The following is a 115,343-nucleotide window of genomic DNA, read 5'->3' as shown; positions in this document are numbered from 1 at the left end:
GCTGGCGCTGATTTCGTAAAAACTTCAACTGGATTCTCAACTGGCGGAGCAACCGCTGAAGATATCGCGTTAATGCGTAAAACAGTTGGACCAAACGTTGGCGTGAAAGCATCTGGCGGCGTTCGTACACGTGAAGATGCAGACAAAATGGTAGAGGCTGGAGCTTCTCGCGTTGGAGCAAGTGCTAGTGTTGCAATCGTATTAAATGATGCAAAAGGTGCTACAGATAACTACTAATCAATAAAGTGTGAAAAGCAATAGATACACAAAGTAAAGTGTATCTATTGCTCTAATAATTGAAAAAAATGTAAGCGGATACGAATGGGAGGAGACGGCTTATGAAATACTTAATCGGTGTTTTTGGCCTCGTATTGATTTTAGGTATCGCTTGGCTTGCTAGTAATGATAGAAAGAAAGTCAAATATCGCCCAATCATAACGATGGTTATATTACAATTCATTTTGGGGTTTTTATTATTAAATACAAGCGTAGGGAATATATTAATTAGCGGAATAGCAGATGGTTTTGGAGAATTATTAAAATATGCCGCTGATGGTGTGAATTTCGTATTTGGTGGATTAGTAAATCAAAAAGAGTTTTCATTCTTTTTAAGTGTATTAATGCCAATCGTATTTATATCAGCTTTAATAGGTATTTTGCAACACATTAAAGTATTACCTATTATTGTGAAATCTATCGGTCTAGTATTAAGTAAAGTAAATGGGATGGGGAAACTCGAATCATATAACGCGGTAGCTTCTGCGATTTTAGGACAATCTGAAGTGTTTATTTCAGTTAAGAAACAACTCGGATTATTGCCAGAGAAAAGAATGTATACATTATGTGCATCTGCAATGTCTACAGTATCTATGTCTATCGTTGGATCATATATGGTGTTATTAAAACCGCAATATGTTGTAACCGCTTTAGTGCTTAACTTATTCGGTGGCTTCATTATTGCTTCTATCATTAACCCGTATGAAGTTACTGAAGAAGAAGATATGTTAGAAGTACAAGAAGAAGAGAAAAAGACATTCTTTGAAGTATTAGGGGAATACATTATAGATGGATTTAAAGTTGCGATTACAGTAGCAGCTATGTTAATCGGTTTCGTTGCCCTTATCGCATTCATTAATGCAGTATTTAAAGGTGTAATCGGTATCTCATTCCAAGAAATTCTTGGTTATGTATTTGCACCATTTGCATTTATTATGGGTGTTCCATGGCATGAAGCAGTTAACGCAGGGAATATTATGGCGACAAAACTTGTATCAAATGAATTTGTTGCGATGACAGATTTAGCAAAAGGAAACTTTAATTTCTCAGATAGAACGACAGCGATTATATCTGTATTCTTAGTTTCATTTGCAAACTTCTCTTCAATTGGAATTATCGCTGGGGCAGTTAAGAGCTTAAATGAAAAACAAGGGAATGTAGTCGCAAGATTTGGTTTGAAATTACTTTTCGGTGCAACATTAGTAAGTTTCTTATCAGCAACAATCGTTGGCTTATTATTTTAACAGATTCATATAATATAAAAAGGAATGGTGATTGTAATGAGAATGGTAGATATTATTGCGAAAAAACGTGATGGAAAAGAATTAACAACTGAAGAAATTAATTTCTTTATTAACGGTTATACAGATGGAAGTATTCCTGACTATCAAGCGAGTGCACTTGCAATGGCAATTTTCTTTAAAGATATGACGGATCGTGAACGTGCAGATTTAACGATGGCAATGGTTGAGTCTGGAGAAACAATCGACTTATCAGCAATTGAAGGCATTAAAGTAGATAAGCATTCAACTGGCGGTGTTGGTGATACAACAACATTAGTATTAGGACCATTAGTCGCTGCTTTAGATGTACCAGTAGCAAAAATGTCTGGTCGTGGTTTAGGACATACGGGCGGGACAATTGATAAATTAGAAGCGGTAGAAGGATTCCACGTTGAAATTACGAAAGAACAGTTCATTGATATTGTAAACCGTGACAAAGTGGCTGTTATCGGACAAACAGGAAACTTAACACCTGCTGATAAAAAGATTTATGCATTACGTGATGTAACAGGAACAGTAAATTCAATTCCTCTAATTGCAAGTTCAATTATGAGTAAAAAAATTGCAGCTGGTGCTGATGCAATCGTACTTGATGTAAAAACAGGTGCTGGTGCATTTATGAAAACCGAAGAAGATGCAAAAGAATTAGCTCATGCAATGGTACGTATCGGAAATAATGTTGGACGTCAAACGATGGCAGTAATTTCAGATATGTCACAACCTCTTGGTTTTGCGATTGGTAACGCTCTAGAAGTGAAGGAAGCAATTGATACTTTAAAAGGCGAAGGTCCAGAAGATTTAACAGAATTAGTACTTGTATTAGGAAGCCAAATGGTCGTACTTGCGAAAAAAGCAAATACATTAGAAGAAGCTCGTGAAATGCTAATTGAAGTTATGGAAAACGGAAAAGCAACTGAGAAATTTAAAGAGTTCTTAAGCAACCAAGGCGGAGACAGCTCAATTGTAGACAATCCAGAAAAAATGCCACAAGCGAAGTATGTAATTGATGTACCTGCAAAAACTTCAGGTGTTATTTCTAACATTGTTGCAGATGAAGTCGGTATCGCAGCTATGTTATTAGGTGCAGGTCGTGCGACAAAAGAAGATGAAATCGATTTAGCGGTAGGATTAATGTTACGTAAAAAAGTTGGCGATGCAGTAAAAGAAGGCGAGCCGTTCGTAACGATTTATGCAAATCGCGAAAATGTAGAAGATGTAAAAGCTAAAATTTATGAAAACATTTCTATCGCTGAAACAGCAGTGGCTCCTAAATTAGTTCATACAGTTATTACTGACTAATCATAATTACATTTACTTTGAGGAGGAAATAATATGGATAAGAAAAAATATATCGAAGAAGCAAATAAGATGTTGTCAAAAGCATATATTCCGTATTCTAAATTTCCTGTTGGTGCAGCATTAGTTACGAAAGAAGGTAAAATCTATACTGGTTGTAATATAGAAAATGCTTCTTACGGTTTATGTAACTGTGCAGAAAGAACAGCGATCTTTAAAGCCGTATCAGAAGGTGAGCGCGATTTTAGTTACTTAGTCATTACAGGCGAAACAGACGGACCGATTTCACCATGTGGTGCATGTAGACAAGTTATTGCTGAATTTTGTGATCCGAAAATGCCTGTATTACTAACGAATGTAAAAGGTGATGAAAAAGAAGTGACTGTGGAACAGTTACTGCCAGGTGCTTTCTCAATTGAAGATTTAAAATAAGTTAAAAGGCCATTCCACAATTAATAGTTGTGGAATGGCCTTTTTTATTTTCAATAATAGAATGTAATAATCTGTTCATATTCCGTTCATAAACTTTGCGTAAAATGATTGCAGTGAATATGGAAAGTTTACAGCAGGAGGAATATGATGAAGAAATTATATAATGCAGCATTCATTTACTTAATTATTGGTTTATTATCAGGTGTATTTGCTAGAGAGTATACAAAAGCGCAAGGAATTAAAGGATCCACTATGTTGCAATTAGTGCATACACACGTATTAGTGCTCGGCTTTGTATTCTTTTTGGTCGCTTTAGCTCTATTTAAAGTATTTAATGTCCGTGAAACAAAAAGTTTTCGTGCGTGGTTTGTTGTTTATAATGTAGGATTAATTTTTACTATTGCTACAATGGTATTTAGAGGTATTCTACAAGTAAATGGAACTGACTTTAATGGTTTAAGCCATATGGCTGGATTAAGTCATATCATTATAAGTGTTGGGCTCGTTTGGTTTATGATTTTGCTCAAAAAATCTTTTAAATAGATAGGAGTGGAGAGTATGAGTTTAGCACTTTTATCAAGTATAGTAGCGGTTTGTATGGCCGTTGGAGTTATGTTTCTTCGCTTGAAGTCAGCGAAAAAACCGGTAACGAAAAAGAAAATTATATTACCGCCAATTTTTATGAGCACTGGTGCAATGATGTACTTCTTACCAGAGTTTCGATTAACGTCTTTAGAAATAGTAGAGGCAATTAGCGTAGGACTTATTTTCTCTATATTTCTTATTAAAACATCTAAGTTCGAAATAAGAGGCGAAGACATATATATGAAACCATCAAAAGCGTTCATATTTATTTTAGTTGGTTTATTAGCTGTCCGGGTAGCATTGAAATCATATTTAAGTCAGTCGATTGATTTAACCCAATTAAGTGGAATGTTTTTCTTACTCGCTTTTGCGATGATTGTATCGTGGAGAATTGCGATGTATCGCTCGTTTACTAAATTAGAAAAGACAATAAAAAGAGCTGGAATTTCTATATAGGAATTTCAGCTCTTTTTATGTTTTATACGATTGTTTTTTTAGCTTTGATTTCATTTGCTTAATTTTAAACGTATTTGAGCATCTTGTAATGCAACTGGTGTAACGTTAAGACCATTTTGATCAACGATTTTTGTGTTTAATAAAATGGAATCTAAGCTCCCGCGAAATGTTTTTGTATAGTTTTGACGCAACATTTGTTGTTCTTGTTTTTCATCAACTGTTAATCCAAATGTTCTTTCTTTTTTTGATAATTCGTTAATACGGAATAAAATGTTTTTCATTTGTTTTCACCTCTAGTTAGATTTAATTACATTAGTTACTTACTAATGTATAGTTATTTTAACGTATCTTTTAATAAGTGTCAATGCCTATAAACATTCCTTGTTTTGTAAGTGTATGGGGTGATAAAGAATGAAAAAACTACAAATACTTGAAATAGAAAAGATGTTAATATACAATACCTAAGTAGGGTATATAGAGTATTGTTTTACTTTATGAGAGTAATAAGCAAAAAGGAGTATGTAATAATGAATTCAGTAATTTCAAAAAAAGAAACAATCATATCATATAGCATTGCTATTTTATTTATTTTAGCTATGGTAACAGCAGGTGTGTTATTAAATGATCCAGAAGTCATTTTGCCGGAAATAGCTGCGATGGCAATAGCTTTATGGGCATATCGTGAGCCGGGATGGCTAAGACAACCAGAAAAAATCTTTATTGCGCCGTCAATAACAGCTGTTATTGGTTTTGCAGTGAATCAAATGGATATTTTCTATATAGGAAAAGTTAGCTTAACACTTATATTAATGCTGTTGTTTTTACGTGTTATTCAATCCAATTTAGCACCATCTATTGCGACAGGTTTATTACCATTAGTAACAAATGCGACGGAATGGTCATTTGTTATCTCAGTCTTCGTTTTGACATTTATTTTAATGATTGGTGTTCTTATTTTTAAATTGAATAACGGTATTGAGAGAAAAGTTAAAATCCAATATAAATATATGGTTGTATTTCTATTTTTAAATTTTGTATGGATCAGTTTATGTTGGATAACTGGTTATGAACAATTAGCGGTTATTCCGCCAATTCTAGTCGTTGTGTATGAATCGATTCAAAAACCGATGTACAATGAAAAGATGGCTTTTAAACAAATAGTAGTATTAACTATATCGGCGACTGTTGGAACTTTATTGTATTTTGCAATTGATTCATGGATTGTAGTTACTTTATTAAATATGATATTGATGCTTATTTTGTTAAAAATTGTTGGGGTACGTATTCCAGCAGCTTATGCATTTCCATTACTTCCGCTCGTATTTCCTGATGAAATGATAAAAATGTTACCAGTAGGTTCATTTGTTGCGGGGGTATTTTTATTTGGCGCAGTGCTACTGTATAAGAAGTGGGAGATGAAGCAAAAGGGCATGCAAATGTAGAGAAGAAAATACAATCCCTAGTTAGCATAATAAATAGACACCCACGGGTGTCTATTTTCATTAAATGAAATTTAGCTTAACTCATTTAAGCAATTCACAAGTTCTGTTGTTTTAGAAAAGAATGGTGAATGATCAGCTTCCAAAGTAATTATTTTTGTGCAAGTAGTTTCTGTATTCATTCGGCGCTGAAAATCAATCGGAATCGCTCTATCTAGAGTTGTTTCGATATAAATACGATTTACAGTTCCAAAGTTCTCTTCTGATATTTTTAGCTCTTTTTGGAACGGTCCTAGTGGTTGAGGACGCATTTGATTAAAAGATGCTCCTTTAATAGAACCGTCTTCTGTAGCATTTAAAAATGTTTGTTCAATCAACTCTGGTATAAGTTCTGCGGTCATGTCATTCTCATTTATAGAGAATTGTGGGCCAGCTTCTCCGTCTAACTTACTACCAAGACTTTCTCCGTTTTGTGGCAAGAATGCACAAAGATATACTAATTTATCGATTTTATTTGGTATAAGCTCAGCGGTTTGAGTGATCACAATTCCACCCATACTATGTCCAACAAGAATAACTTTTTCATTTTGTTGATCTATAGTAGCTGTTACTGCATTAACATAGGAATCTAATGTTATATTTTGTGATGGAGTTGTATCTTTCCCACTTCCAGGTAAGTCTAGTGTAATAACTGTATGTCCGAAAGCCTCTAGTTGAGGTTTTACTAAATCCCATGCCCATTCACCTTGCCATGCTCCATGTACTAAAACGTAAGTACTCATTTAACCAACACTCCTCTAATGATTATAAGATTTATTCTTTCGTGATATTGATGATGTATACTTAGTGTATAGGAAGTGGTTTGATAAATATAATGAAGGTTATTTATAGATGATATAAATATCTTTTATATAAGGAGAACAGAATGAACGTTTTTGATTTTAAAGTTTTTAAAAATGTGGCTCGGTTGAACAGCATTAGTTTAGCAGCGAAAGACTTACATATGACACAGCCGGCTATAACTCATATCATAAACAAATTAGAGAAACGATATGCTTTAACTTTATTTGATCGCTCTAGACAAGGAACGATGTTAACTGAAAATGGAAAGGAATTTTTAGTTTGTGTAGATCGACTTCTAATGGAGTATGAAAACCTTGAAGAAACAGCTTTACAATTAAAAAATAATAACTTGTATAAGATTGTATTAGCTACATATCCTTCAGTTACTGTATATTGTTTGGCGGAGTGTATCGAACTAGGTAATTTTGATCAAAGTCAGTATGTGCTTGCAGTTCGAGAAGGAAGCTATCAAGAAGTGTTAGATTGGCTGTCTTCTGGAAGTGCAAATTTTTCTATTTCTATAAAAGAAAATTTAATACCAGGATTTCATTATGATGTAATTGGTGAAGATCCGTATGTTATGGTTTCTTCTAAGTCAGTTCCATCTGGTCTTACAATGAAAGAGTTGAAAAATTATCCTTTTATAATGCCGCTCTCTGGTTGTAAAGAAGTACTTGAACCATATTTGATAAAAAATGAAATAGTAGTTAATAAAGTGATGGAATCAGAGACAATTAGTTCGGCGTTAGCACTGGCTTTACAAGTTAACGGTATAACAATCGTTCCGTTATCAGGACTTCATAAACAAATTATTCATGACTTCATCGTGCAACCGATTGAAATTAAAATTCCACGGCAACTAATAATGCAATGGTCACCTAAAAAAGAAAATGACCCATTGTTTCTGACGTTTGCTATGAATTTATTAGCGCAGTTACAAAAAAAGAAAAAATAATAACATGTTTGTAAAAAAGGTAAGTTCGACTCACTTGAACTTGCCTTTTTTATTTATACCCAATATAAGGATATATCATAAAGTCCGATTAAAATGAGTAGTACCCCTGCTATACGCTGAATGTTTTTTCCTGTTTTTCGGCTCCTTTTAAGTAGTGCTCCATTTAATCCAAGGTAGGAGATGATGAACATAAGTACAACGATAGGTAGAGCAGTTCCTATCGAAAAGAATGTCGGAAACAAGTATCCATAATTAGATGAGAAAGATAAAGGGATTAACGTTCCGAAAAATAGAACGAACATAGTCGGACAGAAGGCTAAGGAAAAAAAGAATCCAAGTAAAAATGAGCCAACCTCATTTTGTTTTCGTATAAATTTGATTGAGAAGAAACTTCTTCCTTTTATAATACCTGCCAACATTAGCCCCATTAAAATTAATAAAGGTCCAATTATTTTTCGTAACCATGGGAAATACAAAGTTAATATTTGCTGAATCTCTTTTCCTAAGAAACATACTAATAGTCCAAGTGTCGTAAAAGCTATTATTTTTCCTAAAATGAATAACAATATATGTTTCCATGCATGTCCCTTTTGTAAAGATTGATTGCCATAAAGTGAAACTTTAATCAGTGGGGGTTTTGTTCATCCCCCACTGATTATTAGTTGAACCAATCGGGCATCTACGGGCAGTTGATATCCCACCTAACTTCTTTGTACTATCCGAATTTTGAGGTGGGAGTTTTACTGTCCGTTAATGCGGGATAAAGTGTAATAGCGCTAATGTTTCCTGTTAATTGGCAAGGAGAAAGGGTACCTACAATGCCTAATAAAAACGCAAATAAAAGAGGAATTGATTTCGTAGCATTCGCGATATCCATTAAAGGAGACATGAGTTGATAACTCCACTCGCTAACTGTTGAAAACACGTTATATTCACCTTTCTAACTAGTTATATTGTAATGTTCCATTTTTAGTAATCTGCTTCCACGTTTTACCGTCATCCATAGAAAGAAAGATATTTGCTTTCATTGTAGCAAAAACTATTTCAGCTGAATTTTGAGGATTTTGTGATATGTACATAATTGTATCTTTAGAATCTAAAGATGGAATCTGTAAGTTTGTTTCTTCATTTGTAGCAATTGATTTCTTCGTAATCAGTTGCTCAGTTTGCTTATTAATAGAGGCATAGATAATGTCTTCATTACTTAATGTAACTGCGGTCGATTCAACTGGTTTAGAAAATAGTTCAAATGTATTTCCATAATCTGTAGACAAATATACACCGTCTTTAGCACTTACCGCGACTACACTAGATTGATCTGGATGTGCTGAAAAGGAATGGATTGTACTTGAAAGACCGTTTAATTTACTATTTTTCCAATCTTGTCCGTTGTTCGTACTGAAATAAAAACCTTGTTGTAATTTAGAATTTGGACGCTCATTGTATAAATAAATTGCTTCCGTATTATATCCGACAGCAAGGTTATGAAAATCAGATTCTCCATAAAACGCTAGCTTTTCGAGGGTATTACCGCCATCAGAACTTTTCATTAGCCCTAAAGGATTTTTTAAATTTGCATCTGGTTCAGGATGACCGCTGGCAACGAATCCATTCTTTGTTGCCTGAAATCCCATGTAATCATGTAGCTCAGTCGTAGTTTCAAACCATTTACCATCTTGATAAACTTTTATACCACTGTGAGTTGCGATAGAAACCCCAGGCATATTTCCCGCGTAGCCAATTCCATGAATGTGCTCGATTTTTCCAGATGTAATTTCTTTATAGAAGTTTTGCGGAATCGTATTTGCTGTTTCTTTATTTTTTGGCTGAGATTGCACCGTTTCTTTTTTAGCTGGTGCTGTTTCAGCATTGCTAGAACATCCTGTAATTATTAATAAAGAAGTAATTGCTAACCCTGTTGCTACATAATGTTTCACTTTTGTAGACTCCTTTCCATATATATGAGATTTTAAGTATATGGAATAAATGTCAAGAAATTGTGGAGTGGTATGCATAATTTAGAGTGGAAGGGGCCCTAGTAATGAAGATTTTCTTTTCTCTATGAGCACTATTAATTGACGAAAAATTATAACAATAATAGAATGAATTATATTGGATAATCAGTTTCAAAATTATACATAGAACGCTAGGGGGATTATTATGAAATCAACATTTTTTGCTCAAAATAGAGAACGATTAGTAAACACATTACCGGATGAATCTATTACTATTTTATTTGCTGGGCAAGCACCTCATATGTCAGCCGATGCACATTATAAATTTGTGCCGAATCGAAATTTTTACTATTTAACGGGAATCGATGAGCCAAATGTTATTTTCATGTTGAAAAAGTTTGGAAATAGTGTGGAAGAAACTCTTTTCATTGAAAAATCAGATCCAGTAATGGAAAAATGGGACGGTAAAACAGTTTCTAAGGAAGATGCAGAACAAATTTCAGGCATAAAAAAAGTTGTATATATAGAAAGCTTTGAGAAGACAATGGCAAATACACTTTTCACAGAAAATGTGAAGCATCTGTATTTAGATTTAGAGCGTCGTGAGTGGAAGGGTACTGAGACGAAAACGTTAGCGTTTGCTAAATATGTAAGAGAACAGTATCCACACGTTTTAATTGGTAATGTATATCCGCATATTTGTGAATTACGAGTGTTTAAAACGGAAGAAGAAATTGAAATCATTAAAGAAGCGATTGCTGTAACTAAAGAGGGTATTTATAACGTGCTGAAGCATGCAAAAGCAGATGTGATGGAATATGAATTAGAAGCTCATTTTGATTTTACGCTTAAATCATCTGGAATTAAACATCATGCATTCAATACAATTTTGGCGAGTGGTAAAAATGCTACAGTCCTTCATTATGAAGATAATGATGCACAAATTCAAAATGGTGATTTAGTGCTGCTCGATTTAGGTGCTCAAAAAGATTACTACAACGCTGATATTAGTTACACATTCCCAGCTAGTGGAACATTTTCTAGTCGCCAAAAACAAATATATAATATAGTGTTAAAAGCATTGAAAGAAACAACTGAGCTTATTAAGCCAGGATTAAAGTTTACGGCATTAAATGAGCATACAAAAAAGGTACTGGCAGAAGAGTGTAAAGCAATTGGTTTAATTCAAGAAGATGAAGAGTTATCAAAATACTATTATCATGGCGTCAGCCATTTCCTTGGTTTAGATACTCACGATGTAGGAACATACAAAGATAGAGTGTTAGAAGAAGGTATGGTTATAACAATCGAACCTGGTCTTTATATTGAAGAAGAATCAATTGGAATTCGTATTGAGGATGATATTCTTGTAACAAAAGATGGGTATGAAAACTTGTCAAAAGATATCATTAGAGAAGTTGAAGAGATTGAAGAGTTTATGAGTGAAAATAATGTGAATGTAAAAGAAGATGAAGTTGTTACGAAATAATTATTAGAAGAGGCGCTCAATTTTGGGCGTCTTTTTATTTGGGCCATTTTAAACCTCCATATTTTCTTGAAAATTGTCTTCTATAATAATCTTGAAAAAGAAAAAGGAGGGATTTTCAATGAAGAGATTTATATTAACAGCAGTTACAGTCTCCGTAATATCTTTAATTGCTGCATGTTCTGCGACCACAAATACAACAAATGATCATAAAAATATGGACGATAAAAAAACAACACAGACTGAAACGGCTACAAAACCATTGAAAGTTGTAAAAGGGCCAGAAGTTACTTTAGTAGCGAAAGAAGAAAAGCAAAAGCTAAGTAACGGTGTTATTGTTCCAGTCTGGACATTTAATGGCTCATCCCCAGGTCCAGAAATCAGAGTGAAAAAAGGTGAAAAGGTTAAAGTAACATTAAAAAATGAATTATCTGCACCAGTATCTATTCATTGGCATGGGTATCCTGTCCCAAATAACATGGATGGAATTCCAGGTGTGACGCAAGATGCGGTTGAACCTGGAAAGAGTTTCATCTATGAATTTGAAGCGAACGTACCAGGAACATATTGGTATCATTCGCATCAAGATTCTGTGAATCAACTAGATAGAGGTTTATATGGTGCTCTCATTGTAGAAGATACTAATGAAAAATATGATAAAGATTACACATTAATGTTGGATGAATGGGTTACAGATAAAGAAGAAATTAATAAGCAGTTAAAAGAAATGACAAAAGGGCAAAAAGATAATAAATCTAAGGAAAATGAAAATAAGAAAAAGAATGATGATAAGAACGGTATGGATCATTCCGGTATGGACATGGGCAGTGATAAAAAAGACTCTAGTAATATGGCAGGAATGGACCATGGAAATATGAGGATGGAAGGTCATGATATGAGTATGTATGACTTATTCACAATCAATGGTAAAAGCGGAGATTTAGTAGAGCCATTAAAAGTGAATAAGGGTGATAAGGTTCGTCTTCGACTCGTTAATGCGGGTTATCTATCACATGATATACACGTTCACGGTCATGATTTAAAAGTAATTGCGACAGATGGTCAACCAATTAATGATCCAAAAGTTATAAAAGACAAAGTAATTTCAATTGCACCGGGTGAACGTTATGATATTGAATTTACAGCTAACAATACTGGGAAATGGTATGTGGAAGACCACTCAGCAAATAAAGGTGTCAAAGGAATGAAAGCTGTTATTGAATATGATGGCAGCAAAGAGATGAAAGACAAAGCAGATGAAAAAGAAAAATTACCGAAATTAGATATGACGAAATATGGTGCTAAAAAATTAGGTAGTTTCACGTTAGATCAACAGTATATTGCCACATATAATATGGACTTGAATACACAAATGAATGGAAATGAAATGGTATATACAATTAACGGAAAGGTATTCCCAGATATTGACCCAATTTCAGTGAAAAAGGGTGACTTAGTAAAAGTAAAATTAGTAAATCGCTCTAAAGCGGACGATCATCCGATGCATTTACACGGTCATTTCTTCCAGGTGTTAAGTAAAGATGGAAAACCGGTAGAAGGTTCTCCAATTGTTAAAGACACTTTGAACTTAAAACCAGGAGAAGAATATGAAGTAGCCTTTGTAGCAGACAATCCGGGTGAATGGATGTTCCACTGTCATGATTTACACCATGCTTCAGCGGGGATGGTAACAGAAGTGAAATATACAGATTATAAATCTGATTATGTTCCAAACCCTAACATTCCTAATAAGCCAGAATAATATGAAGCAGTTATCCTATGGATAGCTGCTTATTTATTTTCGTTGCAAGTGTTAATGCATATGTTGATCGTGCCCGGATGAAGATGGGGGAGTATGGTCGGGGAATGTCACGAACACGGCAACGATAATTACCACACTAATTGAAAGTAATAATAAAAAACGCCGTTGGATAAAAGTAGAAAAGGTTTCTGATAAAAGTTGAATTATACATGACATAGTTATTGTTATAGTAAGTAAAAGACTAATGAACAGTATACTGTGGGCTTGTTGAGCGTTTAACATTTCTGTAATCATAGCTCCCATCATACTTGCCATTAATCCAGAGAACAGTCCTTCTAAAGCAGTATATAGGTGAAAACGTAGACCGACTAAAAAACCGATAAACCCACTAATCAAAATAGCAAGTAAAGTAGAATATAGTAATTCTCCTTTGAAGAGAATCCCTAAATAAAAACCTATACTTAAACCGATACACATACTAAAAGACATAATAAATACCATATACTCCATTAGGGTACCCTTACGTTTAGAAATATATGATGTAATAATAATCGAGATACAACAAAGTGTTAAGGCAGTTAACGTATAAGCGAACATCATGATACCTCCCTGTCCTATCATTCACTTCATCATATGTTCAAATGGAGAGTACTTATGCTAATATATATCTGCAAATTATCTGCACAATTTAAAAAAGGTAAGTTCAATATAATTTTCAAATAATGATAGTTCTCTTAGTGGACGATGCTTCATAAAGAATTGTTGTATTTTTATTTTGAAAGAATATATGTAAGCAAGTAGTAGTGAATGGAAAAGATGTTCGATTTTTGAGCGTCTTTTTTGTCTATAAGCATGAGAAAGAAAGTGTTATATAATGAGTTTCTATTGTGAAGCTATAAAGAATAAGCGTATAATATTATAGGTCTCCCATTTGTGAGGCAAACCGCGAATGATAAATAAGATGGTTGTTTTATCATCGCTTCTAAACAGATAGACAATGAAAGTAACACTGGAATACAGATAGGGAGTTAGAAGATGAAATTAATTATTGCCGAGAAACCAGATCAAGGTTTGGCTCTTGTTTCACAGTTTAAATATCGCCGGAAAGATGGGTATTTAGAAGTAGAAGCAAATGAGTTATTTCCAAATGGAGCGTACTGTACATGGGCAATTGGTCATTTGACGCAGTTATGTAATCCAGAACATTATCACGCTGAGTGGAAGAAATGGTCACTTAATACATTGCCGATGATTCCAGAGCGTTTTCAATTTGAGGTAACAAAGTCAAAGTATAAGCAATTTAACGTTGTGAAACAGCTGTTACATAATCCACAGGTAACAGAAATTATTCACGCGGGTGATGCTGGGCGTGAAGGGGAACTGATTGTAAGAAATATTATTAATCTTTGCAACGTGCAAAAGCCAATGAAGCGTCTTTGGATTTCATCTTTAACGAAGCAAGCTATTTATCAAGGATTTAAAAACTTACTAGATGAAGCAGATACGATTAATACGTATTACGAAGCATATACAAGATCTTGCGCTGACTGGGTCGTTGGTATGAATGCATCGCGTGTCTTTAGTATTTTGCTAAAGAAAAAAGGAATGAATGATGTGTTTTCCGCTGGTCGTGTACAAACACCAACATTAGCACTCATTGTAAAGCGTGAAAAAGAAATAGAGAACTTTAAGTCAGAGCCGTTTTGGGAAGTGTTCGCAACCTTTAATATAGAAGGAAAGAAATATGAGGGGAAATGGGAGAAAGATAATGAGTCCCGCTTAAATGACCCTGATTTGGCAAATAAAATTGCAGCGTTTTGTCAAAACAAACCGGCTGTAGTAAAAGAAATGAAAACGGAGCGTAAAGAGTTTCAGCCGCCGTTTTTATTTAATTTATCAGCACTGCAAGCGACAGCGAATAAAGCCTTTAAATTTTCACCAAAAAAGACACTTGATATAACGCAAGCACTATATCAAAAAGGGATTGTCTCTTACCCTCGTTCGGATTCTAACTATGTTACACAAGGAGAGGCAGCGACGTTCCCTGATATTTTACAGAAGTTAAGTCAGTTTGATGAATATAAAGGTTTATTGCCAGCACCAATTGAATCGATTATGAATAATAAGCGTTATGTGAATGAAAAGAAAGTTACAGATCACTACGCAATTATACCGACAGAGCAAGTTACAAATCCAAGCAAACTATCAGGTGATGAAAAGAAAATTTACGATATGATCGTAAGAAGGCTGATTGCGGCGCATTATGAAGTAGCAATCTTTGATTACACAACGATTACAACTCTTGTAGACGAACGTGCTGCGTTCATTTCGAAAGGAAAACAGCAAATTCAAGAAGGTTGGCGTAAAGTTATTTTCCAAGACGATAAAGATGACGAAACGATTCTTCCAATTGTAGCTGAAGGTGAACAAGGAAAAGTTGTAAAGGTGAAAGTGAAAGAAGGAAAAACACAGCCACCGAAACGTTATACAGAAGGACAACTCATTACGTTAATGAAAACGGCCGGTAAGTATTTAGAAAATGAAGAGCTTGAGAAAGTATTGAAGAAAACAGAAGGTTTAGGTACTGAGGCCACTCGTGCTGGTATTATTACAATGCTGAAAGACCGTAAATATATAGATGTACAGAAAAACCAAGTGTACGCAACCGATAAAGGGAAAGTATTAATTACAGCAATCGGTGATAAAATACTAGCTTCACCAGAAATGACAGCAAAATGGGAGCAACGCCTTGCGGAAATTGGAGAAGGTACAGCTTCACCAGCGACATTTATGGAGCAAACGAAAAAGCTATCAGCTAAAATTATTGAAGACGCGGTAGAAATGTCGGAGAAATGGGATTTCACCGGATTACATGTTGAATCGATTGAGCGAAAAGGATCGAAATTTACAACAGGTAAAAAGGTCGGGAACTGTAAAAAATGCGATGGCGATGTTATTGATAAGTCGACGTTTTACGGTTGTTCTAACTACAATACAACACAATGTGATTTTACCATCTCGAAGAAGATTTTAAGCAAAGCTATTTCGCAAAAAAACATGACGAAACTATTAAAAGGTGAGAAGACCGATTTAATTAAAGGCTTTAAAAAAGGCGAGAAAACGTTTGATGCGAAGTTAGAGTGGAAAGATAATAAGATTAATTTTGTGTTTGAGAATTAAGTGGTTTCAACAAATGAAAAAGCTCTTTCCCGAGTAAAATGTGCTGTATTAGGTTTGAAAATATAGATAGAAAAGAAAAAGCATGACAATTTTATGTCATGCTTTTTTATTTTATAATGACAGAGTTTTGTACACTAGCACTAAAATTTATTTGAAATAATTGTTTGAAAAGATAGTATGAAATAGTGTTAAGTAGCAATAAAGTCTTTTAAAATATAAAAAAGTTGTTTAAAGATCCTTCTTTAACTAAACGGCAGGTTAGTTTTAATACAATGTTTGTTTTATCATTTAACCAAAGTGATAGAAGGTCAAAGAAAAGGCAGTAATAAAGAAGTGCCATTCCTAATGTGGACTGGCACTTGGTAAGGTGTAAAATTCATTATTTGATTTCGGCTGAGGAATTTGATTCATCTATTTTTCCTGTACTTTATTATGATTCCTTAGACAGCCTTTTCTGTTTTAAATACCCATTGTTGGAGAGGTGGTTGATAATACGGTAGCATCCACCCTAAAATTTTGCCGATAAAATAGGCGGCAATTAGTGTGCCGATTCCGATTGAGCCTAATGATTGAATGAAAACTATACAGATTACACCAGCCACACAAATGTTTATTAAATCGCTCAAAATTTTTGCTTTACCGAATTTTAAATTGAATTTTTCACTAATTGCATAAGTTAACGCATCATACGGCATTAATGGCAGTTTCGCTGTTGTATAGCCCATTAAACCGACCGCTATAACAAATAAACTAACAATCAAATATACACTTCGAGCAAGGAGAGTTTCAGGTGCAGGGAAAAGTTGTACAAGGAAGAGCGTTGCATCCATGAAAAAACCAAATAAAAACGAAATAATGAATTGACTCACAAATTCATTTAACTCCATTCGTTTACTTAATATCACTTGAATAATAATGTATAAAACATTTGCAAGCGCCATTGTCACACCAACCGATAAACCAATCGTTAGCGTACTTGCATATGCTAATGATGACACAGGCGATACACCAAATCCTGCTTGAATCGACATGCTAATGCCAATCGACATAAAAAATAACCCGAGCACGTATAAGATGATGCGCTTCAAGGTTCTACTCCAATGATTCATAGTATCTCTCACTTTCTAGTTAATATTATCAATATAAAGACTATAGCTATAGAATTAAATATAACGCTAAATTCGACATATGAAAAATATATATATGATAAACTAATTATATCAAAAAACATATGACGGAGAGATACAATGGATTTCAGGCAATTATATTACTTTAAAGAAATTGTGAAACAAGGAAGCATTTCTAAGGCAGCAGAAGTGCTCCATATCGCGCAGCCCCCACTTAGCCAATTATTAAAAAAGCTTGAAACTGATCTTGGCACAACTTTAATTCATCGATATCGTCAAAAATGGGAGCTTACAGCAACAGGTGAAATACTATACCAATATGCCAATCAAATGTTAATGCAAATTCAAGATGTAAAGCAGCAAATTCAAGAAATTGAACAAGGTATAGGCGGAACAGTAAGTATCGGTGTATCGTCTACATGTTCGAATATGCTCATTGACTATGTTAGTACGTTTAGAACACAATACCCTAATGTCAAAATAAAAATAGTAACTGGAAATTCAGAAGAATTATTAAAAAGACTAGAACAAAGAGAAATTGATGTTGCCTTACTTTTACGATTGGGCAATAGTGAACAATATGAGATGAAAATATTAAAAAAACAACCAACCGCTGTGATTATTCCATCAAGTTGGGCAACATCGTTTTCATCACAGCATGTGACGATTGAACAGATTGCCCAGTTTCCATTCATTATGTTAGGAGCAATGGAAGGACTCTCCTTCAATGAAGACCTTTTCAAAGTATTTGATGAACATCAAGTCAAGCCAAATATCATTATCGAGTGTAAAGATATAAGGATGGTTGTAGCACTTGTTAGTAGAGGACTAGGATTATCCGTTATTCCAAGAATGGATTACACATCATCATTTTTAGAACATACAACGCTTTTTGAATTGAAACAATTTGATTTTCAGTTAGAGCCTGTAATAGTAAAATTAAAAGACCAAAGAATTTCCAAAGTAGCATCTCAATTTTGGGAAATGGTTGATTAGGAGATATGAACAAAGCAAAAATAGCCTTCAATCAAGTAATAAAGACATCTTACGAAAAATTGAGCCGGGATAAAAAGTTCTTTACTTGAGGAAGTTTCAAAACTGACTGTAGCTATATAAATAAAAGGTAAAAAGTTCTTTACTAATTTGAAAAACGCAGTAATTACATTACTTATTAGTAAAGAATTTTTTATACAAGGACATAAGTGGTTTCAACAAATGAAAAAGCTCTTTCCTGAGTAAAATGTGCTGCATTAGGTTTGAAAATATAGATAGAAAAGAAAAAGCATGACAAGTTTATGTCATGCTTTTTTATTTTATAATTACAGAGTTTTGTATACTAGCACTAAAATTTATTTGAAATAATTGTTTGAAAAGGTGTTATTAAATTGGACGTTTATATCATTTTGATCATTTCTTTGAATGAGGAATGCTTTTTGTTTTTGCTTGGAATAAAAATATACAACAAAAATACTATCTGAAATAATAAAATTTTATTGCGAAACAATAAATTCTATATTAAAATCAAAAACATAATAAATAAGTGTGGTGCTTTTTATGGAAAAGGTAACAACTTTATTTTTTAAAATAGAGGAGGTATAAATATGGAGGTTAACAATTTAATAATTGAAAATATGGATAACCCTCATGAGTTGGAGAGACTGTATAGAAAAGACCCGAAAGCTTTTAAAAAGTCATTCTCACAAGCATGGGATGAAAACCCTGATTCTCAGCTTCTAGCTGCTTGGTATGAAAGGATGCATTTCAAGGAAACGGAAAATGCAGAAAAAATATCGCTGTTTCAAAAAGGTTTCTTATTCATGGGCATGTTAGCTATTCTAGCTGGGCTAAGCACCAGAATCATTTTTCACTTTGTCGAGCAGGAAGCAATTGCTCCAATTAACCTAGCTTTTGGTGTAATTCCTTTTATTGTTGCTTATTTTATTTACAATAATACTCCGAAAAAAAGTATTATTTATTTCCTTGCGGCGTTGTTCCTAATTTCCGGGTTGTATCTTAATATGTTGCCATTAACTTATAAAGACAGCATTATCCTTGCTTATTTACATCTTCCTATATTGTTATGGGTCTTAGTAGGGTTTGCGTTTACAGGAAATGAATATTCAAAAGGAAGTACGAGATTAGCTTATATTAAATTTAATTTGGAATATGGTATTCTCTACGCCAGCATGGCAGTGAGCGGAATGGTACTAGCAGCATTAACCATGCAGTTATTTAGGTTTGTTGACTTGAATATAGAAGAATTCTATTTTAGTAATGTTATTTTATTTGGTGCTGCCGCTCTCGCTATTGTGGCTGCATACTTGGCATCAATGAATCTTAAACTTGCTAAGAATATTACACCATACATATCTAAAATTTTTAGTCCTCTCGTCCTGATCACATTGTTGATTTATCTTATAACGGTTATATGGGTCGGGAAAAATCCGTTCTTGGACCGCAATTTCCTAATGGCCTTCAACGGAATACTCCTTGGTGTATTGGCTGTTACTATATTTTCCATTGTTGAGAGTGAATCAGACGAGAAAAAGAACATTTCAGATTATATCAATTTTGCCTTAATTGTTCTTGCGCTTATTATTGACACTGTAGCTTTGTCAGCCATCGTATTCAGACTTTCTTCTTATGGGATTACACCTAATAGACTTGCTGTTTTAGGAGTAAACATACTGATTTGGGCAAATCTCATTTGGATTATGTTATCCTATATGCGTTTTCTACAAAACAAATCAGGACCGACAGCTATCCAAGACGCCGTTACGAAGTATTTGCCAATCTACGGACTTTGGGCAGCTTTCGTTATATTTACTTTTCCTATAATTTTTAATTAGAAAGGATCTGTTAATGTAACGAAAAGTTAATTTTCTATTATTTCATTTTTATTAATGAGTAAGAGACGATAAGTATCGTTAATTCTATAATTTCTCGACAATAAAAAACGTCCGCAGTGGGACGTTTTTTATTATGTGTATTGCTTTTTTTTCTTAATAAGCAACAGCACTTGTGAAACACTAGCAAGCACAGGCAATTCAATTAACGGTCCAATGACCAAGGCAAGTGCAATAAGAGGTTCGTCTGGAAAAGCAGTCACAGCAATTGCGAGTGCAACAGGCGAGTTTCTCGCTAATGTTGTTAAGCTGAGGCTTACGGTGTCTTCGTAGGATAAATGCATCATACGTCCTACAAACTGTCCTAGTATAAAGTTAATCATGAAGAACAGTAATACTGGTATAAGTAACAATAAAACAACATTCATATTTTGTAATAAGTACTTACCTTGTGAGGCAAACATCGCTAATATTGCTAAACTTAAAAATACAATTTGAGCAGAGCTGAAAAACGGAATGAGTTTATTCTCAAGTGTTTCAGCTTTTTTCATTTTATGCATAATGAATTTTGTAGCGTGTGCAAGTAAAAATGGTAAAACAAGTACAATAACAATACTTTCTACTAAAATAGAAATTTCTACTGCTTTCATTACACCAGCAAATAAAAATAAATACACCGGCAGCAATAATACTTGTAAAATTAAATTTACCGGTAGAATTGATGTAGATAACGCGACGTTACCTTTTGCGATCTCTGTGAAAATTAAATACCAGTCTGTACACGGAGTAACCATTAACATAATAAAGCCAACCCAAAGTGCTGGGTGATCTGAAAGAAATAACGCGCCTAATCCCCAAGCAAGAAAAGGTGTCCATATAAAGTTAATACCTAGGCTTGTTCCAGCGAATTTTAAGTTACGGAAGCCATTTTTTATATCATTTAATGGGATGCTGAGGAATAATCCGTAAAGCATTAAAAATAAGAAGGGGACAATAAATTTTTCTGAATGCATATGTATCATATTAAATTGTCCTAATATAACCCCGAATATAACAGCTGCAAGAATGATAAAGGTTTGAATCTTTTCTAAAGTACTCATTAATAAATCCTCTCTATAGATGAATTTCTCTCTCTAGTTGTATTATACAAGGGATTTCACTTATGTGTTTTCGAATTTATCATTTCGAATGAGGAAATATATTTCTTTGTTATTTTTAATTCGAGCCATTTTTCTTTCCGAGAAGTTACTTGACTAAAGTAAGTAGGTGTATTACAATCACTTACATAAGGTAATTAAATAACAAAAAGTTTTAATTTACTTAGGTTAAGGTATCAATTGGAACTTTTTATTAGAATAAGAATTTTTATGATGATGAATAATGAATATGATAAGAAAGTTTAGGTGAAGAAAATGGGATTATTTAGCTCATTGTTTGGTAAAAAAGAAGAAAATACAAAAGTAGAGGGGAATAAAACAATGTCAAAAGTATTATTTGTAAAAGCAAACGATCGTCCAGCGGAGCAAGCAATTAGTTCAAAAATGTATGAAACATTTGTAAGTGCTTATAAGGAAGCAAATCCGAATACAGAAATTACGGAGTTAGATTTATTCGCATTAGATCTTCCGTATTACGGAAATATTGCTATTTCAGGTGGATATAAACGTAGTCAAGGAATGGAGATAACAGCTGAAGAAGAGAAGGCAGTTGCTACAGTGGATAAGTACTTAAACCAGTTTTTAGAAGCTGAAAAAGTAGTATTTGCATTCCCATTATGGAACTTTACAGTACCAGCACCATTAATCACGTATATTTCATATCTTTCTCAAGCGGGAAAAACGTTTAAATATACAGCGAACGGTCCAGAGGGTTTAGTTGGTGATAAGAAAGTAGTTGTTTTAGGTGCTCGTGGTTCAGATTACTCTTCTGAACAAATGGCTCCTATGGAAATGGCTGTTAATTACGTTACAAACGTACTTGGGTTCTGGGGAATTGCAAATCCAGAGACAGTTGTAATTGAAGGACACAATCAATATCCAGATCGTTCACAGCAAATTGTTGAAGAAGGTTTAGATAACGTTAAGAAAGTAGCGGCGAAATTTTAATTAATGATAGTAAATGTAAAACCAACATGGATGACCATGTTGGTTTTTTAGTCTAATTTCCATGTTAAAAAATGTATATCCATAAAATGAATGAAAAGTTTGAAAATAGTATTGCAAAATATTATATAACAAACTATAATGAGTTCAAGAATAGTTGATACTTAAATTAAATATTCAGAAAATTCAATTAGTTAAAATTGGAAAATGAAATAAGGAAATTTGAATGGGGGTTATATTATGGCGAATAAAGTACCGTTTTCGTTCATAGTAGTTATCGGATTAATGTTATTTGCACTATTTTTTGGAGCAGGAAATTTAATATTCCCAGCGATGCTTGGTCAATCGGCAGGAGAGAATGTATGGATTGCTAACGCTGGATTTTTAGTAACAGGAGTAGGTTTACCATTACTAGGTGTATTAGCATTTGGTTTTTCAGGTAAAGATGATTTACAGTCATTAGCAAGTCGTGCTCACCCAGTGTTTGGGATTGTATTTACAACAGTTTTATACTTAGCAATCGGTCCGTTATTTGCAATACCAAGAACGGGAAATGTTTCTTATGAAATTGGTCTTAAGCCGTTTATGCCAGAGGGATTAGGTTCTACACCGTTAATTCTTTTTACAATTATATTCTTTAGCATCACTTGTTTTTTTTCGCTAAATCCTGCGAAAATTGTCGATATTGTTGGAAAAATCTTAACACCAATTAAATTAACATTCATCGGTATTTTAGTAATTGTTGCTTTTATTCATCCGATTGGAGAAATGCAAGCACCAGTTGAAGGGTATACATCACATGCATTTTTCAAAGGATTCCAAGAAGGATACTTAACAATGGACACGCTTGCATCGTTCGTATTTGGGATCATCATTATTAATGCAATTAAAGAAAAAGGTGCGAAAACGAAAACACAAATTATGGTTGTTTGTGCAAAAGCAACACTGATTGCTGCATCTATTTTAGCAATTATTTATACAGCTCTTTCTTATATGGGAGCTTCAAGCGTTGCGAAGCTTGGACATTTAGAAAACGGCGGAGAAGTATTAGCAAAAGTTTCTAACTACTATTTCGGATCATATGGCGGGGTATTATTAGGGTTAATGATTACAGTTGCTTGTTTAACAACAAGTGTGGGACTTGTATCAGCGTGTTCTTCATTTTTCCATAAGTTATTCCCAAATGTTCCTTACAAAGCAATCGCAATCACGCTATGTGTATTTAGTGCAATTGTTGCAAATGTTGGATTAACGCAATTAATTGCAGTTTCTGTGCCAGTATTAACAGCAATTTATCCACTAGCAATCGTGTTGATTTTCTTAACATTCTTCCATTCATTATTCAAAGGAAGAGCTGAAGTTTATCAAGTGAGTTTAATCGTAACGTTTATCATCAGCTTATTTGATGGATTAAGTGCAGCTGGAGTTAACATTGAAGTAGTAAGCCGTGTGTTCACTAAATTCCTTCCGATGCAGGAAGTAGGATTAGGCTGGATCTTCCCAGCGATTATCGGTGGATTTATCGGATATGGCATTAGCATTTTAAAAGCGAAAAATGGAGTTCGCCCAGCAGCTAGTGCGAATAAGAAAATAAGTTAAATGAAAAAAGTTATAGAATTTGATTCTATAACTTTTTTTGTTACTATTGATAAGAATAGAAAAAATAAAGTAATAGGGGAAATAAAATGAAAAAAACAATTGACCATATCGGGATCGCAGTTCGTGATATAGATAGTACGATACAGTTCTATGAAAAGGTTTTATCAGGAAATTTAATAGATCGATACGTAAGTGAAGCACCTGGTGTTGAAAGCGAAGTAGCTATTCTTGAAGTTGATGGTGATAGAATCGAATTACTTGCGCCAACGAATAATACAACTTCTCCAATAGCACGATTTATAAAGCAAAAAGGGAAAGGTGTCCATCATGTTGCGTATCGTGTAGACGATTTAGATGTAGCTTTAGAAGAATTAAAGGAACAAGGGATTCGAACGTTAGAACATACGCTTCGCATCAATAAGCATGGTAGACGATTAATTTACCTTAACCCAGCTGATACGGAAGGGACGATTATTGAATATTGTGATTATCCGGAAGTGAAATAAAGGAAGTGTATTTTTGTGAAAGGTGTTACGTACTAATGTAACGCCTTTTTATTTGTATACTTTTCAATATTTCGACGAAAGTATTTCGGAATGTTGAATATATATTATGAGAAGCTATCCACTATCCTGTAGGAGTGGGCATGATTTTTTTTAGTATTTGCGAGCAAATGGAGCCGACTATAGGGTAAGCAATCCTCATTTTGCACAGTAATATATGAAAGAAAAAGGGTGCTTTATAACCAACTATATATTTTATGCAATACATATAATATAAATTGTGAATTTCATGTATTGGAGAGTGGTTATCTGTGGAGATTTCAAATAGTGCTGAAAATTTTAACGTATTATTTGTTACATCTAGTGTTCCTGTCTATTTTCCGGTGCTAGAGGAATCTATATATAATAGTTTGAAAAAGGCAATTCGTAATGTAACGATGGTAACATACGAAAACTTGGTGAAAACGGCTTTAAAGATAAAACCGGCACTCATTATTGTATTTCATGGTTTTGAAGAAGGGATAATTAAGGGAATTCAAGATTTAAAACAATACAACTTTAAAACTGCACTCTGGCTTACAGATGACCCTTACTTTACAGATGTGACGAAAAACTTAGTGCTTGATTATGATTATGTGTTTACGCAAGATACAGGATGTATTGATTTTTATAAAGATTTAGGTTGTGATAATGTATATTATTTGCCTTTAGCAGCAGAACCTCCTGCATATACGCCGATACTTAGGGAAGAGGAATACATATTTGATATTAGTTTCATAGGGACTGCTTTTGATAATCGGCTCGCATTTATTGATTCAATTGCAGAGTACTTAGTGACTAAAAACACTCTAATTATAGGTTGTAATTGGGATAGACTAAAAAGTTATGAGTTATTGAAGGATAAAATTTTACTTTTACCATTTTTGGTTTACGAAAACAGTATAGGAAATTACAAAAAAAGTAAAATCAACATGAATATACATCGCTCGATAGAGGATTTAACATTTAATAGAAATAGAGTAAAGGTAAATGCTTGTTCTATTAATAATCGTACATTCGAAATAGCTAGTACAGGTTCTTTTCAAATGACGGATATTCGTTCAGATTTAGAAAAGTGTTATATTCCAGGGGTACAAATTGAGACATTTACCTCAGCGGTTGATTTTATAGAGAAAGCTGAAAGATATTTATCGAACCCGTCACAAAGAAAGAAAATTGCGATGGAAGGGCTGAAGAGAACGCTAATCGAACATACATATGATAAAAGGGTACAACAGCTGTTAAAAATAATTGAAATGAACCCTAAAAAAGAAAATGAAATTTAAAAATAGGGAAAGAATGTGTTGAAACACAACATATTTAAAGAACAAGGTATTTGAATGGAAGAGCATACACCTCGAATGAATAAGCATGGTAGAAGATTAATTTATCTTAACCTAGCGGATACAGAGGGCACGATCATTAATTATTGTGATTATCCGGAAGAGAAGTAAAGGAAGTGTATTATGGAGAAAGGGTGTTGCGTAATAACGTAATACCTTTTTTATTTATCCCGCTATTTGTTGGCAATAAGATTCCCGCTTCAAAAGTCGGAGAATGCGAGGGAGTTAGGTGGGAGATCGAATGCCCGTAAAAGTCCCACTGATTAAAGTTTCACTTTATGTATTTCACATTTTCTTCACAAATGATTCACGATAACTTTTCTTCTTAGGGAACTTACATAAATATATTTTATGCTATAATGATAATCAACTTTAAAAATATTAGTAATATCTATGAAGGTAGCTACTATTATATTGGAAGTATAGAGGTGAGGAATAAATAGAGAGTGATACTAAATAAATCCTTATACTTAATCAGGTTAATATTTTATCAAGAAATAAAACTTGGGAAGTAAAAAGTAATGAAAGTGTAGTGACGAAAAAGAAAGAAGTGAAATGATTGTGAAAGTAATACGAAGGTTAGGGGTATGGCTATTAATAGCGTGCGTGTTTATCATATTGATACCAAAAAGCGCATCTGCTCATGCGTATGTTGTGAAATCAAATCCTGCTGAAAATGAAACGTTAAAGAAAGCACCATCTGTTGTGAAAATTGAATTCGATGAGGACATACAAGTTTCAAGTTTTAATACATTGTTCGTAAGAGACACCTCAGGTAAAAGAGTAGATTTAAAAGATGCACATATTGATAAGAAAAACAAAAAAATATTAGAGGCTGGGTTAAAAGAGAATCTCAAAAATGGTCTTTACTCTATTCAGTGGAAAGCTATTTCAGCTGATGGACATCCGATTCAAGGAGTTATTCCATTCCGTATTGGATTAGCAGAAGCGGGAACAGATGATATACAAGTAGAAGAGATGGGCTATGTTCCGCAAATCGATATGATCATGGAACGTGGGGGTCTATATACAAGTTTCTCACTATTTTTAGGAGTTCTATTCTTTAATCTTATTATGTATAAAGGGAATGCAACCTCAGTTCAATCAAGGAGTAAGAGAATAATATGGATATCATTATTTGGGATATTTATTAGTTTACTATTCAATCTACCATTGCAGGCGAAAATAAATGCTGATGTTTCATGGTTAGAAGCATTCGATCCTTTATTATTAAAAGAAACATTACAGCTATCTGTTTTTGGTTATGTATGGATCACTCAAATGGCTCTTATTAGTACGCTTATAATTGTTACATATTTTGCAGTGAAGAGTGAGAGGCTTTCGTCGTTTAAAGTATGGAGCATTCCAATTGTATTATTTATGGGGTTACTGGTTATGAAAGCTTTCAATAGTCATGCATATGGGTTAAAGTTTAAAGAAATTGCTGTCGTTATGGACTTTCTACATTTATTCGCAGCTTCGTTATGGATTGGGGGGCTATCATCGATTGTTCTTCTTTTACGTAAAGAGGATGACAAGTGGACTATGTATTGGGATGCGATTAAGCGTTTTTCGCCATGGGCAACAGGTGCTGTCATAGTGATTTTATTAACGGGTCTTTTTAACAGTACATTTTTTATTCCCACGATCCATTCCCTATTTGATACGAAGTATGGATTGGCCTTATTAGCAAAGATACTTTTATTCGTGTGTATGGGGATATTGGGAATTATTCATTATGTGAAAGGGAGAATGCGAGCGCAGCAAAGGTTAGGAGCTACGGTGAAAGTAGAGTTTATCATTGGAATTATCGTTTTTGTAATCGTAGCGTTTATGACAAATGTACAAACGCCGCCGATGCCTCCTACGGGACCTTTTACAGAGAGTAAACAATTAGATAATGGATATGAACTTACTTTACATGTAAGTCCTAATAAGGTAGGACAGAATACATTTCATATTACTTTGAAGGATGAGAATGGACAGCCTGTTACTGATATGGAACAAATTGTATTGACGACTCAATCTTTAGATATGAATATGGGCAAAGGTTCATTTAAAGTTTCGGCAGTGTCACCGGGAGAATATGAAGCGGAAGGTATGTATATTAACATGACAGGAAACTGGAATATACAAGTTCACGGATTAACAAAATCTCTTGATAGTTTCGATACGGATTATAAATTTATTGTAGGTGGCAGATAAAAAAGACGTTATAAATGAAAAGGAGTTTATAGAAAATGAAACGTATAAAAAAATTAGGAACAACAATGATCGCAACAATAATTGCAATGGGGATTTTTTCGTTACCTGTTAGTGCTCACGTAACTGTGAAACCAGCAACTTCTGACGTTAGCTCTTGGGAGACTTATACAATAAAGGTACCTGTTGAAAAGAATATGGCAACAACAAAAGTCACACTGAAAATACCGTCTGGAGTCGAGTTTCAACAGTACGAGCCAGTGCCAGGGTGGAAAGTGGAAGAACAAAAAGATGCAGCTGGAAAAGTTAAAACTGTAATATGGGAAGCAACAGGAGAAGGGATTTTACCTGGTCAGTTCCAACGATTTACTTTCGTTGCTAAAAATCCAGATAAAGAGCAACAAATAGCTTGGAATGCATATCAACAATATAAAGATGGAGAAATTGTTGAATGGACAGGCGATGAGAAAGCTGAAAAGCCCCACTCACTTACTACGATTGCAAAAGGTACATTATTAACAGGAGAACATGGTGAAGTATCTAGTGTGGAAAAAAATGAAAGTACAAGTAATATGCAAACAATAGCAATTGTCTTATCAGTTTTAGCGATTGTATCTTCCGTAGGTACGTGTGTTTTTGTAGTACGTCGTAAAAAGTAGGGAACATTGAAAGGTCTCATTGAAAGTAATGAGACCTTTGTTAATAAAATTTTGAGATTAAGCAGCTTCGAGGGGGATTAGAGCTACAAATACAACATGGTTTATTAAGATAAGGAACTCAATTGACTGTCATTACTTCTTCTGGTAGGTTATCATGCTTAAGCCAGTTTTCAATTAAAGTATTAAATAGTTTGGGATTTGCTAAAGGGATTCCATGACCGATTTTAGGAATGATAATACCTGTGCAATTAGGATTACTTTCAAGGATTGCAGTCATCGAGTCTTTCATGATTCTTTTTTCGTTTTCTCCAACAGTCACTAATATATTGCTACTAGCATTCTCGAAACCTTTTGGTATTGTAAACGACATATTTTCTTCTAATATCCTCACAAATGTATTTTTACTTATTTGACAACTTTCATGATAATAGTTATCAAATTGTGTTTCATCTATGTACATTGATTTTGCTTGTATTTTGGAAAACGTCTTACTCTTTATAAGTGGATAGGTTAAGCCAAGGGATCTTATTAATGTTTTAGCGAAAGGAATTAGTTTAACTAATGCGCTATTTATCATAGCGTATTGAATCAAGTTTGGTTTCATGCTGAGCATTGTAATTAATACTTGAGCACCTAACGAAAAACCGATTACTATAACAGTTTTACCTTGTCCTTTTTCTTCAACTAATTCAATGATTTTTTCAGCACTAAAGTGTATTGAAAAATGATCCTTACTACTATTTTCCCCTTGCTCGGGTAAATCAGGAACAAGGCAGTGAAAGTTAGTAAAATGTTTAATTTGTTTGTCCCACATCCATCCACTGACTCCGCCCCCATGAATAAAAACCATAAGTGGAGAACTTGAATCTCCAAATTCTTTATACTGTAAAACCATATAATTCCCCCTTATGATTAGAATTGTTAGTCCATACATATGTATTAGAGATAATATTCTCTACTTAATTATCATCATACAATAAAAAAGGAAAATTTTCCTTTTGCTAAGATGTTAAGTGACGGTACTGATAAAATGGTAAAAAAGAAAGAGCCTACAAGTGGTAGACTCTTTCTCATATCTATTTATTTCACTTCAACTTGCTGCCTTACAGCAAGTGCTTTCGGCTTTATATTTACAAAACAAATGCTTACGATAATAAATAAAAGTCCGATGAATAAGCTAATTGTAATGGCCTCATGTAAGAAAATAGAGCTTACAATAATAGCGATCAGTGGGATAAGGAACGTATAAGCCCCAACTTTACTTGCCTCACCAGCTCCTACAAGTGTAAAGTAAGCGAGCCATCCCATTGCAATAACAAAGAACGAGATGAATAGTAGTACACTTACAAATGGTATACTCCAAGCGATGTTAGACCAGCTCTCAAATTCTGAACCAAATCCGATTAAGCAAAGTCCGCCAATAATAAGCTGAAGTGTTACCATCCAAATGGCATTAACACGGTGTCCAGTTTTCTTAATAAATACTGTGCCGAGTGCCCAGCCGATAGCGCACCCTAAAGCAAGTAGTACACCGATAATAGAAATATGTCCAGTTAAACTACTAGAGCTAATAACCCCAACACCAATAAATCCAAGAATAAGTCCGAAAATTTTCAAGCCGTACATAGATTCTTCAAGCCAAATCCATGAGAAAATGCCGAGTAAGACAGGTTGGAGAAATACGATTGCGGAGAAGAGTCCGGCGGGCATATACTGAAGTCCGACAGTTTGTAGTCCGTAAAACAAAATAATATTGAGTAAAGATGAAATAAAGTATAAATGCCAAGTTTCCTTTAAATTTAATTGTTTGTATTTCGGTAATGCGAAAGTAAGTAAGATAAATCCTCCTATTAATGTTCTAATCCCTGCAAAGAGTACGGGTGGTGTGTAATGCAGAGCGAATTTTGATAACGGCCAATTAATTCCCCACATAATAACGAGAAATGTAAGGATTATGGCAGTCTTAGTTCGAGAAAGCTGTGTCACTGTAATCCCTCCTTGTTGTATTCCATTTCACTATGATATGATATCGACTATGATAAATAAAATGAATCTTTTTTATAAGGAGTATAAGTGATTAGTTATGACCATTACACAACTTCAAGTTTTAATTAAAACGGTTGAATTAGGGAGTTTTACGAAGGCTGCCGGGATGTTAAATATGACACAGCCAGCTGTAAGTCATGCGATTTCAAGCATTGAGTCAGAGTTAGGAGTTACCATTCTTATACGCGATAAACGAAAAGGGCTAATCGTTACGGATGTTGGAAATAGAATTCTTGTACATATTAGAGAAATCTTAAACGGCGTTGAGAAGATTGAACAAGAAGTAGCGATGGAGAAAGGGCACGAAGTTGGGACGATTCGAATTGGGAGTTTTCCGAGTGCTTCTGCACATTTCTTACCCAAAATGATAAATCTTTTTAAGGAGAAGTATCCGAACTTAGAAGTCGTTCTTTGTGAAGGCACGATTAAAGAAGTTGAAGATTGGTTAGTATCGAGGGTTGTTGATATAGGAATTGTTATTTTGCCTAATAAAGATATGGAAATCGTGCCCCTAACGAAGGGGAAAATGGTTGTTGTCTTAAGAGAGGATCACCCTCTTTGTAAGAACGATTCTATTACAATAGGTGATTTAGAGAATGAACCGATCATATTATGTAAGGGTGGGTACGAACCACCCATTATCGATATGTTTAAACAAGCGAACGTACCACTTCGGGCTGAATATATAATTTCCACAGTTACAACAGCTTTAAATATGATTCAAGAAGGATTAGGAATCGCAATTTTGGCTGAGTTATCTTTAACGAGTTTACCAAAGAATATACAAACGAGAGAATTGGAACCACAAGTATGGAGAGAAATTGCTTTAGCTGTTCCTTCATTAAAGGATTCTTCAATCGCTGTGCAGCTATTTATTGAAGAATTTCAAGACTTGTTTGCAGAATAAGAAGAGGTGTCTCATATATTGTAATGGGGCACTTTTTTATTTGCTTTAAAAAATTTGTAAAAAGGATTGACTTATACTCTAGTTGTAACTATAATGATTACATCGAGGTGGTAATCACAATGAAAATTAGTAGCCGCTTTTCTATAGCTGTTCATATTTTATCTATTTTGAAAAACAATCCATCTTCAGTTTGTACTTCGGACTATATGGCCGAAAGTGTAAATACAAATCCGGTAGTAATTCGAAAAATAACGTCTTACTTGAAACAAGCTGAGTTTGTATACGTCAAACGCGGTCCGGGTGGCGCGGGATTATTAAAGGATTTACATGAAATCACATTATTAGATGTGTATCATGCAGTGAATGTAGTGGAAGAAGACAAACTATTTCACATTCATGAAAAACCGAATCCAGACTGTCCAATTGGGGCGAATATTCAAGCTGTTTTAGAGGTTATATTAGTTCAGGCGCAATCTGCGATGGAAGAAGTGTTGAGAAATATTACGATGGGGCAGTTATTTGAATCTTTACAACAAAAAATGAATGCATAATATGATAATTGCAAGTCTCTAAAAGGGAATGCATATTTTTTTCTCAAAATTGTAACCATTTCGGTTACATCTAAAAATAAAAAGAAGGTAAGGTGCAAATAATATGACTGTGAAAATGAAAGTATACTCAGATTTTATATGCCCGTTTTGCTTTTTAGCAAAAGGTCCATTAGATGAAGTAGCGAAAGAGAAAGATGTAGAAATCGAATGGATGCCATTTGAATTGCGTCCAAGTCCATATTCTAAAATAGATCCTTGGAACGAGCCAGATAAGTTAGGTTCATGGGATTCTTTCATTCTTCCTACTGCAAAAAAATTAGGGGTTGAAATGCGTCTGCCACGTGTTTCTCCGCATCCATATACACATTTAGCTTTTGAAGGGTGCCAATTCGCGAAAGAGCGTGGACTTGGAAATGAGTATCATCACCGAGTATTTACTGCGTTTTTCCAAGAAGAGCAAAACATTGAAGATATTGATGTATTAACGAAATTAGCGGTAGAAGTAGGGCTTCCTGAAGCAGAATTTAAAGATGCTTTAGTAACTCGTAAATATAAAGAAAAACATCAAGAAGCGATTCAACATGCATATGATGAAGCGAATATTATGGCTGTTCCAACTGTCATGATTGGAGATGAAGTCATTCAAGGACTTGCTAGTAAAGAAACGCTAGAAAGAGTAATTGATAAAGAAATCGAAAAGGATAAAACAAATTCATTTGAAGGTATGCAATGTAAGGCGGATGGATATTGCTAATTCGTCTTGCATGAAAGACTCAAATTGATTTGTTTAAATAAAAATAATAAAACATATATTTGGAGGAATTAAAATGTCAGCAACTACAACAAACTTAAAAGAAGCAATCGTGAACCGTCGTTCAATTCGTAAAGTAACAAAAAACGCTACAATTACAAAGGAAAGAATTGAAGAAGTATTAAAAACAGCTTTACATGCACCAACTTCTTTCAATATGCAAAGTGGCCGTATGGTCGTATTAATGGATGGAGAGCATGAAAAGTTTTGGGATATCGTAAAAGAAACGCTTAGATCACGCGTACCAGCAGAAAACTTTGAAGCGACTGTAGAAAGACTAAAAGGTTTCCATGCAGGTGTAGGTACCGTTTTATTCTTTGAAGATCAAGCAACTGTAGAAAAAATGCAAGAAAATGCACCGTTATATAAAGATCAATTCCCATTCTGGTCTCATCAAGGAAATGCAATGCTACAACATACTGTATGGATGTTATTATCAGCTGAAGGAATTGGCGCATCATTACAACATTACAATCCAATCGTAGATGCTGAAGTGAAAGAAACATGGAATATTCAAGCGGAGTGGAGTTTAGTAGGACAAATGCCATTTGGTGAGCCAAATGAACAACCAGGGGAAAGAACATTCTTACCTACTGAAGATGTAGTGAAATTTTATTAAGAAATTTAATATATATAGAGTTAAATAAATGAAAGGAGAGTACATATATAGCTATATATGTACTCTCCTTTCGTATGTAATGTTTAAATGCGATTGTGGAAAAGGTTACTGCAAGAATAATTTCTTTCATATGAATCGAAGTTTTCCCTACAATTAAAAATCTATCATGTTTTTGAAATGACAGTAAACATCCCCGTCATGTTTGGTGAGTAATTTTTAAAATCAAATTTTTCATAGAACGATTCTTTACCTTGTGATGCAAATAAACCGACAAACGCCTTATCAGGGGCATTCTCATTTAAGTATGCAACCAAAAGATGCATTATTTCTTTCCCAATACCATGTTTCTGATAATCCGGATGAACCACTATATCTTGAATATAGAAATAGATAGATCCATCACCAACAATTCTCCCCATGCCCACAATTTTTTCATTATCTTTGACCGTGATGCAGTGAATAGAATGCTTCAGTGAAGTATCCGCTACTTCAAAATTCATATAATTAGTCCATCCAACAGAATCACACAAATATTTGTACTCTTCCAATGTTGGAATGTTATTTTTAAACTCATATGTTTTCAAAATGCATCCTCCATGTCCTTAAATTCAATAAGTATATAAATTCGACATATTTTTATCTATTCCTCTTACGCAACAGAACTCCTTTTAGTTATTGAATACTATATCATCTGTCTCGTCTATTTAATTTAGTCCAGCTTCCCTATTCGTATTGGTGTTAATTTATGTGTATTTAGGGAAGAAATATAAGAAATAATCTGGTGAGAAAGGAAGTGGGAACATGAATGATGAGAAAAAATATACAGTTGTCGGTACTGATGTTGATGAAGTGAAACGTTTAAATAAAAATTCAGGGTTAACATATAATCAGGTGAAGGAATTGTTAGCAAAGCAAATGCAAAAAAAAAGTAATTAGATTGAAATCTTTCATTTTTTCATTTAGCATTTTGATTGGAGAGAGTTAAGTAAAAGGTAACTCTCTTTTTTATATAAATGAGCAACTTTTAGAGTGGAGGAAGCAACATGAAAAAATGGGTAAAGATAACGTTGTCTATCGCTGGAGGTATTGTTCTATTGGTGTGTGCCGGAGGATATTACGTGTATAAAAATTATTTTCCAAAGGAACCTGAGCGTATTGTATATGATAAAGACAGAGTGTTAAAACCGATACATAATCAACTTAAAGGGATCGACATAGATAATATAAAGATAAAAGAAAAAGAAGTTGTAAATGCGACTGTGGATGAGCTTCAAAAAATGGTTGATGATGGGAAATTATCATATGAAGAATTAACGAGTATTTATCTTTTTAGAATACAAGAACATGATCAAAATGGAATATCATTAAATGCTGTTACAGAGATTAATCCTAATGCAATGGAGGAAGCACGACAGTTAGATAAAGAGAGATTTTTAAATAAGAAATCGAACTTATACGGCATTCCTGTCATCGTAAAAGATAATGTACAAACAGCGAATGTTATGCCGACAAGTGCTGGAACTTATGTATTAAAAGATTGGATTGCAGATGAAGATGCGATGATTGTGAAGAAGTTGAAAGAAGAAGGGGCGTTTGTTTTAGGAAAAGCAAATATGTCTGAGTGGGCGAATTATTTATCTTTTACAATGCCAAGTGGATATAGTGGGAAGAAAGGACAAAATTTAAATCCATATGGCCCGATTACATTTGATACATCAGGATCGAGTTCAGGATCTGCTACAGTGGTTGCAGCTGATTTTGCACCGCTTGCAATCGGGACGGAAACGACGGGATCCATAGTAGCACCGGCAACGCAACAATCAGTAGTTGGGTTACGTCCGTCTTTAGGTATGGTTAGCAGAACAGGAATTATCCCGTTAGCTGAAACACTTGATACAGCAGGGCCAATGGCAAGAACGGTCAAAGATGCAGCAACGCTATTTAATTCAATGGTAGGTTATGATGGAAAAGATGCTATGATAGAAAAAATGAAAGATAGAGATAGAATGGATTATACGAAGGAGTTATCGATAGATGGATTAAAAGGGAAAAAGATAGGGATTCTTTTTTCTATAGAACAACAAGATGAAATTAGAAAAGCAGTAGCGAAAAAGGTTAGAAAGGACCTTGAAGATGCAGGTGCAATATTGACTGATGATGTTCAGTTAAACAGCGAGGGTGTAGATAATCTGCAAACATTAGAATATGAGTTCAAGCATAATGTTAACGATTATCTTTCACGGCAAAAAAATGTGCCAGTAAAATCGTTAGAAGAGATTATAGCGTTTAATAAAAAGGATAGTAAACGACGAATAAAGTATGGACAAACATTAATTGAGGGTTCTGAGAAATCTGCTATAACGAAAGATGAGTTTGAAAAAATAGTTCAAACGAGTCAAGAAAATGCAAGAAAAGAGCTTGATAGGTATTTAGTAGAAAAAGGTTTGGATGCTCTTGTGATGATTAATAACGATGAAGTTCTTCTATCAGCTGTGGCTGGTTATCCAGAATTAGCAGTGCCGGCAGGATATGATTCTGATGGTCAGCCGGTAGGTGTAGTGTTTGTTGGGAAACAGTTTGGTGAAAAAGAACTTTTTAATATTGGATATGCGTATGAACAGCAGTCTAAAAATAGACGATCTCCTAAAATATAGAGTTGATAAAGTAGTTTTTAGAAAAGTAGTAGATAAAAAAATCCGACAATAAAAAAGAAAAAAAGGATTCTTTCCAATTAGTAAGAAAGATTGTCTATAGAAGTTCATAAAATGTAATATATCCAATTTCCATCCATTGAAGGGGGAGGTTAATTCTTAATGAATGAAGTGAAAAATTTCTTTCGAAGCAGAGGGTTTCAACGGTTTCTCGTTTTAATAATATTAGTGCTTGTATTGTATGGATTAAAAAGTATGATTAATTTAATATTAATTACGTTTATTCTCACGTTTTTGATGGATCGATTTCAAAAGTTTATTTCAAAAAAATTGAAAGTAAATAGGAAAGTGGTTATTGCTGGTTTATATATTGTGTTAGTGACGTTTATTATAACTACACTATATAAATATTTGCCTGTACTAACGATACAAATTTCACAATTAATTTATCAATTTAAATTGTTTTTTCAAAACCCACCTGATAACGAGATAATTAAATATGCACTTTCGACAATTAATGGAATGGAAGTATCGAAATATATCGAACAAGGTGTAGATGTCATTTATCAATCGATAGCAAACATAGGAAAAGTCAGTTTACAAATACTACTTTCTCTTATTTTAAGCTTATTTTTCTTATTAGAAAAAGAACGCATTATAGCATTTACTTCGAAATTTAAAGATAGTAAGCTGAAAATTTTTTATGAGGAGATTGCATATTTCGGTGAAAGGTTTGCAAGATCGTTCGGAAAAGTGATTGAAGCACAGTTTTTAATTGCGGTTGTAAATTGTGTGCTCACTGTAATTGCACTTGTCATTTTAGGATTTCCACAGCTTCTTGTATTGGCTGTCATGGTCTTTCTACTCGGTTTGATTCCAGTTGCTGGTGTTATCATTTCATTGTTTCCACTTTGTATCATTGCCTATAACGTCGGCGGGGTTGTGTATGTTGTTTACATACTAGTGTTCATTACAGTAATCCACGCTCTTGAAAGTTATTTATTAAATCCAAAATTTATGTCTGCAAAAACGAATTTACCTGTTTTTTATACATTTATGATTCTTATCTTTTCAGAGCATTTCCTCGGAATATGGGGGCTTATTATTGGGATTCCAATCTTTATCTTTTTATTAGATGTACTTGATGTAAATAATGATGAACCGATTAAAGATAATAAGTGATAGAAAATGACCGATGTTTTCTCTTGATGAAAACATCGGTCATTTATTATTTTTTCTTTGGAGGAGGTAGTTTAATGAAGGTATTTGCAATTAAAGCTATAATAGCTGCAGCAAAAATAAAGACTGCGATTACACTAACTCCCATACCTGCCCATCCTCCTACAAGGAAGATACTTATCGGTATTGCTAACAAGCTTAAAATAATTAGAATCAATCCGAGATTCTTATCATATTTTTTAGTTGGAAATAGCGTTCTGATGATTAAGAAGAGGAAAAGTATTAAGGATGCTACAGCTAGCAAGAGGATTGCAATCGTCAAAGAATCATTCATGAAATCACCCCTTTTTATAGATAATATTACCGTTTAAATTGAGGGGGAACTATAAAAGTATAAAAAAGCAATCCAATATAAATCGGATTGCTTTTTTGATTGGAAAATATGATTAAAGAACAGGAGCCATTGTTTCTTTCAACACTTGAACAGAGTGATCGAATTTTAATTCTTCCTCTTCACTTAGTTCAACTTCTAAAATTTCCCGAACACCGCCGCGGTTTAAAACAGCAGGTACGCCGATATAAACATCCTGTTGGCCGTATTGACCTTCAAGATATGCTGATACAGTTAATACGCTGTTTTCATTGCTTAAGATTGCTTTCGTAACACGTAAAAGTGACATGCCGATGCCGTAGTATGTAGCACCTTTTCGTTCAATAATGTGATAAGCTGCATCACGAACGTTTACGAAAATATCATCTAAATCTTTTTGGTTATATGTGTTGTCTTTTTCAAGAAGCGTTTGTAGTTTTTGAATACCAATTGATACGTGACTCCACACCGGAAGTTCTGTATCACCATGTTCTCCGATAATATAAGCGTGAATGTTATGAGGTCCAATATCAAAGTACTCACCTAACATATAGCGGAAACGAGCTGAGTCAAGAGTTGTACCAGAACCGATTACGCGTTCTTTCGGTAATCCAGATTCTTTCCAAGTTACGTAAGTTAAAATATCTACAGGGTTTGTTGCGATTAAGAAGATGCCATCAAAGCCGCTATCCATAATGCTACGAACAATTTGCTTGAAAATTTTAGCGTTTTTCTCAACTAAATCTAAACGTGTTTCACCTGGCTTTTGTGGCAATCCAGCTGTAATTACAACAAGATCTGCATCTTTACAATCTTCATAACTACCTTTCCAAACCTTTGTTGGAGCTGGTGCGAAAGGAACCGCATGGCTTAAGTCCATTGCTTCTCCTTCAGCTTTTGCTTCATTTACATCAACTAAAACAAATTCTTCAGCTACAGCTTGGTTAATCATACAGTAAGCATAACTACATCCAACTGCTCCTGTTCCTACTAATACAACACGGTTAATACCTTTTTTCATTTCAAAATTCCTCGCTATTTCATAAATTTTATTATGTAAGATAATACGTCTTACTTCTATAGTTTCATATCTATTTTATTACATTTTATAAAAGATATTCAAGTGATTGAAAATGTATCCACTCAATTGCTTGAATGAAACATAGGAATCCTGTTAAACGAATATAATTCAGTAAAATCCTTCATAAAAGGGGAATGGGCATGGGGAATCCATTATCGATGGAACAAATGCTTCAAATTATTCATGAAGGGCTTGCCAAAACGAATAACCCCAAACGGATTACAATTGCCGGTGCAGGGATGTCTGGATTAGTTGCAGCATCTTTATTAAAAGAGGCTGGGCACGAGGTAACGATTATAGAAGCAAATAACAGAATAGGTGGCAGGGTGTATACGATTCGGGAACCATTTAGTGCAGGATTATATTTTAACGCAGGTCCTATGCGTATTCCGGATACTCATGATTTAACTTTAGCCTACATTCGTAAATTTAAACTACCGTTAAACCTTTTTATTAATAAAACTTCTTCAGATATAATTTATACGAATAACAAAAGAACGAGATTGGATGTGTTTGAAAAGGACCCAAGTGTACTTGGATATCCAGTTTTAGATAAAGAAAAGGGGAAAACGGCAGAAGGATTAATGTTAGAGGTATTGGAACCGATACTTAATTATATTAAGAAAGATCCTAATAAAAACTGGATTATTGTTGAAAAAAAGTATAAAACATATTCGCTCGGTTCATTTTTAACCGAGTATTATTCAGATGGGGCAATAGATATGATCGGAGTACTTCTTGATATGGAAGCATACATGGGAATGTCATTAATTGAAGTATTACGCGAAATAATCTTTTTCACTTCAACGACGAAATATTATGAGATAACAGGCGGGATGGACGCATTACCAAATTCATTTTTACCAGAGCTAAAGGATAATATTTTTATGTCGTATAAAGTAGAAAAAATTATACAGGAAGATAATAAAGTAATGATGCAAGTAACACATGAACAAACGTTAAATTCATTTATAGTAACTGGTGACATCGCTATTGTCACAATTCCATTTTCAGCTTTGCGATTTGTAGAAGTTCAGCCATATCATTTATTCTCTTATTATAAAAGGCGGGCAATTCGTGAATTAAATTATATTGCTTCAACTAAAATTGCGATAGAGTTTAAAAGTAGATTTTGGGAAAGAGCAGGACAATATGGTGGTAAGTCAATTACAGATTTACCTATCCGCTTTACATATTATCCGAGCTACGGCATTCATACACCAGGGGCGGCTATCGTTTTAGTGAGTTATACGTGGGCAGATGAGGCGTTAACGTGGGATAGTCTCTCGAATAGAGAACGTATTCGTTATGCTTTGAAAAATTTAGCGCAAATATATGGAAATGTGCTTTATAGTGAGTATGTTGCGGGAGAATCTTTTAGCTGGAGTCAAAATCCGTATTCTTGCGGAGCATTTACAGCTTTTGAACCAGGGCAAGAGCTTGAATTGTTTCCATATATTACGCCGCCAGCGGGTAGAGTGCACTTTGCAGGAGAACATACGACATTAACACATGGATGGATGCAAGGAGCGATTGAGTCTGGAATTAGAGTTGCTCATGAAGTGAATGGAAAATGAAACGATAATCTAGCAGTTTTGTTTACAAATAGGTATTCTTTTAATAAAATGATAAATATAAATCGTAATAATTACGCTTTGAATAAATTTGAAGTAGAGAAATGGATGGTCGGTCGAATGAGTAAAGTAGAAATTCATATATTAGGTGGTTTTTTAGGTAGCGGAAAATCAACATTGCTGCAAAATTTATTATTAGCAGAAAAGAAGAAAAATCGAAAAGTTGCAGTTTTGATGAATGAAATCGGTGAATACTCGGTAGATACAGATATTATTGGAAAAGAGAATGTGCTAAGGGAACTTCTGAAAGGATGTATTTGTTGTACGTTAAAAGAAGAGCTTGAAATTCAATTACATTCTTTATATCAACAAGAAAGACCAGATGTAATTTATATAGAAACAACAGGTGTCGCACATCCAATTGAAGTGTTAGATGCATGTGTATCACCAATTTTAGCTCCTTTCCTTGAAGTGAAATCTATAGTAGTCGTATTAGATGCAGTAAGATGGTTAAACCGAAGTATATTAAGTGCAAATGTACAACAGCTATTACATGAGCAAATGAAATATGGAAGTCATATTCTTATTAATAAATCAGATTTATTAACAGATTCGGATAAGAACAAAGTACTTGAAGACGTAAAGGCAATAAATAATCATGCGAAATTGTTTGAAACAAAGTATTGTAATATATCTTTAAAAGATATAGAAGAAGCTGAATTTGTGAGAGATGGAGAACATGAGACACTACATGTCAAACAGCATTTACATATACAAACGATGACGTATCAATTTACGAAATCGATTGATCAAGATAAATTATACGAATGGCTTTCGAATTTACCAGATAGTATTTATCGTGTAAAAGGATTTGTGAAATTCCATGGAGATAAATACCCGCATCTATTCCAATATTCGTTCGGGGTACCGACTTTACTGGAACAAGACTTCGGTTTCCCGACAAACTTGGTAGTAATAGGGGAAGGATTAGATAAGAAGCAATTGGTTGAGGGGTTAGAGAACGTCGAAAATAATTAATCGGTTTTTCTAATCATTTTTTTAGGTAAGCTGCAAATAATTGACTTAATGAATTAAGTTAATTATTTGCAGCTTTTTGCGTGATGATTACTGTAATGAAACAGTAATTTCATTTGAACAACGGAATATATATTGATTGTATGTCCGTTTCCATTTAATAGGAAGGTGATTATAGATTTGTGCCGAATGTAGAGGTTACTACAAGAGTTTTCCATTACCAATTTTAAAGTCATGATTACGGACAGGGGAATTTGGCGTGTTTGATTCTATCAGAAAGTAAAGTATGGGGAGGATCACAATGTCGATAAAAAAACGTAAATGGCTAAGAACGGTGGTTACTGGTTGTGTTTTAGGGTCATTATTAGTAACAGTAGCTTGTTCGGGAAAGAAGACAAGTACAGAAGATGAAAAAACGATTAAGGTAGGGGTTCTTGCTTCGTTAACAGGTCCATTGGAATCGTATGGAAAACAAACAGTGAACGGGTTTGAATTAGGGTTAGATTATGCAACTGGTGGAACTGGGAAAGTGGAAGGGAAGAAGATTAAGTTTGTTGTAGAAGATACGGAAACGAAAGCCGATGTAGCGGTTAAGAAAGCTACGAAATTATTAGAAGAAGAGAAGGTTGATTTTTTAGTCGGATCATCTAGTTCAAGTGATACATTAGCAGTTTTACCACTAGCTGAAGAATATGAAAAAATTATGGTTGTAGAACCGGCAGTTGCTGATAGTATTACCGGGAAGAACTGGAATAAATATATTTTTAGAACAGGAAGAAACTCTTCGCAAGATGCGATTGCTGGGGCTGCCTCAATTGCTAAAAAAGATGTAAAGATTGCGACGTTTGCTCCAGATAATGCTTTCGGTCGTGAAGGGATTGCAGCATTTAAAGCGGGAGCAAAGAAATTAGGTGCGAATATTGTAAACGAGCAATACGCGGATACGAATTCAACTGATTTCACTGCAAATATTCAAAATATTATTAGCTCAAAGCCAGATTATTTATTTATCGTTTGGGCAGGTGCGAATTCACCATGGAAACAGTTGAAAGATATGAATGTGGAAGCGCAAGGTATTAAAATTTCTACTGGTGCACCTGATATACCAGCATTAAAAACGATGGATGCGCTAATAGGGATGCAAGGGTTTTCTGTTTATTATCACTCACTTCCAAAGAATAAGGTGAACGATTGGCTAGTAGAAGAACATAAAAAACGTTTTAATGGTGCTGTTCCAGATCTGTTTACAGCAGGAGGAATGTCAGCGGCAATTTCTATCGTCGAATCTTTAAAGAAAACGAAGGGCGATACAGATGTAGATACACTTATTAAGAAAATGGAAGGGATGGAATTTGAGACACCGAAAGGAAAGATGAAATTTAGAGAGAAGGATCATCAAGCATTACAAACTCTATATTCTATAACGCTGAAAAAGCAAGATGGTGTTGATTATCCAGTACCAGTGTTAGAGAGAGAATTAACGATGAAAGAGACAGAACCATCAATTCAGAATAAATAGACTGAATTTTCTGTTGTCTTTGTATAAAGAGGGAATACCCTCTTTATACTTGTTTCTTTCATAAACATGGCTTTCAGTGGGAGGAATTTTATGACACATTTGTTAGAGACAAAAAATCTTTGTGTATCTTTTGGGGATCATCATGTTATTAAGGATGTTAATTTAACGGTACAAAAAGGAAAGCTCATTTCAATAATTGGACCGAATGGTGCTGGAAAGACAACGCTATTCAATTTACTAAGTGGACAAATTTCTCCAACAAAGGGTGAAGTATATTTTAAAGGACAAGAGATTACAAATTTATCAATTTCGGATCGTACTCGATTAGGAATTGGTCGTTCTTTTCAACTTACAAATATATTCCCAGAGTTAACGGTACTTGAAAATGTTCGTTTAAGTGTTCAATCATTTGTGCAAGATTACTATAGTTTTTTTCCGAGTTCGGCAAAATTTAAGCAACAAGTTGGAGAGGCGAGACGTTTCTTAAAAACAGTATTACTTCACGAGAAAGAACATGTATTAGCGAAAGATCTAGCGCATGGGGAAAAACGAAAGTTAGAGCTTGCGATGTTATTAGCTTTAAAAACGGATGTGTTACTACTTGATGAGCCGACGGCAGGTATATCAGTTGAGGAGGTACCGGCTATTTTACAAGTGATTGAAAATATTAAGAAACATCCAGAGAGTACAATTGTACTTATTGAACACAAAATGGATATGGTACTAGGTTTGTCAGACCATCTTATCGTTTTATTCCATGGAGAGTTATTGGCTGAAGGTTTGCCCGAAGAAATGATGAAAGATGAGCGTGTACAAAGTGCTTATTTAGGGGGATTATATAGTGGCACTATTACAAGTGAATAATATAGAGACGTATTTAGATCAGTTTCATATTTTACAAGGGGTATCTCTTACTGTTGAGAAAGGAACGATTACTGTACTGTTTGGAAGAAATGGGGCAGGGAAGACTACGACATTACGTTCGGTTATGGGATTTCACCATATCGCACATGGTGAAATTTATTATGATAGTACACAAGTAAATGGATTATCTACACATTTAATTTCAAGGAAAGGAATAGGGTATGTACCAGAAAATCAAGGTATTTTTCACGACCTGACAGTAGAAGAAACATTCGCTCTTGCTAGGGGGAAGGGAGAAGAAGCGGAAGAAAAAATAGACTGGATGCTTGAATTATTTCCAGATTTAAAGCAATTTTGGCACAAAAAAAGCGGACTCTTAAGCGGAGGGCAAAAGCAAATGCTAGCAATTTCAAGAGCATTTATTAATAGTGATGGTTTATTACTTATTGATGAGCCGAGTAAAGGCTTGTCGCCCATTATGATAGAAAAATTAATGATAGCCATTTTGAAAATGAAGGAAAAAACGACTGTTTTACTTGTTGAACAAAATTTTATGATGGCTAGTCAAATCGGTGATTATTTTTACATTATGGATAATGGGCGCATTGTGCATAACGGTTTCATGGAGGAACTGCGAGAGGATAAGGAAACATGTCATAAATATTTAGGTATTTCTTAACATTGATACGGGGGGGGGAGAACGTGGATGTGCTAATTAACTTATTTGTAAATGGCGTTTCGACAGGGATGCTTATTTTTTTATTAGCGTCTGGTCTATCACTTATTTTCGGTTTAATGAGCGTACTAAATTTTGCGCATGGCGGTTTATTTGCATGGGGAGCATTTACAGGCGTTTGGTTATTTAATATGACAGATAGTTATTTATTAGCGCTAATTGGGGCAGTCGCTATGGGTATGTTCCTCGGTTTCATTTTAGAAAGATTTCTTATTAGACCAGTGTATGGAAACCATGTGCGGCAGCTACTCGTGACACTCGGAGGAATGCTCGTTCTTAGCGAGTGCATCAAAATATTTTGGGGTCCTAATCCAATTGCTGCAAAATTACCGTTATGGCTTCAAGGCAGTTTTACATTTGGAGGAGTTATCTTAATAAAATATCGCCTATTCGTTATTTTAGTTGGGATACTAATTTACATCGCTTTACTATTGCTGCTGAAAAAAACAAAGATAGGACTTATGATTCGCGCTGGTGTAATGGATAAAGAGATGGTTCAAGCTCTCGGAATTAACGTAAAAGCGATATTCTCGTTTGTTTTTTTATTAGGAGCAGGGATGGCGGCGTTAGGTGGTTTTCTACTAGCACCATATTCAGGAGTTATTTTTGCTGAGATGGGTATGCAGTACGCAATTTTAGCTTTTATAGTAGTTATTATTGGCGGATTAGGTAGCGTACAAGGTTCAGCGCTAGCATCTTTAATTGTCGGATTAGCCGGTGCTTTTACAGCGTATTTTTTGCCAGATTTATCTCTTGCAATCAATATGTTAATGTTACTATTTTTCTTAATAGTGAAGCCAACGGGACTTGTTGGTGAAAAGGGGTGAAATGGTGAACAGCACATCAAATCGAATTAAAGTATACTTCGGAGTATTTATGCTCATTTGTTTAAGTGTATTTCCATTCGTAAATGATTCACGGAGCTTGTTAATTTTGTTCACTCAAATCTTCATCTTTGCTATTTTCGCTATGAGTTTTGATGTTCTCCTTGGATATACAGGTATTGTTTCATTCGGTCATTGTATGTTCTTTGGTATAGGGGCGTATGGGGTAGCACTTTTATTTGAGCGACAAGGGGTGTCTATCACAAACTTTTTTATAGGAATAGCAGCCGCAATTATTGTATCAGCCATCGTTAGTTATATAATCGGTTTGCTTTCTTTACGGCTGAAAAGTCATTTTTATGCAATGTTAACGCTTGCTATTTCCCAGCTGTTTTTTGTACTTGCTGAAAAATGGCGTTCACTGACTCATGGAGGAGATGGATTTACATTTCGTGTACCAGATATATTCCGTGATCGTTTTACATTTTATTATATAACATTTATATGTCTAATCAGTATTTTCATTTTGTTACGTCTTTTCACAAAATCTTCAATTGGGAAAGTGTTAAAGGCGATTTCACAAAATGAACAACGAGTTGAAGCACTGGGCTATAAAGTTCTTCATTATAAAATTATTGCTAGTGTTGTTGCAGGAGTAGTTGCAGCGATTAGCGGTGGTTTATTTGTTATCACTTTACGCTTTGTTAATACAACTGTATTTTCAATTGAAATGACATTAAATGCATTATTGATGACAATGATTGGGGGAGTTGGAACTTTAATCGGAGCAATCGCTGGAGCTGGGATTATTGAATCATTGAAATATTATTTATCCGAATTAGCGACGGAATATCCGATTTTTGAACGATGGACGATCATTCTTGGTTTATTATACATTATCGTGCTACTAGTTTTTCCGAAAGGGTTAGTTGGAACAGTTAAGAAGTTGAAGAATTTTAAAAGAAGTAAGAAGGAGAAGAGTACAGGGGTGGAGCAGAACGTGTGAAATAAGTCTTCAAGATGGAAAGGGATGTCCTAGTAGTTAAACATATTAACTAGGTAACATCCCTTTTTATTTTATTAGGCCGTACGATAGTATATGAAGTTATATTAGCGATTCGACAAGGGATATCTATTTACCCGTAAAATACGACAAGTGTAGCCTTTTTATTAATTAAATAGTTCACCTGGAATCACTTTATCTAAGTCTCGAGTTGTAAAGAAGTTAATAGGTAGTTTTTCAACCGCGACATTTTCAACTGGAACTAATTTATCATTTCTAATCGGTAAAAAAGCTATCCCATTTCCCTCAACAATAAACTCTTCAATAAGCGAATAAGAATCTAACTGTTGAAGTTGATGCTGAGATAGATTGTTTTCTTTTAGAAATTGTATTGTCATATTTCTAAAAGGGCACTTTTTATCGTTACTAACAAAGAAAAGTTCTTTTGAAAAGTCAATGTTACACTGTTCTTTCGCTTTTAATAAGCCTACAGAAATTGAAGTGGTGAATACTTTTTTAAACGCTGCGTCGGGATAATCCTCATAAGTTATGACCATATCAACTTTTTGTTGCTGTAGTAGTTTTTGTAAATGGCTACTACTTTCTATATATATTTGATAATTCCTGAAATTTTCTTTAATACGCATACTTAAATAATTAGTCAAAATAGATTGTGACGTCGCTATTACATAAGAAGATGCACTTGTTTTAATTTCATCTTTGGCTTCTTCTAAAAGAGCTAATATTTTATTCGTGTAGTCTAATAAAATGTCACCAGAAGGTAACAGGGAGACACCTTTGTTATCTCTATGTAGTAAAGGCGTTTCTAATTCTTGTTCTAATTTTTTGATTCGCTCAGTTACATTTGGTTGTACATAGCCTAGCTCTTTAGCGGCTTTACTAATAGATCCTTCGTTAGCTACAGTTTTAAATATGATAAGATCATTTATTTCCATTCATTTCAGCCCCTTATACGGTATCATTATAAATGATATCAAACATAATTTATACCTATTTTACGTCAGCCGATCATCGGTTTATCATTATATATATAAGATCGAAAGTGAGTGATAAACATGATTGGTATGCAATATAAGGTCATTTTGCCAAAAGATTATGATATGGGGACTATTAGAGAAAGGGTGAAAAAGAATGGTTATAAAACGGATGGTTTTCAAGGGTTGAATTTTAAGGCTTATTTAATTGCTGAGGCAGGTAAGGATGGGGGTTTCCATAATTGTTATGCACCTTTATATATTTGGAATGGTCATGAAGGGCTGAATAAATTTATCTTTGAAGGGTATTACGATAATATTTTGCAATCGTTTGGGTGGCAACAAATAAATATAGGTGTTCCATTAGTTGTTAATTTAAGTAATGATTTTAGAAAAAGTAGATATGCTGTTGAATATGCAGGGAGTATTTCTCAAAGTAAATCGCTGATTGGGACGCAATTAAATAAAGTAAATGAAAATGTGCAAAACATAGAAAAATGTTTAGGGAATGTAATAGTTTATAATCCGGATAAGTGGGGATATAGTCAATTCAGTTTTTATAAGGAAAAGCCTGAAATAGATGTAATGGACGATGTTACTATTTATGAGATTTTACATATTTCACGAGGATATGTTGTTGAATGCTAAATTAAGAAAAAGGAATGAAAATCTATGCCTTTTGTGAACGTTTATTATCATGAAGATATATTAAATAAAGAAGAGTTGAAAAAGATAGGTGAATGTATCCATCTTTCATTAATTGAACATTTCGACATCCCTGAAAATGATTATTTTCAAATATTTTTACCTTATCAACAAAATCAATTTTTGTATAATCCATATTATTTGTTGGAAAGAGGAGAAATGAGAACTGAGAATATGATTCATGTTTCTATTACATGTGGACCTGGAAGAACAGTGCAACAGAAAAAAGGTTTGTATCAATCTATATCCTTTGAAATTTCAGCATGTTCTAATGTGAAAGTTACTGACATTTTTATTACATTACATGAGATAGCTGCTGAAAACTGGTCATTTGGTCAAGGGATGGCACAATTGGTAAAAATGAAGGGAGCAAAATGATGAATGAACCAATTGAATTCTATATTCCAAAGAAAATGAGAGAAGTAGCACCTGTATTTTCTCATTATAGTGAAGAGATATTATTTGAGGAAGTGTGGCGGGATGCCGCTTTAACATTAAGAGAAAGAAGCTTATGTACATTGTCGGCACTAATCAGTCTTGGTAATACAGAACAATTACCATTTCATCTGAAGCTAGCTAAACAAAATGGGATAATGGAGAATGAATTAGTTGCATTAATAACACATATGGCTTTTTACGTTGGTTGGCCAAAAGCTGTGGCAGCTTTAAATATAGCAATGAATGAAATGGAAAGTTAAGAATAATGATTTTGGGAGGTATTTTTAACATATTTCTACTTGCATTACTATCACTTGAGTGGTAAAGTGATAGTAAGATCAACGCTAGGAAGTGATGAAACATGCGTGAAAATACGATAGGATCGTTAATATGGCTACGTTTAATACGATTTACGAACCAAAGTAATCAAATGTCAAATGAGTTTTTAAAACGTTTTGATTTAACAACAGCCCAATTTGATGTGCTTTTGCAAATACGGACTTATCAGCCATTAACACAAATGGAGTTAGCAGAAAAGGTTACCGTTACACAAGGCGGTATTTCTCGAATGTTAACACGTCTTGAAAAAGAAGGATATATTATACGAAAACAAGATTGGAAAACGAAAACAATTAGTCTTACAGAGCAAGGGGAAGCGGCTTTAGAAAGAGCATTGCCAGAGCAACTTGCATTTCAATCATCATTTTTTGATGATGTATTAAATGAAGAAGAGCAGAAAATACTATACGAGTTGATGTCAAAAGTTCATAAGCATAGTGAAAAAAAAGAATTACCGAATGAGTAATTTTTTTTACTTAATCAATTGACTAATCAAGTGATAAAGAGGAGGAAGTTTTATGTATACAATTCCAGGACATCACCACATTTCTATGGTGACTAAAAATGCGAAAACGAATAATAATTTTTATCGAGATGTTTTAGGATTACGCCGGGTGAAAAAGACAGTCAATCAAGATAATCCATTTATGTATCATTTGTTTTATGGTGATTTAACAGGGAGTGCCGGAACTGAATTATCATTTTTTGAAATGCCGAATGTAGGTAGAACAATCCGTGGTACAAATGCAATAACACAAATAGGCTTGCTCGTACCTTCAATAGAAAGTCTTACATTTTGGAAGAGACGTTTTGAGTCACTCCAGGTGGCGCATGGGGAAATTACAACTTACGCCGGAAGAGACGCACTGCACTTTGAAGATCCAGATGGTCTACGGTTAGTGCTGTTAAATAATAAAGATGAAGAGGTTCCTGAATATTGGACTGCATGGGATGAATCTTCTGTAGAGCAGAATCATCGTATTTTAGGCATGGGAACAGTTGAAATGACAGTGCGCAGTTTAAATAAATTATCAAAAACATTAACAGGTTTGTTTAGTTATAAAGAAGTATCTCGTTCAGACGATGAGGGGATTTATCAATCTATTGATGGTCAATCTTTTGGAGAAATTTTGGTGAAACAGCAAGATGGAGAGAGTGAAAGACCAGGAAAAGGAAGTATTCATCATTTAGCTATTCGTGTGAAAAATGATGAAGAACTGAGTTATTGGAATGAAGCGGTGAAAGATAAAGGGTTCCAATCAACAGGGATTATCGATCGCTTTTATTTTAAAAGTTTATATTTCCGTGAGTCAAATGGCATTTTATTTGAGATTGCGACGGATGGCCCAGGATTTACAGTAGATTCAACAGTTGAAGAATTAGGAAAAGAGCTGGATTTACCACCATTTTTAGAAGAGAGAAGAAAAGAGATTGAAGAGAAATTAATACCGCTTTATTAAAAGGGAGAGAGCAACTATGGAAAAATACCGTATTGATACAAGTAAGGGAATTGAATTTGGATTATATTCAATTGGAGATCATATTTTAAATCCGCATGATGGTTCGAAAATAAGTGCAGAAAAAAGAATTCATGAACTAATTGAAACAGCTAAGTTAGCAGATGAAGCTGGAATTGATGTGTTTGCTGTCGGTGAAAGTCATCAAGCGCATTTTACAACGCAAGCTCATACAGTTATTTTAGGAGCTATTGCACAAGCTACGAAAAACATTAAAATCGCGAGTTCCGCAACAGTATTAAGCACGTCAGATCCGGTTCGTGTATATGAGGATTTTGCCACAATTGATTTAATTTCTAGTGGTCGTGCTGAAATCGTTGCTGGTCGTGGATCTCGTATTGGGGGATATAGTTTACTTGGTTACGATGTAAATTATTATGAAGAACTATTTGAAGAGAAGATGGATCTTTTATTAAAAATAAATAAAGAAGAAAGTGTAACATGGAAAGGGCAGTTTAGAACGCCACTTGAACATGCGGCAATTATACCGAGAGCTAAAAATAACAATATGCCAATTTGGCGTGCTGTTGGAGGGCCACCTGCTAGTGCAATTAAGGCAGGACGCGCAGGTGTACCAATGATGCTTACGACACTTGGTGGCCCAGCTGTTAATTTTAAAGTTTCGGTTGATGCATATCGTGAAGCAGCTGAGCAAAGTGGTTTTGATCCAGCAACATTACCAATTGCGACAACAAGTTTATTTTATACAGCAGAAAATTCACAAGATGCACTTAGTGAATATTATCCTCATATTAATGCTGGTATGCTTGCGCTACGCGGTGGTGGGTATCCAAAACAACAATTTACTAACGCAGTAGATCACCGTGATGCGTTAATGATTGGTAGCCCGCAACAAATTATTGAAAAAATACTTTATCAATATGAATTATTTGGACAGCAACGTTTTATGGCACAGATTGATTTTGGCGGTGTACCATTTGATAAGATTGAGAAAAACATTGAATTAATTGCTACTGAAATTATGCCGGCTGTTAGAAAATATACAACGAAATAATGAAAAAAGTACCGGGAATATAATCTATTCTCGGTACTTTTTTATTTAGTCAGTTTGAAAAATGGCAAAAAAACGAATTTTATGTCTAGAGAAAGGGGAGTTTTTTTCTATTTGTGAATAACAATATTGTTGATTTGAATTTTGGAAATACATTTTTCTCTTGACAAAAATCTAACGTGTTTTCAGGTTTGATTCGAGGACATTTTTCAAGAGGAAAGTCAAGCGTATGAAGAGAAAAATATAATAATAATTGATATAAGAGTGTGTTGTATGTTTGAAAAGTACGTTTTTAAAATGTGAAAAATCTAATTCAAAAAAATTACAAAAGACATATTTCAGACAAAATCCTGTCAATAATACGTCAAAAATCACCTGAATTTATTATGTAAGTATATTATACAATTCGATTAACGAATAAAACACTACTGAAATAGTGAAAAGGTAAATCGTATGAAGAAAGTTCTTTTGTAATTATCTAAAAAACTGACAATCTATATTTTCAGAAAGTACATAAACGAATTTATCTTTTTGTATTTCCAAATGATTGAATTGTTCGTTATGAAGTGAATTCATACAATTCAATCGATATTACGATATAAAAAAATATGAAGGAAGTGACTTTAGCATGGAAACGCTCGAATTGGCACGAATACAATTTGCATCAACAACGATTTTTCATTACTTTTTCGTTCCGCTGTCTATAGGTTTAGCTTTTATCATTGCGTTAATGCAAACGTTGTATGTGGTAAAGGGACAAGAAATTTATAAGAAGATGACAAAGTTTTGGACACAAATATTCCTTGTTAACTTCGCAGTAGGTGTAGTAACAGGTATTTTACAAGAATTTCAGTTTGGTATGAACTGGTCAACGTATTCACGTTTTGTTGGTGATGTTTTCGGACCATCACTTGCAATTGAAGGTTTATTAGCATTTTTCATTGAGTCTACATTCCTAGGTTTATGGGTATTCGGTGAGGATAAACTTCCGAAGCGAGTTCACCTTTTATGTATTTGGCTCCTCTCAATAGGAACAATGTTATCAGCATTTTGGATTTTAACTGCAAGTGCATTTATGCATGCCCCAGTAGGATATGAAATGGCAGCAGATGGACGTGCGCAAATGAATGATTTTTGGGCGATTATTCAAAATCCACAATTATGGGTGCAATTCCCACATACAATTACAGCGGCAATTGCAACTGGTGCATTCTTTATTGCAGGTGTAAGTGCATGGAAAATATCAAAAGGTCAAGAAACGGCGGTGTTTAAAAAATCGTTCCGAGTTTCTATCGTTGTTGGAACAATTACAACTGCATTGGTATTATTTTTCGGTCATGCACAAGCACAAAATTTAATTAAGTCACATCCGATGAAAATGGCAGCAGCTGAAGCATTATGGAATACGAGTGAGGATCCAGCGCCATTTACAGTATTTGCAAAAATTGATACAGAGAAGAAAGAAAATTCGTTTGAAATTCAAATCCCTTATATGCTAAGTCTATTGTCATACGATAAATTTAGCGGTCAAGTTGAAGGGATGAATCAAATTCAAAAACAATATGAAGAAAAATATGGACCTGGAGATTATATTCCGCCAGTACATACTATGTTCTGGAGTTTTAGAGCGATGGTAATGAGTGGAACATTCATGCTTCTTTTAGGAATGTACGGCTGGTTCTTATCAAGAAAAGATCGCTTAACTGAAAACCCTTGGTATTTAAAAATAATGGTATATGCAATTGCACTACCGTTTATCGGTAATACAGTAGGTTGGATTATGACTGAAATGGGACGTCAGCCTTGGGTTGTCTTCGGTGTTATGAAAACAGAAGATGCTGTATCTCCAAACGTTTCATTTGGAGAAGTATTATTCTCTCTTGTTTCATTCACATCACTATATTTAATTGTTGGAGGAATTACTGTTTACTTATTCGTTCGTATCATTAAAGGACATGCGAATAAGAAAACGAAAAAGGATTATCAAAGCCATGATCCATTTGATAAGGAGGAAGAGTATGTTATCTCTTAATGAGTTGTGGTTTCTAATTATCTCAACCTTATTCGTTGGCTTCTTTGTACTTGAAGGTTTCGATTTTGGTGTAGGAATCGTTTCAAGGTTTTTAGGGAAAAACGATTTGGAAAAACGTATATATTTAAATACAATTGGGCCGTTTTGGCACGCAAATGAAGTATGGCTTGTTTGTGCTGGTGGCGCTATGTTTGCGGCATTCCCGCACTGGTATGCAACTTTATTTAGTGGGTTTTATATTCCATTTGTGTTTATGCTTCTTGCATTAATTATAAGAGGTGTTTCCTTTAAATTCCGTGCGAAAATAGAAAATCATAAATGGAAGAGTTTCTGGGATTGGGGCATGTTTATTGGAAGTTTGCTACCTCCTATACTTTGGGGAGTTGCAATCGCAAACTTTATGACAGGTGTACCAATTGATGGAAGTAAAAATATGGTAGGCGGATTTATGAAATTACTTCACCCATTTGCGTTACTTGGGGGAGTTATGTTTCTTCTTCTATGTATTGTTCATGGTTTGCAATTCCTTACTATACGTACAACAGGAAAATTACGAGAACGCGCACGTATTGCCGCGACAAAGATTGCACCTTTTGCATTAATAACACTTCTTGTTTTTGCAGCTGTAGGGTTATGGAAAACAGATATTTTCACCGCACATGGTTCAGAGTGGCTAATGGTTCCAATTGGAGCTTTTGTAGCGCTATTTGTTTCTACTTTATTAAATAAAAGAAGAAGAGATGGTTGGGCTTTCTTTATGACGAGTTTAACAATCATTTTGTTAAGTGCAAGTGTGTTCATCGGTATGTTCCCGCGTGTCATGATTAGCTCATTAGGAGCGGTAAATGATTTGACAATTTATAATGCGGCATCAGGACCTTATGCATTAAAACTGATGAGCTATTTTTCTCTTGCTATTTTACCGTTTGTTATCGGTAGTCAAATATGGAGTTTCTATGTATTTAGACAACCTGTTAAGTCAGAAAAAGATTTGGAGTACTAATGAAAAGAAAAAGAGGACTTCCGTCGTATCCTGGTAGCCGAGTTTTATATGTAACTTTAAGTCTTATTAGCATTTTAGAGGCGTGTAGTATCATTGCGCAGACAGTATTTTTAGCACGAGCAATCACATTTTTATTTCATGGAGAAACAGTGCAAGCTGTGCTAAATGAAACTGTTTATTTTGGGATCACGTTTGCAGCACGCCAAATGTTAGTGCGAACATCGCAAATATTGGTTGAGCGTTTCGCTGAAAAAACAGGATTTGCATTACGTAAACAGTTAATAGAAGCATATTTTACGTTAGGGCCGAGATTTGTCCAAACGAATGGGACTGGTCATCTGGTTACTTTATCGATAGAAGGTATTGAGAAATTTAAAACATATATTGAATTGACAATTCCTAAAATGATTAGAAGTAGTATCGTTCCAGGGCTAATTGTTCTATATGTTTTTACACTGGACATTAAGTCTGGAATCATTTTAGTTGTAACGATTCCAATTGTGATCATATTTATGATCCTTCTAGGATTAGCAGCGCAGAAAATGGCGGATAGCCAATATGAGACATATCGTGTACTTTCTAATCATTTTGTAGATACGTTAAAAGGATTAGAAACATTAAAGTATTTAGGGAAAAGTAAACAGCACGAAGGAAAGATTGAAAAAGTAAGTAAACGATATAGAAAAGCAACGATGCGTACTTTGCGAGTTGCTTTTCTTTCTTCTTTTGCATTAGATTTCTTTACGAGTTTATCAATTGCATTTGTAGCAGTTGGATTAGGGATACGGTTAATAGATGGGACAATTATACTGTTACCAGCTCTTACGATTTTAATTTTAGCGCCGGAATATTTTCTGCCGATTAAGCAAGTTGGAGCGAATTATCATGCTACATTAGATGGACAACTTGCAATGGAGCAAATAGAAGAAATTTTACAGAAACAAAAAGAAATAGAAAAGAAAGATTCAAATGTAGATATAGTATGGAATTCTTCTAGTAGTTTGAAATTACAAGATGTAAAAGTAAATAATGATGAATCTGAAAAGGCTATATTAGAGGGAATTGATTTTACTTGGCAAGGTAACGGTGCTATAGGCATTATTGGTGAAAGTGGGGCAGGGAAATCAACGTTAATCGATGTGTTAGCAGGATTTCTACCGCCTTCGGGTGGGAAGATGTTAGTAAATGGTGTGGAAATTGGTGAATCTACTCGAGAAGATTGGCAAAAAAATATTGCTTATATTCCGCAGCAACCTTATATTTTTCCGCTTTCATTAAAAGATAATATTTGTTTCTATGAAACGAATACAATTGATGAAGAAGTTGAGAGAGTTATTAATGAAGTTGGTCTTCGTTCGCTCGTTGCATCATTACCACATGGGATGTACGAAAGAATTGGAGAAGGTGGACGTATGCTTAGTGGCGGACAAGAACAACGTGTCGCTATGGCACGTGCACTTTTAAGTAAAAAGCCAATCATTTTATTAGATGAACCTACAGCACATCTTGATATTGAAACTGAATTTGAAATAAAGCAATCGATGTTACGTCTGTTTGAAGGTAAGTTAGTATTTCTTGCAACGCATCGTCTGCATTGGATGAAGCAAATGGATCATATTCTTATTTTAAATAAAGGGGAAATTAAAGAAAGTGGAACATATGAAGAACTTTTAAAGAATGAGACATTACATTTTCATAGGGAAGAGAGGGGAGAGCGATGAGTAATTGGATTAAACCTCATATACAGCAAAATAAAGGTAGAATGACGTTGACTATTTTCCTCGGGCTTCTTGGAGTTAGTTCAGGTGCGATGCTACTTTTCATTTCAGGTTATTTAATTTCTAAATCTGCTCTCAGACCAGAAAATGTAATGGCTGTATATGTACCTATAGTTGCAACGCGTGCGTTTAGTATAGGGCAAGCTGTCTTTCATTATTTAGAGCGTTTAGTAGGGCATGACGTCGTTCTACGAATTTTAGAAAAAATGAGGACAAAACTATATAGAATTGTAGAACCACAGGCGTTATTTTTACGCTCTCGATTTCAAACTGGTGATGTACTAGGTGTATTGTCTGATGATATAGAACATTTACAGAATCTATATTTACGTACAATATTCCCTAGTATATTAGCGTTAGTTGTATATAGCATTTTCATAATTGTTATCGGTGCATTTGACTTAGTATTTGCACTTATCGCAGCTTGTATGTTAGCTGTTATTGTTTTTCTTCTTCCATTCGTATCACTAGTTTTGATGAAACGACATCATGTTGCTTTGAAGCAAGGAAGAAATCGTTTGTATCAACAATTGACAGATGCTGTATTTGGGTTATCTGATTGGCAGGCGAGTGGTAGAAAAGATGAATTTATTAATGAGTATGTAGCGCAAAATGTCCAGTTATTAAAGACAGAAAAGAGAGTGAAACGCTGGTACCATATTCGAGACAGTCTCATTCACTTAACAGTAGGTATTGTAGTCATTTCAATGATTATATGGACTGGAAATGCAGCAGCAAGTGAACAGATTGCACCTACAGTTATTGCAGCGTTCGTATTAATGACATTATCTGTGACAAATGCGCTTATCCCTATATCAGATGCTATCGATCGAATTCCATCTTATGTAGAATCTGCTCATCGGCTTAATGGCGTAGAAAGTGAGAGCACTTTGGATGGTGGTAAGGAGTTACCTGTAAACAAAGAATACGTTGTATCAAAATATATAGATATTGAACTGAGTAATGTGTCGTATAATTACCCGGATAGTAATGAACCTGTATTAAAAGATGTATCATTGCAAATAAAGGCAGGAAAGAAAATTGCTATTTTAGGTAGAAGTGGAACAGGAAAATCTACTTTACTAAAACTGTTAACTGGGGCATTACGTCCGGTAAGTGGCCAAGTTATATTGAATGGTGAACAAGCTCATACGGATTTTTTGTCAAAATATATTTCTGTATTAAACCAAAAACCACATTTATTCGATACGACAATTGGAAATAATGTGCGGATCGGTAAACCAGAGGCTAATGATGAAGAGATATGGAAAGCTTTAGAGAAAGCACAGCTAGCACCACACATTGCTTCTCTTCCTGATGGATTACAAACAAAAATGCATGAAATGGGAAAGAGGTTTTCTGGCGGAGAAAGGCAAAGGGTAGCATTTGCAAGAACTCTTATGCAAGAAACACCGATTATTGTACTTGATGAACCGACTATCGGTTTAGACCCTAAAACGGAATTAGCCTTAATAGAAACAATGTTTTCTGCAACAGAAGAAAAGACTGTTATTTGGATTACACATCATCTTGTAGGAATTGAACATGTAGATGAAGTTATTTTCCTTGATAGTGGCCAAATCGCTATGCAAGGTAGTCACGAACAGCTACTGAAAGAAAATGAGAAATATCGTAGGTTATATGAGCTTGATAAAGGTATATAGGAATGAAATGCAAAAAACCACAAATTCTTGGTAGTTCAAGGTTCGTGTTTTTTTGTATTTGTGGTGAAATCATATAAGCTGTATAAGCTATTTGATCATGAAATGGTTATATATTGTTAGAAAGGGTGTTTAAAACCTATCCTTTCAAGGCAATACTTGAGCCATAGTGAATGGATTGTTGGAAGGCGTGATTATATGTTTGAAGAGGATGGCATTGTTTTAATTCTGGAGCCTGCTGATGAGCGGAATCTGAGGAAATTTATTTTTACAGTACCGAAGTCAGTTTATGAAAAAAAAGAAATTTTATTACATTACGGAACACCTTTAGGCCAAGGATATACAGACATTATAGAAGATATTATTAGTGTACATATAGACATAGATATTATAACAGTAATAGGGCATGTGAGAGGATAAAGAGAAACTTTAATTAGTGAGAGTTATACGTACCTGGAAAACAGACGTACTGAAAAATAAGTATGTCTGTTTTTATATTTAAATGAAGATAGTTTCGAGGTACATGTTGAACAGGATAATAATGATTTTTCTAGAATGTATAAGAGGAAGATTAAAAAATAAGATATGATGTGATAAAGTGTATAAGAAGAAAATAAAGTGTTTATAAATGAATGAAAGTATGGAAATTATTTAGGAGGTGAAAATGAAGTTTACAAAAACAATGTTACTTTCAATTGTAGTTTCAATTGGTTTGATGGGATGTTCGCTAGTAGAGGAAGGGAAGAACTCCATAGATTACGCTCAAAAAGCGACAGACTATGTAAATGAAATAAGTGCATTTGCAAATGAAGCGCCAGCATTAGCTGAAAAGGCTGTTAAGGATGGGGAAGCCCGGAAAGAACTAGAAACGAAACTTACTGAAATTAAACAAGATATACCAGCTTTTAATGAATTAACACCACCAGATGTAGCGAAGGATCTTCACCAGCAAATCGTCGGTTATAATGAAAAGTTAAATACATTAATTGATACATCTATGACAAAGATAGAGGAAGGAAAAATGAATGTAGAGCAGTTTAAAAACTCTGAGCTTATGCAGACGATAGAACAAGTTCGTGATTTGAAAGATAAGGTTCAAAATTTAGGGCAATAACAAAAAGATCCGTTTATCATAAACGGATCTTTTTGTTATTGAATACAATAGATGATTACACCAATGACAATAATAATGTTGCCAATGATTTTTCGTTTCGTGATTTTCTCCCCTAGGAAGTACCAACTGAAAATTAAAATGATGATATAACTTAATGATTCTAATGCAGATGCTTGCTTTAATGCCAAACCCTTTAATGCGGCATTAATTATAAATTTGTCTTTAAAATATAAAACAATAGAAGGACCTACGTAGCTATAGAGGTAGTAGAGTTAGATTTTCCACTTTTCTATAATTTGTATTGTTTTATTTGTTGCATCCATCGCTACTTGAATACCTATTGGCAAAGTAATCATTGGATGAGTATGACAACAGTCAAAATCGGCTAGAAAAGGAAGTTTTTGATTTTGTAATACTTCTAATAGTATTTCGTAAGGTTTTCTATTTGTACCACAATCATCAAATTGCTCATGTTTTCCAAGGATGATACCTGAAACTTTATCAAAAACGCCGTTAATTTTAAGTGATGAAAAACTTCTTTCGATAGTAGCTGCATCTTTTGAGCTATCTTCAATAAAGAGAATGTCACCATCTTGAATAAGTGGCATATAGGGGCTACCCCAAATACCTTGTATAGTATTTAAATTCCCACCAATAATACGTCCAGTAGCTTTCCCACCAATTACTGAAATCCAATTGTTCGGTCGAAGATCTTTTTCTTTCGTTTTTTCTTCCCAATTAATAAATTCATCTGACCAAAATAACGGCTGGTTTATGTTGTAAGGAAGGTGTTGATCAGTTAATAAAGTATCCGCAAAATATTTGTACGTGCAATCTACGAAAGGCTCAAATTCACCAAAAGAAGGAACAAGTGCTGGACCATAAAATGTAGGAATTCCTGTTTTTGCATAAATACCTAGTAATAATGCTGTTGTGTCTGAATAGCCAAACATTAATTTAGGATTCTTTTGAAAAGTCTCATAATCAATATAAGGTAATAATGAATTTGAATTCAGTCCCCCAATTGTTGACATGATACAAGAGACGTTAGGGTTTCTAATCAAGTCATTTAATTCATCAGCACGTTCTTTAATGCTCCCGGAGCGATAATAATCATATTGACCTGTTAGTGAACCTTCTAATATATGAAAACCTTTCTGTTCTAAGTATAATTTTGCTCGCTCAAATCTCTTTGGAGAAGTATAGGTTATTGGTGAAGAGGGAGAGTAGATGCCAATTGTATCGCCATATTTTAATGCTTTTGGAAGTATCATTTGTATAAATCCTTTCTATTATATAGTGTTTTTGTGTTCAAATGTAATTGAATATTCTTATATTTCGTTGTTTTTAGTGTAACACATATGAAAAAGAGAACGAGGTTGAAATTATAATTGTTATAGATGAATAAATATGCTTTTTACCTTGACGATATAAAGTAATTGTTGTTATGGTTAAACATGAGTGTATAAAAGGTTTGTTAAAGGAGTTTTAGAATGAAGCGGTTAAAATGGGGAAGATTAACAATCCTGTTAGTAGTAATTCTGGGTATATGTTGGTTCTTTTTCCAAGGAGTTCAAAAGAGTGAAACAAATGTAGATACTCAGCCTTTACAAGTGGCAGAGCTACCTAAAACAGGGCTATCTGAAAAAGTAGTTCCACCAAAATATATACCACCAGAAATTGATGCAAAAGCAGCTATTATTATCGATGCGAGTAATGGAGAAGTTATTTATCAAAATAATGAAAATGAAGCTGTTGCCCCTGCTAGTATGTCAAAAATGATGACAGCATATCTCGTTTTAGAGAGTATACATAATGGGAAAGTCCACTGGGAAGATCCAGTGAAAATAAGTGCAAAGTCGGCACAAACAGAGGGTGCAAAAATCCCGATGCAAGCAAATGATACATTAACTGTTAAGGACTTATATCATGCGTTAATGATTGAATCGGCTAATAATTCGGCTGTCGCTTTAGCGGAACATGTAGCTAAGACAGAAAAAAACTTTGTTCAACTTATGAATGAAAAAGCAAAGCAGTTAGAAATGTCAGATAAAGCTAAATTCGCGAATGCTTCCGGATTGCAGGAGCCCGACGGAAGTGAAACAAAAATGACAGCAGCTGACGTAGCGAAATTAGCGTATCATCTTATAAAAGACTATCCAGAGATATTAGAAGTGACTCACTTACGTCAAAGTCAGTTAGCATTTAATAATGTTAATGTTACAAGCACAAATGAGATGTTAAACAAAAATAATAAAGCTTTATATATAGAAGGAATAGACGGTTTAAAAACAGGGTTTACAGATAGCGCAGGGTATTGTTTTACAGGTACTGCAAAACAAGGCGATAATCGTGTTATTACAGTTGTTATGGGGACAAAAAGTAAAACAAAACGTTTTACAGAAACACAGAAGCTGATGTCCTATGCTTTTCAATTGGTTAATTAGGTGAAGAAGTAAGTTAATCGCTATAAAAAAAGACAGACAGTTTATTTGAACCTTGATTTTGGTGATAATAAGCTGTTTTTTTATTTTTTGACGTATAGGAAGTGAAAAACCAAGTGATATCATTTGAGTTTGTTTTTGTTTGTTGATATTATTAAGTTAAGAACTTATTAATAATAAGTTCGAGAGGCATTATATGCTTCGTACATATGATACTGCCTCAAATGAAAATTGGAGGGAATTGTAATGGCAAAAGATTTTTACTCAGCAATTGAAGACAGAAGATCTATTTACGCGATTAGTAAAGAGCAAGTAGTTTCTGATGAAAGAATTCAAGAAGTGATTTATCATGCTGTGAAACATACACCTTCGGCTTTTAATTCTCAAAGTGCAAGAGTTGTTGTATTACTAGGTGAACAACACGATAAATTATGGAATGTTACGAAAGAAACGTTACGAAAAATTGTGCCTGAAAATAATTTTGCACCTACTGAAGAGAAAATGAATGCATTTAAAAATGGCTATGGAACAGTTCTGTATTTCGAAGATAGTAAAGTAGTAGAAAGTTTGCAAGAGAACTTTGCACTATATAAAGATAATTTTCCTACATGGTCTCAGCAATCTTCTGGAATGTTGCAATTTGCGATTTGGACAGCATTAGAGATTGAAGGTTTTGGTGCTACATTGCAGCATTATAATCCGTTGATTGATGAAGAAGTAAGGAAAGAATGGGATGTACCTGCAAACTGGAAGTTAACTGCGCAAATGCCATTTGGTAAACCAGTAGTTTCTGCAGGAGATAAAGAATATCAGCCATTAGAAACTCGTGTGAAAATTTACAAATAAAATAAAAAATAAAAGGTGAACAGAGATATAATCTGTTCACCTTTTATAAGTAGTAAGGATTTTTTTTGTAGGGATTTTTCATCTGATTTTTTAATTTGTTTTTACGTGTTTCAATAGTTGATACTTTTTGTAATGTTATAATTGAAACGAATTGAAAAAAAGCATAGTACAGTTCTATATTTTTATTTATAGGATCATCTATTATGTTTTTCATAAATATATCTCCTTTTTTTTATCTCACTATTTGCGGGCAGTAAGGCTTCCATATCAAAATTCAATGCTACGTATAGAATACCGACCTGTAAAAGTTTGATTGGTTTCAGTGTGGGGTGAATAAAATTTGTATGGATTAAAATCCTACTTTATATATGATAATATAAATATCCTGAAAATTCCATGGATAGTGAAAAATAGATAGTGGGATGTGCATTTTCGTCAAATTAGAACAGAATTTTTGGAGTTAAATCTTACAAATCGTCAAATCTTTTAAAAACGATGGATAATATCAAAAATAGTTTTCTGAAAATATTATACTATTGATAAAAAAAGCATTTTTTGTCATGATAAGAGCATGCTTCATGGAAGGGACTTTACTAGAAAATACATTCTTTGCATTGTATTAGATTAATAGAGTTTCTTAAAGTGGGTAGCAAAAGAAAAATATATATTAAGATAATGAATGGAATGTCGAATTTTCAATGAAATACATAAGAAATTTGAGAAAATCGTTGCAAAAACACACTGTTTAATGATAAAGTTCACATGAAGTTCACACTAAATTCACTTCAATCGTTTAAAATAAACGATGTGTGAAAAATAAAACTCTTGCTAAAAAATGGAACTGGATGAATATTTTACTTTGATAATATTGTAAAGTACTAAGTTTATAGTTTTCTCAAGAGGATAGTAGGGAAAGGAAGTAAAGACAACTTATGAAAAAAGTAATCGCAGGTTTAGCAGCAGCATCTGTAGTAGGTGTAGCAGTGCCAGGAATGGATTCTGCTCATGCACAAGTTTCAAATGATGCGCTAAAAGAAATTAATGGACAAACTCAAACTCAAACTCAAACGACTGTAACTGAAACAAAAACGGTAGAAACAACTTCTGAATTAAAATACACAGTAACAGCTGATGTATTAAATGTACGTTCAGGTGCTGGTACAGGACATAACGTTATTTCTAAAGTGAAATCAGGTCAAGTACTTCAAGTAATTGGACAAGAAAACGGTTGGTTCAAAGTTAGTGTAAACGGTCAAACAGGTTATGTAAGTGGGGACTTCGTAACAACTGGTGGCAATAAAGGAACTACTACTACTGTTCAGCAAGGAACAGGTATTTACACAGTAAACGTTTCTTCATTAAACGTACGTACAGGCCCAAGTGCATCTCATACTGTTTTAGGTTCTGTAAATAAAGGAAAAACAGTTCAAGTTGTAGGTGAAGTTCAAGATTGGTTTAAAATTAACTTCAATGGTGGAACTGGATACGTAAGTAAAGACTTCGTAACAAAAGGTGGTTCAGCTGTATCTAACGAAACTCAGCAACCAACTACAAACAACAACAATACTACTACAGTTCAAACTGGTGGATCATATGTTGTTAACACAGGTGCTTTAAAAGTACGTACAGGTCCAGCTACATATAACCCTGTAATTGGTGGGGTAACAAATGGTACAGTATTAAACGTTACTGGCGCTGAAAATGGTTGGTATAAAATTAACCATAATGGCCGCACTGGTTACGTAAGTGCAGACTTTGTTAAGTTTGTAAAAGGCGGAGTGAACAATGTAGTTACTGGTGGTAACCAAGGTACGAACCAAGTACAAAAACCAACAGCGCCAACTGGTGGAGATACATCTTCAATCGCTGGATTCGCTAGATCTTTAAAGGATTCAAAATATGTATTTGGTGGTCAAACTCCTGATGGTTTCGACTGCAGTGGATTCATTCACTACGTATTAAATCAAACTGGTCATAAAGGCGCTCGTCAAACAGTTGCTGGATACTGGAGCTCTAAAACAAAAACTAGCAATCCACAACCAGGTGATTTAGTATACTTCTCTAACACTTATAAACCAGGTCTTTCTCACATGGGTGTTTACTTAGGAAACGGTCAGTTCATTAGTGCAGAGAATGAAACGGTTGGTGTAAGAATTAGTTCAATTAATAACTCTTACTGGGCTAAACACCTAACAGGTTACACAAAAGCATACTAAGAAAAAGTAGTTTATATACTTTTCGTATAGAGAAAAGGCTTTCCAGGGAAACTTGGGAAGCCTTTTTCATAGTTATATAAACTTATAGTAGTATTTATTTTAATTTCCCATGCAAAAACTTAGCATATAAATCATGAAAATAGTTTGGACGGAATAAGTTTGCTGCATGACCTGCTAAAGGTATTTCTTTATATAGAACGTTTGGAAGAATAGATTTTAAATCGAATAGACAAGATTTATAGAGATGATCATGTTCTCCCATCACCCATAATATAGGATGGGGAAGTGCTTTTAATTTAGATTTTAAGTCGAATTCTAAGCGGTGTCGTAATGACTCAGCAATAATGGACGAGTGTAATTGTAATCCGAAACGGTAATAAATATTTCGTGAAATAACAGCGAACGGATTTGCCCTTAGTATTCCACTTGGAAAAATAGTACTAGCATACTGAGAAAGCCAAGATGAATATTCATCACCACGTTTTTCCCAAAAATTCTGAAAAACATTATATAAACGGGAAGGGTTATTATAATGTCCACCAATATGACAAATACTCAATACTTTTTCTGGATGCATTTGTGCAAATGTCGTAGAGATATAACAGCCATAGCTTAGAGCGCAAATATGAGCCTTTTTAATTCCCTCTTTTTCATACAAGTTCAATAATTGATCTACGAGGCGCTGTATTGAAAAGTCGATAGCTTCTCCTTTATCGTCGCCGTGACCTAATAAATCATAAGTTATAATGTTGTAGGAGGCAGAAAATCGTTTATGCTCTTTTTTGAAGGCGCGGCGATTTCCAACTAATCCATGAATAAAAATGATTGTTTCCTTTTCGGAATGTGTATTTGTTTGCAAAAAGGATACTCCTTTCAATGCTGGAGATTTATATAGTGTTTTAAATTAGCTAATTGATAAAATTAGTTATATATTTTCTATGCGTAGTCTATAATTTGCATAGAATAATAATAAGTACCAGGTAATAATATCAGATATTTATACTTGTTGTAAAGATGAGTTTATATGTATATTTTGTAAAATTAGAAAAAAGTGTGTTTACATTCAGTTTACATTTATAGCGTATTCTAGTTTTAGAAAGAATAGTTTTGTTTATAACGAGGAGATGAACGACAATGGAAGTTAGGAATACAGAAAAGAAAAAAGGGAATTGGAGGCAGTTTTTACGTCTCATTCAAGATACAAATCCACCGAAAGGCATTCTTATTTTTGCATTAATAATGAGCTTACTTTCTACTGGAGCGAGTTTGTTTATTCCAATGCTGACAAAAGGTTTAGTTGATAATTTTTCACTTTCTTCAATTAGTACGGGACAAATTGTTGGATTAATTGCATTCTTTATTATTCAAACAATTGCTGCAGGATTGTCAATTTATTTACTGAATTATATTGGACAAAAAATTGTAGCTGGACTTAGAGAACGATTGTGGAAAAAGGTACTTATTTTACCAGTGTCTTATTATGATCAAAACAGAACGGGAGATACAATTAGTCGTATGACAAATGATACAGGTGTTGTTAAAACATTAATTTCTGAGCATTTGTCAAACTTATTAACAGGCGGTATCTCAATTATTGGGTCATTAATTGTATTATTTGTTTTAGACTGGAAAATGACAATTTTACTTTTAACGGTTATTCCATTATCGGTACTAATTTTAGTTCCACTTGGACGGAAAATGTATAAGATTTCAAAAGCACTTCAAGATGAAACGGCTTCTTTTACTAGTGTATTAACACAAGTACTATCAGAAATTCGTTTAGTAAAATCTTCAAATACGGAAAAAAAAGAATATGAAACAGGTAATACAGGTATCCAAAAATTATTGCAATTTGGTTTGAAAGAAGGAAAAGTGCAAGCATTAATTTCACCTGTTATGTCGTTTGTTTTAATGGCATTGCTTGTTATTATCGTAGGGTATGGTGGAATGCGAGTTTCTAGTGGTGCATTAACAACAGGTGAACTTGTAGCATTTATTTTGTATTTGGTTCAAATTATTATGCCAATGAGTCAGTTATCAATGTTCTTTACTCAGTTCCAAAAAGCAATTGGTGCAACCGAAAGAATTAATACGATTTTAGAATATGAAGTAGAAGATCATGAAACAGGTATGAATGTTACAAATGCGAAGCAGCCGATCGTTATTGAAAATGTACATTTTGAGTATAACGAAGAAGAGAAAATCTTGAAAAATATCGACTTCACGATTGAATCTGGAAAAGTAACGGCGATTGTAGGACCAAGTGGTAGCGGAAAAACAACTTTATTCTCGCTGTTAGAACGTTTTTATGAGCCAACTAGTGGTTTCATAAAATTAGGGAAAGAACCAATTACAGCATATTCATTACAATCATGGCGACGTCAAATTGGTTACGTTTCACAAGATAGTCCGTTAATTGATGGAACGATTCGTGATAATATTTGCTACGGTGTTGAGGGTGAAGTGACGGATGAAGAAATTGAAAAAGTAGCAGCGATGGCGTATGTTGATGCGTTTATTCATGATTTACCAAGTGGATACGCAACAGAAGTTGGAGAGCGTGGTGTGAAGCTTTCTGGAGGGCAAAGACAACGAATTGCGATTGCTCGAGCGTTACTACGAAACCCGCAAATCCTTATGTTAGATGAAGCGACATCAAGTCTTGATAGTAAATCGGAATCGGTTGTTCAGAAGGCGTTAAATAACTTAATGAAAGGTAGAACAACTTTAGTTATTGCGCATAGACTTTCTACTGTTGTAGATGCAGATAAAATTATCTTTATTGAAAAAGGGAATCTTACAGGAAGTGGCTCACATGATGAGTTATTACGGACACATGACATGTACCGTGAATTTGCAATGCAACAATTGAAAATTAAAGAAGGAGCATTATAGAATGAAAACAAACAGTGAAGGGGCACTTCACTGTTTGTTGATTTTAGAGTGCTAAAAAGTATGTTAAGCAGAAAGGATATGATTCCTTGATACCCAAAATTTTAATTGTAGATGATGATCCGCACATTAGAGAACTTGTTTCTGTATTTTTGGAACGAGAAGGTTTTCAAACATATGAGGCCGTTGATGGATTAGATGCTCTTCGAAAAATAGAAGAAGTGAAAGTCGAAATGGCGATTATTGATATTATGATGCCAAATATGGATGGGTTTGATTTATGTTATGAATTAAGAAAATACTATGATATCCCAATTCTTATGCTGACTGCTAAAGGTGAAACATCTCAAAAAGTAAAAGGATTTCACCTCGGAACAGATGATTATCTTGTAAAACCATTTGATCCTTTAGAATTAGTTGTGAGAGTGAAGGCATTATTGAAACGTTACCAAATTACAGTATCGCAATCTATTCAAGTTGGGAATGTACTGTTAAATCGTAAAACATTTGAAGTTAACGTTGGAGAACAAACGGTGACGCTGCCGCTAAAAGAATTTGAGTTGCTCTTTACATTAGGATCTAAAGCGGGAAGAACTTGTTCAAGAGAGCAATTAATAGAAGACGTATGGGGATATGATTTTGAAGGGAATGAACGCACGCTAGACGTTCATATTAATCGGTTGCGTGAAAAGTTTCAAGAAGAGCTATCAAAGTTTAGTATAAGGACGATAAGGGGCTTAGGGTATCGCTTAGAGGTAAGTAAATGAGAAAAAGAGAAAGAATGAGTAAGATGAAGATGTTAAAAGTAATGGGGGCGATAGTAGCGCTCTTTGCTTTTCTTACTATAATTTGGTCAATAGCCTTTTTTGTATCGTCTAGTGTAATGAAAGCTTTTGAAATAAACGTATCGCCTTTTATTACTTTTCTAATTAGTGATATGGTCGGCTTTGTTTTTATCGTTCTTATTTGGACATTAATCGGAATTTTAATGAGACCGAAGCGAGAGGCGATGATTTGGACGATCATTGAACCGATACAAAAAATTGCAAAAGGGGACTTCTCTGTAAAAATACGGAATGAAGAAAAGTATGATGGTGAAATTGGTGTGCTTGTAAAAAGTATTAACGATATGACGGATGAACTTAATGCAATGGAGAAAATGAGACAAGAATTTGTATCGAATGTTTCTCATGAAATACAGTCGCCATTAACATCTATTAAGGGATTTGCTCGAGCGCTACAAGACGATAATCTACCAGTTGAAAAAAGAAAACATTATCTTACTATTATTGAAACTGAAACAACGCGATTATCTAAATTGAGTCAAAATTTATTGAAGCTAACACTTTTAGAGTCAGAGGAGTATTCACCAGAAAGAGCTACTTATCGATTAGATCAACAGTTGAAACAAATTGTGTTAAATAGTGAGCCTCTTTGGGATGAAAAAGGACTTGAGCTAGATCTTGATATGGATAAAGTGTGTGTTACTGCAGACAAAGAAAGTATGAGCCAAGTATGGATTAATTTAATTCATAACAGTATTAAATTCACACCAAATGGTGGCACGATTACAATTCATTTAAAAGAACATAAAGAATTCCTGGAAGTAAGTATTCATGATACGGGAATTGGTATATCTGAAGAACAGAAACAACATATTTTTGAACGTTTTTATAAAGCGGATTCTTCACGAAACCGTGCTTATGGAGGAAGTGGATTAGGTCTAGCAATTGTAAAAAAAGTACTCGACCTTCATCAAGGAAAAATAAAAGTTGAGAGTGTAGAAGGAAATGGTACAGAATTTATTGTGCGTATTCCAAATCATGAAGAAAAATAGTGTTAGAAGGAGGCCTTCTAACACTATTTTTCTTTAAAAATGCATTTACCATTACTATAGTTACCTATAAGTAACCTACGCACATAAAAGTGCATCATTGCCTTTTTACATAAACATAGCTACACTTTTAATATAATAAACAACTGAGAAGATTAAGGAGTGTTACACTTGGCAGAATTATTACAAGGAAAAAATGCTTTAATTACAGGAGCAGGTAGAGGGATTGGTCGCGCTGTAGCGATCGCATTAGCGAAAGAAGGCGTAAATGTTGGTCTTTTAGCTCGTTCAGAAGAAAACTTAAAAGCAGTTGCGAAAGAAGTAGAAGCAGAAGGCGTAAAAGCTGTTATTGCGACTGCTGACGTATCTTCATATGAAGAGGTAACTACTGCAATTGAAACATTAAAAAACGGTTTAGGATCTATCGATATTTTAATTAATAACGCTGGTATTTCTAAATTCGGTAAGTTTTTAGAATTAGAAGTTGCTGATTGGGAAAAAATCATTCAAGTAAACTTAATGGGTGTATACTATGCAACTCGTGCAGCTTTACCAAGTATGATTGAACAACAATCTGGTGATATTATTAATATTTCATCTACAGCAGGACAAAAAGGTGCACCTGTAACAAGTGCATATAGTGCTTCTAAATTTGGTGTTCTTGGTTTAACAGAATCGTTAGCGATGGAAGTTCGTAAACATAATATCCGTGTAACAGCTTTAACACCAAGTACAGTAGCAACTGACATGGCTGTAGACTTAGGATTAACTGATGGAAACCCTGATAAAGTAATGCAAGCGGAAGATATTGCAGAGTTTATCGTAGCGCAGCTGAAATTAAATAAACGTACATTTATTAAATCAGCAGGACTTTGGTCTACTAATCCGTAAGGGGTAAATATAAAGTACAAAGAAGGGACATCTATTCTGTAATGGAGTGGGTGTCCCTTCTTTATTTTTTGTGTATGAAACGGAATTTTCGATATAATTAAATGTGAATGGTAGATAAGTATTAAAAACTTTAAGGGGATGGTATTTACATGAGTACGATTGAGAAATGGACGGCTGTTGATCAATATATGAGTGATGTATTAATACCGAAAGACTCTACATTAGAAGAAGTTCTTCAAGCAAATGCTTCAGCTAATTTGCCGGCACATGATGTATCGCCAACGCAAGGGAAGTTTTTACAACTATTAGTACAAATCCAAGGAGCTCGTAACATATTAGAAATTGGCACTCTAGGCGGATATAGTACAATATGGCTTGCAAGAGCATTGCCATCTGGAGGGCGAATTGTTACATTAGAAGCAAGTGAAAAGCATGCTGAAATTGCACGGAGCAATATTGAGCGTGCCAATTTGAATGATAAAATTGAAATACGATTAGGATTAGCGTTAGATTCTTTAAAACAAATAGAAAATGAGAAGTATGAACCATTTGATTTTATTTTCATAGATGCGGATAAACAAAATAACCCTGCTTATTTTGAATGGGCACTGAAACTATCACGACCTGGTACTGTAATTATTGGGGATAACGTAGTACGTGAAGGTGAAGTTATTGACAATACTAGTAATGACCCTCGTGTACAAGGGATACGCCATTTCTATGAGCTAATAGCTGCTGAGCCGCGTGTAAGTGCTACTGCGCTTCAAACTGTAGGAAGTAAAGGGTACGATGGGTTTGTAATGGCAGTCGTAACAGAGTAATGTAAGGAGGAAAAAGGGATGAAAAAGAAGTTTCAAAAATTATAACGTGTATCTTGTACAACGAATTTAGCTCGTGGACCTCCAATTTACATAGCTTTATATTATATATTAAAAACTTGGAGGCTATAAGAAGATGAGAACTGAAAAAGAAATGTTAGACTTAATTATAAATACAGCAAAAGAGGATGAAAGAATTCGAGCTGTCATCATGAATGGGTCACGTGTGAATCCAAATGTGAAAAAAGATTGTTTTCAAGACTATGATATTATTTATGTTGTAAAAGATATACAATCTTTTACGTGTAATCATAGTTGGATTAATAGATTTGGAGAAATAATGATTGTGCAAATGCCGGAAGAAATGTCGTTACTTCCAGCTGATAAAGACGGGAAATTTCCGTATTTAATGCAGTTCATGGATGGGAATCGAATTGATTTAATGCTAGTTCCAGTTGATTTAATAAATAAATTTATTGGACAGGATAGTTTAAGTGAATTACTACTGGATAAAGACAATTGTATTGGAGAATTTCCGCCAGCAAGTGATAAAGATTACGTTATAAAAAATCCTATAGAAAAAGAGTTTTTCGATTGCTGTAATGAATTTTGGTGGTGCAGCACAAATGTAGGGAAAGGGTTATGGAGAGAGGAACTTTCTTATGCGAAAGGAATGCTTGAAGGCCCAATGCGAGATATGTTAATCGTAATGATAGAATGGCATATTGGCATGAAAACAAATTTTACAGTGAATACCGGAAAGTTTGGTAAGCATTTCGAGCAATATGTTGAAAAAGATACGTGGGAGCAATTTAGAAAGACATTTTCAAATGCAGAATATGAAAATATATGGGAGTCATTCTTTGTAATGGGTGATTTATTTAGGGAAGTTGCGAACGAAATTGCTAACACATATGGATATCAATACCCGCAAGATGATGATGACAAAGTGACAAGCTATTTAAAACATGTGAAAGTTTTGCCGAAAGATAGTACATCGATTTATCCCGCATAAACGGGCAGTAAAACCCCCACTGATTAAAGTTTCACTTTATTAATTGTATAAAGCAGTAAGACTGTCCTAATTACGGACAGTCTTATTTTTGTTCATGAATAAGAAATTCTCTAACAAAGTGCAGATGAATCACATATGAAATTTTAGGGAGGTTTTTATCATGTATTATTTTTATGCGCCAGAAATGTTCGTTCCATTTCCTTTGGGGCTAGAACGCAATATTTCGTATGCTTATATGCCATATCATTCATTTTATTATGGAAACTATATAGACGCAGTGCCGTATGTATTAAATGTTCCGCAAAATGATCAAGTCAAAGTGAAGGAAGAGAATCGGGGGTCATGGACACCTTTTTCATGGGTTGAAAAATATTCGTATGCATTTTCAGGACCATACAATAAAGCGGAAGTAGCTCTTACATTTGATGATGGACCAGATTTAGTATTTACGCCAAAAATTTTAGATAAGTTAAAACAATATAATGTAAAAGCTACTTTTTTCTTACTTGGTGAAAATGCAGAAAAGTTTCCGAATGTAGTAAAGCGTATCGCGAATGAAGGGCATGTAATTGGTAATCATACGTATAATCATCCAAATTTAGCGAAAGTAAATGAGGCTGAGTACCGTAATCAAATTATAAAAACGGAAGAAATATTAAATCGTTTAGCTGGTTATGCTCCTAAATTTATACGTCCACCGTATGGTGAAATACTTGAAAATCAATTGAAGTGGGCGACGGAGCAAAATTTTATGATTGTACAGTGGAGTGTTGATACAGTTGATTGGAAAGGGGTAAGTGCGGATACGATTACAAATAATGTGCTAGGGAATTCATTTCCAGGAAGTGTCATACTTCAGCATTCAACTCCAGGTGGACACTTACAAGGATCTGTAGATGCGCTAGAAAAAATCATTCCACAGTTAAAAACGAAAGGGGCACGTTTTGTAACACTTCCAAGTATGTTCCAGACATCTAAAGAGAGAAAATGAAAATGTTAATAATTGGAATTTTAAAAGTTGTATAGTATAATGAAGGTGTAAGTTAGGGGGGGATATAATTGATGGATGCACTAGTAAACGTAGGAATGAGCATATTGATTGGTATTATATTTATACTTGCGGCACTTATTCTTCAAAAAAATCCACCGACGGATATTAACGCAGCATATGGTTACCGTACGAAACGATCTATGAAAAATAAGAAATTATGGGATGCAGGTAACAAGTATAGTGCAGAAGTGATGAAACAAAATGGATTCATCATGATATTAATTGGAAGTGTGATTAGTATACTGTTTAGATATCCACATACAATGATTGCGATTATGATTGTTATGCTGTTATTAATTATACGATTATTTATACGAGTAGAGAAAAAATTAAAGATACTTGAGCAATAAAAAAATAAGACTCCCGAATAAAGTAAGCTGGGAGTCCTATTTTTTTATAAACTATTTTTGTTTAGCGATTCTTGTCCTTGCACTATAACAAATTCATAGTATTCAAGATCATAAGGATAAATATCTTCAAATGTTATCGTTATCGGATTATTGTTTAAAACAGAATTAGTCGTTAAAGATGAAATCTCTCTTCTTAATAGTTGTAGAAAAGAAGTCGCATGTACTTTCATCACATCGTCTACTTCTTCACCTGGTGCAAATGGAAGTGGTTTTATTACATTGTGGAAATACATATGACAAAATTCACGATCAGTAAGGCTTGAAATTTCATAATCTATTTTATAGATTCCTTTGTATGTTAAATCATTCGTTTGGAAGGAAAGACCCAGTTCTTCCTCAATTTCACGTAGACCGCCAATTAGTACATCTTCATCATGCATAATATGTCCGGCGGATGTAATATCCCATATACCCGGAGCTTCTTTTTTATTATTAGAGCGTAATTGGAAATATAAGAACATATCCTCAGCATCTTTTTCTACAAACCAGCAATGAAATGTTTCGTGCCAATCACCGTCACGATGCACGTCATCACGTAATTTCTTTCCAAGTGTATTTCTTTCAGGATCAAATATTGTTAACCACTCTGTCATTTTAATTCCCCTTTCTGCAAATTTTATTATACAATATTTGTATTGAATTTTGGGAAAATAAAGAAAAAGGAGTGATTATTAGTGAAGATAGAGAATAAGGAAATAAAATCAATAATTTCAACTGAGGAAGAATTACGACAAATATTGGGGCAACCAAGTGAACGGGCTTTGAAAAAAGTTATTTCATCACTTGATCACCATTGTGTAGATTTCCTGTCTAAATCGCCTTTTCTAGTATTATCTACTGCAAATAAATTCGGAGAGTGTGATGCTTCGCCGAGGGGAGACGCACCTGGATTTGTATATGTATTAAATGAAAATAAAATTATCATCCCAGAAAGACCGGGTAATCGTCGTATAGACTCTATTTTAAATATAATTTCAAATTCGCACGTAGGGTTAATCTTTTTTATTCCGGGTCTTGGGGAAACACTCCGAATAAACGGTAAAGCATATATTACGAACGATGAAGAAATTTTGAAAGAAATGCAGGCGAATGGACGCAATCCGTTACTTGGAATTGTTGTTGAAATAGAAGAATGCTATATTCATTGTGCAAAAGCTTTTATTCGTTCAAAAATGTGGGATCCAGAGTCATGGTTAAATAAAACAGGGCTACCTTCAGCACCGAAAATGTTAATGGAGCATGCGAAAGTGAATGCTTCAGAAGAGGAAGTTGCACGTTCTTTAGAAGAAAGTTATAGGGAAAGATTGTATTAAAAATTATTTTTTAAATATAGTGTTGAAGTATGAAACTCTAAACGTTTTAGAGTGAGACTTTAACTATGAATATTGTTAATTTGTATGTGATGAATATATGTGCAAGAGAATACATCTGTATTAGATGATTTGTTATTTTAAAATATAATTATTCATATTCTTAAAAATTGTGAAGAAAAATAGGCTTGCTTTTTAAAAAGTTGATAACTATAATAAGTTAACAAATAGACATGAACGAAAAAGTAACGATAAGGACATGAGATGATTTTTACGGTTTACAGAGAGGGAAGACAAGGCTGTGAGCTTCCTAACACGAAAAATGATCTTACCACCTTTGAACTTCAATAGTGAACGAGTAATCTAGTAATTATTGACGGTATCAGCCGTTATCTGAACTTGAGCAATCTAGAAGAAAGTAAGTCTAGGTTGGAACAAGGGTGGAACCACGAAAACACATTCGTCCCTTTCCTAGGGATGAGTGTGTTTTTTTATAGTTTTTAAGATTGAAAATTTAAAATAATTAAAAAATAGCATTGATTTTGTTTTTTATGCGAGTATAATGAGTTAACAAATAAACATGAGCGAAAAAGTAACGATAAGGACATGAGAACATTTTTACGGTTTACAGAGAGGGAGGCCAAGGCTGTGAGCTTCCTAACACGAGAAATGATCTTACCACCTTTGAACTTCAATAGTGAACGAGCAATCTAGTAATTATTGACGGTATCAGCCGTTATCTGAACTTGAGCAATCTAGAAGAAAGTAAGTCTAGGTTGGAACAAGGGTGGAACCACGAAAACACATTCGTCCCTTTCCTAGGGATGAGTGTGTTTTTTTATCCCGCATTAACGGTCAGTAAGATTCCCATCTCAAAATTTGGCGGATGCGAGGGAGTAAGACGGGAGATCAACTGTCCGTAAAAGCCCGATTGGTTCAACTAATAATCAGTGAGGAATGGACAAAATCCCCACTGATTAAAGTTTCACTTTATTACTTTGAAAGGAGGTGCGGTAACATGAAACGATTAGTACGTACGGAAATAACCACCACCTGCATGATTAAAAAGCAGAGTAAGGTGATTCACAGGTGTAACAATTAAACTATTTAGGAGGAGATTAGAAAATGAATAACGTTATTAATGTTGGGGTATTAGGGTTAGGTACTGTCGGAAGTGGTGTTGTCCATATTTTGAAAGAACATTATAAAAAAATCACTCTTGATACAGGATATGAAGTAAAGGTAAAGACAGTCGTTGTACGTGATTTGGAAAAGGAACGTGATGTTTGCATTGATGGAATCGTAGTAACAAGTAATGTCGATGAAGTTCTAAATGATTCAAATATTGATATTGTAGTAGAGGTAATGGGCGGAATTGAAGAAGCGAAAGAGCATATTGTTAAGGCTTTACAAAGTAAGAAACATGTCGTAACAGCAAATAAAGATTTAATGGCCGTATACGGTGCGGAGCTTTTGCAACTGGCAAATAAAAATGATTGTGATTTATGTTATGAAGCAAGTGTAGCGGGTGGGATTCCGATATTAAGAGGATTAACAGATGGGCTAGCGTCAGATCAAATTGAAAAAATAATGGGAATCGTAAATGGAACAACAAATTACATGTTAACAAAGATGAGTCAAAATGGATGGTCGTATGAAGAGGCTTTACAGGAGGCACAAAAATTAGGTTTCGCAGAATCCGATCCAACAGCGGATGTAGATGGGCTAGATGCTGCGAGAAAGGTAGCAATTCTTGCAAACTTAGGTTTTTCGATGAATGTTTCTTTAGATGATGTTCAAGTTAGAGGTATTCGAAAGGTTGAAAAAGAAGATTTAGAGATGGCCGAAAAATTAGGATTTACTATGAAATTAATTGGTAAAGCTGAAAAACAAGGATCATCCATTCACTTAAGTGTAGAACCGACTTTATTACCAAACCATCATCCGTTATCAAATGTTAATAATGAATTCAATGCGGTGTATGTTCACGGTCAAGCAGTAGGAGAAGTGATGTTTTACGGACCTGGAGCTGGGAAGTTACCAACTGGTTCTGCTGTAGTAAGTGACATTATTTCAATCGTTAAAAATATGAATCAAGTTCCGAAAAATAAAAGTGTATTAAAAGAACCAGAACCGTACGAATTACAAGGAGATGAAGAAGTAGTTTCGAAATATTTCTTACGTATTTCATTACGAGATGAGCCTGGGATGTTGCAAAAAATAACAGAATGTTTCGTTAGTTGTTCTGTAAGTTTAAAAGAGGTTATCCAATTACCTTTGAATCGTGAACTTGCAGAAGTCGTTGTTGTGACACATCACACTTCAAAATATCAATTCGAACGAGTTTTAGGAGCGATAGAAGCTGTCGCAAGTGAAATAAACAGCTACTACATTATTGAGGAGGAAAAACAATATGTATAAAGGACTATTAAACCAGTACGCTTCTTATTTACCGGTGAATGAAAACACACCTGATGTCAGCTTAATGGAAGGAAATACACCCCTTATTCCATTATTAAATATATCAAAACAATTAGGGATTCAGTTATACGGAAAGTATGAAGGAGCGAATCCAACAGGTTCTTTTAAAGACCGTGGTATGGTAATGGCAGTTGCAAAAGCGAAAGAAGAAGGGGCAGAGGCAATCATTTGTGCATCTACAGGTAATACATCGGCATCGGCTGCAGCTTATGCGGCACGCCTCGGAATGAAATGTATTATCGTAATACCAGAAGGAAAGATTGCGCATGGGAAATTAGCACAAGCAGTTGCTTATGGAGCGGAGATTATTTCAATAGAAGGGAATTTCGATGATGCACTTAGAGCTGTAAGAAACATTGCTGCGGAAGAGCCGATTACATTAGTAAACTCAGTGAATCCTTATCGAATTGAAGGGCAAAAAACAGCAGCGTTTGAAATTTGTGACCAGTTGCAAAAAGCGCCAGATGTTCTGGCTATACCTGTTGGGAATGCTGGAAATATTACAGCATACTGGAAAGGGTTCTGTGAATATGAGAAAGAAAAAGGTTATAAGAAACCAAGAATTCATGGATTTGAAGCGGAAGGAGCAGCGGCAATTGTAAAAGGACATATAATTGAGGCGCCTGAAACGGTTGCAACAGCGATTCGCATCGGTAATCCGGCAAGTTGGTCATATGCAGTAGAGGCTGCCGAACAGTCTAATGGTGAAATAGATATGGTATCAGATGAAGAAATTTTAAACGCGTATAGATTGTTAGCAAAAACGGAAGGAGTTTTTGCTGAACCAGGATCAAATGCTTCATTAGCCGGCGTAATTAAACATGTTCAATCTGGAAAAATCAAAAAAGGCGAAACAGTTGTTGCGGTATTAACTGGAAATGGTTTGAAAGATCCTGATATCGCTATCTCTTCTAATAAATTAGACATTGCAAGTGTTTCAAATAATATAGAACAAATTAAAGATCATATAAAAGGGGTGATTATGTCGTGATACCAGTAAGAGTTCGTGTCCCTGCTAGTACAGCAAATGTTGGACCTGGATTTGATTCAGTAGGAATAGCATTGTCATTATATTTAGATGTGCTGGTAAAGGCGGAAGCGGATAAATGGCAAGTAATCCATTCCTTTGAAGATTTAATTCCAACAGACGATAAAAATTTAATTGTTAGCACGGCATGTAAAGTATGTCCTTCTTTATCACCCCATATAATAGAAGTTACTAGTAATATTCCGCTGACAAGAGGGCTAGGAAGTAGCGCATCAGCGATTGTAGCAGGAATAGAGCTTGCGAATCAACTTGGAAATTTACATTTAACAACTGATCAAAAGGTTCAAATTGCTACAAATTTTGAAGGGCATCCAGATAATGTTGCTGCTTCTATTTTAGGTGGAACTGTAATCGGAGCACTTGATGGAAAGAATGTTTCGGTTGTAAGAATTGAAAGTAAGGAATTAGGCGTAATTTCTCTTATTCCAAATGAAGAGCTAAATACAGATGAAAGCCGATCTGTATTACCAGAGATGTTTCCGTTTCATGAAGCAGTTAAAGCTAGTGCGATAAGCAACGTATTAGTAGCTGCGTTATGTCAAAAGAAGTGGGAAGTTGTAGGTGAAATGATGGAACGAGATCATTTCCACGAGCCATATCGTTTAGAACTTGTACCGTTATTACCATCAATTCGTAAATGTGCAAAGGAATTTGGAGCATATGGCACAGCGCTTAGTGGTGCGGGACCATCCATTTTTATTTTAACTCCGTACGAGAAGCGTAAAGAAATAGCTGACCAATTAGCGAGAGTATTTGCAGCTATGAAAGTATGTGAGCTTGAAATTGATCATAAAGGGATTACTGTAAATAAGGAAGAACATATTGGATTATAAAGAAAGCTAGCATCGCTAGCTTTCTTTACGTTATGGAGAATCTATTTTAAAGGGGATTTTTCGGAATGAACATTAATTTTAGAGGTGATTATATGAGTTCAAAAGAGTCACCAGAAGAAAAAAGAGAACGCATGAGACAAGGTGAATTGAAAAATAATCCTACCGGTTCTTTGAATGATGGACTCAACGGGGCGGAATCAGGTATCCCCGCTGATATGACAGGTGGTATGAATTGGAAAGGTACAGGGATATTAATTTTAGTGCTAGTTTTAGGATATATTATATATAGTTACTTTTTCAGTTAAGGAAAGCTTGATGGAATTTAGATTTGCTTGATCTAATTATTAGTGAGAATAAAAAAACAAGGATTAAAGTCCCACTGTATTACATATTTTCTTTAAACAGATTATAGTTATACGTAAATTTTTTTGCTCCTAATAGAGCTAGCATAATGCTAGCTCTATTATTTTTTTGCCATATTCCTGTAACAAACCTCCTGTATATTCATTGGTGGAGGTGCAGAAGATGAAAAAAATGATGGCGATATGTCTTCTTACAACATTGTCATTTTCGACTTTAGTCGGGTGTGATGTAAAAGGTAATGATGCTTTACAAGAGTCTAAAATAAAGAAAGCGACGTATAAAGATTTTACTTACGATGTAAATCCTGAGACTTTTACGTTAACTGTAGAACATGATGGTGTAAAAGAACAGGCATCACAACCGTTACCCAAAATGAAGGTATCGAATTTGAAAAAAGACAAGGATCATACATCATGGGAATATCCGGATCAAAAAGTAAAAGTAAATTTAGAAAAGAAAAAAGACCACTTAAATATTGAAGTGGAATCGACTGGTGCAGAAAGTTTTACATGGCCAAAAGTGCAAGCTGAAAATTATACACTTCCGTTATGGGAAGGTAAGCAAATTCCGAGTAATGATGAGAATTGGAAGAAGTTTTTAAAGGATGATGCATATTCATTTGCTGAATCATTTTCTATGAAGTTTTTTGCATTAAATGGTTCTAAATATTCGATCGTATATATTGCGAACAATATGTTTAATAATGAATTGAAATTTCATTCAGATCCGAAAATAGGGTTTGATTTTACACATGAATTCCCGAGTATAAATAAAAATAAAACATATGGATTTCAATTATATGTGACAAATAATGATGCAGTAAGTATTGCTAAACTGTATAAGGATAATATTATTGAAAAAGGTGAATTTAAAACATTACAAGAAAAGGCTAGAAAAAACAAAGAAATTGAAAAACTTTACGGTGCAGCTCATTTTTATTTTTGGAATCAAAATGGTTTATCAGAAAGTAACGTAAATTGGCCAAAGCTAAGGGTGCAAATAAATAGCCCGGTGTTTAGCCATATAAAAGACCTTATTCAAAAGAATAGTTCAGAGCCTGGGGAATTGAATGTATTTGAGCAGGTGAGTAAACAAGACTTTATCGATAAGTACCAAAAAAATGTTATTTTACGCTATACAAACGAAGTATTATCTATGAAGGAATTGTATAAAGAGGATATTTTCCCGAAAGTTAATCAGGAAGCTAGTGTGTTATTAAAGAAAGGTGTAGATCACTTATCGAAGACAGAGCTGTATAGCTTAAATAAACATTTATTAAAGTCAGTACTCGGTGATGCAGTTGAAGAAGTAAGCAAATGGGGTAAAGCAGATGGAACGGATATAATAAAGGAAATGAAAAAAGTAGGGATAGACAAAGCGTGGATTGGTCTACCGAACTGGGAACAAGGATTTATGCAGCCTAATTTCGTTACAGAAGCTAAGGAAATGGGATATTTAGTTGGTCCGTATGATTCTTACCATTCTATTCACGAAAAAGGTGATAAAAATTGGAACACAGCTTCTTTTAATGACCCATCGTTATATGAAGAAGCCACTGTAACGAAGAAAAATGGTGAGAAAGTGCAAGGGTTTTTAGGGAGAGGCCGAAAATTAAATCCGACATTATCACTTCCTAGTGTAAAAGAACGAATGAACGATATATTACAAAGTGGCCCTAAATATAATTCATGGTTTATTGATTGTGACGCGACGGGCGAAATTTATGATGACTATTCGGCAAAACATTTAACGACACAAGAACAAGATTTAAAAGCACGATTAAAACGAATGGATTATATTGCACAAGAAAAAGGTATGGTAGTTGGCTCTGAGGGCGGAAATGATTTTGCAAGTAGCACGATTGCATTTGCTCATGGAATTGAAACACCAGTTATTAAGTGGGACGATGAAGATATGAGAAAAAATAAAACAAGCCCGTATTATGTCGGTGGATATTGGTCACCAAATCAAAATGTTCCAGAAAAATATGCAAAACAAGTACCGTTAAAAGAAGAATATAAGCAAGTATATTTAAATCCAGTATATTCGGTGCCATTATATAAACTAGTATACAATGATTCGGTTATTACAACGCACCACTGGGAATGGGGAAGTTTGAAGGTAAAGGACGAGGTTGGAAATCGTATGTTATATGAGTTATTGTATAATGTTCCTCCGTTGTACCATTTAGATGAAGTAGAGTGGAATAAGCATAAAAAAGAAATTACAGAGCATCTGAAAGTTTGGAATGAAGTTCATGAAAAGGCAGTAAAAGAAGAAATGACGAACTTTGCATATCTGTCAGAAGATAAGCTAGTACAATCTACTTCATATGGAAAAGATATTAAAATCATTGTGAATTTCTCAAATAAAGATGTAGAAATAGAAAAAACGAAAATAAAAGCAAAGTCAGCTTTAATTAATAATAATGGGAAGCAAATGATATACACACCAAATGAGAAATAATAAAGTGAAACTTTAATCAGTGGGGGATTTATCCCTCACTGATTATTAGTTATCACCAACCAAGATGGTACGGCACAAACTTGACTCTTTATTCTTGCTAAATTGTGAGGTGAAAATCTTACTACCTGCAAATAACAGAATAATAAATATGCGAATTCGAATATTCCGAAGTATTGGATTTTTTAAGTTGATAAATAGTGACTTGCCAAAAATAAGCACAAGAGTATAATGTGAAATGGAATACATGTTGGATTCATGAAGTAACCTTACAAAAATGTAAGGTAATTGAAAGGAAATTCAATATGAAGATTACTAGACATACATTATACTAGGGAAAGAGAAAGAGAGGCGAATGGGTATGAGCTCTGAATTAGAACAAAATACGAGAAGCAATAAAAAACGTTCTAAACGAAAGTCAATAAAATGGTTCATTTTAATTCCATTTTTCCTACTTATTTTTGGAGGAGTAGGATATGGATCGTTTATATATAACAAAGCAAAAGCTGTTGTAAGTGATGCATATGCAAAAATTGATAAGTCATCAAAAAGGGACAAAGAAGTGGAACCTTTAAAGGATAATATTTCGATTTTAATCATGGGTGTCGATGGAAGCGAAATGAGAAAAAGCCAATATGGTGAAGCGGTTCGAACAGATGCACTTTTATTAGCGACAATTAATAAAGATGATAAGTCAGTTAAATTAGTAAGTATTCCGCGTGATTCACGCGTTTATATTCCATCTAGAAAAAAATTAGATAAAATTACACACGCACACGTATTTGGTGGTGTTGAAAGTACACGAGATACAGTGGAAAGATTTTTAAATGTACCAGTTGATTATTATGTGAAGTTTAACTTTGAGTCATTTGTACAAATTGTAGATTCAATTGGTGGTATTGATATTGATGTACCTGTTACTTTCACTGAACAAGATAGTAAAGACCAAGCAGGTATGATTCATTTAGAAAAAGGTTACCAACATTTAAATGGTGAACAAGCACTTGCACTTGCGAGAACGCGTAAAATTGACAGTGATACAATGCGTGGTCAAAGACAACAACTTGTAATTGAAGCAATTGCGAAAAAAGCAATATCTGTTCAATCTATTAGTAAAATGGGCTCTTTACTTGATGCAGTTGATAAAAATATGAAAACAAACTTAACGTTTGATGATATGCTTGCTATTACGAAAAATATGGCAGGCTCTGATTTGCAAATGGAAAAGATGCAAATAGAAGGAACGGATAAACGTATTGGTGGTATTTATTATTACATTCCAAATGAAAAGAATGTAAAAGATATTTCGAATAAGTTAAATGCGCATTTAGGTGTTACACCAAAACCAAATCGAAATGAATAAGTATAAAAAAAGGTTGGCCTCAGCCAATCTTTTTTTATGGAAATGGACTGCTTCATTTATTTTTAGTAGAAGGGCTACTAGTTTTTTCACGTCTACAGTTAAATCATTTTAATTTATATAAACAAAAGGTGCAATTGTACGATATACTAGAGGAAATAATTTGGTAATTAACTCCTAAAATAGAGAAAATAAATTCATCTCATTGCAAGTTGAAAGCGAATTGAATTGATGGAAGATCAAACAGGTTAAAACAAATCTTCTTGAAAGTTGTACATAGTGCAATCAAGAATTGGTATGAAAAGAATAAAGAGTTTGTTGAGGCAGGAACAACAATTTTGATAAAACTCCCATTATAATTCATATTTTAGATTGTTTATATAGTGTAATAAAATAAATAGATGTATAATTATATTGGGTGATTTATATATAAGATTAATAGGGAGAGGAATTCGATAGAATGGAAAAGGCTTTTAAAATTAAACGAGTTGCAGTTGTTTCAGTAGCGATTGCAATAGTAGCTATTGGGTATTTCATGTTTCAATCTATTACTTCACCAGCAAAAGCTGTTGCGAAGCAAGAAAATATAGTGCAGCTTGCAAGTGAACAACAGAAAGTTGAAATGAATAAAACGGCGCCAAGTCGTTTTAACGGAATGGAAAGAAAAGTTGCTTATCTTACATTTGATGATGGGCCAGGAAAATATACGGCTGAATTATTAAATATGTTAAAACAGCATGATGCGAAGGCGACATTCTTTTTAATTGGTGCGAATGTAAAACAGTTTCCTGATTTAGTAAAACGTGAAAATGCAGAAGGACATTATGTTGGAATGCATAGTATGACACACAATTTTGCGAAGTTATATAAAAATGGCGAATATGTTAATGAAATGAAAGAAGATCAAAGCTTAATCGCAAATATTATTGGAAAATCACCTCAATTAACACGTCCACCATACGGGTCGAAGCCTGGTTTAAATGAAGACCTTCGAAACAAAGTAGTAGAGGGCGGTCTTAAAGTGTGGGACTGGACAATTGACTCTTTAGACTGGAAATACAATAAAGTACCATTGGATGCAGCGGCAGCGCAAATCGCTCAAAATGTATTAGCTGGTGCAACAAAACCGCAAGAAGTCATTTTAATGCATGACATTCACCCGCAATCAGTTGCTGCTGTGCCAGCAATTTTAAAGGGTCTAAAAGAAAAAGGTTATGAGTTTGAAGCATATCATGAAGAGAATCACTTCCCCGTGAACCTCTGGCATGATAACCGTATGTAATGGAGGAATTGAAGTTGAAATATGGAAAAGTAGCAGTAGTTGGAGCATTATCAGTAGGATTATTATCAGGTTGTTTCGGTGAAAAGCCAGAAGAAAATTTATTTACGGCTTTTGAAGCAGCATCTACACAAGAAAAATCTTTAGCAGATGACACAAAAAAATTAGAGAAGTTAGAAAAGCAAGGACAAGAACTTTATTCTCAAATTTTACAAGAAGGTAAAGAGCATAATGAAGCAGTTTCAAAGAAAATAGAGCAAGCTACTGCAAATGTAGACGAGCGTGAAAAAGTATTGAAAAACGAGAAGGAACAGTTAGAAAAAGCGCAGAAAGAAACGACACCCGTTCAAAATAATATTGAAAAACTCGAAGATAAGAAATTACAAAAACAAGCAAAAACAGTAGAAGAATCGTATAAAAATCGTTATGATGCCTTCCAAAAGATGAATGAGAATTACACGAAGGCGTTAGCGACTGAAAAAGAACTGTATGAAAAATTAAAAGTAAAAGAAACGAAGTTAAAAGAAATTGGTGAAAAAGTTAAAACTGTTAATGAGTTGAATGTGGAAGCGCAAAAGGCGAAAGAACAATTTAATAAACATACAAAAGAGTATAATGATAATAAGTTAGCATTTTATAAAGATGCACAAATTAAAATTAAAGAACAAAAATAAAGATAGATCTTAATTATAATAAAAAGCCGGGGAAACATTGTCAAAAATGTTTTTTCGGTTTTTTACTTTAAATGAATAGAAAAGACTGGAATTGATATCATAAAAGAGTTATAGTGGATTGTTCCAAGGGAAACATTGTAAAGTAAGGAGAATGAAATATGTCATATGAATTTTTATTCAAATTAGGTTTAGCACTCTTTTTAGGATTATTCATCGGAATAGATAGGCAGCTAAAGAATAAACCGCTTGGTGTGAAAACAAGTATGGTTATTTCCGTAGCGAGTTGTTTAATTACAATGGTTTCAATTGAATCAGTGAATGTTTATTCTGTACCGGGTCATACAAACATGGACCCAATGCGTCTCGCCGCTCAAATTGTTAGTGGGATCGGTTTTCTTGGAGCAGGGGTAATTTTACGAAGAAATAATGACGTTATTTCAGGATTAACGACAGCCTCTATGGTATGGGCCGCTTCAGCACTAGGTATTGCGATTGGTGCAGGGTTTTATATACAAGCGACGGTTGCTATGATTTTAATTATATTAGCGATTAACGTACTTCCGCAAATTGTGAAAATTGCAGGCCCTTATTCATTAAGACAAAAGGACTTATCTATAAAAATTACCGTAAACAAACATCGAGAGTTAGACGGGATTTTTAAGCAAATTAAAAATTTAAATATGCAAGTAAAACGAGTGAAAATTAAAGATATTGATAATGGGGCATCTCAGCAATTGGAAATGGTCATTTTAGCTCCAGAAGATTTATATACAACTGAATTATATAGTTCTTTAAAAGAAATCGATCATGTTGTTTCAGTAGAAGTTGAAAGTAGATAAAAAGAGTGATGCAATATCACTCTTTTTTTATGCATACAAAACATTTTGCTATAATTATTTTCTAAGGGGGATGAGTATGGTGGAGATACATATTAGAAAGGCAATGAAAGCTGATATTTCGGCAATTGCGAAAGTGCATGTGGAAAGCTGGAAAACGACGTATACTGGAATATTCGCTAACGAAATTTTAGGAAATTTAACATTTGAACAAAGAAAAAAGCAATGGGAAAACATTTTTCAAAAAGAAGACAATCTACAATATAGATTTGTAGCAGAGACGTTAACTGGGGAAATTATCGGATTTATCGATGGGGGAGTTGAAAGAACAGGTACATATAATTGTGATGGGGAATTATATGCAATATACATTTTACAAAAATATCAAGGAATGAAGATAGGACAAAGATTATTTCAAGTATTGCTATCGGAATGTAAAAAAGATAATATGCAATCTCTGTTAGTTTGGGTTGTTGCTAATAACCCTTCTAAAAAGTTTTATGAAAAATATAATCCTGAAAAAATTGACACGAAGCTTTTAGAAAGACTAAATGTAGAAGAAATAGCATATGCTTGGCGAGATATGGATTGTTTATACAAAACATTATCAATTTAGGTTTGAATAATTATATTATGTAAATTAAACTTACGGATATTAAAAAACATCAATAATTATATTGATGTTTTTTTGCATACGGATTTAATGTTGTGGAAAAGACAAAAGGTTTAGTCAGATAAAAAAATTCTGAAATATATATTGAAATGATTATCATTATCAATTAAAATTGTGATTGATAATGAAATTCAATTATCGATAGTTTTATGGAAATTTTAATAGTGTTCGTCTAAAAGAGGAGGACCAGTATGCAGCATGCGAAACAAATCGCGGAACATGCAACAATACAAAGCTTTTTAAATTGTTATTTAAGAGAAACAGGAAGTGGAGAATGGATTACGGAGGATAAAAGGATGGAAAATATTTTCTGTCATTCATTTCAAAGAGACGCTATCCCCACTTATTTATGCTGCCCTTTATCGGCACAAAACGTTACTTTGTATGGGGAAGTTATATATAAATCGTCAACGGACCGTCATCTATTTGGAGAACAATTTTATTACCAAATTGGCGAAAATAAAAATGTTATTAAAGCAGATTATATTACGGTTATTATGTTTTTAATAAAGGAAATGTCTATTAACTATGGAGAAGGTACGAATCCTGATGAACTTATGCTTCGAGTTATTCGCAGTTGTCAAAATATTGAGGAATTTACAAAAAAGAGAGCAGAAGATACATCTGCATTATATGGTTTCCATACGACTTTTATTGAGGCGGAGCAATCTTTATTATTTGGACATTTAACTCATCCTACACCAAAGAGTAGACAGGGTATATTGGATTGGAAAAGTTCCATGTATTCTCCTGAATTAAAAGGGGAGTGCCAACTTCACTATTTTCGGGCACATAAAAGTATAGTAAGTGAAAAGTCATTGTTACAAGATTCTACAACGGCGATGATAAAAAAGGAATTAAAGAACGATGAAAAGGTAGGTCAAGAATTTATTGAAGAGTACTGTCAAGAAGATGAATATTCATTAATTCCAATCCATCCGCTACAAGCAGAATGGCTATTACATCAACCTTATGTACAAGAGTGGATAAATCAAGGAGTACTTGAGTATATGGGTCCCGTAGGTAAGTATTATATGGCAACATCATCACTTAGGACGCTATATCATCCTCATTCGAAATATATGCTTAAGTTTTCATTTCCGGTGAAAGTAACAAATTCAATGCGCATTAATAAGTTGAAGGAACTTGAGAGTGGCCTTGAAGGGAAGGAAATGTTAAATACGTCAATTGGTGAAGTACTAGAAAAGTATCCAGGCTTTGATTTTATTTGTGATCCAGCCTTTATTACCTTAAATTATGGAGCAAAAGAGTCTGGATTTGAAGTGATTATTCGAGAGAATCCTTTTTATAGTGAACATGCAAATGACGTTACTTTAATTGCAGGACTAGTTCAAGATGCTATACCGGGAGAACGTACTCGTTTATCGAATATTATTCATCACTTAGCGGATTTAGAAGGTAGAAGCTGTGAAGAAGTAAGTTTAGAGTGGTTTAGACGATATATGAATATCTCTTTAAAGCCGATGGTATGGATGTATTTACGTTATGGCGTTGCATTAGAAGCGCATCAACAAAATAGTGTTGTTCAATTGAAAGATGGTTATCCAGTTAAGTTTTACTTCCGTGATAATCAAGGTTTTTATTTCTGCAATTCAATGAAGTCAGTGCTAGATAATGAACTAGCGGGTATTGGCGAACGTACTGGGAATTTATATGACGATTACATTGTAGATGAAAGATTTCGTTACTATTTAATTTTTAATCATATGTTTGGACTAATTAACGGTTTTGGTACAGCAGGATTAATAAAGGAGGAAATTCTTCTTTCGGAATTAAGGTCTGTACTTGAAGCGTTCCTTCCATATAACCGCGAACCTTCTACATTTTTAAGTGAATTGTTGGAAGAAAATAAATTGGCATGTAAAGCAAATTTGCTAACGAGATTTTTCGATGTTGATGAACTGACAAATCCTTTAGAGCAAGCAATTTATGTACAAGTAGATAATCCACTCGTTAGAGAAGTGGCTGTTCGTTCATAAGTAGTGCTAAAATTTCACGTAATACAAATAATGGAATTTGATATTCCGTATTATAGCGGAGGGATTTATGAAAGAAGAAATTTATCACATAAAAATATTGAAGGCACTCCAATCAAAAGAGTACATTTCAGTAAGAAGAAGAGTATTCCGGCAATTAGTAGAATCGTTAATTTATGAAGAAATCATTACGCCGATTCGTATACAAAAGGGAGAGCAAATACTTTTTATTATACAAGGTCTTGATGAAAAGGATCAAAATGTAATGTACCAATGCTATGGGCAAGAACGTATGACATTTGGGCGTATTTGTTTACATGACTCATTAATAATGAGAGTTCAAGATGAGGAAGAAGAAATACAATCAGTTTCACAATTTTTACAGGAGATTTTTCGGATTGTTCAAGTGGATCGAACGAAATTGGATTCTTTTATTCAAGAATTAGAACAAACAATCTTTAAAGATACGATTGCACAATATGAGAGAAGTTGTGAAGAAGACTATCTTGCGAAATCTTATGATGAGCTTGAAAGTCATTTAATAGATGGACACCCGTATCATCCTAGTTATAAAGCACGCATCGGGTTTCAATATCGTGATAATTTTCAATATGGATTTGAATTTATGCAACCAATGAAAATTATATGGATTGCAGTTCATGAGAAATATACGACTGTAGGATATGAAAGTGAAGAGAGTTATAACTGTACCTTTAAAGAAGAAATTGGTGAAAAGAAAATCGAAGAGTATATGGATCGTATTCGAACAATGGACTGTGATTCGAAGAAGTACATGTTTATACCTGTTCATCCTTGGCAGTGGGAGAACTTTATTATTCCGAATTATACTGACCATATACAGGATAAATATATTATTTATTTAGGGAAATCAGAAGATGATTATTGCGCGCAGCAGTCGATGCGGACATTAAGAAATGTTACGAATCGAGAGAAACCATATGTAAAGTTATCAATGAATTTACTCAATACGTCAACTATCCGTACATTAAAACCACATTCGGTTGTGAGTGCACCTGCTATATCGAATTGGTTAAAAGATATAGTAAATCATGACCCTTATTTAAGGGATGAATCGCGTTTAATTTTGTTAAATGAATTTTCGAGTGTTACGTACGATGCGAATAAAAAAGCTACGTATGGCTCATTAGGGTGTATTTGGCGCGAAAGCGTTCACAAATATTTAGATAAGAAAGAAGAGGCAATCCCATTTAACGGTTTATATGCCAAGGGAAAAAATGGGACACCAACTATTGACTTGTGGTTAAAGAGATATGGAGTAGAAAGCTGGTTACAATTGCTTATTCAAAAAGCAATTATCCCAGTTGTACACCTCGTTGTAGAGCATGGAGTCGCATTAGAATCACATGGACAAAACATGATTTTAGTTCATGAAGAGGGAATGCCAGTTCGTATTGCACTAAAAGATTTTCATGAAGGACTGGAGTTTTATCGTCCATTTTTGAAAGAACTCGAAAAATGTCCTGACTTTACTAAAATGCATAAAACATATGCGAATGGTCAAATGAATGATTTCTTTGAAATGGACCGTATTGAAAGTTTACAAGAAATGGTTTTAGATGCGCTTTTCCTATTCAATCTAGGTGAACTGGCTTTCGTGCTGGCAGATGAGTATCAGTTGAAAGAGGAACAATTTTGGATCATTCTTGTTGAAGAAATAGAAGATCATTTTGAAAGATTTTCGCATTTGAAAGAACGTTTTGAAGCATTACAATTATATGCACCTACATTTCATGCAGAGCAATTAACGAAGCGTCGTTTATATATGGATGTGGAATCGCTTGTTCATGAAGTTCCAAATCCATTGTATAGAGCAAAGCAACTTACAATATAAAAATCAGTTGTTACAGGGGGAAATCATGCTAATCGTTAATAAACAAGAATTTAGCAAATATGATTTTGAATTGAGATTACAAGGTTACGAGGGAGTGGAACAATTTCAAGAAGCAGAAGGAAATAGATTTGCACTTTGTCTGAAAGATCCATTCGATATTATTACGCTTGTGTTTTTCCTAAAAGAAAAAAGAGCATCTGTACTACTTATTCATGAAGATACGCCAAAGGATACAGCTATTGAAATGGCAAAGCGCGCAAAGTGTACTGCACTTTTATACGGAGAAAGTAACGACTTTACAAAATTAGAAGTTCCAAATCTATTACAAGAAGAACCGTCTTTATTGCAGTATAGTTCAGGTACAACAGGAGAGCCAAAACTGATTCGTAGAGCATGGACGGAAATTGAAACAGAAATTGCCGCTTACAATGAAGCTTTAAAATGTGAAGAAGACGAAGTGCCAATTGTAATGGCTCCAGTTTCACATTCATACGGATTAATTTGTGGCACGTTATCAGCAATTACGAGAGGTAGTAAGCCTATAATCATTACAAATAAAAACCCTAAATTTGCATTAAATATAGTTCGTAATACCGAAAAACATATCATATACGCAGTACCACTTATGTTACATATTATGGGGAGTTTTCCACAAGGGACTTTTCAGTTTCATAAAATTATGACATCAGGATCACCTTTGCCAGAAACGCTATTTTATAAGTTAAAGGGCATGACGAAATACATGATGCAGCAGTACGGCTGTTCTGAAGCTGGTTGCATTAGTATATGTCATGCTATGGAAACACATTTGGATTTAGGAAAACCACTTCCTCATGTAAGTATTAACATAGGTTCAAATGAAGATGAACCTGAAGAAATCGTAGTGAAAATTGCTGAAAAGGAGATTTATACAAAAGATTTAGGTTATAGATCTGAGCAAGGCCTTCATTTCATGGGGCGAATAGATGATGTTATTAATGTGTCCGGTCTAAAGGTATTTCCTATAGAAGTGGAAGAAACGATGCTTCGATTAGAAGGTATTCAGGAGGCAATTGTATACCGGGGCAAGCATCCTGTGATGGGAGAAATAGTAAAAGCGAAAGTAGTCTCTCGTATTGAACCAGTACAAATAAGAGAATGGTGCATACAGCATTTACCGTCTTATAAAGTGCCACATGAAATTGAAAATGTAGCAGAGATTCCGAAAAATAAAACAGGGAAAGTAAGTCGGAAGTTATTAGAGATGGGAGAGATAACAACATGAGTCGTGAAATGTTAAAAGAAGCAGTTTTAAGTATTATGAGAGAAAAAATGGAACTGAAAAATGTAACGTATTTAGAAGAAACGATGCGTTTAAATCAAGACTTATATATAGATTCGGTAATGATGTTACAGCTTATAGTATACATAGAAATGGATTTAAAGCTATGCGTTCCAGAGGATGAGATAGACCCAAAGGCGTTTCTTACTGTAGGATCTTTGCTTGACTTTATGGAAGAGTTACAGCCGTTACACGAAATAAATGTGAATAACTAACCTTTTAGGAAAGTGGATGAGAGTATGACTTCAATTAAAGTTCACTGTTTAGTGAGTTGTTTTTGTGAAATTATAAAAAGGCGTAGCGATATAGATTTCCGTCCATTTTATTTCGGATTATGGGATGGAGATTTTGATATAACAGAAGGCGGGATTATTTCTTATCATTCCGAAAACATTAATCATGATAACTACTTACTTTGGTATGAAAAATTGTATGGCATTAAAGTGAACGAATGGTACGATCATTCAAAAGATAAAAGTAGCAATGTAGAAACATTTTTAGAATTAGTAGAAAATAAGCCGGAAAATCGTTACGTAATTGTAATGGTTGATATGTCTTTATTGCCTGAGAGAGAAAATAAGTTTCATCAAAAACCGTTTCCGCATTACTTAATGATATCGAAGACAGAGAAAGAAGAGGAATGGTTCATGCTTGATCCTGATTTTCGCTGGGAAGGGAATATGGAAAGAGAAAAAGTGCTCCATTCTGTTAAAGACAACCCATTTGGTGGAGGCTATTTCATTGATATAGAAGGAATTCAGGAGCCAACACAAGAGATGGTAGAAAGTTATTTCATGGAAACATTCAAAAAAGATGATAATGAACTAACAATGGAATTAAAAAAATTAATAATAAAAATGGTAAACGAAGAGGATGGGTATTCACTTTCCGGGCTCGTAACGGCAGTAAAGCAAATACCCGTATTGGCAATACGTAAATATAGCTATGAACATGCCTTTGCATACTTCCGTGAAACTTTACAATATTCGGAGCAAGAATTTGATTATTGGTGTGATCGAGTGGAAGACATTGTACAAGGATTTACAAATGTACAGTACCGTGCTATTAAAATGGCAATGACAAATAATAAAGATATGTTATTACCAATTGTTGAGAAACTTGATGAAATGAATACAATTGAACTGCAGATTAAAGATGAACTAGAGAAACAGTTTCTGTTATGGAAAGAAATGATAACAAATCAGTCTTTCTTAACTAATACAAGTTCATTGAATTTAAGATAAGGGAGTTCAAACCAATGAAATATTCGCTATGTACAATTTCATTTCGCCATCAACTAATTTCATTTACTGATATTGTTCAATTTGCATACGAAAACGGTTTTGAAGGAATTGAGTTGTGGGGGACCCATGCACAAAATTTATATATGCAAGAGCGTGAAACGACAGAACGAGAAATAGATTATTTAAAGGATAAAAATTTAGAAGTTACGATGATAAGTGATTACTTGGACATATCATTATTAGCGGATTTTCAAAAAACGATGGAAAAATGTGAACAGCTGGTAACACTAGCTAATTGGTTTAATACAAATAAAATTCGTACGTTTGCCGGGCAAAAAGGTAGTGAGGATTTCTCGGAACAAGAGAGAAAAGAGTATGTGGAACGAATTCGCATGATTTGTGATCTATTTGCTCCGCATAATATGTATATACTATTAGAAACACATCCAAATACGTTAACGGATACATTGCCGTCTACTTTGAAATTGTTAGAAGAAGTAAATCATCCATATTTAAAAATAAACCTTGATTTTCTTCATATATGGGAGTCTGGTGCAGACCCTGTAGATAGTTTTCATCGATTAAAGCCGTGGATACAACATTACCATTTTAAGAATATATCATCAGCGGAGTATTTACACGTGTTTGAACCAAATAATGTATATGCCGCTGCTGGAAGTCGTGTAGGAATGGTTCCATTATTTGAAGGTATTGTAAACTATGATGAAATCATCCGGGAAGTGAGAGATACTGATCATTTTGCTTCGCTTGAATGGTTTGGGCATAATGCGAAAGATATATTGAAAGAAGAAATGAAAGTATTAACGAATAGAAAATTAGAAGTAGTAAGTTCATAAGGTGAAATGATGAAAGAGTCTCGTTTAGGAGACTCTTTTTTTATTTTTATCAATAACCAAAAATTACCATGTATTTAATTTCGGATTTGATACAGTTTAATATATATAAGGAGGTGATCGGTAATGGCTAGAAATCGTAACGCTAATCAATTAGCATCACATGGAGCACAAGCAGCTCTAGATCAAATGAAATATGAAATTGCACAAGAGTTTGGTGTACAGCTTGGGGCGGATACTTCTTCACGTGCAAACGGTTCTGTAGGCGGTGAAATTACAAAACGCCTTGTAGCGATGGCAGAACAGCAGCTTGGTGGCGGATATACTCGCTAAATGTAGAAGGTTATAGGAGAAAGGAAGGATTCTTCCTTTCTTTTTTATTTTCAATTAATTGGTATGGATATATTGTGAACAGGATTCAAAGAATAGGAGTAATGCTATATTTTACCCAATTTCTTTTGTTGTAAATGGAAAGTAGTAAAGATGAAATAGCCCTGGTGGAATGTAAACATAATTTCCAGCAGGGCTATTATATGGTAAGAAATATATGATGAAAGGTTCCGAAATTAACATGTTAAAAAAAGAAAACTGTTGTTTAATTGCACTTGCATCAGTTCCACTTGTTATGACGCTAGGTAATTCAATGCTTATTCCAATCCTGCCAACCATTGAAAAGAAATTACATATTTCATCTTTCCAAGTATCCATGATAATTACAATTTATTCTATCATTGCAATTATACTTATACCGATCGCTGGTTATTTATCAGATAGATGGGGACGAAAGATGGTAATGGTTCCAAGTTTATTAATTGCAGCTATTGGAGGAGCGATAACGGGATGGGTATCATGGAAAGTTGATAACCCTTATGTTTGGATTCTTATCGGAAGAGCAATTCAAGGGATAGGTGCTGCTGGTGCTATGCCAGTTGTCATACCATGTGTCGGTGATTTATACAAAGATGAAAAACAGGTTAGTGCAGGTTTAGGAATCATTGAGACGTCAAATACATTTGGAAAAGTATTGAGTCCCATATTAGGATCAGCTCTTGCAGCTATTGTATGGTTCTTACCATTTTGGGCGATTCCAGTTTTATGTGTAATATCGATTGTTTTACTACTGGTACTAGTAAAGGCGAAGAAACAAGAAGAAGAAGTCCCACCACTTAAAGAATTTATTCAATCTATTATCTCTACGTTTCGAGAAAAGGGAAGATGGTTAATTGCCATTTTTATACTAGGTGCAATTATTATGCTTATTTTATTCGGAATACTTTTTTATCTGTCAACTATACTGGAGTCGAAGTACGATATTCATGGTATATGGAAAGGGTGTGTACTCGCTATTCCTTTACTTGTACTATCACTTAGCTCATATATGGCTGGTAAAAAAATTGGAGATAAACAAGATATTATGAAAAAGTGTATCTATATTGGATTTTTACTGGCTGCTGCATCTGTCTTCTTACCTTTATTTCTAAAAGGAATCTATTTGCTACTTCTTTGTCTCATTATTATGGGGGGAGGAATTGGTATGGCGTTACCATGTCTAGATGCTCTTATTACACAAGGGATTGAAAAAGAGCAGAGGGGGACAGTTACGTCATTTTATAGTTCAATGCGATTTATCGGTGTAGCAGCTGGACCACCCCTGTATTCTTTTTTTATGAAAGGGGCAGACCATGAAGTGTTTTATTTAACAAGCATCTTCGCTGCTATTGGTGCTGTCATAGCAATTATTTGGATTAAACCAGCAAAAGATGAAATGATGTTAAAACAGAAACCGGAACCAACTTCATAATGCGAAAGAGAATTGCATGCCAATTACATAACATGCAATTCTCTTTAATTAGTTAGGAAAAACAACTTGTTTTAACATATAAAGTGCGACTCCCCATATGATTAGCCCTGAAATTTTATTTAATACTATAATCGTTTTTCCTGTCGAGTCAAATCCTTTAAGAAATTTTCCAGCAAAAGCTAAACTAATAAACCAGATCCAAGAAACTATAATTGTTGCAAAAGTGAAAGCCCATTTCTCACTTCCTATGTACTGTATAGAGTTTGTTCCGATTACACCAATTGTGTCTAAAATTGCGTGTGGATTTAGTAATGAAACTGATGCGGCGAAAATAATTTGATTTTTTAAAGGCATGCTTTTTTCTTGTTTTACATCATTTGAAGGATCGCTTCTCCAAATAACCAAGCCCATATACATAAGAAAGAAAAATCCAATCATATACAAGGTGGTTGTTAACCAAGAGAAAGTTAAGAGGACAAGGGAGACACCTTGTACAGCAATTAATATTAATAATGTATCACATATAGATGCAGTCAAGACTACAGGAGCAGCTCTCCAAATATTTGGTTGACTAGCGCCTTGGTTAAAGACGAAAACATTTTGGACACCTAATGGAATGATAAGACCAAATGCAAGGATGATACCGTGAATAATTGCTTCACTCATCAGATTACCTCCTACTTAATTTGATTAATTATGATAGTCTATATTGTATAGAAGAAATGAAAATTTGTATCCATCCATATGGTTGGATAGGTTACCAACCATAAAATATGTGAGGTGAGATAATGGAAAGGCTCGTTTGGAAACCAAATATGTCTTCATCTATTCCTTTGTATAAACAAATAGAATCTTATATAAAAGAGAGAATTGTTAATGGGGAATGGACAATTGGAACTAAATTACCTTCACAAAGAGATTTGGCGCATACGTTTGAAGTGAACCGAAGTACAATTGTAATGGCTTTTGATGAGTTAATAGCCAAAGGGTATGTTGAGGGGAATGGCCGGAAGGGAACAATTGTTATAAATAATAGTGAGAGTACTTCTACATATGCCCCGCCTCCAAACTGGCAGTCTTATGTAGAAACAGGACTTCATTATCCGAATCTTCCTGCTGTACAAGAGATTAATCAAGCTGAATTTACTCCCAATGTAATTCGATTAGGAACAGGTGAACTTTCACCGAGTCTCTTGCCTGAGAAAAAGATGAAGGGTATTATTAATAAAATTTTACAATCAAATGTTACACTTGGGTATGAGGAACCGAAAGGAAATCTCCATTTAAGAGAAAAAATTGCGGAATATTTAAAAGGGCATGGGGTATATGTATCTCCTGACTCTATTTTAATTGTTTCGGGAGCAATCCAAGCACTGCAACTTATTTCTATGGGGCTTCTTCCGAAAGGAGCGTCAATTTTATTAGAAAAACCATCATATTTATATTCGCTTAATGTATTTCAATCAGCAGGAATGCGCTTGATTGGAATACCAATGAATGAGAATGGTATAAATACTTCCTATATCATAAAATATAAGAAACAATTTAACGCATCTATTTTATATACAATCCCATCTTTTCATAATCCGACCAATTTTAGTATGAACGCTAAGAAGAGGGAAGAAGTGATGGAGATATGTAATGAAATTGGATTACCTATTATTGAGGACGCGGTATATCAAGATTTATGGTTCGATGCACCAGTTTCAAAGCCTTTAAAGGCATATGATAAAAATGGTATCGTGCTACATATTGGAAGTATGTCCAAAGTCATTAGTCCTGGTTTAAGAATTGGGTGGGTTGTTGGATCAGAATCAGTTATTCAAAGATTAGCAGATATAAAAATGCAAACTGATTATGGTTCAAGTTCTATATCCCAGCAGATTGCAGCGGAGTGGTTTGAAAATGGATTGTATGATGAACATTTACAGTTTGTAAGAAGTGAATTGAAAAAACGTAGAGATTTTATGATAAGTATGTTAGAAAAGTATTGTAGTGGCATTGCAACTTGGCATGAGCCAGTAGGAAGCTTTTACATTTGGCTACATATAAATCTACCAATTTCGAATCGTAGTTTATTTGAAAAAGCTTTACAAGAAAGGGTGTTGTTAAACCCAGGCACTTTGTATGATAGAAGTGCTAACCAATTTTTACGTCTTTCTTATTCCTATGCAACTGTAGAAGAAATTGAAGTTGGAATAAAAAAGATTGCGCAATTAATTAAAGGGTAAAAGGAGAAAACCATGAAACAATATGTGATTTGCCAAATTATCGATGGGGATAAATATTTAGCTGCTTATGCAGAGACAAAACAGGATGCAGTTGAAAAAGCAGAACTGTTAGGATTAAGAACCGGAAACCGTTACATAGTAATTACCGCAGAAGAAGCTGAAGGGTTAACTTATCCTTAAATAATGGGAGAGTACATAAGAAGTAAATAAGCCTAATAATGTACTATATTATTAGGCTTATTTACTATTAAAGTGTGACAGGGAAAATAATATAATTATGAGTCAAGTTGGCGGAAATACCGATTTGTTTTTCGATCCTGATTGCCGTCTCTATATTCATCAACATATTGTCTGAAGTTCCAGGATTGTAAAAACTTATTAGCTGCATTATAACCAGAGTTATAGAGCCATTCTTTCTCTTCTTTAGTTAGTTGAAAATTAGTACTGGTAATGATTCCTGTTGGAATTGTAATAGTTCTAGCCTTTGATTCTTTATCTAAATGACGTAAATCATGAGCTTGCATCATCGTTTTAAATAATCCTTTGAACATGGAAATAGGTTCGTCATAGTGGGCGGGATCAGCTTGAATCTCATCTTTTACAAAATGAAATCCAAAGGTAGGCCAGCGAGGAGAAGTCGGTGAATCGAAAATCCAAATTGGGTAATTACTTAAAATACCGCCGTCAACCATATAACAAGGTTGTTTCCATTTTGGGGTTCTCCATTTCACTGGTTCGAAGAAGAAAGGAATGGTTCCACTCATTCTTACTGCTTTAGCGATAGAGAAGCGATAATTTAAAAATCCGTAGTTTGGCAAGTCATCAGGAAAAATAACCATTTTACCATTGCTTATATCTGAAGCGATAATTTTGAGTTTATTCAAATCGGGTAAGTCTGTAAACAAATGAATTCCTTTTTTTCTAAGCAGGTCTTCTAGCCATTCTTCGAGAAATACATTTGAATAAATACCTAGAGTAGACCAAGCGCTTAATCCTTTACCAATAAAGGGGATTTTATCAAGAAAAGTTTTTTTAGTGAATTTTTCATAATCAATGTCTGTTACAATCGTCTTTAATTCGGAACAAGAATATCCTGCTGCTAGAAGAGCTGCAATAATAGCGCCGGCTGATGTTCCAGCTAAACGTTCCCATTCATATCCTTTTTCGGCTAACGCGCAAATTGCCCCTACATGAGCAATTCCGCGTACACCGCCTCCTTCAAAAACACCATCAATTTTCATTGAACATACTTCCTTTCTAAAAAATGAAAATGGAAAAAAAGCACGTATTGTACGTGCTTTTTTACAATAGTTTTTAAGTTTACTAGCAGCCTACAAAGCCGCCCCAACAGCTAGCTCCGATGATGATTAGAAGGATAAATAAAACGATTAATAAAGCGAAACCTCCATAACCACAACCGCCACCACAACTACCGCCGTAACCGTAACCACCGCCGTAACCGCCGCAACTATATCCGTAACCCATGTGGAATTCCTCCTTAAATTAAAAATAAAAATGAACGAGGGGAAAATGTACTGGAAGAAATAAAGAATTATCGTGTTTGTAGGAACAATGTATACTATGCTTTTTTAAACTTGTTCGCGTACGAGGGATAAGCCCGTTTTTTGGAGGGCTTGTTGAATTTACAATGAATGAAGTATAATCTTTGTGCTATGATACAAATAAGTATGTAAATGTAAGGAGAATTTATGGAACAGAAAATTGAAATATTAATTGATAAATATGAACTAACACATTTGAAACAGGAACTTATTAATACTGTATTTCCTTGTGTAAAAGTTGTGCCAAAACAACAGGAAATAATTGCGATAGGCAGTTCGAAAATGGGCGGAGTTCCTGATTTGCCAAATACATTTGAATATCCAACATACAAAGAGAATCCGTTACGTTTTATCGCACAATTTAATTTAAGTGATTTACAAAACGTTGGTATGGATCATAATCTTCCTAAGACAGGGATGTTATATTTCTTTAGTATTGAAAATTACTTTGAAGAAGATGTGGATCCAACCGAAGCTGGACGTGTACTTTATTATGATATCCCTGTAGAGCAATTACGTAGAGCAGATGAAATACAAGCGAAATATAACCAGTGTGCAATTACTTTTGAACTGACGTATAAATTACCGGAGCTTTTCATTGAAGATGAGGCGGATTCAGATCGTTTCTTGCAATTACTTGAAGAGCTAATCCCAGACAACTATGATAATCATCAAATGTTTGGAGAACCATTCTCTGTACAAGATGAGGTATTGTACGAGACTGGACAATATATGGGGATAGATCCACAGCATATGACGCTCTTATTCCAAATTGATTCAGATACTAAAAATTGTAATATGATGTGGGGAGATTTAGGGATGCTTTATTTCTGTATTGGAAATGAAGACTTGAAAAATCGCCATTTTGAAAATACATGCTGTGTGTTACAAACTTGCTAAAAGAACAACCCTTTTAAAAATGTTAAATATGCATAATCTCATATGACCTATTTTGAAAAGTATTGTATACTCTGAAACTATACGATACTTTTTTGTATAGTTATAGAATGTAAGGAGTGACAAGATGGGAAAGACAAGTAAGTATGTGACAGCTGCCGCACTTTGTTCAACTATAGTAATGGGAGGCTTACAGGCGTCAGCTGTATCTTATGCGGCTACGAATCCGACTACAGTGACAACACAATCAGATGCAACGTTGTTAAATGATTTCAGAAAAGAATTAAAAAAACAGATTGATAATAGAGAAGAAAATATTACAATCACATATAAAACAAAAGATAGAAATGCTAGAAATATTATGGACCAATTGTATGGCGAGTTTAATAAAATTGTAGATGCTGATGAGTATGTAAAATATAATGTAGCGTCTACTAAATATTCTATAAAAGGGATGCCAGGGAATTATACATTTACATTACAAGTGAAGTATCGTGAATCAAAAGAGCAAACACAGTATGTAAAGTCTCAGGCGAAAGCAATTGTAAATTCTATCATTAAACAAGGCATGGATGAACATGAAAAAGTGAAAGCTATTCATGATTATGTTGTGAAAGAAGTATCATATGATACTTCTTATCAAGCATATACAGCGTATGATGCGTTAGCGAATCGTTCTGCCGTTTGCCAAGGATATACATTGTTAACATATCAATTACTAAAAGAAGCAGGTATTCAAAATCATATTGTAACAGGTACAGGGAATGGACAAGCTCACGCATGGAATTTAGTGAACATTGATAACAAGTGGTACCACCTTGATACTACATTCGATGATCCAGTTCCTGATAAAGCTGGGCGCGTAACATATTCATATTTTAATATGTCTGATGAACAATTAAGCAAAGACCATGAATGGGATCGTAGTGAATATCCAGCGGCAACTACAAGCTACTTCAACGAATTAACAAGCAAAATAAAAGCCGGTAGTTCAAAAACTGCTGTATATGAACAAATGTTAAAAGAAACAAATTTAAAGTATTTATCTGCACAATACGGAGCGGAAAATTACAATGAGTTTAAGAAAAAATTACAGCAACAATTTGCTTCCAAGCCAGAAAAAGTAGAAGTACGATATAAGCAGTCAATGGATGGAACGATGCAAGATATAAAGAAAGTACTAGATGAAATAGCTTGGCCAAAAGGTGCAAAGCGTGTATCTTATCAAGTTGCGCCATATAGTGCAATGGCAGGTTATTCATTAGCGACAATTACATTTACGTATTAATGAAAAAGAGCATCTTTAAAAGGTGCTCTTTTTGTGTTTGATTTATAATATCGTTGACTATTTAGAATTGCGTGATAAAATAATTGAAAATAGAGGATGTGATAGCTGAATGAATTTGTTCGAAAATAATATATTTGCATTGATATATTTTTGTCTAGTAATCGGGCTTATCGTTTTGTTTTTTGTATCATTTACTCTGTTCATTAAAAGATTATTGCAAAAAAACACTATGAAAAAACAACATGTGATTAATATGAATCAGAAGTTAGATCGGATTATTGAATTGCTTGAAAAAGATAAAAAAGAATAATGGAAGATGGATAAAAAGGAGAAGCAGATGGCGAATTATATAAAGGAATTACGTGAAAAAATAGGGCATGATTATGTTATTTTGAATTTTGCGGGAGGTTGTGTATTTAATGAATTTGGTGAAGTGCTTCTGCAAAAAAGAGGAGACTTTAATGCTTGGGGATTTCCAGGCGGTGCAATGGAGATCGGGGAATCTGCGGCAGAAACTGCGATTCGAGAAATAAAAGAAGAAACAGGATATGATGTGGAAATTGATGAGCTCATTGGTGTGTATACGAAATATTTTCAAGCATATCCGAATGGAGATCAGGCACAGGCAATTGTAATATTCTTTAAGTTTTCAATCGTTGGAGGGAATACAAAAATAGACGGTGATGAAACGTTAGATTTGCAGTTTTTCCCTTTAGACAAAATGCCGCCATTGTTTAATAAACAACATGAAGATTGCTTGCAGGATTTATTAGAGAAAAGAGTAGGGGTATATCGTTAACGTATAAAAAAGAAGCTAAATGAGATTAGCTTCTTTTTTATGTTCTATTTCCACCAATCATCAAACATTGACGCTGGTACTTGTCTTTTATGTTCACTCACTTTGTAACGCTTCTCGATCTTTTCAGCAACGTCAGCTGGAACGGATTTACCTTCTAAATAGTCATCTAATTGATCGTAAGTAATGCCTAGCTCTGTTTCATCAGCTTGACCTGGTTTTTCATCTAATAAATCAGCTGTTGGCATTTTTAAGTAAAGTCGCTCGTCTGCACCTAATTCTTGTAATAAATCACGTCCTTGGCGTTTCGTTAATCCCGTTAATGGTAATAAATCTGCACCGCCATCTCCGAATTTTGTGAAGAAACCTGTTACAGCTTCAGCAGCATGATCAGTTCCGATAACGAGTAGCCCTTGTTGTCCGCCGATTGCGTATTGTGTAACCATACGGATACGCGCTTTAACGTTCCCTTTATTGAAATCTGTTAATGATTCGCCTAATAAGTTTTCGTATTGATTTGAGAAAGCATCAACTGTTGAAGCGATATCAAAAGCAACAGACTGATCAGCTTGAATAAATTGTAATGCTAATTGTGCATCATCTTCATCTTTTTGTACTTTGTATGGAAGACGTACGGAGATAAACGTTGCGTTACCACCTTCATTACGAACTTCTTCGATTGCAAGCTGTGCTAAACGTCCTGCCAGTGTAGAGTCTTGTCCGCCGCTAATTCCAAGTACAAATCCTTTTGCACCTGTAGTTTTTAAATAATCTTTTAAGAAATCAATTCGTTTACGAATTTCTACTTTCGGATCAATTACAGGCTGAACATGTAATGCTTTCATAATTTGTTCTTGTAATGTCATTATGTTTTCCTCCTATTCATATTAAAGCGGTAAATAAGTTTATATGTATATTGGTACATACTTCTATCCTTTATTATTTCGCAAAACTAACGAATATACAATAGGATGCGTGTATGAATGTAGTCATTATAATGAAACTGTTTTATATAAGCAATTGTTTAAAACCTTTCAATAATGTAAGGTTTTTGTCATTTGAATCGATGGAAGGTATTTCCGAACTTTACTAATATAAAAGTATAGTTAGTAGAAGGGCGGAGAAGTAGTATGAACATTAGAGAACTCGCATTTCGAAATGTAACGCGAAATAGACGAACATACTCAGCTTATTTTTTGAGTAGTGCATTTGCAATTATGGCCTTTTTTGTGTATTCATTTTTTGCGTTTCATCCGGCATTAAGTGCTGGAGAATTAGGACAGTACGTATTCGTAAGTATGTCTTTTGCGCAGTCTATTATTTACTTATTTACATTCTTCTTTATTTTATATTCAATGGGAATGTTTTTAAAAACGAGAAAGCGTGAACTAGGAATTTTAATGATGTTAGGTATGACGAAATATCAATTAAAGCGTCTTATCTTCTTTGAAAATATAATGATTGGAATAGGGGCAATAATTTTTGGGATTCTTTCAGGTATGTTGTTTTCAGGAATATTAATATTTGTAGCTCCGATGATATTAAAACTAGATATCTCTTTATCCTATTACATACCGATGAAAGCGATTGTTGTAACGAGTATTATGTTTTTCGTATTATTTATGATCATTTCATTGTTTAGTGCAGGAATGGTTCGTAAAAATAAAATTATGAAATTGTTTAGAGGATCAGCAGAGGCGAAGCCAGAACCGAAGGCATCTATAATTTCTTCTATATTAGCAGTAGTATTGCTTAGTGCTGGTTATGCAGGAGCTCTTATGTCAAATGGTGCAATGGTATTTATAATGATGATTCCTGTTACAACGGTAGTCATTATTGGTACGTATTTGCTGTATAAGCAGTTGAGCGTCTTTATTATTCGATTATGTAAAAAAAGCAAACGTTTCTATTGGACACAGACAAATATTATTACTTTGTCAGATTTAGCATACCGTATGAGAGATAATGCAAGGATGTTCTTTATTGTAACAATTATTTCAACAGTAGCATTTTCAGCAATAGGTACATTAGTTGGGTTTGCTTCGATGACGAAAGAAATTATGGACAGACCAATTGCGTTTCACTATCAGTCTAAGCAAGGTAATAGCAATGAGTCACAGCATCTGAAAATCATTGACGAAGGATTAAAGAAACATAATATAGCAGCTTCAAAAATAAATATTTCATCGAAGAAAACGGAGGAGCAGTCGTTAAGAAGCGCCATTTTTATAAAAGAATCAGATTATAAAGAATATGCAAAGTTAACAGGAGAACCATTTAATACTGTATCAAATAAAGAGGCTTTATTTTTGTCAGTCGAAATACCCGGACCACCGATGAAAGAAAGAAAAGAAATTACTTTACCAAATATGAATGAACCTTTAAATGTGAAAAAAGTTAATACTTCTTCATTAAGTAAAATACTAAGAGGTAATGTGTATGTAATCTCTAAAAATCAATATGATTCATTACAAGATGGATTTAAAGAAGAAAAAGATTATATGTATAAAACACAATCCGCGAAAGATGAAATTGAGGTCGGTAAGGAACTTACGCTTCAGATGAAGCCTTATGAAGAACATTCAACGTTTAGTGCAGAAGAGTACGATCAAAATCAAAGTCTACAAATCGCAGGACCCATTTTATTTGTAGGTTTCTTTATTGGTATTGTATTTTTCGTTTGTGCAGGAAGCTTCCTTTACTTCCGTTTATTTTCAGATTTGGAGGACGATACTCGTTTATTTGAAATGATTCGAAAAGTTGGATTGACGAGAGGGGAATTATCGAAAGTAGTCACAATCCGCTTAGCGCTTTTATTCTTCGTTCCAGTTGGAGTTGCAACATTACACGGGGCAGTAGCATTAACTGCGTTAGGACAAATGTTTGAGTACTCACTGTTTAAAGAAAATACAATTGTATTAAGTATTTTCGTAGGTATTCAAGTTGTATACTTCTTAATTATAAGATCGCGTTATTTAAAACAATTGAAAGAAAGATTGAATATTCGTTAAATGTGTTTTTTTAACTTTTGTACTATATTTTCTAAAAAGAGTAAGGCATTACCAAATGTATAGTGATAAAATGAAAATAGCGAGGTGAAAAAAATAATAGAGAGTAAGGGGGGAGTAACATGAAAGCAACAGGAATTATTCGAAAAGTAGATGAATTGGGACGGATAGTTATTCCTAAAGAATTACGAGATGTATTAGGAATACAAATCAAATCACCACTTGAAATTTTTGTAGAAGAAGACAAAGTCATTTTACAAAAATATCAACCTTACAATGCTTGTCAAATAACAGGTGATGTTTCAGACCAAAATATTTCATTAGCAAATGGAAACATTACTGTTAGTATAGAAGGCGCAAAACATGTAATAAAAGAAATTGAGCAGTTTTTGAACAAGAGTAAGATTTAGTCTTAATTTATCCCGCTATTTGTGGGCAGTAAAACTCCCACCTCAAAACTCGGCTGAAGCAAAGAAGTTAGGTGGGAGTCGGGCTGCCCGTAAAAGCCCGATTGGTGAGGGCTAATAATCAGTGGGGGATGAACACCACCCACTGATTATAGTTTCACTTTATATTATTCTATTGAAAAACTGAAAAAGAAAAGGACCATTAATGGTCCTTTTCTTTTGTTTATTGAGAAACATTTGAGAGGAAGGGAAATGGAACGAATAAAACGAATGTTAAATCTAAACGCATTCAATAGTGGTCTGAAATGAAAATAATATATTTTCAGGAGGGATTACGATGAATAGTAGTACAGCGAATAAACAAAAAGGCATTAAATTAATTCCGTTTACTGTAAATAAAGTGGTTGAACAAGTAAATGAAATTCCACCAGGTGTACAATTGATTCATGCTCCGCAAGTATGGGAAAAGAGCGCGAAAGGAAAAGACATTGTCGTTGCTGTTTTAGATACAGGTTGTGATGTAAATCATGTAGATTTAAAAGATCGTATTATTGGTGGGAGAAATTTCACAAAAGATTATGAAGGAAATCCCAATATTTATCTTGATAATAATGGGCATGGTACTCATGTAGCGGGGACAATTGCAGCGACTGAAAATGGAGTGGGTGTACTAGGAGTCGCACCACTTTCTAAAATGTTAGTTTTAAAAGTATTAGCTGGAGATGGTTCTGGAAGTTATGAGCAAATTATTGAGGCCATTCATTATGCTGTAAATTGGAGAGGACCGAATAAAGAGAAAGTAAGAATTATTTCAATGTCACTTGGTGGTCCGCAAGATGTACAAGAGTTACATGAAGCTATTCAAAATGCGGTAAAACAAGACGTACTTGTCGTGTGCGCTGCAGGAAATGATGGAGATTGTAACGATGATACTGAAGAATTAGATTTTCCAGGTGCTTATTCTGAAGTAATTGAAGTAGGTGCTGTTAATTTAGAACGGAAAATTTCATGCTTTAGTAATTCAAATCAAGAAATTGATTTAGTAGCGCCGGGTGATGAAATACTGTCTACGTATCCAGAGGGGAAATATGCGGTATTAAGTGGTACTTCAATGGCGACGCCGCATGTCGCTGGGGCGCTAGCACTTCTCATAAAGCAGTGTGAGAGAGAGTATGGTAGAAAATTATCAGAGCCGGAAATATATGCGCAACTTATAAAAAGGACTGTACCTTTAGGGTATGAACGTACATCTGAAGGGAATGGATTAATAGATTTATTAAAAGAATAGTAATTACTAAAAAACATCTCATATTTATATGAGATGTTTTTTAGTATGGTTCTGTCGCATGTATTACAACATCTAATAAACCAGGGAATCGAGCATTTAAATCATCTTCACGAATTGAAATGAAACGTTGCGTACCTTCAAGACGTGTGTACATCACACCTGATTCACGTAACACTTTGAAATGATGAGATAAAGTTGATTTTGCAATTGGAATGTTTAACGCACCACAAGATTGTTCATTTTTCTCTAGTAGCATAGTTACAATTTGTAAACGAATTTGATCGCTAAGTGCATATAAGACAGAAGAGAATTGAATTTCTGCTCGATTTGGATGATAGAGAGTACGCATTTTTTCACCTGCTTGTATAAGTTAATATATTTGCACTATAACATATAAAGTGGTATATTTCTATTGTTCGAATATAATCGAACAATAGAAATATAGGGGGATAAAAAATGAAGTATACAAAATTGCAAAAGGCAGGACTAAATATTTCGAAGTTGGGGTTAGGAACAAACGCTGTTGGGGGACATAATTTATATGCAAATGTGAATGAAGAAGAAGGAAAACAAATGATTGAAGAAGCGATCCAACAAGGAATTACATTTTTTGATACAGCAGACTCGTATGGGTTTGGCAGATCAGAAGAATTAGTAGGAGAAGTATTAAAAGGAAAACGCCACGAGTTTGTACTTGCTACAAAAGGTGGAATTCAGCCGTTATTAAATGGAGAGGTTCATATTAATAATGAACGAAGCTATTTAAGAAATGCTGTGGAAAATAGCTTAAGAAGATTACAAACTGATTATATTGATTTATATTATTTACATTTTACAAATCCTGAAACAAGTTACATAGATTCAATTGGAGAACTTACTCGCCTAAAAGAAGAGGGGAAAATTCGTTCAATTGGAATATCTAACGTAAATGTAGAGCAATTAAAAGAAGCGAATCAGCACGGACATATAGATGTTGTACAATCACCGTATAATATGTTGGATCGTGCTGCTGGGGAAGAACTTTTGCCATATTGTATAGAATCAGGTATTTCATTTATACCGTACGGGCCTCTTGCTTTTGGGATACTAGGCGGGAAATATACAGAAAATTTTAAATTAAACGAAGGCGATTGGCGTCAAAGTGTAAATCTATTTGAAGAAAATACATATAAGAGTAACTTTAAGAAAGTTGAGAAGTTAAAAGGCTTATCTAAAGAAAAGAATCTCGAAGTATCGCATTTAGCTTTAGCGTGGTTATTAAACAAAAAAGGAATTGATACTGTTATTCCTGGCGGGAAGCGGGCAGAGCAAATAAGAGAAAGTGTAAGAGCAGTGGATGTTTCATTGAATGAAAAAGTTATGAAAGAGATTGAATCTATTTTAGAAGATTAGTTAAAAAGAGAAGAAATACATGAAGGAGCTTTTGAGTACAGGGGGTAAAAAAAGTAGACAAATAATAGAAATGTATTGTAATAAAATTATGGGGAAATCCAAAAAAATAAAAAATCCCTAAAGAGATAGGGATTTATATATCGGCATATAGTTCCTTGGAAAAGGATATACTTAGTTTAACATATAGGAATACTTACATTTGTGAAATAGATGTGAAAGTAATGTGAAAAATGCCATAATAAAAAGCACTGTTTTAGCTAAAACAGTGCTTTTCGTTTAGATTGAACTGTTGCCGCATTTTCATCATGTATTCCTGCTTCTTTAATAATTCGTTTTTTTACTTTATTTAATAGATGGTCTACTGCCTCACCAAAATAGTTAGCTTCGCTTTTTGTGCGGGCTTCTCGTAAACATTTATAGTTTTCTAGCAGTTCCTCTTTTTCGGTGTTTGTTAAGAAATCTTCTATTTTCTTTTTTGTCATACGAAACACCCTTTCTTCTGACAAACGACGCAATAGAAAATATTTATTTTTTATTATAACAATAATTTTTAGAGAAAGTATAGACTAACGTCGTAATAGTTTGTCAATTTCTTGGATTTTCTCATCAGCTTTCCCAATTTGCGTATTTTTAGCCTGTTCACCACCAAGAGCTTGGTGAAGTAAAAACGTTTGACCGGAAATAGCGGTCACAATGGAGACTTTTATAATTTCTTTTATTAAGGTGACATCGAATAAAACGAGTCCAAGAAGTGCGGCGAGGCTACCTGTAAAAATATCAGTTAAAAATCCAAAATGAAAAAAAGTTTTTAAACGGCGTGGAAGCAATAACTTGCCTTGGTTATTGATCAGATGGGAAACGAAGCCAGTAATGCCACCAACGAGAACAGCGGTTAGCCATTGATACATTTCCATCGAATCCACTCCTTTTAGTGAATAAGATTCGATAATTTGATATTGATTCCTTTTAATATTTCATATAAGCATATTGAGAAAGTTTGTTTAGGTTTATTCCGTATTTAATTTAATTATAACAGAAAAATCTGATATATTTCAGTCTATTGTATGAAGCGGTTATTCCTTAATATGAATGTAGAAAGGGGTGCGTGATATGAATATAGATTATCGAATAAGAAGTGTAGATGGTTATACAAAAAATATAGGGGAATTAGTAAGCATGCTGGAACATACGAGGGCTGTAACATTACAGGAAATAAACGAGCTATCAGTTGAGCAATTAGATTTAATTATGCCGAGTGGAGGGAATTCCATCGGAGCGTTACTAAAGCATATAGCAGCTATTGAAAAAGCACATCAGCTTATTTCATTTCAAAAGCGTGACTTTACAAAAGAAGAATTAGAAATATGGGAAGATGCACTGTATTTAGGGGAAGCAGGGAAATCTATTCGTGGCTATGACATACCGTATTATGTACAACTTTTGCAAAAAGTGAGAGAAGAAACACTAAAGTGTTTGAGTGAACAGGATGACGAATGGCTAATGTCAGAAAGAAAGTGGCCTAATGGCGTAGCGTATAATCAGCACTACCTTTGGTTTCATGTGCTAGAAGATGAAATTAGTCATCGCGGACAAATTAAAATGCTAAAAAATAAGTTATTTGAAAATTACGTTAAATGAGGTAGCTTTTTAAATCAATATTCCATATAATGAGAGTAATTAAAATAAGAACGGGGTGATGTATTATGGCGAAATTAACTTATATGAATAATAAACCAAATACAAAGGTGGACGGAAAGGGCGATACTCTATAAGTGAGCGCACGATCCTTCCACTAAGTTCAAACTAGGGAGGATATCAATTTGGATCAAAATATTTTAGAATCTTTCGGATGGGATTCTTTTTTTGAAGAACAAGCTGTAGAGAACTATGAAGTAGGGCGTATTTTACTTGAGCATAAGCATATATATCGGATTATTTGTAATGATGGTGAATATGTAGCGGAACTGTCTGGGAAGTTTCGTCATGAAGCGTTAACGAAGGGAGATTATCCGGCAGTTGGGGATTGGGTATATATAAAGAAAATAGAAAATGAGAAAAAGGCAATTATTCACCGTATTTTTCCGAGAAGAAGTTCTTTTTCAAGACAAGAAGCTGGTAACAGAACTGAAGAACAAATTATCGCAACAAATGTAGATTATCTATTTTTAGTGAATGCACTTAACCATGATTTCAACGTAAGAAGGATGGAACGTTATTTGCTGGTGGCTTATGAGAGCGGTGCAATGCCTGTTATTGTTTTAACGAAGAGTAGTTTATGTGAAGATGTGGAACAGAAAATTGCAGAAACTGAAGCGGTAGCAATCGGTGTTCCTATATTTGTTGTTGATAGCTTAGTGTACGTCGGAATAGAATCATTGCAACAATTTGTCTCACCAGGAAAAACAGTTGCTTTAGTTGGATCTTCAGGTGCAGGAAAATCTACTTTGTTAAATGCATTAATAGGAACAGATGTAGCAAAAACCGGAGATATACGTGAAGAAGATAGTAAAGGAAGACATACGACAACTCACCGTGAATTGTTCCAATTACCGAGTGGCGGTTTAGTAATTGATACTCCTGGTATGAGGGAACTTCAGCTTTGGGAAGGAAGCGCGGCAATTCAAACTACATTTTCTGATATTGAAGATCTTGCAAATACTTGCCGCTTTCGAGATTGTAAACATGAGAATGAACCAGGATGCGCAGTGCATAAAGCGATTGATAACGGGCTAATGACGATAAATCGTTTGCAAAGCTATAAAAAGTTGCAAAGAGAATTAGCGTATTTTATGAGAAAACAAGATGCTATTCTCGCAAGAGCTGAGCGTGATAAGTGGAAGAAGATTTCTAAACAACATAAAAAAATGTAAAAAACCAAAGGACTATTCCTTTGGTTTTTTGTATTTGTAAATTTTATAATAATATTATTCATATATATAGACAAAGGGGGAATATTTGTTTAAACTTTACAAGGTGTTTATCAAAAACGAATTGTAAAAATAGAGGATAGGGAATGGGATATATTCATAATTGGTTATTTATCTTTAAAACTTAATATTTAAATGCAGGAGGTTTATAATGAGTAAACTGTTAAGGTGGTTTCGAGATATAAAAGTAGCAAAAAAGCTATTAATTTCATTTTTGATAATTTTAATTGCAGCTGTCTCTATTATTGGAGGAATGTCTTATCAAACGGCTAAAAAGAATTTTGAATCACAAATTACGAGTAGTGCTCACGATAATATAAAAATATTAGATAATTTAATCAATCAAATGATTGAGGCGAAATTTAACGAAGTAAATAACTTTGCACGAGTGATTCATAGTGATATGTATCAAGGAGATAATCAAGATGAATTAAGAAAGGTGTTATCTCAATATATTAATTTAAATAAAGATATTGAACAAGTATATGTTGCCGGCAATGATAAGAAGTTTGTGCAAGAACCAAATATACAAATGGCAGCAGATTATGATCCAACAACTCGTTCTTGGTATAAAGATGCAGTGAGTAAACAAGGTGGAATCGTGGTCACTGAACCGTATAAGGCGAAAGGAAATGGACATATTGTCGTAACGATCGCGAAACAAACAGAAGATAAAAATGGTGTTGTTGCGGTAGATTTAAGTTTAGAGAATTTATTGAAAACAACAAAGTTAATCAATATTGGTAAAAAAGGATATACTTTCATTTTAGATGGAAAACAAAAAATAATTGCGCATCCTCAAGAAAAACCAGGAGATAAAGCAGCTGATTCTTGGGCAAAGAGAATTTACGAAGATAATCAAGGCACTTTTTCATACACGTATGATGGTAGTGAAAAGAAAATGGTATTTGCTACAAACTTAAAAACAGGTTGGAAAATCGGTGGAACGATGTACTCAAATGAAGTAATTGAAGCTGCTCAGCCTGTATTTTATAATATGTTAATTGTTATGCTTATTTCATTAGTTGTAGGAGGGGCACTTATTTATTTCGTAACTCTTTCTATTACAAAACCTTTAAAGAGATTAGTTGCCACTTCTAAAGAAATAAGTGAAGGAGATTTAACGCAAACAATTGAAATTCATTCAAACGATGAAATCGGTCAACTTGCAAAAGGTTTTAATGAAATGACAGATTCACTAAGAACGTTAATTGGAAGAATTAATACTTCAGCAGGGCATGTTGCAGCTGCATCTGAAGAGTTAACAGCAAGTGTGAGACAAGCGAGTGAAGCGACTGAACAAATTACATCAGCAATGGATGAAATATCAAGTGGTGCAACGACGCAAACAGCAAGCGTAGAAAATGGTGCTATGTTACTGTTTGATGTAACAGAAGGGATTCAGCATGTAGCAAATAGCTCATCATCTATTAATACTGCTTCTGCTCACACTCGCGAAAAAGCAGAAGATGGTGGAAAGCTAGTTGGAAAAACAGTAAATCAAATGCAATCTATTGCGGAATCTGTTTCACAGTCAGATGCTGTTATTCAGTTGTTGAATAACAAATCAAAGCAAATTGGTGATATTTTAGAAGTTATTCAAAATATTGCAGATCAGACAAATCTTCTAGCTTTAAATGCAGCAATTGAGGCTGCAAGAGCTGGTGAGCATGGAAGAGGCTTTGCAATTGTTGCTGATGAAGTACGAAAATTAGCAGAACAATCTAGTGTATCATCAAGTGAAATTAGTAAATTAATTTGTGAAATACAAGATGATATGAGTAAGACAGTAAAATCTATGAATAATGTAAATGAAGAAGTGCAATCTGGACTTGTTATCGCAAATGAAACAAAACAAAATTTCACTGAAATTTTACAATCTACAAATGAAATTGCTGACCAAATTAAAACGATGGTTGAAACAGCTAATGGGATGTCAAAAGGTGCAAATGAAGTATCTATTTCGGTTGGTCAAATTGCTATGACGGCACAAAATAATGCGACGAGTACACAAAGTGTTGCAGCGTCAGCTGAGGAGCAGTTAGCTTCTATGGAAGAAATTGGTTCTGCGGCTGGTACACTATCTCAAATGGCTGAAGAGTTACAAGTATTAATTGAAAGATTTAAAGTATAAAAAGGGGAGGCTGTCTCAAAATAGCATTAGTGCTATTAGAGACAGTCTTTTAGCTGATAAACGGATTAGAGGTTCGATGTATTTAATGTTTGTCGAAAAATAGAGGAATTTGTTAAGCGGGTGTATAATTAATATAATATAGACTACGTTTAAAGGAGATCAGTATGGGAGTGTATTGGGGAACGAAAAGACATTCTTGGCTTAGCTATGTCTCGTTTTGGTTAAGCATTTTATTCTTTGTTGCTTTTTTAATTGAAGTGTTTGTATTTAAAACACTTTCAAATAGCTCATTACAAATCGTTAAATACTTTTATTTTATATTTGTTCCATTAAATATCATTCTTAGTTTAAGGTTATTATTTAAGAAGAATGAAAAGAAAATATTACCGATTTTTAGTTTAATTGTATCACTATTATTTGCAAGTTTAATTATAGTGTTAGCATTAGCAGCTACAGGAAAAGTCTTATGAGGAGAGTGATATAAATTACTCTTCTTTTTTGTGGTTTTTTAAGAGTTATAAGTAGTGTGTAGGGAATAAGGAAAGTGATAAGTTATCAGTAAGAGGACGTACTAGTGAATAGAGAGTGAACTGAAAATACTATATGTTTTGTATGTGTTTATAAAGCAAATGAATGCAGTAAGATTCGTGATATATGGTACAATAAACATGGATAGTGATAGAGATAAAGGGTATATAAAATACTCATCGTTTTTTAGTAAGAGAGGGGTTATCTTATGCTATACGAGGATTTGATGACATTATTCCAAGCTGCTCCGATAAAATTAGATAGAGGTGGCTGGAAATATATAATCCAGGAACAAAATGATAATTATGAAATTGTTGATGAAATGTTAAAAAAGCAAATGAATGTTGAATTGTATTTTAATGAGTATGATGAGGTGAAAATCACTTTATATAAAGATGGAAGCCCTATTACTACTATGCAAAGAATTGCTATTTCAAAAGTTGAGTTGGATGAAGAGGAAGACGGCATTCAATTCGTATTGGAACGCATGCCAAGTCGAATGATTCGTTTGCAATTAAAGCCATATCTTGCAGTAGAAATGGGGCCGTACTGGGAAGTATGTGAAGACTGTGAATGAAGATGAAAAACATCCGTATACACGGATGTTTTTTTATGTTTTTTGAAGTTGTTTAAAGGCAATAATCGGTAGTAAAATGATGCTCACCCAACCGATAATAGGGTATAGAATATGAAGTAATTCACTATATCCAATGAAACTAAAACAATAACTAATTAGTAATATGAAGTAAATAATGTTATTACTTTTCCATCCGGTAATGGATTGCATTTGTTTTGTCATTCCGAATATATTCCCAACTAATGTGGTGAATACTTCACCAAAAATGATAAGAACAAAGAAAAAATGGAAAGTTGCATTAAACCTTCTTACAACTTCAGCCATTGGGATGTTGTATTGATAAAATTGTTCAACTGATAATATTGCTAAATGGCTACATAATAAAATAAAGCAAAGCCCCGCGCCGCCTAAAATACCACCCCATAAAATAGCTTTTCGATCTTTTACTTCACTGGCCAATGGGACGAGAACACTTTGGGCGAGAGAAAGATTTAATGCAACATATGTAATAGGGCTAGTAATCCATTTCATATTCCAACTTTCTGTAGGAACGGTGTCAATAATAGGAGTTGTACCATGAATAAAGGTTGTAATAGCAAGTCCGATAATGAAAATCATCATAATAGGTACGACAAGTGTATTCACTTCAAAAACACCTTGTAATCCCCGGCTCCCAATAATGAGGCAGGCGATGACTGTGATGAAAATACCAAGTTGTCTCGGGAGACGAAGTTGTTCTTCAAATACTG

Annotated in this window: 114 protein-coding genes, 5 pseudogenes and 2 other annotated features (2 of these 121 cut by a window edge); of the genes and pseudogenes, 93 read left to right on the top strand and 26 right to left on the bottom strand. The window is 34.2% G+C overall.

Translation table 11 applies throughout. The features are described from left to right. The 6 genes from deoC to MR066_RS14555 form a co-directional block, all read left to right on the top strand. Positions 1 to 237 carry the 3' portion of a deoxyribose-phosphate aldolase gene (gene deoC, locus MR066_RS14580; RefSeq protein ID WP_002012110.1) on the top strand. The gene continues 435 nt to the left of window position 1, outside the view, so only the last 237 of its 672 coding nucleotides appear in the window; its start codon lies off the left edge, out of view; it ends in the stop codon at positions 235 to 237. A 101-nt stretch (positions 238 to 338) separates the two neighbouring features. Beyond that, positions 339 to 1,520 carry a NupC/NupG family nucleoside CNT transporter gene (locus MR066_RS14575; protein ID WP_002012109.1) on the top strand — a complete coding sequence of 394 codons (1,182 nt, stop codon included), beginning with the start codon at positions 339 to 341 and terminating at the stop codon, positions 1,518 to 1,520. A 36-nt stretch (positions 1,521 to 1,556) separates the two neighbouring features. Then, on the top strand, positions 1,557 to 2,858 hold the full coding sequence (locus MR066_RS14570; RefSeq protein ID WP_016103150.1) for a pyrimidine-nucleoside phosphorylase: 1,302 nt from the start codon (positions 1,557 to 1,559) through the stop codon (positions 2,856 to 2,858). A 33-nt stretch (positions 2,859 to 2,891) separates the two neighbouring features. Then, a complete protein-coding gene (locus MR066_RS14565; protein WP_000358532.1) occupies positions 2,892 to 3,287 on the top strand; it encodes a cytidine deaminase in 396 nt (131 codons plus the stop codon). Between the two features lie 147 nt (positions 3,288 to 3,434). After that, positions 3,435 to 3,830 carry a DUF2871 domain-containing protein gene (locus MR066_RS14560; RefSeq protein WP_002186142.1) on the top strand — a complete coding sequence of 132 codons (396 nt, stop codon included), beginning with the start codon at positions 3,435 to 3,437 and terminating at the stop codon, positions 3,828 to 3,830. Between the two features lie 15 nt (positions 3,831 to 3,845). Continuing rightward, positions 3,846 to 4,328: a CcdC family protein gene (locus MR066_RS14555; RefSeq protein ID WP_242247550.1), complete on the top strand. Its 483-nt coding sequence runs from the start codon at positions 3,846 to 3,848 to the stop codon at positions 4,326 to 4,328. A gap of 50 nt (positions 4,329 to 4,378) precedes the next feature. On the opposite strand, the gene MR066_RS14550 is transcribed toward MR066_RS14555, so the two are convergent. Beyond that, complete coding sequence (locus MR066_RS14550) at positions 4,379 to 4,609, bottom strand: DUF896 domain-containing protein (RefSeq protein ID WP_242247549.1); 231 nt, start codon at positions 4,607 to 4,609, stop codon at positions 4,379 to 4,381. A gap of 246 nt (positions 4,610 to 4,855) precedes the next feature. Between MR066_RS14550 and MR066_RS14545 the strand changes: the two genes are divergently transcribed. Continuing rightward, a complete protein-coding gene (locus tag MR066_RS14545) occupies positions 4,856 to 5,770 on the top strand; it encodes a hypothetical protein (protein WP_242247548.1) in 915 nt (304 codons plus the stop codon). Positions 5,771 to 5,841: 71 nt separating this feature from the next. Here MR066_RS14545 and MR066_RS14540 read toward each other — a convergent pair whose 3' ends face one another. Next, positions 5,842 to 6,549 carry an alpha/beta fold hydrolase gene (locus tag MR066_RS14540; protein WP_002086247.1) on the bottom strand — a complete coding sequence of 236 codons (708 nt, stop codon included), beginning with the start codon at positions 6,547 to 6,549 and terminating at the stop codon, positions 5,842 to 5,844. 143 nt (positions 6,550 to 6,692) lie between these two features. On the opposite strand from MR066_RS14540, the gene MR066_RS14535 reads away from it, so the two are divergent. Next, complete coding sequence (locus MR066_RS14535; protein ID WP_242247547.1) at positions 6,693 to 7,565, top strand: LysR family transcriptional regulator; 873 nt, start codon at positions 6,693 to 6,695, stop codon at positions 7,563 to 7,565. 53 nt (positions 7,566 to 7,618) lie between these two features. Here MR066_RS14535 and MR066_RS14530 read toward each other — a convergent pair. Continuing rightward, positions 7,619 to 8,490, bottom strand: a pseudogene (locus MR066_RS14530) (urease accessory protein UreH domain-containing protein). Positions 8,491 to 8,509: 19 nt separating this feature from the next. Next, entirely contained in the window at positions 8,510 to 9,502 is a 993-nt protein-coding gene (locus MR066_RS14525) for a F510_1955 family glycosylhydrolase (protein WP_242247545.1), read from the bottom strand. 223 nt (positions 9,503 to 9,725) lie between these two features. Between MR066_RS14525 and MR066_RS14520 the strand changes: the two genes are divergently transcribed. Further along, a complete protein-coding gene (locus tag MR066_RS14520; protein ID WP_002012280.1) occupies positions 9,726 to 11,009 on the top strand; it encodes an aminopeptidase P family protein in 1,284 nt (427 codons plus the stop codon). A 118-nt stretch (positions 11,010 to 11,127) separates the two neighbouring features. After that, positions 11,128 to 12,768 carry a multicopper oxidase family protein gene (locus MR066_RS14515; protein WP_242247544.1) on the top strand — a complete coding sequence of 547 codons (1,641 nt, stop codon included), beginning with the start codon at positions 11,128 to 11,130 and terminating at the stop codon, positions 12,766 to 12,768. Between the two features lie 51 nt (positions 12,769 to 12,819). Here MR066_RS14515 and MR066_RS14510 read toward each other — a convergent pair whose 3' ends face one another. Continuing rightward, entirely contained in the window at positions 12,820 to 13,365 is a 546-nt protein-coding gene (locus MR066_RS14510) for a hypothetical protein (RefSeq protein WP_002141309.1), read from the bottom strand. Positions 13,366 to 13,803: 438 nt separating this feature from the next. On the opposite strand from MR066_RS14510, the gene topB reads away from it, so the two are divergent. Further along, on the top strand, positions 13,804 to 15,948 hold the full coding sequence (topB, locus tag MR066_RS14505) for a DNA topoisomerase III (protein ID WP_002012275.1): 2,145 nt from the start codon (positions 13,804 to 13,806) through the stop codon (positions 15,946 to 15,948). Positions 15,949 to 16,388: 440 nt separating this feature from the next. Here topB and MR066_RS14500 read toward each other — a convergent pair whose 3' ends face one another. Beyond that, positions 16,389 to 17,057, bottom strand: coding sequence for a YczE/YyaS/YitT family protein (locus MR066_RS14500; protein WP_242247543.1), 669 nt, complete (start codon positions 17,055 to 17,057; stop codon positions 16,389 to 16,391). A 138-nt stretch (positions 17,058 to 17,195) separates the two neighbouring features. Between MR066_RS14500 and MR066_RS14495 the strand changes: the two genes are divergently transcribed. Together MR066_RS14495 and MR066_RS14490 are read left to right on the top strand one after the other, a co-directional pair. Beyond that, positions 17,196 to 18,071, top strand: coding sequence for a LysR family transcriptional regulator (locus MR066_RS14495; RefSeq protein ID WP_000347551.1), 876 nt, complete (start codon positions 17,196 to 17,198; stop codon positions 18,069 to 18,071). Positions 18,072 to 18,676: 605 nt separating this feature from the next. After that, on the top strand, positions 18,677 to 19,924 hold the full coding sequence (locus MR066_RS14490; RefSeq protein WP_016092821.1) for a DUF4153 domain-containing protein: 1,248 nt from the start codon (positions 18,677 to 18,679) through the stop codon (positions 19,922 to 19,924). 131 nt (positions 19,925 to 20,055) lie between these two features. On the opposite strand, the gene MR066_RS14485 is transcribed toward MR066_RS14490, so the two are convergent. Then, the gene (locus MR066_RS14485; protein WP_242247542.1) at positions 20,056 to 21,021 is read right to left on the bottom strand and encodes an arsenic resistance protein; all 966 of its coding nucleotides are present in this window, start codon (positions 21,019 to 21,021) and stop codon (positions 20,056 to 20,058) included. 312 nt (positions 21,022 to 21,333) lie between these two features. Between MR066_RS14485 and MR066_RS14480 the strand changes: the two genes are divergently transcribed. The 7 genes and pseudogenes from MR066_RS14480 to MR066_RS14450 all read left to right on the top strand — a co-directional run bounded on the left by MR066_RS14480 (position 21,334) and on the right by MR066_RS14450 (position 28,368). Continuing rightward, a complete protein-coding gene (locus tag MR066_RS14480) occupies positions 21,334 to 22,026 on the top strand; it encodes an FMN-dependent NADH-azoreductase (protein ID WP_002165961.1) in 693 nt (230 codons plus the stop codon). Positions 22,027 to 22,263: 237 nt separating this feature from the next. After that, on the top strand, positions 22,264 to 23,622 hold the full coding sequence (gene brnQ, locus MR066_RS14475) for a branched-chain amino acid transport system II carrier protein (RefSeq protein ID WP_242247541.1): 1,359 nt from the start codon (positions 22,264 to 22,266) through the stop codon (positions 23,620 to 23,622). An 86-nt stretch (positions 23,623 to 23,708) separates the two neighbouring features. Beyond that, entirely contained in the window at positions 23,709 to 24,128 is a 420-nt protein-coding gene (locus tag MR066_RS14470) for a VOC family protein (RefSeq protein WP_242247540.1), read from the top strand. Positions 24,129 to 24,436: 308 nt separating this feature from the next. Beyond that, complete coding sequence (locus tag MR066_RS14465; RefSeq protein WP_242247539.1) at positions 24,437 to 25,450, top strand: CgeB family protein; 1,014 nt, start codon at positions 24,437 to 24,439, stop codon at positions 25,448 to 25,450. 60 nt (positions 25,451 to 25,510) lie between these two features. Then, positions 25,511 to 25,618, top strand: a pseudogene (locus MR066_RS14460) (glyoxalase); the annotation flags it as partial. A gap of 444 nt (positions 25,619 to 26,062) precedes the next feature. After that, a complete protein-coding gene (locus MR066_RS14455) occupies positions 26,063 to 27,712 on the top strand; it encodes a copper resistance CopC/CopD family protein (RefSeq protein WP_242247538.1) in 1,650 nt (549 codons plus the stop codon). A 35-nt stretch (positions 27,713 to 27,747) separates the two neighbouring features. After that, on the top strand, positions 27,748 to 28,368 hold the full coding sequence (locus tag MR066_RS14450; protein WP_242247537.1) for a YcnI family copper-binding membrane protein: 621 nt from the start codon (positions 27,748 to 27,750) through the stop codon (positions 28,366 to 28,368). Between the two features lie 118 nt (positions 28,369 to 28,486). Here MR066_RS14450 and MR066_RS14445 read toward each other — a convergent pair whose 3' ends face one another. Beyond that, entirely contained in the window at positions 28,487 to 29,263 is a 777-nt protein-coding gene (locus MR066_RS14445; RefSeq protein ID WP_002168626.1) for an alpha/beta fold hydrolase, read from the bottom strand. A 185-nt stretch (positions 29,264 to 29,448) separates the two neighbouring features. Beyond that, positions 29,449 to 30,354 (bottom strand): DMT family transporter, encoded by a 906-nt coding sequence (locus MR066_RS14440; RefSeq protein WP_002086216.1) that lies wholly within the window; start codon positions 30,352 to 30,354, stop codon positions 29,449 to 29,451. Between the two features lie 97 nt (positions 30,355 to 30,451). Between MR066_RS14440 and MR066_RS14435 the strand changes: the two genes are divergently transcribed. The 4 genes from MR066_RS14435 (at position 30,452) to MR066_RS14420 (ending at position 33,302) form a co-directional block, all read left to right on the top strand. Further along, positions 30,452 to 31,321 carry a LysR family transcriptional regulator gene (locus MR066_RS14435; protein ID WP_002012297.1) on the top strand — a complete coding sequence of 290 codons (870 nt, stop codon included), beginning with the start codon at positions 30,452 to 30,454 and terminating at the stop codon, positions 31,319 to 31,321. 119 nt (positions 31,322 to 31,440) lie between these two features. Beyond that, entirely contained in the window at positions 31,441 to 31,872 is a 432-nt protein-coding gene (locus MR066_RS14430; protein ID WP_002012300.1) for an Rrf2 family transcriptional regulator, read from the top strand. 103 nt (positions 31,873 to 31,975) lie between these two features. Further along, positions 31,976 to 32,626, top strand: a complete 651-nt coding sequence (locus MR066_RS14425) for a DsbA family oxidoreductase (protein WP_002012302.1) — start codon at positions 31,976 to 31,978, stop codon at positions 32,624 to 32,626. A gap of 73 nt (positions 32,627 to 32,699) precedes the next feature. Next, positions 32,700 to 33,302 carry a nitroreductase family protein gene (locus tag MR066_RS14420; protein WP_242247536.1) on the top strand — a complete coding sequence of 201 codons (603 nt, stop codon included), beginning with the start codon at positions 32,700 to 32,702 and terminating at the stop codon, positions 33,300 to 33,302. 164 nt (positions 33,303 to 33,466) lie between these two features. On the opposite strand, the gene MR066_RS14415 is transcribed toward MR066_RS14420, so the two are convergent. Next, entirely contained in the window at positions 33,467 to 33,886 is a 420-nt protein-coding gene (locus MR066_RS14415) for a GNAT family N-acetyltransferase (RefSeq protein WP_215601035.1), read from the bottom strand. Positions 33,887 to 34,103: 217 nt separating this feature from the next. Between MR066_RS14415 and MR066_RS27200 the strand changes: the two genes are divergently transcribed. The 3 genes from MR066_RS27200 to MR066_RS14405 all read left to right on the top strand — a co-directional run bounded on the left by MR066_RS27200 (position 34,104) and on the right by MR066_RS14405 (position 37,135). Beyond that, positions 34,104 to 34,238 carry a hypothetical protein gene (locus MR066_RS27200; protein WP_002012306.1) on the top strand — a complete coding sequence of 45 codons (135 nt, stop codon included), beginning with the start codon at positions 34,104 to 34,106 and terminating at the stop codon, positions 34,236 to 34,238. Between the two features lie 107 nt (positions 34,239 to 34,345). After that, positions 34,346 to 35,956, top strand: a complete 1,611-nt coding sequence (locus tag MR066_RS14410) for an amidase family protein (protein WP_242247535.1) — start codon at positions 34,346 to 34,348, stop codon at positions 35,954 to 35,956. Positions 35,957 to 36,115: 159 nt separating this feature from the next. Further along, on the top strand, positions 36,116 to 37,135 hold the full coding sequence (locus tag MR066_RS14405; protein WP_061689780.1) for an AI-2E family transporter: 1,020 nt from the start codon (positions 36,116 to 36,118) through the stop codon (positions 37,133 to 37,135). 46 nt (positions 37,136 to 37,181) lie between these two features. Here MR066_RS14405 and MR066_RS14400 read toward each other — a convergent pair whose 3' ends face one another. Both MR066_RS14400 and MR066_RS14395 read right to left on the bottom strand, forming a co-directional pair. Next, a complete protein-coding gene (locus MR066_RS14400) occupies positions 37,182 to 37,466 on the bottom strand; it encodes a YesK family protein (RefSeq protein WP_002189262.1) in 285 nt (94 codons plus the stop codon). Between the two features lie 112 nt (positions 37,467 to 37,578). Beyond that, positions 37,579 to 38,523 (bottom strand): L-lactate dehydrogenase, encoded by a 945-nt coding sequence (locus MR066_RS14395; protein ID WP_002012312.1) that lies wholly within the window; start codon positions 38,521 to 38,523, stop codon positions 37,579 to 37,581. Positions 38,524 to 38,723: 200 nt separating this feature from the next. Here MR066_RS14395 and MR066_RS14390 point away from each other — a divergent pair, with 200 nt between their 5' ends. From MR066_RS14390 to MR066_RS14360, 7 genes are all read left to right on the top strand, one after another. Further along, entirely contained in the window at positions 38,724 to 40,160 is a 1,437-nt protein-coding gene (locus tag MR066_RS14390) for a flavin monoamine oxidase family protein (protein ID WP_242247533.1), read from the top strand. 117 nt (positions 40,161 to 40,277) lie between these two features. After that, positions 40,278 to 41,195 (top strand): CobW family GTP-binding protein, encoded by a 918-nt coding sequence (locus MR066_RS14385; protein WP_242247531.1) that lies wholly within the window; start codon positions 40,278 to 40,280, stop codon positions 41,193 to 41,195. A 298-nt stretch (positions 41,196 to 41,493) separates the two neighbouring features. Continuing rightward, positions 41,494 to 42,711: a substrate-binding domain-containing protein gene (locus MR066_RS14380; RefSeq protein WP_061674159.1), complete on the top strand. Its 1,218-nt coding sequence runs from the start codon at positions 41,494 to 41,496 to the stop codon at positions 42,709 to 42,711. A 90-nt stretch (positions 42,712 to 42,801) separates the two neighbouring features. After that, complete coding sequence (locus tag MR066_RS14375; protein WP_016103178.1) at positions 42,802 to 43,575, top strand: ABC transporter ATP-binding protein; 774 nt, start codon at positions 42,802 to 42,804, stop codon at positions 43,573 to 43,575. Continuing rightward, positions 43,553 to 44,254, top strand: a complete 702-nt coding sequence (locus MR066_RS14370) for a branched-chain amino acid ABC transporter ATP-binding protein (RefSeq protein WP_016103179.1) — start codon at positions 43,553 to 43,555, stop codon at positions 44,252 to 44,254. Before MR066_RS14375 ends, MR066_RS14370 begins: the two co-directional genes overlap by 23 nt. Positions 44,255 to 44,277: 23 nt before the next feature. After that, positions 44,278 to 45,138, top strand: coding sequence for a branched-chain amino acid ABC transporter permease (locus tag MR066_RS14365; RefSeq protein ID WP_002141340.1), 861 nt, complete (start codon positions 44,278 to 44,280; stop codon positions 45,136 to 45,138). Between the two features lie 49 nt (positions 45,139 to 45,187). Next, positions 45,188 to 46,141: a branched-chain amino acid ABC transporter permease gene (locus tag MR066_RS14360; RefSeq protein ID WP_242247566.1), complete on the top strand. Its 954-nt coding sequence runs from the start codon at positions 45,188 to 45,190 to the stop codon at positions 46,139 to 46,141. Positions 46,142 to 46,305: 164 nt separating this feature from the next. Here MR066_RS14360 and MR066_RS14355 read toward each other — a convergent pair whose 3' ends face one another. Continuing rightward, a complete protein-coding gene (locus MR066_RS14355) occupies positions 46,306 to 47,094 on the bottom strand; it encodes a LysR family transcriptional regulator (protein ID WP_002031321.1) in 789 nt (262 codons plus the stop codon). Between the two features lie 120 nt (positions 47,095 to 47,214). Here MR066_RS14355 and MR066_RS14350 point away from each other — a divergent pair, with 120 nt between their 5' ends. From MR066_RS14350 to MR066_RS14295, 12 genes are all read left to right on the top strand, one after another. Beyond that, positions 47,215 to 47,781, top strand: coding sequence for a DUF4865 family protein (locus tag MR066_RS14350; RefSeq protein ID WP_242247530.1), 567 nt, complete (start codon positions 47,215 to 47,217; stop codon positions 47,779 to 47,781). 24 nt (positions 47,782 to 47,805) lie between these two features. After that, positions 47,806 to 48,216 (top strand): tautomerase family protein, encoded by a 411-nt coding sequence (locus MR066_RS14345; RefSeq protein ID WP_002031325.1) that lies wholly within the window; start codon positions 47,806 to 47,808, stop codon positions 48,214 to 48,216. Continuing rightward, positions 48,213 to 48,536, top strand: coding sequence for a carboxymuconolactone decarboxylase family protein (locus tag MR066_RS14340; RefSeq protein ID WP_033709001.1), 324 nt, complete (start codon positions 48,213 to 48,215; stop codon positions 48,534 to 48,536). The genes MR066_RS14345 and MR066_RS14340 overlap by 4 nt, the downstream gene beginning before the upstream one ends. Positions 48,537 to 48,637: 101 nt before the next feature. Beyond that, entirely contained in the window at positions 48,638 to 49,081 is a 444-nt protein-coding gene (locus tag MR066_RS14335; protein WP_002012331.1) for a MarR family winged helix-turn-helix transcriptional regulator, read from the top strand. A gap of 52 nt (positions 49,082 to 49,133) precedes the next feature. Further along, positions 49,134 to 50,075 (top strand): ring-cleaving dioxygenase, encoded by a 942-nt coding sequence (locus tag MR066_RS14330; protein WP_002126899.1) that lies wholly within the window; start codon positions 49,134 to 49,136, stop codon positions 50,073 to 50,075. Between the two features lie 16 nt (positions 50,076 to 50,091). Beyond that, positions 50,092 to 51,147, top strand: a complete 1,056-nt coding sequence (locus MR066_RS14325; RefSeq protein WP_242247528.1) for an LLM class flavin-dependent oxidoreductase — start codon at positions 50,092 to 50,094, stop codon at positions 51,145 to 51,147. A 625-nt stretch (positions 51,148 to 51,772) separates the two neighbouring features. After that, on the top strand, positions 51,773 to 53,176 hold the full coding sequence (cydA, locus tag MR066_RS14320) for a cytochrome ubiquinol oxidase subunit I (RefSeq protein ID WP_002031333.1): 1,404 nt from the start codon (positions 51,773 to 51,775) through the stop codon (positions 53,174 to 53,176). After that, on the top strand, positions 53,163 to 54,179 hold the full coding sequence (gene cydB / locus MR066_RS14315; protein WP_242247526.1) for a cytochrome d ubiquinol oxidase subunit II: 1,017 nt from the start codon (positions 53,163 to 53,165) through the stop codon (positions 54,177 to 54,179). The genes cydA and cydB overlap by 14 nt, the downstream gene beginning before the upstream one ends. After that, positions 54,179 to 55,900 carry a thiol reductant ABC exporter subunit CydD gene (gene cydD, locus MR066_RS14310; RefSeq protein WP_061689786.1) on the top strand — a complete coding sequence of 574 codons (1,722 nt, stop codon included), beginning with the start codon at positions 54,179 to 54,181 and terminating at the stop codon, positions 55,898 to 55,900. Before cydB ends, cydD begins: the two co-directional genes overlap by 1 nt. Further along, a complete protein-coding gene (cydC, locus tag MR066_RS14305) occupies positions 55,897 to 57,621 on the top strand; it encodes a thiol reductant ABC exporter subunit CydC (protein WP_242247525.1) in 1,725 nt (574 codons plus the stop codon). The genes cydD and cydC overlap by 4 nt, the downstream gene beginning before the upstream one ends. Positions 57,622 to 57,816: 195 nt before the next feature. Continuing rightward, positions 57,817 to 58,038 (top strand): hypothetical protein, encoded by a 222-nt coding sequence (locus tag MR066_RS14300; protein WP_063217781.1) that lies wholly within the window; start codon positions 57,817 to 57,819, stop codon positions 58,036 to 58,038. Between the two features lie 244 nt (positions 58,039 to 58,282). Further along, entirely contained in the window at positions 58,283 to 58,732 is a 450-nt protein-coding gene (locus MR066_RS14295) for a DUF6376 family protein (RefSeq protein ID WP_002135750.1), read from the top strand. Positions 58,733 to 58,767: 35 nt separating this feature from the next. Here MR066_RS14295 and MR066_RS14290 read toward each other — a convergent pair. Next, positions 58,768 to 58,950: pseudogene (locus tag MR066_RS14290) on the bottom strand (EamA family transporter); the annotation flags it as partial. 54 nt (positions 58,951 to 59,004) lie between these two features. Next, positions 59,005 to 60,006 (bottom strand): S66 family peptidase, encoded by a 1,002-nt coding sequence (locus MR066_RS14285; RefSeq protein WP_242247524.1) that lies wholly within the window; start codon positions 60,004 to 60,006, stop codon positions 59,005 to 59,007. Between the two features lie 219 nt (positions 60,007 to 60,225). On the opposite strand from MR066_RS14285, the gene MR066_RS14280 reads away from it, so the two are divergent. Next, positions 60,226 to 61,179 carry a D-alanyl-D-alanine carboxypeptidase family protein gene (locus tag MR066_RS14280; RefSeq protein ID WP_242247523.1) on the top strand — a complete coding sequence of 318 codons (954 nt, stop codon included), beginning with the start codon at positions 60,226 to 60,228 and terminating at the stop codon, positions 61,177 to 61,179. 243 nt (positions 61,180 to 61,422) lie between these two features. Next, positions 61,423 to 62,022: a nitroreductase family protein gene (locus MR066_RS14275; protein WP_016094247.1), complete on the top strand. Its 600-nt coding sequence runs from the start codon at positions 61,423 to 61,425 to the stop codon at positions 62,020 to 62,022. 43 nt (positions 62,023 to 62,065) lie between these two features. Here the strand turns inward: MR066_RS14275 and MR066_RS14270 are convergent, their stop codons facing one another. Beyond that, a complete protein-coding gene (locus tag MR066_RS14270; protein ID WP_016126784.1) occupies positions 62,066 to 62,236 on the bottom strand; it encodes a hypothetical protein in 171 nt (56 codons plus the stop codon). Between the two features lie 718 nt (positions 62,237 to 62,954). Here MR066_RS14270 and entFM point away from each other — a divergent pair. Continuing rightward, positions 62,955 to 64,238 carry an enterotoxin EntFM gene (gene entFM / locus MR066_RS14265; protein ID WP_242247522.1) on the top strand — a complete coding sequence of 428 codons (1,284 nt, stop codon included), beginning with the start codon at positions 62,955 to 62,957 and terminating at the stop codon, positions 64,236 to 64,238. A gap of 94 nt (positions 64,239 to 64,332) precedes the next feature. Here entFM and MR066_RS14260 read toward each other — a convergent pair whose 3' ends face one another. Then, on the bottom strand, positions 64,333 to 65,097 hold the full coding sequence (locus MR066_RS14260; protein ID WP_242247521.1) for an alpha/beta fold hydrolase: 765 nt from the start codon (positions 65,095 to 65,097) through the stop codon (positions 64,333 to 64,335). Positions 65,098 to 65,372: 275 nt separating this feature from the next. Here MR066_RS14260 and MR066_RS14255 point away from each other — a divergent pair, with 275 nt between their 5' ends. The 8 genes from MR066_RS14255 (at position 65,373) to MR066_RS14220 (ending at position 73,089) form a co-directional block, all read left to right on the top strand. Continuing rightward, the gene (locus MR066_RS14255; protein WP_002031356.1) at positions 65,373 to 67,133 is read left to right on the top strand and encodes an ABC transporter ATP-binding protein; all 1,761 of its coding nucleotides are present in this window, start codon (positions 65,373 to 65,375) and stop codon (positions 67,131 to 67,133) included. Between the two features lie 86 nt (positions 67,134 to 67,219). Further along, positions 67,220 to 67,897, top strand: a complete 678-nt coding sequence (gene hitR / locus MR066_RS14250; protein WP_002031358.1) for an envelope stress response regulator transcription factor HitR — start codon at positions 67,220 to 67,222, stop codon at positions 67,895 to 67,897. Beyond that, on the top strand, positions 67,894 to 68,967 hold the full coding sequence (gene hitS / locus MR066_RS14245; protein WP_016103187.1) for an envelope stress sensor histidine kinase HitS: 1,074 nt from the start codon (positions 67,894 to 67,896) through the stop codon (positions 68,965 to 68,967). Before hitR ends, hitS begins: the two co-directional genes overlap by 4 nt. A 168-nt stretch (positions 68,968 to 69,135) precedes the next feature. Then, a complete protein-coding gene (locus tag MR066_RS14240; protein ID WP_002012353.1) occupies positions 69,136 to 69,855 on the top strand; it encodes a 3-ketoacyl-ACP reductase in 720 nt (239 codons plus the stop codon). Between the two features lie 149 nt (positions 69,856 to 70,004). Next, complete coding sequence (locus tag MR066_RS14235) at positions 70,005 to 70,676, top strand: O-methyltransferase (RefSeq protein WP_088039228.1); 672 nt, start codon at positions 70,005 to 70,007, stop codon at positions 70,674 to 70,676. 133 nt (positions 70,677 to 70,809) lie between these two features. Continuing rightward, the gene (locus MR066_RS14230) at positions 70,810 to 71,688 is read left to right on the top strand and encodes an aminoglycoside 6-adenylyltransferase (RefSeq protein ID WP_242247519.1); all 879 of its coding nucleotides are present in this window, start codon (positions 70,810 to 70,812) and stop codon (positions 71,686 to 71,688) included. Positions 71,689 to 71,848: 160 nt separating this feature from the next. After that, positions 71,849 to 72,679, top strand: a complete 831-nt coding sequence (locus tag MR066_RS14225; protein WP_242247518.1) for a peptidoglycan-N-acetylglucosamine deacetylase — start codon at positions 71,849 to 71,851, stop codon at positions 72,677 to 72,679. A 71-nt stretch (positions 72,680 to 72,750) separates the two neighbouring features. Further along, positions 72,751 to 73,089, top strand: a complete 339-nt coding sequence (locus MR066_RS14220; RefSeq protein WP_002086147.1) for an SdpI family protein — start codon at positions 72,751 to 72,753, stop codon at positions 73,087 to 73,089. Positions 73,090 to 73,133: 44 nt separating this feature from the next. Here the strand turns inward: MR066_RS14220 and MR066_RS14215 are convergent, their stop codons facing one another. Then, complete coding sequence (locus MR066_RS14215) at positions 73,134 to 73,742, bottom strand: NUDIX hydrolase (protein ID WP_002086146.1); 609 nt, start codon at positions 73,740 to 73,742, stop codon at positions 73,134 to 73,136. Positions 73,743 to 73,823: 81 nt separating this feature from the next. Here MR066_RS14215 and MR066_RS14210 point away from each other — a divergent pair, with 81 nt between their 5' ends. The 20 genes and pseudogenes from MR066_RS14210 to MR066_RS14120 all read left to right on the top strand — a co-directional run bounded on the left by MR066_RS14210 (position 73,824) and on the right by MR066_RS14120 (position 95,559). Beyond that, on the top strand, positions 73,824 to 74,462 hold the full coding sequence (locus MR066_RS14210; protein WP_242247517.1) for a pyridoxamine 5'-phosphate oxidase family protein: 639 nt from the start codon (positions 73,824 to 73,826) through the stop codon (positions 74,460 to 74,462). A gap of 236 nt (positions 74,463 to 74,698) precedes the next feature. Further along, positions 74,699 to 74,930: a binding site (T-box leader), on the top strand. Between the two features lie 115 nt (positions 74,931 to 75,045). Next, positions 75,046 to 75,277 (top strand) — a binding site (T-box leader). Between the two features lie 307 nt (positions 75,278 to 75,584). Further along, on the top strand, positions 75,585 to 76,880 hold the full coding sequence (locus MR066_RS14205) for a homoserine dehydrogenase (protein ID WP_242247516.1): 1,296 nt from the start codon (positions 75,585 to 75,587) through the stop codon (positions 76,878 to 76,880). After that, positions 76,873 to 77,931, top strand: a complete 1,059-nt coding sequence (gene thrC, locus MR066_RS14200) for a threonine synthase (protein ID WP_242247515.1) — start codon at positions 76,873 to 76,875, stop codon at positions 77,929 to 77,931. The genes MR066_RS14205 and thrC overlap by 8 nt, the downstream gene beginning before the upstream one ends. After that, positions 77,928 to 78,821 carry a homoserine kinase gene (thrB, locus tag MR066_RS14195; RefSeq protein ID WP_242247514.1) on the top strand — a complete coding sequence of 298 codons (894 nt, stop codon included), beginning with the start codon at positions 77,928 to 77,930 and terminating at the stop codon, positions 78,819 to 78,821. The genes thrC and thrB overlap by 4 nt, the downstream gene beginning before the upstream one ends. 92 nt (positions 78,822 to 78,913) lie before the next feature. Further along, the gene (locus tag MR066_RS14190; RefSeq protein WP_242247565.1) at positions 78,914 to 79,126 is read left to right on the top strand and encodes a DUF6366 family protein; all 213 of its coding nucleotides are present in this window, start codon (positions 78,914 to 78,916) and stop codon (positions 79,124 to 79,126) included. A gap of 220 nt (positions 79,127 to 79,346) precedes the next feature. Beyond that, positions 79,347 to 81,650 carry a glycoside hydrolase gene (locus MR066_RS14185; protein WP_242247513.1) on the top strand — a complete coding sequence of 768 codons (2,304 nt, stop codon included), beginning with the start codon at positions 79,347 to 79,349 and terminating at the stop codon, positions 81,648 to 81,650. Between the two features lie 358 nt (positions 81,651 to 82,008). Beyond that, a complete protein-coding gene (locus MR066_RS14180) occupies positions 82,009 to 83,010 on the top strand; it encodes an LCP family protein (protein WP_242247511.1) in 1,002 nt (333 codons plus the stop codon). A gap of 62 nt (positions 83,011 to 83,072) precedes the next feature. Then, positions 83,073 to 83,333 (top strand): annotated as a pseudogene (locus tag MR066_RS27385) (sensor histidine kinase); the annotation flags it as partial. A 134-nt stretch (positions 83,334 to 83,467) separates the two neighbouring features. Further along, entirely contained in the window at positions 83,468 to 84,289 is an 822-nt protein-coding gene (locus MR066_RS14175) for a peptidoglycan-N-acetylglucosamine deacetylase (protein WP_242247510.1), read from the top strand. A 14-nt stretch (positions 84,290 to 84,303) separates the two neighbouring features. Next, positions 84,304 to 84,960: a YkyA family protein gene (locus MR066_RS14170; RefSeq protein WP_242247509.1), complete on the top strand. Its 657-nt coding sequence runs from the start codon at positions 84,304 to 84,306 to the stop codon at positions 84,958 to 84,960. 158 nt (positions 84,961 to 85,118) lie between these two features. Further along, positions 85,119 to 85,799: an MgtC/SapB family protein gene (locus MR066_RS14165; RefSeq protein ID WP_002012374.1), complete on the top strand. Its 681-nt coding sequence runs from the start codon at positions 85,119 to 85,121 to the stop codon at positions 85,797 to 85,799. A 76-nt stretch (positions 85,800 to 85,875) separates the two neighbouring features. Then, entirely contained in the window at positions 85,876 to 86,412 is a 537-nt protein-coding gene (locus MR066_RS14160) for a GNAT family N-acetyltransferase (protein WP_242247508.1), read from the top strand. A 248-nt stretch (positions 86,413 to 86,660) separates the two neighbouring features. Next, the gene (locus tag MR066_RS14155; protein WP_242247507.1) at positions 86,661 to 88,469 is read left to right on the top strand and encodes an IucA/IucC family protein; all 1,809 of its coding nucleotides are present in this window, start codon (positions 86,661 to 86,663) and stop codon (positions 88,467 to 88,469) included. Between the two features lie 67 nt (positions 88,470 to 88,536). Beyond that, the gene (locus MR066_RS14150) at positions 88,537 to 90,339 is read left to right on the top strand and encodes an IucA/IucC family protein (RefSeq protein ID WP_242247506.1); all 1,803 of its coding nucleotides are present in this window, start codon (positions 88,537 to 88,539) and stop codon (positions 90,337 to 90,339) included. Positions 90,340 to 90,364: 25 nt separating this feature from the next. Then, positions 90,365 to 91,603: an AMP-binding protein gene (locus MR066_RS14145; protein ID WP_113938251.1), complete on the top strand. Its 1,239-nt coding sequence runs from the start codon at positions 90,365 to 90,367 to the stop codon at positions 91,601 to 91,603. Then, a complete protein-coding gene (gene asbD, locus MR066_RS14140; protein WP_061675415.1) occupies positions 91,600 to 91,875 on the top strand; it encodes a petrobactin biosynthesis protein AsbD in 276 nt (91 codons plus the stop codon). Before MR066_RS14145 ends, asbD begins: the two co-directional genes overlap by 4 nt. 24 nt (positions 91,876 to 91,899) lie before the next feature. Continuing rightward, on the top strand, positions 91,900 to 92,904 hold the full coding sequence (locus MR066_RS14135; RefSeq protein ID WP_061675416.1) for a DUF6005 family protein: 1,005 nt from the start codon (positions 91,900 to 91,902) through the stop codon (positions 92,902 to 92,904). Between the two features lie 14 nt (positions 92,905 to 92,918). After that, positions 92,919 to 93,761: a sugar phosphate isomerase/epimerase family protein gene (locus MR066_RS14130; protein ID WP_002031414.1), complete on the top strand. Its 843-nt coding sequence runs from the start codon at positions 92,919 to 92,921 to the stop codon at positions 93,759 to 93,761. A 123-nt stretch (positions 93,762 to 93,884) separates the two neighbouring features. Next, positions 93,885 to 94,091: an alpha/beta-type small acid-soluble spore protein gene (locus MR066_RS14125; RefSeq protein WP_000113539.1), complete on the top strand. Its 207-nt coding sequence runs from the start codon at positions 93,885 to 93,887 to the stop codon at positions 94,089 to 94,091. Between the two features lie 217 nt (positions 94,092 to 94,308). After that, positions 94,309 to 95,559: a bacillibactin exporter BcbE gene (locus tag MR066_RS14120; RefSeq protein WP_313954312.1), complete on the top strand. Its 1,251-nt coding sequence runs from the start codon at positions 94,309 to 94,311 to the stop codon at positions 95,557 to 95,559. Between the two features lie 48 nt (positions 95,560 to 95,607). Here the strand turns inward: MR066_RS14120 and MR066_RS14115 are convergent, their stop codons facing one another. Continuing rightward, positions 95,608 to 96,225: a LysE/ArgO family amino acid transporter gene (locus tag MR066_RS14115; RefSeq protein ID WP_061675419.1), complete on the bottom strand. Its 618-nt coding sequence runs from the start codon at positions 96,223 to 96,225 to the stop codon at positions 95,608 to 95,610. A 122-nt stretch (positions 96,226 to 96,347) separates the two neighbouring features. Here MR066_RS14115 and MR066_RS14110 point away from each other — a divergent pair, with 122 nt between their 5' ends. Both MR066_RS14110 and MR066_RS14105 read left to right on the top strand, forming a co-directional pair. Then, a complete protein-coding gene (locus tag MR066_RS14110; RefSeq protein WP_242247504.1) occupies positions 96,348 to 97,790 on the top strand; it encodes an aminotransferase-like domain-containing protein in 1,443 nt (480 codons plus the stop codon). A 12-nt stretch (positions 97,791 to 97,802) separates the two neighbouring features. Next, positions 97,803 to 97,970 carry a DUF3933 family protein gene (locus MR066_RS14105; RefSeq protein WP_002012388.1) on the top strand — a complete coding sequence of 56 codons (168 nt, stop codon included), beginning with the start codon at positions 97,803 to 97,805 and terminating at the stop codon, positions 97,968 to 97,970. 95 nt (positions 97,971 to 98,065) lie between these two features. On the opposite strand, the gene MR066_RS14100 is transcribed toward MR066_RS14105, so the two are convergent. Together MR066_RS14100 and MR066_RS14095 are read right to left on the bottom strand one after the other, a co-directional pair. Further along, positions 98,066 to 99,031 carry a patatin-like phospholipase family protein gene (locus tag MR066_RS14100; protein WP_002141372.1) on the bottom strand — a complete coding sequence of 322 codons (966 nt, stop codon included), beginning with the start codon at positions 99,029 to 99,031 and terminating at the stop codon, positions 98,066 to 98,068. Positions 99,032 to 99,113: 82 nt separating this feature from the next. Beyond that, positions 99,114 to 99,275: a YjcZ family sporulation protein gene (locus MR066_RS14095; protein WP_002012392.1), complete on the bottom strand. Its 162-nt coding sequence runs from the start codon at positions 99,273 to 99,275 to the stop codon at positions 99,114 to 99,116. Positions 99,276 to 99,499: 224 nt separating this feature from the next. On the opposite strand from MR066_RS14095, the gene MR066_RS14090 reads away from it, so the two are divergent. The 4 genes from MR066_RS14090 to MR066_RS14075 all read left to right on the top strand — a co-directional run bounded on the left by MR066_RS14090 (position 99,500) and on the right by MR066_RS14075 (position 102,336). Further along, the gene (locus MR066_RS14090; RefSeq protein ID WP_002141373.1) at positions 99,500 to 100,252 is read left to right on the top strand and encodes a YwqG family protein; all 753 of its coding nucleotides are present in this window, start codon (positions 99,500 to 99,502) and stop codon (positions 100,250 to 100,252) included. Between the two features lie 124 nt (positions 100,253 to 100,376). Continuing rightward, complete coding sequence (locus tag MR066_RS14085; RefSeq protein ID WP_242247503.1) at positions 100,377 to 101,537, top strand: transglutaminase domain-containing protein; 1,161 nt, start codon at positions 100,377 to 100,379, stop codon at positions 101,535 to 101,537. Positions 101,538 to 101,646: 109 nt separating this feature from the next. Continuing rightward, the gene (locus MR066_RS14080) at positions 101,647 to 101,847 is read left to right on the top strand and encodes a DUF4083 domain-containing protein (protein WP_002064945.1); all 201 of its coding nucleotides are present in this window, start codon (positions 101,647 to 101,649) and stop codon (positions 101,845 to 101,847) included. Positions 101,848 to 101,874: 27 nt separating this feature from the next. Next, positions 101,875 to 102,336, top strand: a complete 462-nt coding sequence (locus MR066_RS14075; protein ID WP_002130989.1) for an NUDIX hydrolase — start codon at positions 101,875 to 101,877, stop codon at positions 102,334 to 102,336. A gap of 44 nt (positions 102,337 to 102,380) precedes the next feature. On the opposite strand, the gene nadE is transcribed toward MR066_RS14075, so the two are convergent. Then, the gene (gene nadE / locus MR066_RS14070; protein ID WP_242247502.1) at positions 102,381 to 103,199 is read right to left on the bottom strand and encodes an ammonia-dependent NAD(+) synthetase; all 819 of its coding nucleotides are present in this window, start codon (positions 103,197 to 103,199) and stop codon (positions 102,381 to 102,383) included. A 264-nt stretch (positions 103,200 to 103,463) separates the two neighbouring features. Here nadE and MR066_RS14065 point away from each other — a divergent pair, with 264 nt between their 5' ends. The 3 genes from MR066_RS14065 to MR066_RS14055 all read left to right on the top strand — a co-directional run bounded on the left by MR066_RS14065 (position 103,464) and on the right by MR066_RS14055 (position 107,036). Beyond that, entirely contained in the window at positions 103,464 to 105,344 is a 1,881-nt protein-coding gene (locus tag MR066_RS14065) for an FtsX-like permease family protein (RefSeq protein WP_242247501.1), read from the top strand. A gap of 119 nt (positions 105,345 to 105,463) precedes the next feature. After that, positions 105,464 to 105,751 (top strand): AbrB/MazE/SpoVT family DNA-binding domain-containing protein, encoded by a 288-nt coding sequence (locus tag MR066_RS14060; RefSeq protein ID WP_002012401.1) that lies wholly within the window; start codon positions 105,464 to 105,466, stop codon positions 105,749 to 105,751. Positions 105,752 to 106,085: 334 nt separating this feature from the next. Next, entirely contained in the window at positions 106,086 to 107,036 is a 951-nt protein-coding gene (locus MR066_RS14055) for a serine protease (RefSeq protein ID WP_016102180.1), read from the top strand. A 40-nt stretch (positions 107,037 to 107,076) separates the two neighbouring features. Here the strand turns inward: MR066_RS14055 and MR066_RS14050 are convergent, their stop codons facing one another. Then, the gene (locus MR066_RS14050) at positions 107,077 to 107,385 is read right to left on the bottom strand and encodes an ArsR/SmtB family transcription factor (protein WP_242247500.1); all 309 of its coding nucleotides are present in this window, start codon (positions 107,383 to 107,385) and stop codon (positions 107,077 to 107,079) included. 107 nt (positions 107,386 to 107,492) lie between these two features. Between MR066_RS14050 and MR066_RS14045 the strand changes: the two genes are divergently transcribed. Together MR066_RS14045 and MR066_RS27380 are read left to right on the top strand one after the other, a co-directional pair. Beyond that, a complete protein-coding gene (locus MR066_RS14045) occupies positions 107,493 to 108,428 on the top strand; it encodes an aldo/keto reductase (RefSeq protein ID WP_242247499.1) in 936 nt (311 codons plus the stop codon). Between the two features lie 19 nt (positions 108,429 to 108,447). Further along, a pseudogene (locus MR066_RS27380) lies at positions 108,448 to 108,655 on the top strand (hypothetical protein). 30 nt (positions 108,656 to 108,685) lie between these two features. On the opposite strand, the gene MR066_RS14040 reads toward MR066_RS27380, so the two are convergent. Both MR066_RS14040 and MR066_RS14035 read right to left on the bottom strand, forming a co-directional pair. Beyond that, positions 108,686 to 108,910 (bottom strand): hypothetical protein, encoded by a 225-nt coding sequence (locus MR066_RS14040; RefSeq protein WP_002141385.1) that lies wholly within the window; start codon positions 108,908 to 108,910, stop codon positions 108,686 to 108,688. 84 nt (positions 108,911 to 108,994) lie between these two features. Continuing rightward, complete coding sequence (locus MR066_RS14035) at positions 108,995 to 109,342, bottom strand: DUF4257 domain-containing protein (RefSeq protein WP_000426320.1); 348 nt, start codon at positions 109,340 to 109,342, stop codon at positions 108,995 to 108,997. A gap of 196 nt (positions 109,343 to 109,538) precedes the next feature. Here MR066_RS14035 and MR066_RS14030 point away from each other — a divergent pair, with 196 nt between their 5' ends. From MR066_RS14030 to MR066_RS14010, 5 genes are all read left to right on the top strand, one after another. Continuing rightward, on the top strand, positions 109,539 to 110,066 hold the full coding sequence (locus tag MR066_RS14030) for a DinB family protein (protein WP_002168592.1): 528 nt from the start codon (positions 109,539 to 109,541) through the stop codon (positions 110,064 to 110,066). Between the two features lie 182 nt (positions 110,067 to 110,248). After that, complete coding sequence (gene rsgA / locus MR066_RS14025) at positions 110,249 to 111,298, top strand: ribosome small subunit-dependent GTPase A (RefSeq protein ID WP_044444234.1); 1,050 nt, start codon at positions 110,249 to 110,251, stop codon at positions 111,296 to 111,298. Positions 111,299 to 111,506: 208 nt separating this feature from the next. Further along, positions 111,507 to 113,489 carry a methyl-accepting chemotaxis protein gene (locus MR066_RS14020; protein ID WP_002012412.1) on the top strand — a complete coding sequence of 661 codons (1,983 nt, stop codon included), beginning with the start codon at positions 111,507 to 111,509 and terminating at the stop codon, positions 113,487 to 113,489. Positions 113,490 to 113,653: 164 nt separating this feature from the next. Continuing rightward, positions 113,654 to 113,959 (top strand): hypothetical protein, encoded by a 306-nt coding sequence (locus tag MR066_RS14015; protein ID WP_002012413.1) that lies wholly within the window; start codon positions 113,654 to 113,656, stop codon positions 113,957 to 113,959. A 266-nt stretch (positions 113,960 to 114,225) separates the two neighbouring features. Continuing rightward, the gene (locus MR066_RS14010) at positions 114,226 to 114,594 is read left to right on the top strand and encodes a DUF3979 family protein (protein WP_002126974.1); all 369 of its coding nucleotides are present in this window, start codon (positions 114,226 to 114,228) and stop codon (positions 114,592 to 114,594) included. A gap of 33 nt (positions 114,595 to 114,627) precedes the next feature. On the opposite strand, the gene MR066_RS14005 is transcribed toward MR066_RS14010, so the two are convergent. Then, positions 114,628 to 115,343, bottom strand: partial view of a YkvI family membrane protein gene (locus MR066_RS14005; protein WP_002031445.1) — the 3' portion only. The gene runs 325 nt beyond the window's last position; only the last 716 of its 1,041 coding nucleotides appear in the window; its start codon lies off the right edge, out of view; the stop codon is at positions 114,628 to 114,630.

The organism is Bacillus cereus group sp. BfR-BA-01523 (assembly GCF_022662615.1).
Taxonomy (GTDB): Bacteria; Bacillota; Bacilli; order Bacillales; family Bacillaceae_G; genus Bacillus_A; species Bacillus_A mycoides.
Note: the sequence above shows the minus strand (reverse complement) of the source record. Positions and strands in the feature narration are given on the sequence as shown.

Excerpts from the sequence above, each read along its gene's own strand:
- MR066_RS14575 (WP_002012109.1), top strand. The coding sequence starts at position 339 with ATGAAATACTTAATCGGTGTTTTTGGCCTCGTATTGATTTTAGGTATC.
- MR066_RS14570 (WP_016103150.1), top strand. The coding sequence starts at position 1,557 with ATGAGAATGGTAGATATTATTGCGAAAAAACGTGATGGAAAAGAATTA.
- MR066_RS14565 (WP_000358532.1), top strand. The coding sequence starts at position 2,892 with ATGGATAAGAAAAAATATATCGAAGAAGCAAATAAGATGTTGTCAAAA.
- MR066_RS14560 (WP_002186142.1), top strand. The coding sequence starts at position 3,435 with ATGAAGAAATTATATAATGCAGCATTCATTTACTTAATTATTGGTTTA.
- MR066_RS14555 (WP_242247550.1), top strand. The coding sequence starts at position 3,846 with ATGAGTTTAGCACTTTTATCAAGTATAGTAGCGGTTTGTATGGCCGTT.
- MR066_RS14550 (WP_242247549.1), bottom strand. The coding sequence starts at position 4,609 with ATGAAAAACATTTTATTCCGTATTAACGAATTATCAAAAAAAGAAAGA.
- MR066_RS14545 (WP_242247548.1), top strand. The coding sequence starts at position 4,856 with ATGAATTCAGTAATTTCAAAAAAAGAAACAATCATATCATATAGCATT.
- MR066_RS14540 (WP_002086247.1), bottom strand. The coding sequence starts at position 6,549 with ATGAGTACTTACGTTTTAGTACATGGAGCATGGCAAGGTGAATGGGCA.
- MR066_RS14535 (WP_242247547.1), top strand. The coding sequence starts at position 6,693 with ATGAACGTTTTTGATTTTAAAGTTTTTAAAAATGTGGCTCGGTTGAAC.
- MR066_RS14520 (WP_002012280.1), top strand. The coding sequence starts at position 9,726 with ATGAAATCAACATTTTTTGCTCAAAATAGAGAACGATTAGTAAACACA.
- MR066_RS14515 (WP_242247544.1), top strand. The coding sequence starts at position 11,128 with ATGAAGAGATTTATATTAACAGCAGTTACAGTCTCCGTAATATCTTTA.
- MR066_RS14510 (WP_002141309.1), bottom strand. The coding sequence starts at position 13,365 with ATGTTCGCTTATACGTTAACTGCCTTAACACTTTGTTGTATCTCGATT.
- topB (WP_002012275.1), top strand. The coding sequence starts at position 13,804 with ATGAAATTAATTATTGCCGAGAAACCAGATCAAGGTTTGGCTCTTGTT.
- MR066_RS14500 (WP_242247543.1), bottom strand. The coding sequence starts at position 17,057 with ATGAATCATTGGAGTAGAACCTTGAAGCGCATCATCTTATACGTGCTC.
- MR066_RS14495 (WP_000347551.1), top strand. The coding sequence starts at position 17,196 with ATGGATTTCAGGCAATTATATTACTTTAAAGAAATTGTGAAACAAGGA.
- MR066_RS14490 (WP_016092821.1), top strand. The coding sequence starts at position 18,677 with ATGGAGGTTAACAATTTAATAATTGAAAATATGGATAACCCTCATGAG.
- MR066_RS14485 (WP_242247542.1), bottom strand. The coding sequence starts at position 21,021 with ATGAGTACTTTAGAAAAGATTCAAACCTTTATCATTCTTGCAGCTGTT.
- MR066_RS14480 (WP_002165961.1), top strand. The coding sequence starts at position 21,334 with ATGGGATTATTTAGCTCATTGTTTGGTAAAAAAGAAGAAAATACAAAA.
- brnQ (WP_242247541.1), top strand. The coding sequence starts at position 22,264 with ATGGCGAATAAAGTACCGTTTTCGTTCATAGTAGTTATCGGATTAATG.
- MR066_RS14470 (WP_242247540.1), top strand. The coding sequence starts at position 23,709 with ATGAAAAAAACAATTGACCATATCGGGATCGCAGTTCGTGATATAGAT.
- MR066_RS14455 (WP_242247538.1), top strand. The coding sequence starts at position 26,063 with ATGATTGTGAAAGTAATACGAAGGTTAGGGGTATGGCTATTAATAGCG.
- MR066_RS14450 (WP_242247537.1), top strand. The coding sequence starts at position 27,748 with ATGAAACGTATAAAAAAATTAGGAACAACAATGATCGCAACAATAATT.
- MR066_RS14445 (WP_002168626.1), bottom strand. The coding sequence starts at position 29,263 with ATGGTTTTACAGTATAAAGAATTTGGAGATTCAAGTTCTCCACTTATG.
- MR066_RS14435 (WP_002012297.1), top strand. The coding sequence starts at position 30,452 with ATGACCATTACACAACTTCAAGTTTTAATTAAAACGGTTGAATTAGGG.
- MR066_RS14430 (WP_002012300.1), top strand. The coding sequence starts at position 31,441 with ATGAAAATTAGTAGCCGCTTTTCTATAGCTGTTCATATTTTATCTATT.
- MR066_RS14425 (WP_002012302.1), top strand. The coding sequence starts at position 31,976 with ATGACTGTGAAAATGAAAGTATACTCAGATTTTATATGCCCGTTTTGC.
- MR066_RS14420 (WP_242247536.1), top strand. The coding sequence starts at position 32,700 with ATGTCAGCAACTACAACAAACTTAAAAGAAGCAATCGTGAACCGTCGT.
- MR066_RS27200 (WP_002012306.1), top strand. The coding sequence starts at position 34,104 with ATGAATGATGAGAAAAAATATACAGTTGTCGGTACTGATGTTGATGAA.
- MR066_RS14410 (WP_242247535.1), top strand. The coding sequence starts at position 34,346 with ATGAAAAAATGGGTAAAGATAACGTTGTCTATCGCTGGAGGTATTGTT.
- MR066_RS14405 (WP_061689780.1), top strand. The coding sequence starts at position 36,116 with ATGAATGAAGTGAAAAATTTCTTTCGAAGCAGAGGGTTTCAACGGTTT.
- MR066_RS14400 (WP_002189262.1), bottom strand. The coding sequence starts at position 37,466 with ATGAATGATTCTTTGACGATTGCAATCCTCTTGCTAGCTGTAGCATCC.
- MR066_RS14395 (WP_002012312.1), bottom strand. The coding sequence starts at position 38,523 with ATGAAAAAAGGTATTAACCGTGTTGTATTAGTAGGAACAGGAGCAGTT.
- MR066_RS14390 (WP_242247533.1), top strand. The coding sequence starts at position 38,724 with ATGGGGAATCCATTATCGATGGAACAAATGCTTCAAATTATTCATGAA.
- MR066_RS14385 (WP_242247531.1), top strand. The coding sequence starts at position 40,278 with ATGAGTAAAGTAGAAATTCATATATTAGGTGGTTTTTTAGGTAGCGGA.
- MR066_RS14380 (WP_061674159.1), top strand. The coding sequence starts at position 41,494 with ATGTCGATAAAAAAACGTAAATGGCTAAGAACGGTGGTTACTGGTTGT.
- MR066_RS14375 (WP_016103178.1), top strand. The coding sequence starts at position 42,802 with ATGACACATTTGTTAGAGACAAAAAATCTTTGTGTATCTTTTGGGGAT.
- MR066_RS14360 (WP_242247566.1), top strand. The coding sequence starts at position 45,188 with ATGCTCATTTGTTTAAGTGTATTTCCATTCGTAAATGATTCACGGAGC.
- MR066_RS14355 (WP_002031321.1), bottom strand. The coding sequence starts at position 47,094 with ATGGAAATAAATGATCTTATCATATTTAAAACTGTAGCTAACGAAGGA.
- MR066_RS14350 (WP_242247530.1), top strand. The coding sequence starts at position 47,215 with ATGATTGGTATGCAATATAAGGTCATTTTGCCAAAAGATTATGATATG.
- MR066_RS14345 (WP_002031325.1), top strand. The coding sequence starts at position 47,806 with ATGCCTTTTGTGAACGTTTATTATCATGAAGATATATTAAATAAAGAA.
- MR066_RS14340 (WP_033709001.1), top strand. The coding sequence starts at position 48,213 with ATGATGAATGAACCAATTGAATTCTATATTCCAAAGAAAATGAGAGAA.
- MR066_RS14335 (WP_002012331.1), top strand. The coding sequence starts at position 48,638 with ATGCGTGAAAATACGATAGGATCGTTAATATGGCTACGTTTAATACGA.
- MR066_RS14330 (WP_002126899.1), top strand. The coding sequence starts at position 49,134 with ATGTATACAATTCCAGGACATCACCACATTTCTATGGTGACTAAAAAT.
- MR066_RS14325 (WP_242247528.1), top strand. The coding sequence starts at position 50,092 with ATGGAAAAATACCGTATTGATACAAGTAAGGGAATTGAATTTGGATTA.
- cydA (WP_002031333.1), top strand. The coding sequence starts at position 51,773 with ATGGAAACGCTCGAATTGGCACGAATACAATTTGCATCAACAACGATT.
- cydB (WP_242247526.1), top strand. The coding sequence starts at position 53,163 with ATGTTATCTCTTAATGAGTTGTGGTTTCTAATTATCTCAACCTTATTC.
- cydD (WP_061689786.1), top strand. The coding sequence starts at position 54,179 with ATGAAAAGAAAAAGAGGACTTCCGTCGTATCCTGGTAGCCGAGTTTTA.
- cydC (WP_242247525.1), top strand. The coding sequence starts at position 55,897 with ATGAGTAATTGGATTAAACCTCATATACAGCAAAATAAAGGTAGAATG.
- MR066_RS14300 (WP_063217781.1), top strand. The coding sequence starts at position 57,817 with ATGTTTGAAGAGGATGGCATTGTTTTAATTCTGGAGCCTGCTGATGAG.
- MR066_RS14295 (WP_002135750.1), top strand. The coding sequence starts at position 58,283 with ATGAAGTTTACAAAAACAATGTTACTTTCAATTGTAGTTTCAATTGGT.
- MR066_RS14285 (WP_242247524.1), bottom strand. The coding sequence starts at position 60,006 with ATGATACTTCCAAAAGCATTAAAATATGGCGATACAATTGGCATCTAC.
- MR066_RS14280 (WP_242247523.1), top strand. The coding sequence starts at position 60,226 with ATGAAGCGGTTAAAATGGGGAAGATTAACAATCCTGTTAGTAGTAATT.
- MR066_RS14275 (WP_016094247.1), top strand. The coding sequence starts at position 61,423 with ATGGCAAAAGATTTTTACTCAGCAATTGAAGACAGAAGATCTATTTAC.
- MR066_RS14270 (WP_016126784.1), bottom strand. The coding sequence starts at position 62,236 with ATGAAAAACATAATAGATGATCCTATAAATAAAAATATAGAACTGTAC.
- entFM (WP_242247522.1), top strand. The coding sequence starts at position 62,955 with ATGAAAAAAGTAATCGCAGGTTTAGCAGCAGCATCTGTAGTAGGTGTA.
- MR066_RS14255 (WP_002031356.1), top strand. The coding sequence starts at position 65,373 with ATGGAAGTTAGGAATACAGAAAAGAAAAAAGGGAATTGGAGGCAGTTT.
- hitS (WP_016103187.1), top strand. The coding sequence starts at position 67,894 with ATGAGAAAAAGAGAAAGAATGAGTAAGATGAAGATGTTAAAAGTAATG.
- MR066_RS14235 (WP_088039228.1), top strand. The coding sequence starts at position 70,005 with ATGAGTACGATTGAGAAATGGACGGCTGTTGATCAATATATGAGTGAT.
- MR066_RS14230 (WP_242247519.1), top strand. The coding sequence starts at position 70,810 with ATGAGAACTGAAAAAGAAATGTTAGACTTAATTATAAATACAGCAAAA.
- MR066_RS14225 (WP_242247518.1), top strand. The coding sequence starts at position 71,849 with ATGTATTATTTTTATGCGCCAGAAATGTTCGTTCCATTTCCTTTGGGG.
- MR066_RS14220 (WP_002086147.1), top strand. The coding sequence starts at position 72,751 with ATGGATGCACTAGTAAACGTAGGAATGAGCATATTGATTGGTATTATA.
- MR066_RS14215 (WP_002086146.1), bottom strand. The coding sequence starts at position 73,742 with ATGACAGAGTGGTTAACAATATTTGATCCTGAAAGAAATACACTTGGA.
- MR066_RS14205 (WP_242247516.1), top strand. The coding sequence starts at position 75,585 with ATGAATAACGTTATTAATGTTGGGGTATTAGGGTTAGGTACTGTCGGA.
- thrC (WP_242247515.1), top strand. The coding sequence starts at position 76,873 with ATGTATAAAGGACTATTAAACCAGTACGCTTCTTATTTACCGGTGAAT.
- MR066_RS14190 (WP_242247565.1), top strand. The coding sequence starts at position 78,914 with ATGAGTTCAAAAGAGTCACCAGAAGAAAAAAGAGAACGCATGAGACAA.
- MR066_RS14185 (WP_242247513.1), top strand. The coding sequence starts at position 79,347 with ATGAAAAAAATGATGGCGATATGTCTTCTTACAACATTGTCATTTTCG.
- MR066_RS14180 (WP_242247511.1), top strand. The coding sequence starts at position 82,009 with ATGAGCTCTGAATTAGAACAAAATACGAGAAGCAATAAAAAACGTTCT.
- MR066_RS14175 (WP_242247510.1), top strand. The coding sequence starts at position 83,468 with ATGGAAAAGGCTTTTAAAATTAAACGAGTTGCAGTTGTTTCAGTAGCG.
- MR066_RS14165 (WP_002012374.1), top strand. The coding sequence starts at position 85,119 with ATGTCATATGAATTTTTATTCAAATTAGGTTTAGCACTCTTTTTAGGA.
- MR066_RS14160 (WP_242247508.1), top strand. The coding sequence starts at position 85,876 with ATGGTGGAGATACATATTAGAAAGGCAATGAAAGCTGATATTTCGGCA.
- MR066_RS14155 (WP_242247507.1), top strand. The coding sequence starts at position 86,661 with ATGCAGCATGCGAAACAAATCGCGGAACATGCAACAATACAAAGCTTT.
- MR066_RS14150 (WP_242247506.1), top strand. The coding sequence starts at position 88,537 with ATGAAAGAAGAAATTTATCACATAAAAATATTGAAGGCACTCCAATCA.
- MR066_RS14145 (WP_113938251.1), top strand. The coding sequence starts at position 90,365 with ATGCTAATCGTTAATAAACAAGAATTTAGCAAATATGATTTTGAATTG.
- asbD (WP_061675415.1), top strand. The coding sequence starts at position 91,600 with ATGAGTCGTGAAATGTTAAAAGAAGCAGTTTTAAGTATTATGAGAGAA.
- MR066_RS14135 (WP_061675416.1), top strand. The coding sequence starts at position 91,900 with ATGACTTCAATTAAAGTTCACTGTTTAGTGAGTTGTTTTTGTGAAATT.
- MR066_RS14130 (WP_002031414.1), top strand. The coding sequence starts at position 92,919 with ATGAAATATTCGCTATGTACAATTTCATTTCGCCATCAACTAATTTCA.
- MR066_RS14125 (WP_000113539.1), top strand. The coding sequence starts at position 93,885 with ATGGCTAGAAATCGTAACGCTAATCAATTAGCATCACATGGAGCACAA.
- MR066_RS14120 (WP_313954312.1), top strand. The coding sequence starts at position 94,309 with ATGAAAGGTTCCGAAATTAACATGTTAAAAAAAGAAAACTGTTGTTTA.
- MR066_RS14115 (WP_061675419.1), bottom strand. The coding sequence starts at position 96,225 with ATGAGTGAAGCAATTATTCACGGTATCATCCTTGCATTTGGTCTTATC.
- MR066_RS14110 (WP_242247504.1), top strand. The coding sequence starts at position 96,348 with ATGGAAAGGCTCGTTTGGAAACCAAATATGTCTTCATCTATTCCTTTG.
- MR066_RS14105 (WP_002012388.1), top strand. The coding sequence starts at position 97,803 with ATGAAACAATATGTGATTTGCCAAATTATCGATGGGGATAAATATTTA.
- MR066_RS14100 (WP_002141372.1), bottom strand. The coding sequence starts at position 99,031 with ATGAAAATTGATGGTGTTTTTGAAGGAGGCGGTGTACGCGGAATTGCT.
- MR066_RS14095 (WP_002012392.1), bottom strand. The coding sequence starts at position 99,275 with ATGGGTTACGGATATAGTTGCGGCGGTTACGGCGGTGGTTACGGTTAC.
- MR066_RS14090 (WP_002141373.1), top strand. The coding sequence starts at position 99,500 with ATGGAACAGAAAATTGAAATATTAATTGATAAATATGAACTAACACAT.
- MR066_RS14085 (WP_242247503.1), top strand. The coding sequence starts at position 100,377 with ATGGGAAAGACAAGTAAGTATGTGACAGCTGCCGCACTTTGTTCAACT.
- MR066_RS14080 (WP_002064945.1), top strand. The coding sequence starts at position 101,647 with ATGAATTTGTTCGAAAATAATATATTTGCATTGATATATTTTTGTCTA.
- MR066_RS14075 (WP_002130989.1), top strand. The coding sequence starts at position 101,875 with ATGGCGAATTATATAAAGGAATTACGTGAAAAAATAGGGCATGATTAT.
- nadE (WP_242247502.1), bottom strand. The coding sequence starts at position 103,199 with ATGACATTACAAGAACAAATTATGAAAGCATTACATGTTCAGCCTGTA.
- MR066_RS14065 (WP_242247501.1), top strand. The coding sequence starts at position 103,464 with ATGAACATTAGAGAACTCGCATTTCGAAATGTAACGCGAAATAGACGA.
- MR066_RS14060 (WP_002012401.1), top strand. The coding sequence starts at position 105,464 with ATGAAAGCAACAGGAATTATTCGAAAAGTAGATGAATTGGGACGGATA.
- MR066_RS14055 (WP_016102180.1), top strand. The coding sequence starts at position 106,086 with ATGAATAGTAGTACAGCGAATAAACAAAAAGGCATTAAATTAATTCCG.
- MR066_RS14050 (WP_242247500.1), bottom strand. The coding sequence starts at position 107,385 with ATGCGTACTCTCTATCATCCAAATCGAGCAGAAATTCAATTCTCTTCT.
- MR066_RS14045 (WP_242247499.1), top strand. The coding sequence starts at position 107,493 with ATGAAGTATACAAAATTGCAAAAGGCAGGACTAAATATTTCGAAGTTG.
- MR066_RS14040 (WP_002141385.1), bottom strand. The coding sequence starts at position 108,910 with ATGACAAAAAAGAAAATAGAAGATTTCTTAACAAACACCGAAAAAGAG.
- MR066_RS14035 (WP_000426320.1), bottom strand. The coding sequence starts at position 109,342 with ATGGAAATGTATCAATGGCTAACCGCTGTTCTCGTTGGTGGCATTACT.
- MR066_RS14030 (WP_002168592.1), top strand. The coding sequence starts at position 109,539 with ATGAATATAGATTATCGAATAAGAAGTGTAGATGGTTATACAAAAAAT.
- MR066_RS14020 (WP_002012412.1), top strand. The coding sequence starts at position 111,507 with ATGAGTAAACTGTTAAGGTGGTTTCGAGATATAAAAGTAGCAAAAAAG.
- MR066_RS14015 (WP_002012413.1), top strand. The coding sequence starts at position 113,654 with ATGGGAGTGTATTGGGGAACGAAAAGACATTCTTGGCTTAGCTATGTC.
- MR066_RS14010 (WP_002126974.1), top strand. The coding sequence starts at position 114,226 with ATGCTATACGAGGATTTGATGACATTATTCCAAGCTGCTCCGATAAAA.